The organism is Duganella sp. Root336D2 (genome assembly GCF_001425005.1).
Lineage (GTDB): Bacteria > Pseudomonadota > Gammaproteobacteria > Burkholderiales > Burkholderiaceae_D > Rugamonas.
Map to the genome: position 1 here is coordinate 334,223 of NZ_LMDB01000035.1, position 84,805 is coordinate 419,027.

67 protein-coding genes and 2 riboswitches (1 of these 69 only partly in view) are annotated in these 84,805 nt (G+C 63.8%); of the genes, 41 read left to right on the forward strand and 26 right to left on the reverse strand.

Features of this window, described 5'->3' with window-relative positions; genetic code table 11:
• The 4 genes from ASD07_RS22100 to ASD07_RS22115 form a co-directional block, all read left to right on the forward strand.
• Positions 1–1,128 carry the 3' end of a pectinesterase family protein gene (locus ASD07_RS22100; protein ID WP_055935242.1) on the forward strand. 2,409 nt of this gene lie to the left of the window's left edge, so 1,128 of the gene's 3,537 nt are visible here — the last part of the coding sequence; its start codon lies beyond the left edge, outside the window; the stop codon is at positions 1,126–1,128.
• Positions 1,129–1,281: 153 nt separating this feature from the next.
• Positions 1,282–2,046: a histidine phosphatase family protein gene (locus ASD07_RS22105; protein WP_055935244.1), complete on the forward strand. Its 765-nt coding sequence runs from the start codon at positions 1,282–1,284 to the stop codon at positions 2,044–2,046.
• Positions 2,043–2,966, forward strand: a complete 924-nt coding sequence (locus ASD07_RS22110) for an NAD(P)H-hydrate dehydratase (RefSeq protein WP_055935246.1) — start codon at positions 2,043–2,045, stop codon at positions 2,964–2,966. The genes ASD07_RS22105 and ASD07_RS22110 overlap by 4 nt, the downstream gene beginning before the upstream one ends.
• A gap of 13 nt (positions 2,967–2,979) precedes the next feature.
• The gene (locus ASD07_RS22115; RefSeq protein WP_055935248.1) at positions 2,980–3,345 is read left to right on the forward strand and encodes a hypothetical protein; all 366 of its coding nucleotides are present in this window, start codon (positions 2,980–2,982) and stop codon (positions 3,343–3,345) included.
• A gap of 172 nt (positions 3,346–3,517) precedes the next feature.
• On the opposite strand, the gene ASD07_RS22120 is transcribed toward ASD07_RS22115, so the two are convergent.
• Positions 3,518–5,818 (reverse strand): isoamylase, encoded by a 2,301-nt coding sequence (locus ASD07_RS22120; RefSeq protein ID WP_055935250.1) that lies wholly within the window; start codon positions 5,816–5,818, stop codon positions 3,518–3,520.
• A gap of 237 nt (positions 5,819–6,055) precedes the next feature.
• On the opposite strand from ASD07_RS22120, the gene ASD07_RS22125 reads away from it, so the two are divergent.
• Together ASD07_RS22125 and ASD07_RS22130 are read left to right on the forward strand one after the other, a co-directional pair.
• A complete protein-coding gene (locus tag ASD07_RS22125; RefSeq protein ID WP_055935252.1) occupies positions 6,056–6,724 on the forward strand; it encodes a GNAT family N-acetyltransferase in 669 nt (222 codons plus the stop codon).
• 147 nt (positions 6,725–6,871) lie between these two features.
• Positions 6,872–6,976, forward strand: a riboswitch (SAM-I-IV-variant riboswitch).
• Between the two features lie 41 nt (positions 6,977–7,017).
• Positions 7,018–7,368, forward strand: a complete 351-nt coding sequence (locus ASD07_RS22130; RefSeq protein ID WP_156398137.1) for a hypothetical protein — start codon at positions 7,018–7,020, stop codon at positions 7,366–7,368.
• 19 nt (positions 7,369–7,387) lie between these two features.
• Here the strand turns inward: ASD07_RS22130 and ASD07_RS22135 are convergent, their stop codons facing one another.
• The 6 genes from ASD07_RS22135 to ASD07_RS22160 all read right to left on the reverse strand — a co-directional run bounded on the left by ASD07_RS22135 (position 7,388) and on the right by ASD07_RS22160 (position 19,643).
• Positions 7,388–9,403 (reverse strand): beta-galactosidase, encoded by a 2,016-nt coding sequence (locus ASD07_RS22135; protein WP_229207253.1) that lies wholly within the window; start codon positions 9,401–9,403, stop codon positions 7,388–7,390.
• 272 nt (positions 9,404–9,675) lie between these two features.
• Positions 9,676–11,121: an OmpP1/FadL family transporter gene (locus ASD07_RS22140; RefSeq protein ID WP_156398138.1), complete on the reverse strand. Its 1,446-nt coding sequence runs from the start codon at positions 11,119–11,121 to the stop codon at positions 9,676–9,678.
• A gap of 165 nt (positions 11,122–11,286) precedes the next feature.
• Positions 11,287–14,490, reverse strand: a complete 3,204-nt coding sequence (locus ASD07_RS22145) for an efflux RND transporter permease subunit (RefSeq protein WP_055935260.1) — start codon at positions 14,488–14,490, stop codon at positions 11,287–11,289.
• A gap of 75 nt (positions 14,491–14,565) precedes the next feature.
• Entirely contained in the window at positions 14,566–17,781 is a 3,216-nt protein-coding gene (locus ASD07_RS22150; RefSeq protein ID WP_055935262.1) for an efflux RND transporter permease subunit, read from the reverse strand.
• 31 nt (positions 17,782–17,812) lie between these two features.
• Positions 17,813–18,997 (reverse strand): efflux RND transporter periplasmic adaptor subunit, encoded by a 1,185-nt coding sequence (locus ASD07_RS22155; RefSeq protein ID WP_055935263.1) that lies wholly within the window; start codon positions 18,995–18,997, stop codon positions 17,813–17,815.
• A gap of 226 nt (positions 18,998–19,223) precedes the next feature.
• Positions 19,224–19,643: a divergent PAP2 family protein gene (locus ASD07_RS22160; RefSeq protein WP_055935265.1), complete on the reverse strand. Its 420-nt coding sequence runs from the start codon at positions 19,641–19,643 to the stop codon at positions 19,224–19,226.
• Between the two features lie 67 nt (positions 19,644–19,710).
• Between ASD07_RS22160 and ASD07_RS22165 the strand changes: the two genes are divergently transcribed.
• Together ASD07_RS22165 and ASD07_RS22170 are read left to right on the forward strand one after the other, a co-directional pair.
• Positions 19,711–20,745, forward strand: coding sequence for a DUF475 domain-containing protein (locus tag ASD07_RS22165; protein ID WP_055935267.1), 1,035 nt, complete (start codon positions 19,711–19,713; stop codon positions 20,743–20,745).
• A complete protein-coding gene (locus tag ASD07_RS22170; RefSeq protein WP_055935269.1) occupies positions 20,742–21,104 on the forward strand; it encodes a hypothetical protein in 363 nt (120 codons plus the stop codon). The genes ASD07_RS22165 and ASD07_RS22170 overlap by 4 nt, the downstream gene beginning before the upstream one ends.
• Before the next feature lie 49 nt (positions 21,105–21,153).
• Here the strand turns inward: ASD07_RS22170 and ASD07_RS22175 are convergent, their stop codons facing one another.
• A complete protein-coding gene (locus tag ASD07_RS22175) occupies positions 21,154–23,442 on the reverse strand; it encodes a hypothetical protein (protein WP_055935271.1) in 2,289 nt (762 codons plus the stop codon).
• A 110-nt stretch (positions 23,443–23,552) separates the two neighbouring features.
• Positions 23,553–24,530: a serine/threonine protein kinase gene (locus tag ASD07_RS22180; protein WP_055935273.1), complete on the reverse strand. Its 978-nt coding sequence runs from the start codon at positions 24,528–24,530 to the stop codon at positions 23,553–23,555.
• 66 nt (positions 24,531–24,596) lie between these two features.
• On the opposite strand from ASD07_RS22180, the gene ASD07_RS22185 reads away from it, so the two are divergent.
• From ASD07_RS22185 to ASD07_RS22235, 11 genes are all read left to right on the forward strand, one after another.
• Positions 24,597–25,286: a UPF0149 family protein gene (locus ASD07_RS22185; RefSeq protein WP_055935275.1), complete on the forward strand. Its 690-nt coding sequence runs from the start codon at positions 24,597–24,599 to the stop codon at positions 25,284–25,286.
• A 218-nt stretch (positions 25,287–25,504) separates the two neighbouring features.
• Entirely contained in the window at positions 25,505–25,978 is a 474-nt protein-coding gene (locus ASD07_RS22190; RefSeq protein ID WP_162246596.1) for a chemotaxis protein CheW, read from the forward strand.
• Positions 25,975–27,447: a CheR family methyltransferase gene (locus ASD07_RS22195; RefSeq protein ID WP_055935279.1), complete on the forward strand. Its 1,473-nt coding sequence runs from the start codon at positions 25,975–25,977 to the stop codon at positions 27,445–27,447. Before ASD07_RS22190 ends, ASD07_RS22195 begins: the two co-directional genes overlap by 4 nt.
• Entirely contained in the window at positions 27,444–27,944 is a 501-nt protein-coding gene (locus ASD07_RS22200) for a chemotaxis protein CheW (RefSeq protein ID WP_055935281.1), read from the forward strand. The genes ASD07_RS22195 and ASD07_RS22200 overlap by 4 nt, the downstream gene beginning before the upstream one ends.
• Positions 27,941–29,416, forward strand: coding sequence for a methyl-accepting chemotaxis protein (locus tag ASD07_RS22205; RefSeq protein WP_055935283.1), 1,476 nt, complete (start codon positions 27,941–27,943; stop codon positions 29,414–29,416). The genes ASD07_RS22200 and ASD07_RS22205 overlap by 4 nt, the downstream gene beginning before the upstream one ends.
• Positions 29,417–29,429: 13 nt before the next feature.
• Positions 29,430–31,451, forward strand: a complete 2,022-nt coding sequence (locus ASD07_RS22210) for a hybrid sensor histidine kinase/response regulator (protein WP_055935285.1) — start codon at positions 29,430–29,432, stop codon at positions 31,449–31,451.
• Positions 31,448–32,503 (forward strand): chemotaxis-specific protein-glutamate methyltransferase CheB, encoded by a 1,056-nt coding sequence (gene cheB / locus ASD07_RS22215; RefSeq protein ID WP_055935287.1) that lies wholly within the window; start codon positions 31,448–31,450, stop codon positions 32,501–32,503. Before ASD07_RS22210 ends, cheB (ASD07_RS22215) begins: the two co-directional genes overlap by 4 nt.
• A complete protein-coding gene (locus ASD07_RS22220) occupies positions 32,500–35,358 on the forward strand; it encodes a response regulator (protein WP_055935288.1) in 2,859 nt (952 codons plus the stop codon). Before cheB (ASD07_RS22215) ends, ASD07_RS22220 begins: the two co-directional genes overlap by 4 nt.
• Positions 35,343–35,708 (forward strand): response regulator, encoded by a 366-nt coding sequence (locus ASD07_RS22225; RefSeq protein ID WP_055935291.1) that lies wholly within the window; start codon positions 35,343–35,345, stop codon positions 35,706–35,708. The genes ASD07_RS22220 and ASD07_RS22225 overlap by 16 nt, the downstream gene beginning before the upstream one ends.
• A gap of 67 nt (positions 35,709–35,775) precedes the next feature.
• The gene (locus ASD07_RS22230; protein ID WP_229207254.1) at positions 35,776–36,597 is read left to right on the forward strand and encodes a crotonase/enoyl-CoA hydratase family protein; all 822 of its coding nucleotides are present in this window, start codon (positions 35,776–35,778) and stop codon (positions 36,595–36,597) included.
• A 136-nt stretch (positions 36,598–36,733) separates the two neighbouring features.
• Entirely contained in the window at positions 36,734–37,570 is an 837-nt protein-coding gene (locus tag ASD07_RS22235; protein WP_055935293.1) for a DUF3526 domain-containing protein, read from the forward strand.
• 60 nt (positions 37,571–37,630) lie between these two features.
• On the opposite strand, the gene orn is transcribed toward ASD07_RS22235, so the two are convergent.
• A complete protein-coding gene (gene orn / locus ASD07_RS22240) occupies positions 37,631–38,218 on the reverse strand; it encodes an oligoribonuclease (protein ID WP_200953841.1) in 588 nt (195 codons plus the stop codon).
• Positions 38,219–38,276: 58 nt separating this feature from the next.
• Between orn and ASD07_RS22245 the strand changes: the two genes are divergently transcribed.
• The 13 genes from ASD07_RS22245 to ASD07_RS22305 all read left to right on the forward strand — a co-directional run bounded on the left by ASD07_RS22245 (position 38,277) and on the right by ASD07_RS22305 (position 54,502).
• The gene (locus ASD07_RS22245) at positions 38,277–39,548 is read left to right on the forward strand and encodes a M48 family metallopeptidase (RefSeq protein WP_055935297.1); all 1,272 of its coding nucleotides are present in this window, start codon (positions 38,277–38,279) and stop codon (positions 39,546–39,548) included.
• Positions 39,545–39,886 (forward strand): 4a-hydroxytetrahydrobiopterin dehydratase, encoded by a 342-nt coding sequence (locus ASD07_RS22250; protein ID WP_055935299.1) that lies wholly within the window; start codon positions 39,545–39,547, stop codon positions 39,884–39,886. Before ASD07_RS22245 ends, ASD07_RS22250 begins: the two co-directional genes overlap by 4 nt.
• On the forward strand, positions 39,883–40,782 hold the full coding sequence (gene rsgA, locus ASD07_RS22255; protein WP_055935301.1) for a ribosome small subunit-dependent GTPase A: 900 nt from the start codon (positions 39,883–39,885) through the stop codon (positions 40,780–40,782). The genes ASD07_RS22250 and rsgA overlap by 4 nt, the downstream gene beginning before the upstream one ends.
• A 10-nt stretch (positions 40,783–40,792) precedes the next feature.
• Positions 40,793–43,627, forward strand: a complete 2,835-nt coding sequence (locus tag ASD07_RS22260) for an ATP-binding protein (protein ID WP_055935303.1) — start codon at positions 40,793–40,795, stop codon at positions 43,625–43,627.
• Positions 43,628–43,672: 45 nt separating this feature from the next.
• Positions 43,673–44,614, forward strand: a complete 942-nt coding sequence (gene argF, locus ASD07_RS22265; protein ID WP_055935305.1) for an ornithine carbamoyltransferase — start codon at positions 43,673–43,675, stop codon at positions 44,612–44,614.
• A gap of 7 nt (positions 44,615–44,621) precedes the next feature.
• The gene (locus ASD07_RS22270) at positions 44,622–45,854 is read left to right on the forward strand and encodes an argininosuccinate synthase (protein ID WP_055935307.1); all 1,233 of its coding nucleotides are present in this window, start codon (positions 44,622–44,624) and stop codon (positions 45,852–45,854) included.
• Positions 45,855–45,952: 98 nt separating this feature from the next.
• Positions 45,953–47,764: a methyl-accepting chemotaxis protein gene (locus ASD07_RS22275; RefSeq protein ID WP_055935309.1), complete on the forward strand. Its 1,812-nt coding sequence runs from the start codon at positions 45,953–45,955 to the stop codon at positions 47,762–47,764.
• Positions 47,761–48,219, forward strand: coding sequence for a chemotaxis protein CheW (locus tag ASD07_RS22280; RefSeq protein ID WP_055935311.1), 459 nt, complete (start codon positions 47,761–47,763; stop codon positions 48,217–48,219). The genes ASD07_RS22275 and ASD07_RS22280 overlap by 4 nt, the downstream gene beginning before the upstream one ends.
• The gene (locus ASD07_RS22285; RefSeq protein WP_055935313.1) at positions 48,216–49,493 is read left to right on the forward strand and encodes a protein-glutamate O-methyltransferase CheR; all 1,278 of its coding nucleotides are present in this window, start codon (positions 48,216–48,218) and stop codon (positions 49,491–49,493) included. The genes ASD07_RS22280 and ASD07_RS22285 overlap by 4 nt, the downstream gene beginning before the upstream one ends.
• A 19-nt stretch (positions 49,494–49,512) precedes the next feature.
• Positions 49,513–50,184 (forward strand): chemotaxis protein CheW, encoded by a 672-nt coding sequence (locus tag ASD07_RS22290; RefSeq protein WP_055935315.1) that lies wholly within the window; start codon positions 49,513–49,515, stop codon positions 50,182–50,184.
• Complete coding sequence (locus ASD07_RS22295) at positions 50,181–52,451, forward strand: hybrid sensor histidine kinase/response regulator (RefSeq protein ID WP_055935317.1); 2,271 nt, start codon at positions 50,181–50,183, stop codon at positions 52,449–52,451. The genes ASD07_RS22290 and ASD07_RS22295 overlap by 4 nt, the downstream gene beginning before the upstream one ends.
• Entirely contained in the window at positions 52,448–53,476 is a 1,029-nt protein-coding gene (gene cheB / locus ASD07_RS22300) for a chemotaxis-specific protein-glutamate methyltransferase CheB (protein WP_055935319.1), read from the forward strand. Before ASD07_RS22295 ends, cheB (ASD07_RS22300) begins: the two co-directional genes overlap by 4 nt.
• A gap of 9 nt (positions 53,477–53,485) precedes the next feature.
• The gene (locus ASD07_RS22305) at positions 53,486–54,502 is read left to right on the forward strand and encodes a diguanylate cyclase (protein ID WP_055935321.1); all 1,017 of its coding nucleotides are present in this window, start codon (positions 53,486–53,488) and stop codon (positions 54,500–54,502) included.
• Positions 54,503–54,540: 38 nt separating this feature from the next.
• Here ASD07_RS22305 and murB read toward each other — a convergent pair whose 3' ends face one another.
• Positions 54,541–55,566: a UDP-N-acetylmuramate dehydrogenase gene (gene murB / locus ASD07_RS22310; RefSeq protein WP_055935323.1), complete on the reverse strand. Its 1,026-nt coding sequence runs from the start codon at positions 55,564–55,566 to the stop codon at positions 54,541–54,543.
• Positions 55,567–55,700: 134 nt separating this feature from the next.
• Here murB and ASD07_RS22315 point away from each other — a divergent pair, with 134 nt between their 5' ends.
• Positions 55,701–56,186, forward strand: a complete 486-nt coding sequence (locus ASD07_RS22315; RefSeq protein WP_055935325.1) for a YajQ family cyclic di-GMP-binding protein — start codon at positions 55,701–55,703, stop codon at positions 56,184–56,186.
• Between the two features lie 13 nt (positions 56,187–56,199).
• On the forward strand, positions 56,200–57,459 hold the full coding sequence (locus ASD07_RS22320; RefSeq protein WP_055935326.1) for a nitronate monooxygenase: 1,260 nt from the start codon (positions 56,200–56,202) through the stop codon (positions 57,457–57,459).
• Between the two features lie 64 nt (positions 57,460–57,523).
• On the opposite strand, the gene ASD07_RS22325 is transcribed toward ASD07_RS22320, so the two are convergent.
• Together ASD07_RS22325 and ASD07_RS22330 are read right to left on the reverse strand one after the other, a co-directional pair.
• Entirely contained in the window at positions 57,524–58,447 is a 924-nt protein-coding gene (locus tag ASD07_RS22325; RefSeq protein ID WP_055935328.1) for a hypothetical protein, read from the reverse strand.
• 51 nt (positions 58,448–58,498) lie between these two features.
• Entirely contained in the window at positions 58,499–59,422 is a 924-nt protein-coding gene (locus ASD07_RS22330; RefSeq protein ID WP_055935330.1) for a LysR family transcriptional regulator, read from the reverse strand.
• Between the two features lie 100 nt (positions 59,423–59,522).
• Between ASD07_RS22330 and ASD07_RS22335 the strand changes: the two genes are divergently transcribed.
• Positions 59,523–60,251, forward strand: a complete 729-nt coding sequence (locus tag ASD07_RS22335; protein ID WP_055935333.1) for an SDR family oxidoreductase — start codon at positions 59,523–59,525, stop codon at positions 60,249–60,251.
• On the opposite strand, the gene ASD07_RS22340 is transcribed toward ASD07_RS22335, so the two are convergent.
• From ASD07_RS22340 to ASD07_RS31085, 4 genes are read right to left on the reverse strand one after another with little or no spacing between them, the layout of a single operon-like run.
• Entirely contained in the window at positions 60,203–61,696 is a 1,494-nt protein-coding gene (locus ASD07_RS22340) for a DUF3482 domain-containing protein (protein ID WP_055935336.1), read from the reverse strand. The genes ASD07_RS22335 and ASD07_RS22340 overlap by 49 nt on opposite strands.
• Positions 61,693–63,099 (reverse strand): DUF2868 domain-containing protein, encoded by a 1,407-nt coding sequence (locus ASD07_RS22345; protein WP_055935338.1) that lies wholly within the window; start codon positions 63,097–63,099, stop codon positions 61,693–61,695. Before ASD07_RS22345 ends, ASD07_RS22340 begins: the two co-directional genes overlap by 4 nt.
• Positions 63,099–63,587: a hypothetical protein gene (locus ASD07_RS22350; protein WP_055935340.1), complete on the reverse strand. Its 489-nt coding sequence runs from the start codon at positions 63,585–63,587 to the stop codon at positions 63,099–63,101. The genes ASD07_RS22345 and ASD07_RS22350 overlap by 1 nt, the downstream gene beginning before the upstream one ends.
• A gap of 15 nt (positions 63,588–63,602) precedes the next feature.
• Positions 63,603–65,045: a family 16 glycosylhydrolase gene (locus ASD07_RS31085; protein WP_156398139.1), complete on the reverse strand. Its 1,443-nt coding sequence runs from the start codon at positions 65,043–65,045 to the stop codon at positions 63,603–63,605.
• A gap of 300 nt (positions 65,046–65,345) precedes the next feature.
• Between ASD07_RS31085 and ASD07_RS22360 the strand changes: the two genes are divergently transcribed.
• The 4 genes from ASD07_RS22360 to ASD07_RS22375 are packed head-to-tail and all read left to right on the forward strand — an operon-like array spanning position 65,346 to position 71,545.
• Positions 65,346–68,264, forward strand: coding sequence for a TonB-dependent receptor (locus ASD07_RS22360; protein ID WP_055935415.1), 2,919 nt, complete (start codon positions 65,346–65,348; stop codon positions 68,262–68,264).
• Between the two features lie 42 nt (positions 68,265–68,306).
• Complete coding sequence (locus tag ASD07_RS22365) at positions 68,307–69,011, forward strand: SapC family protein (RefSeq protein ID WP_055935342.1); 705 nt, start codon at positions 68,307–68,309, stop codon at positions 69,009–69,011.
• Positions 68,995–70,008, forward strand: coding sequence for a cupin-like domain-containing protein (locus tag ASD07_RS22370; RefSeq protein ID WP_055935344.1), 1,014 nt, complete (start codon positions 68,995–68,997; stop codon positions 70,006–70,008). Before ASD07_RS22365 ends, ASD07_RS22370 begins: the two co-directional genes overlap by 17 nt.
• 13 nt (positions 70,009–70,021) lie before the next feature.
• Positions 70,022–71,545, forward strand: a complete 1,524-nt coding sequence (locus ASD07_RS22375) for a tryptophan halogenase family protein (protein ID WP_255357027.1) — start codon at positions 70,022–70,024, stop codon at positions 71,543–71,545.
• Here ASD07_RS22375 and ASD07_RS22380 read toward each other — a convergent pair.
• The 8 genes from ASD07_RS22380 to ASD07_RS31095 form a co-directional block, all read right to left on the reverse strand.
• Positions 71,503–72,768, reverse strand: coding sequence for a sugar MFS transporter (locus ASD07_RS22380; protein ID WP_055935348.1), 1,266 nt, complete (start codon positions 72,766–72,768; stop codon positions 71,503–71,505). The genes ASD07_RS22375 and ASD07_RS22380 overlap by 43 nt on opposite strands.
• A complete protein-coding gene (locus tag ASD07_RS22385) occupies positions 72,769–75,249 on the reverse strand; it encodes a glycoside hydrolase family 3 protein (protein ID WP_055935349.1) in 2,481 nt (826 codons plus the stop codon).
• An 11-nt stretch (positions 75,250–75,260) separates the two neighbouring features.
• The gene (locus ASD07_RS22390; RefSeq protein ID WP_055935351.1) at positions 75,261–76,628 is read right to left on the reverse strand and encodes a GH1 family beta-glucosidase; all 1,368 of its coding nucleotides are present in this window, start codon (positions 76,626–76,628) and stop codon (positions 75,261–75,263) included.
• Between the two features lie 82 nt (positions 76,629–76,710).
• Positions 76,711–77,742 (reverse strand): LacI family DNA-binding transcriptional regulator, encoded by a 1,032-nt coding sequence (locus ASD07_RS22395; RefSeq protein ID WP_055935353.1) that lies wholly within the window; start codon positions 77,740–77,742, stop codon positions 76,711–76,713.
• A 16-nt stretch (positions 77,743–77,758) separates the two neighbouring features.
• Entirely contained in the window at positions 77,759–78,853 is a 1,095-nt protein-coding gene (locus tag ASD07_RS22400) for an ABC transporter ATP-binding protein (RefSeq protein WP_055935355.1), read from the reverse strand.
• A gap of 4 nt (positions 78,854–78,857) precedes the next feature.
• Positions 78,858–79,703 (reverse strand): carbohydrate ABC transporter permease, encoded by an 846-nt coding sequence (locus ASD07_RS22405; RefSeq protein ID WP_082507505.1) that lies wholly within the window; start codon positions 79,701–79,703, stop codon positions 78,858–78,860.
• Positions 79,700–80,527, reverse strand: coding sequence for a carbohydrate ABC transporter permease (locus ASD07_RS31090; protein ID WP_055935359.1), 828 nt, complete (start codon positions 80,525–80,527; stop codon positions 79,700–79,702). Before ASD07_RS31090 ends, ASD07_RS22405 begins: the two co-directional genes overlap by 4 nt.
• Positions 80,528–80,542: 15 nt before the next feature.
• Positions 80,543–81,766 carry an ABC transporter substrate-binding protein gene (locus ASD07_RS31095; protein ID WP_055935361.1) on the reverse strand — a complete coding sequence of 408 codons (1,224 nt, stop codon included), beginning with the start codon at positions 81,764–81,766 and terminating at the stop codon, positions 80,543–80,545.
• Between the two features lie 170 nt (positions 81,767–81,936).
• Positions 81,937–82,031, forward strand: a riboswitch (glycine riboswitch).
• Between the two features lie 153 nt (positions 82,032–82,184).
• Between ASD07_RS31095 and ASD07_RS22420 the strand changes: the two genes are divergently transcribed.
• Together ASD07_RS22420 and ASD07_RS22425 are read left to right on the forward strand one after the other, a co-directional pair.
• Complete coding sequence (locus ASD07_RS22420) at positions 82,185–82,829, forward strand: hypothetical protein (protein WP_229207255.1); 645 nt, start codon at positions 82,185–82,187, stop codon at positions 82,827–82,829.
• A gap of 13 nt (positions 82,830–82,842) precedes the next feature.
• Positions 82,843–83,424: a C39 family peptidase gene (locus ASD07_RS22425; RefSeq protein ID WP_055935363.1), complete on the forward strand. Its 582-nt coding sequence runs from the start codon at positions 82,843–82,845 to the stop codon at positions 83,422–83,424.
• A gap of 42 nt (positions 83,425–83,466) precedes the next feature.
• On the opposite strand, the gene ASD07_RS22430 is transcribed toward ASD07_RS22425, so the two are convergent.
• Entirely contained in the window at positions 83,467–84,549 is a 1,083-nt protein-coding gene (locus ASD07_RS22430) for an SEL1-like repeat protein (protein WP_055935365.1), read from the reverse strand.
• Between the last annotated feature and the right edge of the window lie 256 nt (positions 84,550–84,805).

Consider the following 84,805-nt stretch of genomic DNA (forward strand, 5'->3'; position numbering starts at 1 on the left):
GGGGTGTTCAATGGCACCACGCTGGGCGGCACGCCGTTCGTCGGCATCGGCAAGCTCGGCAACTGGTCCTTCACCACCAGGGCCACGGTACCGTCCGGGCCGGACCTGGCGGTGGGGGCAGATGCGGGCAGCGACTTCGCCACCGTGCAAGGTGCACTCAACTTCCTGATGCGGAATGTGGACAAGGCCTTGCCCGCCACGGTCACGATCCGCAACGGCAGCTACGACGAATTGCTCTTCCTGCGCGGAAAGGACAACGTAACCCTGCGCGGAGAAAGCCGGGACGGTACGGTAATCCAGTATGCCAACTACGACACCCTCAACCCCGGTACCGGCTCCAGCCAGGCGCCCGGCGCGAATGCCGCCGCTGGCGGACGCTCTGTCATGCTGGTGGAAACCTCCGACATGCTGGTGCTCGACACCCTCACCCTGCGCAACACTACCCTGCGTGCGGCCAACATCTCGGCGCAAGCGGAAACGCTCTACTTCAACAACGACAATGGCCGCCTGGTGGCACGCGACGCAGCCTTCTACAGCGAGCAGGACACGCTGAACCTGAAGGGTTGGTCCTGGTTCTACCGCACACTGGTGGCAGGCAATGTCGACTTCATTTGGGGAGGCAGTCGCGCCGCCCTGTTTGAAGAAAGTGAAATCCGCTCGGTTGGCGACACTGCCAGCGCCAGCAGCGGCGGCTACATCCTGCAGGCCCGCGTGCCGAATGCCGCCGACAAAGGCTACGTGTTCCTGAACAGCCGCCTGACGCACGGACCCGGCCCGGGCCCCGCGCATGGCGACGTGCCAAACGGCGCCACCTACCTGGCGCGCAGCTCCGGCAACGCAAGCGTGTGGGACAACGTCGCCTTCATCAACTGCCAGATGGATAGCCACATAGCCCCTGTCGGCTGGGCCGGCGCAGGCGTGAATGGCCAACCCGCAGCCAACCCGGCGGTTCCCAACGCCTCCAGCGGCTGGCGCGAATACGGCAGCACCGACCTGCTCGGCAATCCACTCAACCTCGCCCCGCGCGTCGGCGGCTACCAGCTCAGCGCCACCGACGTCGCCACCGGCTTCTCCACCCGCGCCCAGGTCTTCGCCGCCTACAACAACGGCGCCGGCTGGAACCCGTAGCAACTCGCACCAGCCGAGCCCGTGTCACACCTTGGGGTCACACCCCAAGGTGTGACACGGGCGCAGCCGTAAATCTTGCTGGCGGGGATTGTGTGCCGCCCTGCCTTCGCATCGCTTACCATAAGCTTTTGGCTATCGACCGAAAGGTATGCGATGGAGCAAAAATGGCCGCAACAGATCTGGCTCGTGCGGCATGGCCAGAGTGCCGGCAACGTGGCGCGCGACGCCGCCACGGCTGCCAATGAGTTCCTGATCGACATTGCCGAGCGCGATGTCGACGTTCCCCTCTCTGAGCTGGGCATGCGCCAGGCCGCCGCGCTGGCGCAATGGTTCGCGGCCCTGCCGCCTGCCCGGCAGCCCAATGTCGTGCTGTACTCCCCTTACCTGCGGGCCCACGCCACCGCGCAAGCCGTACTGCAATGCCTCGGCGCTGAAGATATGCTGGCCGTGGTCTCCGACGAGCGCCTGCGCGAGAAGGAATTCGGCATTACGGACCGGCTCACGCCACTGGGCATCGCGGATAAATACCCCGACCTGGCAGCGCAGCGCAAGCACGTCGGCAAGTTCTACTTCCGTCCACCCGGCGGGGAAAGCTGGTGCGACGTGATCCTGCGCCTGCGCAGCGTACTCGACACCATCACCCGCGAGTACCGACGCGAGCGCGTGCTGATCATCGGCCACCAGGTCATCGTAAACTGTTTCCGCTACCTGTTCGAACGGCTCGATGAAGAAGCCATCCTCGCCGTCGACCGCGCTGCCGACGTACCCAACTGCGGCGTCACCTCCTACCAGTTCGATCCGCAAGCGGGCAAGCGCGGCAAGCTGGTGCTGGAACTGGAAAACTTCGTCGCGCCGCTGAAAGAAAGCGGCACACCAGTCACCGACAAGCCGGACATCCCGGCCGCACCGAAACCATGAGCAACGTTCCGATCGAACTGAATCCTGCCCTGCTGCGCGGCTGGCCTTTGCCGCAGCCCGGCTTCGACGGCGACAAGGAAGCGCGCGGCCACGTGCTGGTGGTTGCCGGCTCGGCGGAAATGCCGGGCGCCGCCATCCTCGCCGGTGAAGCAGCCCTGCGCGCGGGCGCCGGCAAGCTGACCATCGCCACCGCTGCCAGCGTAGCACCGCAAGTGGGTGCAGCCATCCCCGAAGCGCGCGTGATCAGCCTTGGCGAAACGCCGGCACACGGCTTCCAGGCCGACAGTACGCGGCGCCTCGCAGAGCTGGCCGGCAAAGCCGACGCCTTGCTGGTCGGCCCCGGCATGCAAGACGAGGGAAGTTGCGTCGAACTGGTGCAGCACCTGCTGCAGCGCTTCAGCGCCATCCCCATCGTGCTCGACGCCGCCGCCATGTGCGCCGTTCATCCGCGCGGCGAACCGCACTTGCTGGACGAAGCAGTCGATTGGGAGCATTTCCGCTTTCCCACGCCAGTATTGCTGACACCCCACGCCGGCGAACTGGCACGCCTGACAGGCGGGGTGCGCGAAAATATCGAGCAGGAACCGCAAGGCGCAGCGCAAACCGCCGCCGATCGCTGGAATGCCGTCGTTGCGCTGAAAGGCGCCACCACGGTGCTGGCGACGCCGGACGGCAAGCTGTGGCAGCACCAGGGCGGCAACGCCGGCCTGGCCATCTCCGGATCGGGGGATACCCTGGCCGGCATCATCGCCGGGCTGCTGGCTCGCGGCGCTTCACTGGAACAGGCTGCGGCCTGGGGCGTGGTGCTGCATGCGGCAGCAGGCGAACAACTGGCGCTGCGTTGCGGCCCACTGGGCTACCTGGCGCGCGAACTTGCAGCCGAAATACCGGCATTGTTGCGGGTACTGGCTGCCCAATGAAAGGAACTCCAAAATGAACACCATGAGCAAAGCAGGCGCCCTGTTGCTGGGCGCAGCCCTGGCCACCGGCGTCGCCGGTTGCAAAAATCGCACGGAAGACACGTCACCGGCTCCCGTAACAGCAGCAGAAACCGTGCCCCCTGCAGCGTCACCGGCCACGCCGGCCCCGGCACCGGCACCGGTCACGCCAACAACGCCGCCTTCCGACACCACCACACCACCACCCGACACGACGGTGCCGCCAGCTACCGGCGCCACTCCGGGCACAAGCGGAACCAGCGGCACACAAGGCAACACCGGAGCCGGCCAGCCGCCTGCCTACGTGCCTGACAAGACCGACCAGAAGGACATGCAGCGCGACCGCCGTCCAACTTACTGATGCGGAGGCCGAGCCATGCCGACCTTCCGCCACGCTGGCGCCCCCAACTAGTGGGGCGGCGCCGGCAGACAGTCCAGCCGCAGTCCCCGGCACTTCCACGCCCCCCACCGGCCAGCAACCCGGCCGCTAGGAAAATGTCCACTTTGGGGTCAGGAACGAAAGTGGACATTTACTATTTCGCGATCAGGAGCAGCAGGCCGCGGCCGCACACGCCGTACACGTAGTTCTCGCCGCCGATGAGGTCCTCCGCGCCAGGCGTGCGTACCTGGCCGGCGCCTTCGGCCCAGGGGCAGCTATCGGTCACGCGATACCAGCTCTTGCCCGCGCCCGGCCACGGCAGCGTGAAGTTCACATTGCCGCTCCAGCCATTGTAGGCGACGTAGATGGCAGAAGCGCTGTCGGCAAACTCACTGCCGTCGATGCGCCAGGCGATAGCGTGGCTATTGCTGTCGTTGAAATAAGCCGCATCGGCCACCGCGCCATCGGGCTTGAACCAGCGCAGTTGTTCCATCACATTGCCGTTGCCGTCCGTCGATGCATAGAAATTCGCAGGACGCAGCGCTGGATGGGCTTTGCGGAAAGCGGCCAGGCCTTTGGTGAAGGCCTGGAAATTGGACTGGTCCGCGCTCCAGCTCCAGTTCTGCCACGTGGCCGCGGAATCGAGGTTGTAGGGATTGTTATTGCAGTTAATGCTGCGCAGTGACTCATCGCCGCCCACCATCATCGGCACCCCGCCCGACAACAGCATCAACGCCATGCCATTGCGCGCCGCCTTGCGCTGCTCGCTCGCCACGCCGCCCTGGTCCCAGCTATTGTTATTGTCTTCGCCGCCATCGCTTGGACCATACGGCCAGGCCTGGCTGTTGTTCTTCATATTGCAGCTGTACAGGTCCTTGAGCGTAAAGCCGTCATGCGCGGTGATGAAGTTCACCGAATGCCATGGCTTACGCCCATCGTCGCCGTACAAATCGCTGGAGCCGGTAAAGCGCGTGGCCAGCGTGCCCGGCGTGATCGCCACCTGCCCCATCTTGTTCTGGTCCTGGCGGATCACGTCGCGGTAGATACCGTTCCATTCCGCCCATCCTGCAGGGAATCCGCCGACCTGGTAGGAGTTGCCACCGATCGCCCACGGCTCGGCAATGTGGTCAACGCCGCTGCCGCCGCTCGCAGCACGCGCCGGCAATTCCGCCACAATGCGGTTCAGCGCATTGCCGCTATCGGCTTTGTCGAAGTTGTAGCAGCCGTGCTGGCAGGTGTTGCCCAGCACCGATGCAAGGTCGTAGCGGAAGCCATCGACGCCCAGCTTGTCGCGCCAGTAAGCCAGCGAATCGACGATCAGGTTTTGCGCCACCGTGTTGCGTGTGTTGTAGTTACCGCCTACGCCGGTGTTGTCCCAGGAATTCTGGAAGTCGCTGGTCAGCGAGTAGTAGGTCGGGTTATCCAGGCCGCGCATGCCGTAGATGTTGTAGGTGGTCTTGTCGCCGGCATTCCACTGGCCGCCCTCGCCCGTGTGGTTGTAGACCACGTCGATATAGACCTTGATGCCGTTGTCATGGAAGGCCTTCACCATTTCCTTGAACTCGCGGGTCGGGCCGCCAGCTGTCTTGTCGTAACTGTAGCGGCGATCCGGCGCGAAATAGTTCAGGGTCATGTAGCCCCAGTAGTTGTCGCCCGTATTGGAATTCGGGTCGGCATCATTGGTATCGTTTTGCGTTTCCTGCACCGGCAGGAATTCAACCGCGGTCACGCCAAGGCTTGCCAGGTATGGCGCCTTCATCCCCGCGCCTTTGTAGGTGCCGCGGTAAGCGGCCGTGATACCGCTGTCACTCTTCGTCAGCCCGCGCACATGGGCTTCATACACGATGTCGTCCTTGAAGGCGCGGGTTGGCTTGGTGCCGATCGATTGGCTGTCGCCCTGCAGTACGATGCCTTTCGGCGCGCTGCTGCCGCTGTCGACAGTGCGGTACAGGGCGCCGCTGGCGTAGATCGTGCCATTGCCCATGGTGGCGGTAGTCGGGTCGTGGCTGATCTCCAGCGCATAAGGGTCGGCCAGCAACTTGTTCGGGTTGAAGCGGTTGCCGTTGGCGTCAACGTCGGTGATGAAGCCTGCCGACGAACCCTTGGTCCAGGCCGCGTTATAGGGCCAGTTCGCGCCCCAGGCTCGGTAGCCGTAATACACCGTATCGGTGATGCCGTAGCTGGCCAATTGGCTGCTGGTGACGTTCACGCTCCAGATGCCGCCGCTGCCAAGGGTCATCGGCAGGCTGGCCTTTTCCTGCTGCCCGGTGGCGGCGCTGTACAAGTACAGGTCGATGCGGGCGGCACGGCTGGAATAAATCTTGAAGTTGATGCTGGATTTGGCGGCGTCGTAGGCGGCGCCAAGGCTGTTGGCATTGATGACGGCATGGATGACTGGACTCGCAAGCAAGGCGCAGCCCAGCATCGCCACCCGGAGGGCACGGCGAACTTTCATTAATGTCTCCCTATTCTTAGTTTATGTATTTTTGCTACTGGTAGCGAGCTGATTCTGCTCCGCCGCTGGCGTTTACTCAACTACATTGAGGCCGCAATGATGTAATTGCACTACAAAAGCAAAATCTCCATGCCCCTGTTACACTCGTGCGCCGAGTCCGCGCCATCATGTCCGTCGCCATGCTCACATTCGTCACCGGCACCATCGTCGACTGCGATGGCGGCTGGAAACTGGAAAATGAATGACAGAGAATTCGAATTGAACACTATAGATTTTGCACTGGTCGAACGCTGGCTCACCGGCTGGAGTTTGTCGCGCGGCGTGCCTTTACCACGCCCTTCGGATGGCGGACTTGTTGTTGAAGTCGGGAAGCCGGAACAGCTGCGGCGCCATGTATTTCTCGATGCAGGACAGGCACTGCAGGCTTGCGCCGACCGCATACGCGATCCGCACATCTTCCTCAAAGCGGCCGTCGAGCCTCACGTGCTGCGGCAGGCGTTGCCGGCGCGCTGGAACATCGAAGGCCCCGGCTACCTCATGATGGGGCCCGCGCTGGCACCGGATGCTGTGGCGATGCCCCTGGGGTATCAAGCCCGCTTCGAAGCCCAGCACGGCGCACAGGTGGTTCGAGTGATCCATGAAAGCCAGGAGCTGGCCGCATCGGGGCGCATTGTGCTGCACGGCCGAACCGCCATTTTCGACCAGATCGAAACAGCAGAATCCCATCGGCGCCGCGGCCTTGGCAGTGTCGTCATGCAGTCGCTTGATTCGCTCGCCGCTCAGGCTGGTGTCACCGAACGGCTGCTGGTGGCAACCGAGGATGGGCGTGCACTCTACACTCGTCTCGGCTGGACCGTTATTTCGCCGTGGTCCACGGCAGTGCTGCCAGCGGCTTTGTGCGGGTGAGCCCGCCCCTTCCCGGTGAGCAAATCGCAGGAAAATATTAGCTGTTTGCTCACCATCTGAACAATTTGTTGCTGCCTCAAAAAAATTCCGCTATATTGAACACATGTTCTGTATAACGAAATTCGTTCAACGAATTTGTTGGCAGCTATTCAGCATCAAGAGTCGGTTTATCCGACGCCAACCTGCCTTACCCGGGCAAGGTGGAAGCCATCACGGCGATGCGGCCTATTAACGGCAACGAAGCGGGCGCGACATGGTTTGCTCCGAATCGGGCCAAGCTCTCAGGAGAAACCATGACAACTCATACCTCCCCAGCCCCTTCCCTCGACCTTAGCGCATGGGGCAACCAGTTTCGCATGACCCATACGTTCCACCTTTCGCTGGGAACGAATGAACCCGTTGCAGGCCAGCTCGAATCGACATTGAAAAACTCGAACGCCCAAATCGAGAAGTGGGTGATCTCGCGTCGTGCAGGTTGTTACGATCACTGTATTACCGTCAATGGTATCGGCGACGAATCGGCGCGCGCGTTACGCACCGAACTCGCAAGCCTGAACGGCGAAATCAAGGTGCACGTCGAACACATGCTCCACTTCGATAGCGGCGCGGCGCAGGCATCCCTTAGCGCTGGCATCTCCAGCTGAATCGCCTGCGCTGGGTTCGCTACTTCTCGAGCAGGTCGACGCCCAAGGGCTCCAGGTGCAGCAGGCCCGACCAGCGCTTGCCAGTGAGTACGCCGTTCATCGCACCGTCGATTACCACGTCCTTCGCCTCACCAGTGGTGTTGACGTAGAGCGTCCTGCCATCGACGACACGCGCGTAGACGCCGTCGGGCGTCTTCGGCCCCTGCACAATGCCCAGGCTCTCGTAGAGCTGGCGGTACAACGGTCCCATGAGCTTCGGCTGCGCGGCCGTGGCGACGTAAATGGCACGCCCCTTGCCGAAGCGGTTGACCGTAATCGCCGGCACGTTGCCGTCCGTGTTCGAGAAGCGCGCCAGCACGTCGGCGCTGGACGGCTCCAGCACCTCGTAGGGGCCCAGCTCGGCCTTGACCTCTTCGCCGCCGATGGTCGTCTGCAGCGCGCCCGCATTGTAGAACGCGTTGGTGCGCAGGCCAAACACGTCCGTCAGGCCGCCTGGCAGCGGTGTGTCGAACCACTGGTTGTTGTCATCCACCTTGTCCGATTGCGCCGTCATGATGAGGGTGCCACCGTCGGCGACGAACTTGCGCAGGTTCGTCCTCGATGCGGCGTCCAGCAGATACATGCCCGGCACGATCACCAGCTTGTATCGGCTCAGGTCCTCGTGGCCGACGTGGATGACGGCCACATCGATGTTGTCCTTGAACAGCGGCTCATATGCGCCGTGCGCCTGCTTCATGTAGCCCGGGTTGACGTATGGCCGCACCGTGTTGTTCATGCCTTCCTTCGGCAGGTTGGTGGCGATGATGTTGTCGAACGCGTAGGCGATGGCAACCTTGGACTCCTGCATGCGCGGGAAGCCCAGCTTTTCCAGCTTGGCGAATTCCTTCGCGATGGTAGCGAATTCGTCGAGCTTCCAGGAAGGCCGGTCGTCGTGGTCGATCAGGCCGAACAGCGCCTGTTCCTCGCCGCCGTGGTGGCTGTGCCAGGTCCACGGCATCACTGCCTGCGCGCCCATCAGCAGACCGAAGTGCGCCCACATGCGCGAACGTCCCGGCGTGCCGTAGTAGCCGGGGCCACCCGCAGTAAATTCGTTGAACCAGATCGGCGCCTTCATGCCGGCCCGCATCATGGTCGATTCAAACCCTGCGCTCAGCGGATCGCCCGGGTAGAAGCCCATCGCGCCATAGCTCGCATACTTGCGGTAGTTGGCCAGCATGTCGAAACCCTTGCGCCAGGCGCTGTCCCACAGGTTGGAGATGGCGGGCTTGTCCGGCACGTTCTTCTTGCGCACCGCTTCAAGCAGCTCCAGTACTTCAACGGTCTGGTCCGACCAGAAGCGCCGCATATCAAGGTAGCGCTCATACGGACCAGGGCCTTCGATATACGGCAGGCGCACCTCATTCCAGGTGTTCAGGTGACGCGACCAGCGCTGCGTGGCCCACGCCTTGTTCAAGGCTGCGACGGTGCCGTATTTGCGCTTGAGCCAGACGATGAAGCGCTGGCGATCGGCCTCCGAGTACGACACCATGCCGTTGCCGATCTCGTTGTTGTAGCCGATGGCGAACAGCGCCGGATGCTTGGCGTAGCGTTTCGTCATGGTATCGGCCAGGCGCACCAGCAGCCGCCGGTAGCCCGGATCGCTGGTGTCGTCCATGTAGCGTTCGACGGGATCGAGTCGCGCGCCGCGCTGGTCGATGATGTCGACGCCCGGGTACTTGTTGTGCAGCCACACCGGCGCGGGCTGGCCCGGGATGTCCATGATGACTTTCAGGCCGGCAGCATGCATCCGGTCCATGACCCAGTCGAAGAACCGGAAGTCGAACTTCCCTTCGGCCGGCTCGAAAGCGTCCCACGCCAGGTCGCCCATGCGAACGACCTTGAAGCCTGCCCGCTTCATGCGCGCGATGTCGCGCTCGATCTGATCGCGGCCGCTGCGATCGAAGGGCTGGTAGTTGGTGCCGACGAAGAGCTGGCCGGCGCCGGGCCAGCCAGGATGGTTTTCGACACTCTGGGCCCGGCCCGGGGAGCCGAGCATCGCAAGCGCCAGCGAGCTGGCAAGAATCGTTGTTCCAAGGGCCGTTCGCAATATCATCGTGTTTGTTGGGTTCGTTGTTTGTCCGGTACTCCCGTGCCCTGTCCATTCTTGCCACGTCGGCACCGAGTTTCAGGCGACGTGGCTCAATTTACAAGGGGGACAAAGACGGAGCAATTGCGAAAATAGCCAACATGCAAAATGATTTTTGCCAATGGGCTCAAACATAAAAAAAGCCGGCGCAAGCGCCGGCTTTTCGGTCCATCCCGGAAGGATTAGAACTTGTAGTTGTACGCCACGCCAACCAGCGACATATGGGTCTTCCAGGTGCCGATGGTGGTTTCGCCGTTGCCGGTGCAGGTGCCAGGACCAGCCAGGGTGCTGCACTGGTTGGTGTAGTTGCTCGATGCGTCGTCGAACTTCAGGTAGCTGTAAGCCAGGTCGATCGACGAGTTGGCCGATACTTTCCAGTTGGCGCCGAAGGAGACCTGTTTGCGATCCGAATCAGGCAGTGCCGAGTGGCGCAGCGTTTGCGAGCGCACTGGGGACTCGTCGATCGCCACACCGGCGCGCAGCAGCCAGGCGTCGTTCAGCTTGTAGTTCATGCCCAGCGAGCCGCGTACGGTGTTTTTCCACTGCTGGCGAATCACTTCGTCGCCTTCGGTGGTGCCTACGAACTGGATGTGCAGGTCGTCCATGCGGGAGTGGCGCGACCAGGTCAGGTCAGCCATCAGGGCCAGCTTGTCGTCCACCTGGGTGAACACGTTGGCCGACAGGGTTTCCGGGGTCTTGATGTCGACCAGCGCTGGCGAGTTAGACTTGCGCGAGGAAGCTTGCAGCACGGCGTTCACCTTGGCATCGGTGGTCACGGTGGAGAAGTCCCATACCGCGTCACCCTTCAGCTTGTGGTGGATCGACGAACGGTAGGCCAGGCCGAAACGGGTGTCTTTGTTCAGGTTGAACATATAGCCCAGGTTGAAGCCTACGCCCCAATCCTTGCCGTCCATCGTGGCGTGACCGTCTTTGGCAGCTCCCAGGGCCGCCGGGTTGCCGCCGGCAGCGACGATCGCTTGCAGCAGTGCAGCGCGGCGCGCAGCAATCGCAGGGTTCGCAGCGTTAGCGCCCAGGAACATGATGGAACCAGGCACGTCAACGCCCTGGCCCAGCTCGGCTTTCATGAACTCGGCATCGATACCGAAACCGAAGGAGTGGGTCTCGTTCAGCTTGAAGGAAACGGATGGGTTCAGGGTAACCGACTTCAGGTCGATGTTGGTCAGCGCGTAACGGCCGGCCCAGTTGTTGTCATAGTCCAGCTTCGCGCCGTAAGGAACGAAGGTACCGAGGCCAACGGCCCACTGGTCGTTCAGCTTATGCGAGATGTACAGCGAAGGAGCTGCCACCGCGTTCGGGGCATAATCATCCTGGTGTGCCAGGCCGCCGGTGGAGCCGACGTTGCCGAAGCGCTTCGAACCTTTGTCGTCGTAGGTCGAGTGTGGTACGACGGCGGTGACGCCGCCGGAGAACTGGGTGCCCTCCAGACGGGACAGGCCGGCTGGATTGGCGAAAATGGTGGAAGCATCGGCGGCTTCAGCGGTGTTGGAGTCCGCGGTGCCTTGGCCGGACACGGACTGGGAACCGAAGCGGTAACCGGATGCGTTTGCGTTCATTGCGGCGGCCGACAGGGCTGCGGCAACCATCAGGGAGAGGTATTTTGGGTTCAAGGTAGGTCTCGGCTTGTTCGTTATTGATATAGATACAACCTTGCGCGATTATAAAATGCGAAAGGGCATCGAAGTCTACACCAAAACCGTACGACGGTGCTTTTTGATTGAAAATAGTTTAATAAAGTAGGGCCCGAAGGCCCTATTTCCAACGAAACGCCGGATTCAGGCAGTAAGCTGCTGTCGCTTTCCGGTTACAAGCCGGAACAGCTTCATTACCAGGCGGAAAGCCAGGCGCACGAACACCAGGGCCAGGATTGCCTCCATCAGCGTCATCAGGAAGGCCATTGCGGCGCCCCAACGCGCATCGCGGCGCTGGAATTTGGCCAGCATGCGGTCCTTGGCAATTTCGATACTGTCGTAGAAGGTCGGCACGACCAGCAGCGTCAGCAGCGTGGAGGTAATGGTGCCGCCGATGATGGCAATGGCCAGCGGGCGATAGAATTCGCCGCCGTCGCCCATGCCGATGGCCACCGGCAGCATGCCGGCGATCAGGGCGAAGGTAGTCATCAGGATCGGGCGCAGGCGCAGGCGGCCGGCCTGCATCAGTGCCTCTTCGCGCTGCATGCCCTCCGCTTCCAGCTTGCGCGCCGCGTCCAGCAGCAGGATGGCGTTCTTGGCAACCAGGCCCATCAGCATAATGATGCCGATAAAGCTCATCAGGTTAAGTGTGTCGTCGAACACCAGCAAACCCGCCACCACGCCGATCAGCGACAAGGGCAGCGACAGCATCACCGCACCGGGCGCCGTGAAGGAACCGAACTGCATCACCAGCACCAGGTACATCAGTCCGATGCCGGACACCAGCGCTATCGTCATGCTGGTGAACAGTTCGGCCTGGCGCTTGCCGGCGCCGCCTACAGCCTGGCCGAAACCGGGTGGGTAATCCATGCCAGCGGCCAGTTTGCGCGCGTCGGCAATCACGTCGCCCTGCGAGCGCCCTTCCACATTGGCCGACACCGACACCGTGCGCATGCCGTTCTTGTGCAGGATCGAGGCCGGCCCCTTGCCCATGGTGATGCGGGCGATCTGGTCCAGCGGGACCATCTGGCTGGTGCCCGATACCGTGATCGGCAGCCGTTCGATGTTGTGCAGGCTGACACGGTCGTCCGGGTGCAGGCGTACCGCCACGTCGCGCGCTTCGCCGGTCGGATCGATCCAGTCCCCCACTTCGATACCGGCAAAGGCGACGCGCAGGGCGCTGGCGGCATCGCCGGCCGAAATGCCCATGGAATTGGCCAGCCCGCGGTTCAGTTCAATTTGCAGCTCGTCTTTCGGATCCTGCTCGGACAGGCCGACGTCGACTGCGCCAGGCACCTGGCGCAGCTTGTCCATGAAGGCATTGGTAATTTCCATCAGCCTGCGCGAGTCCGGCCCAACGAAGTCGATCTGCACCGGCTTGGCGGCGTTGTTGGAGAAATCATCCAGTACCACGAATTCGCCGCCAACCATGCCGGCCAGCTTGCGGCGCAGTTCCGAGCCGATCTCGGTGGCATTGCGCTTGCGCTCGCTGCGTTTGCCGATGTCGACGAAGATGTTGCCGCTGGCCAGGTTGATATTGGTGCTGGTGGCCTTCACTTCCTTCAACGTATGGGCGACCTGGGCGGCGCGCTCGATCTTGCGGCGCGTGTAATCCAGGCTGGACGAGGATGGCGTGCGCACCTCGACCATGAGGAAGCCGTTGTCGGCTTTGGGCTGCATGCTGGTGCCGCCAAATGTCATTTGCAAGGCGATGGCGGAGGCAAAGCTGGCGAAGGCAATCACTGCCATCCAGCGCCGATGGTGCAGCGCCCATTCGATCACTTTGCCATAGCGGTCGGCCTGCTGGTCGAACCAGTGGTTGAAACGGTCCAGCGCCTTGCCGATGCCCCGCTTCGGCGCGCTGTGGTGGTCCGGCGGATCGCCCCAGAAAGCCGACAGCATCGGGTCCAGCGTGAACGAAATGAACAGCGACACGGCGACCGAGCAGGTGACGGTCAGGGCAAACGGACGGAACCATTCGCCCGGAATGCCAGGCATGAAGGCGACCGGGATGAACACCGCCATGATGGAAAAGGTGGTGGCGGCCACTGCCAGGCCGATTTCAGCCGTACCTTCCAGTGCGGCCGTGCGCCGGTCTTTGCCCAGCTGCATATGGCGCACGATATTTTCGCGCACCACGATGGCATCGTCGATCAGTACGCCGATCGCCAGCGACAGTCCAAGCAGGGTCATGAAATTCAAGGTGAAGCCGCACAGCCAGACTGCGATAAAGGCGGCGATCACCGACGTCGGCAACGACAATGCGGTGATCAGGGTCGAACGCCAGGAATTCAGGAAGGCGTACACCACGAAAATGGTCAGGCCGGCGCCCAGCACCAGGGCTTCGATGACATTGTTCAGCGAGTTTTGTGCAAATTCGCCGCCATCCTCGGTGATTTCCAGTTTGGTGCCGTCGCTGAACTCCTTGTTGACTTCGTCCACCAGCTGGCGCACCGCCTTGGCTACGCTTACAGTGGAGGCGTCGCGCGAACGCACGATATTCAGGCCCACGTCAGGCTTGCCGCTGCGCTGGCTCAGGTCATTACGCTCGGCAAAACCATCTTCGATCGTGGCCAATTGCCCCAGGCGGATCAACTCGTCGCCGCGGCGTTTGACCACCACATCCTTGAATTCTTCCGGACGTTCGATGCGTCCCACCAGGCGGATCGCCTTCTCGTCGAGCGTGCCGCGCACCTTGCCCACCGGCGCATTGGCATTCTGCATGCGCAGCGCCTGCGCCACCTCCACCACCGAGACGCTGTATTCGCGCAGCTTGTCCGCATGCAGCAGCACCGACAGTTCGCGCCGCATGGCGCCATTGACGCTGACCGCTGCTACGCCGTCGACGCCGCGGAAGCGGTCGGCCAGTTTATCTTCGGCCAGGCGCGAAATGGCGGCATGCGACAGCACGGGCGAGGACAGCGACAGGTAGACGATAGGCTGCGCCGCCATGTCGCGCTTGACGATTTGCGGTTCGCGCATTTCGGTCGGCAGCTTGTAGCGCACCGCCGCGATGGCATTGCGCACTTCGTCCGAGGCTTCGATCATGTTCTTGTCGAAGCTGAAAATCAGGCGGAAGCTGGCCACCCCTTCGCGCGCGGTGCTGTAGGTATCGGTGACGCCGGCAATCGACTGCAGCTGCTTTTCCAGGCGGTTGACGATTTCGCGCTCCACCGTTTCCGGCGACGCCCCCGGATAAGGGACGGTCACGTTCAGCACCGGCTCTTCGACATCGGGCCGCTCATTGACCTTCAGCTTGGACAGCGCCAGCAGTCCCATCGCCATCATCGAGATGATCAGCACGATCATCGCAACCGGGCGTTTGACACTAAAGTTGGATAAGAACATTGATTAACTTTTTGTTAATTTATGAAGTATTAAAAAAGGGCCCGAGGGCCCTTCTTTGTTCCTGCCAGGCAGGGATCAAGCCATGTTCGGCTCGCGGCCGCGGCCGGTAAACAGGCCGAACAGCTTCTTGAGCAAGCGGTACACCAGGCGCACGAAGACCAGCGCCAGGATCGCTTCCACGAAGGTCAGCAGGAAAGCCACTGCGGTATTCCAGCGTTCCTCGCGATACTTGAACTTGGCCACCATGCTGTCGCGGGTGATCTCGATGCTGTCGTAGAAGGTCGGCACGACCAGCAGGGTCAGCAGGGTCGACGTGATGGTGCCGCCGATAATCGCTACCGCCATCGGACGGTAGAACTCACCGCCCTCGCCCATGCCGATGGCCACCGGCATCATGCCCGCGATCAGTGCAAAGGTCGTCATCAGGATCGGACGCAGGCGCATGCGACCGGCATACATCAGCGCGTCTTCGCGGCCATAGCCTTCTTCTTCACGCTTGCGCGCCGCGTCGAGCAGCAGGATGGCGTTCTTGGCGACCAGGCCCATCAGCATGATGACGCCGATAAAGCTCATCAGGTTCAGTGTCCCGCCGGTCAGCAGCAGGCCCACCACCACACCAATCAGCGACAGCGGCAGGGACAGCATCACCGCGCCCGGTGCCGTGAAGGAGCCGAACTGCATCACCAGCACCAGGTACATCAGGCCGATGCCGGACACCAGGGCGATGCCCATTGCGCCGAACACTTCCGCCTGGTCCTTGCCGGAGCCGCCCACGTCCATGCCAAAGCCCGGCGGATAGTCCATTTGCGTTGCCAGCTTGCGCGCTTCCTCGATCACTTCACCGTTCGAGCGGCCTTCCACGTTGGCCGAGACCGACACCATGCGCTTGCCGTTCTTGTGGCGGATGGTGGCCGGGCCCTTGCCCATGGTGATCTTGGCGATCTGGTCCAGCGGGACCATCTGGTTGGTGCCGGAAACTGCAATCGGCAGGCGCTCGATATTGTCCGGGCTGACACGGTCGTCCGGATGCAGGCGCACGGCCACGTCGCGGGTTTCGCCGGTCGGATCGACCCAGTCGCCCACTTCGATACCGGCAAAGGCCACGCGCAGCGACTGTGCCGCATCGCCGGCGGAAATCCCCATCGAGTTGGCCAGGCCGCGGTTCAGTTCAATCTGCAGCTCGTCCTTCGGATCCTGCTCGGACAGGCCGACATCGACCGCACCTTTCACCTGGCGCAGCTTCTCCATGTACTGGTTGGTGATCTCCATCAGCTTGCGCGAATCCGGGCCGACAAAGTCGATCTGCACCGGCTTGCGGGCGCCGTTGTTGATGTCTTCCAGCACCACGAATTCGCCGCCCACCAGGCCGGCCAGCTTCTGGCGCAGCTCCATGCCGATTTCGGTTGCGTCGCGTTTGCGCTCGCCGCGCTTGCCGATGTCGACCCAGATGCGGCCGCCCGACAGGTTGACGTAGGTGCTGGTCGCCTTCACCTCTTTAATGGTGTGGGCGATCTGCGCGGCCTTGTCCATCTTGGTCTTGGTGTATTCCAGGCTGGACGAAGACGGGGTGCGGACGTCGATGGCAATGGTGCCGAAGTCCACTTTCGGCAGGAAGCTGGAGCCGCCCAGGGTGCCTTGCAAAGCCAGCGCGCCGATGAAGGTTGCCACGGCAATCACGGCCATCCAGCGGCGGTGGTGCAGCGCCCAGGCAATCACCTTGCCGTAACGGTCGGCCTGGTGGTCGAACCAGTGGTTGAACTTGTCCAGCACCTTGCCGATGCCCGTCTTCGGCGCGTTGTGGTGGTCCGCCGGGTCGCCCCAGTAGGCCGACAGCATCGGGTCCAGCGTGAAGGAGATGAACAGCGATACGGCCACCGAGCAGGTCACGGTCAGCGCGAAGGGACGGAACCATTCGCCCGGCATGCCGCCCATGAAGGCGACCGGGATGAACACGGCCATGATGGAGAAGGTGGTCGCGGCCACGGCCAGGCCGATTTCGGCCGTGCCTTCCAGCGCTGCCTTGCGGCGATCGGAGCCGTTCTGCATATGGCGCACGATGTTTTCACGCACCACGATCGCATCGTCGATCAGCACACCGATCGCCAGCGACAGGCCGAGCAGGGTCATGAAGTTCAGCGTGAAGCCGCACAGCCACACTGCAATGAAGGCCGCCACCACCGAGGTAGGCAGCGACAGCGCGGTAATCAGGGTCGAACGCCAGGAATTCAGGAAGGCGTACACCACGAAGATGGTCAGTACGGCGCCGAACACCAGCGCCTCGATCACGTTGTTGAGTGAATCCTGCGCGTCTTCGCCGCCGTCGCGCGTCACTTCCAGCGCAGTGCCCTGGCCTTCTTCCTTGAATTCCTTGTTGATGTCGTCGGTCAGCTTGCGCACGGCCTTGGCCACCGACACGGTTGACGCGTCGCGGGCGCGGATCACGGCCAGGCCGACGTTCGGCTTGCCCGAACGCAGGCTGACGTTATTGATTTCGGCAAAGCCGTCTTCGATGGTTGCCACCTGGCCCAGGCGGATCAGCTGGTCGCCGTTGCGCTTGACCACGATGTCCTTGAATTCTTCCGGACGCTCGATACGGCCCACCAGGCGGATCGCCTTCTCTTCCAGGTCGCCGCGCACCTTGCCCACCGGGGCATTGGTGTTCTGCATGCGCACCGCGTTGGCCACTTCGGCCACCGAGACGTTGAACTCGCGCAGCTTGTCGGCGCGCAGCAGCACCGACAATTCGCGCCGCAGCGAGCCGTTGACGTTGACCACCGCCACGCCATCCAGCGCGCGGTAGCGGTCAGCCAGCTTGTCCTCGGCAATGCGCGACAATACGGCGTGCGACTGGGTCTTGGAGGACAGCGACATCTGCATGATCGGGTCGGCCGAGGTGTCGATCCGCTGGATCATCGGCTCGCGCATCTCGGTCGGCAGCTTGTAGCGTACCGCAGCGATGGCATTGCGCACCTCGTCCGACGCTTCGATCAGGTTCTTCTGGAACGTGAAGCGCATTTCGATGGTGGCGCTGCCCTCGCGCGAGGTCGAGTACAGGTCGGTCACGCCGGCAATCGACTGCAGCGATTTTTCCAGGCGGTTGACCACCTCGCGTTCAACCGTTTCCGGCGAAGCGCCCGGATATGGAATGTTGACGATCAACAGCGGAATCTCGACGTCCGGATTCTGGTTGACGCGCAGCTTGGACAAGGCCAGCAGGCCCATGGCCATCATCGCCACGATCAGCACGATCATGGCGACGGGGCGCTTGATACTGAAATTAGAAAGGAACATGGTCTGGTTTCCCCGGTTGCCCTGGATTGCTTTAGTTACCCTTGACGGCATCGGCCGGCACCGAAGCGGAAGCTACCGCCTTGTTCATCTGCAGGTCGACTTTCTGGCCGTCGCGGAAGCCGGAAGCCGGCGTGCGCATCACGATATCGCCCTTGGACAGGCCGGTCTGCACCTGCCAGTTGCCGCTGCGCGCATCGCGGGCACCCATCTGGAGCGTGGCTTTGGCCAGGGCCTTGTCCTTGATCTTCCAGACGTAGGTGGTGTCGCCTTGCTTGACCAGGGCCGATTCCGGCACCATCAGGGCCGAAGTGGTTTCCGCTTCGATGCGGCCCTCGGCGAACAGGCCGGCAACGCGCGGCAGGTTCCTGTCGGCGAAATCGACCAGCACCTCGACCTGGCGGGTCACCGGGTTGGCCGCCGGGTCAACGCGCTTGACCTTGCCCAGGAAGTTCTGGCCGGGATAGCCGTTGATGGCGAACACCACGCCCTGCCCTGCCTTGACCACGCCTACCGAATCGGCGGAGACGCGGCCTTCGAAGCGCATCGACGCCGGGTCGACCACTTTCACCAGCTCCTTGCCGATCTGCGCGGTGTCGCCGGCCGAGACTTTACGCTCGGAGACGATGCCGTCGAACGGCGCGCGCACCAGGGTGCGGGTCAGCTGCTGGTTGGCGGCGACCAGGCGGGCCTTGGCGGCCGACAGGTCGGACTGCGCATTATTGCGGCGCACCTCGGCGTCTTCCAGCACCTGCGAGGACACCATGCCGGAGGCTTTCAGGGTCTTCTGGCGGGCCAGCACGCGCTCGGCCTGGTCCATCGACTGGGTCGAGGCGCGCACCGCTTCCTGGGCCGAGTTCAGCGCATCGCGCAGCGAGGTATCGTCCAGGCGCACCAGCAGGTCGCCTTTCTTGACCGCTTCGCCGTTCTCTTTCAGCACTTGCATGACGACGGCGCCGACTTCGGCGCGCAGGTCGGCCTTGCGTTCAGGCTGGATCGAGCCGGTGACCACCGGGCCGGACGACAGGGCATTGCTTTCCACCGTCACCAGATCTTCAGATGCAACCTGCAGCGTTGCCAGCTTCTTGTCATCGCCCTTGCCTTTCGCGTCGGCAGTCGCCGAAGCGCTGGCCTTGCCGGCTTCAGGCGCTTTGTCGGACTTGCCGCAAGCGACCAGCGCGGATGCAACGGCGAGAGCTAATAGGGTTTTACGCAACATGTGAATCTCCAGTTTGATGGACGGCTTATTTGAATATTGATTGCATACTTCTGCAGCGTGCAAAAGTATCCTTTTACCGAGGGAGAGTGTCAATTCACCAGGGGCCAGACTGCGGGTTTTTAGGGCTGGACTGCAGGATTCGCGGATGAACCGCAAATATGGTGACTGAACGGCAGAGCTGGATTGCTACATTAGTGTAGCAATCCCGGGGTATTTTGCGTATCGCTCAGCGCGGGAACAGGGCGAAAACGATATGGCCCATGGCAATGCCGGTGGCCAGGCCGCCCGTGATCTCGATCACGGTATGGCCCATCCGTTCGCGCAGCCATTGGTGGTGCGTGGCATCCTTGGCCAGGCGGTTGATCGCTGCTGCCTGGCGGCCGACGTGCTGGCGCAGGCTGTTGGCGTCGATGACCACGATAAAGCACAGGGCGACGGCGACGCCGAAGGCTGGGTGGCCGATGCCTTCGCGCAGCGCGATCAGGGTCGCCATGCTGGAAACCACGGCGCTGTGGTTGGATGGGAAACCGCCATTCCCGACCAGGTTGAAGGCCCATTTGCGGGCTTTGATACTGTTAATCAGGAATTTGATCGGACCGACAGTAATCCAGGTCAAAACAGGCGTCAGCAGGTAAGCGAGATCCATTTATAGCGTCCTAAGGTGCAATCCCCCATTATAATCGGCGCACTAACAATATTAATAGCAAGCGAAAATGAAGCATTTCAGGATTTCGATTATTGTCACCATCGTTTTGATGGGGCTGGCCGGCTGGTGGGGCTATAACCATGGCGGCATGTCCGCAGCGATTACGGCGCTGTGGATTACCGGGGTGCTGGGGGTGATGGAAGTCTCGCTCTCGTTTGACAATGCCGTGGTCAACGCCTCGGTGCTGAAAAACTGGAACCCGTTCTGGCAGAAACTGTTCCTGACGGTCGGTATCCTGGTGGCCGTGTTCGGCATGCGCCTGGTCTTCCCGCTGGCCATCGTGGCGGCAGCGACCGGACTCGACATGATTTCGGTCTGGGATATGGCGCTCAAGACGCCGGAAGTATACTCGCACCACCTGCTGGGCGTGCATGAGGAAGTGGCAGCCTTCGGCGGCGCCTTCCTGCTGCTGGTTTTCCTGAACTTCCTGTTCGATGAAGAAAAGGACGTGCATTGGATCCACTGGTTCGAGGAAAAAGTCGGCAAATACGGCACCGAAAGCCTGGCCGTGCTGCTGACCCTGGTGGCCGTGGTGCTGTGCGTGCAGATGGTGCCGGAAGCCAAGCGCTATACCGTGCTGTATTCGGGCGTGATCGGTACCGCGATCTACGTCGGCGTGGGCTGGATCAGCAGCTTGCTGGAGGAAGAAGGCCATGGCGAGGTCGGCAAGGCTGTGGCCGGCGGTTCGATCGGCGGCTTCCTCTACCTGGAGGTGCTGGACGCTTCGTTCTCCTTCGACGGTGTGATCGGCGCATTTGCCATCACCAGCGACGTGGTGATCATCATGCTGGGCCTGGCGATCGGCGCCATGTACGTGCGTTCGCTGACCGTCTACCTGGTGCACAAGGGCACGCTGGACGAGTTCATTTACCTCGAGCACGGCGCGCACTACGCAATCGGCATCCTGGCGCTGATCATGTTCGCCAGCGTGAAATATCACATTCCGGAGTGGTTCACCGGCCTGTCCGGGGTGGCGTTTATTGCTGTTTCGCTGTGGTCTTCCCTCAAATATAAGAAATTGAATCCCGTGGAGTCTGAATGAGCCGTGTGTTGGTGATTGTTGGCGGCCTGCTGGCCGCCGTGGCGCTGCTGTTTGCAGCGTATGTGTGGCTGGCGTTGAGCTATTCGTATTCGGAGGGTGAACGTGCCGGGTATTTGCAGAAGTTTTCCAAGCGCGGGTGGCTGTGCAAGACCTGGGAGGGGGAAATTCTGCTGACTTCGATGCCGGGCGCGATTCCGGAGAAATTCGAGTTTACCGTGCGCGATGATGCAATCGCGTCGCAGATCGCGGCGGCGGCCGGCAAGCGGGTGGTGCTGCATTATGCGCAGCATAAGGGGGTTCCGACTTCCTGCTTTGGCGATACCCAGTATTTTGTTGAGTCGGTCAACGTTCAGCCTTGAACCGGTAAACCCGTGTCGGACCCGCAGGGTCTGACACTCCCTGGCGGTTTTAGCGGCCGCGCCACACGGCGCCGGCAGTTTCCTTCAGGCGCCCGATCACATCGCGCGCCATCGTCTCGGAATGTTCGTCCGCCGGGTGCGTCGCCTTGTCTTCCATCGCGGTCAGCATATTCTGCGCCGCGTGCTGGCGGCGTGATTCCTGCTCCAGCAGCTTCTTCTTCGATTCCACCATCGCCGCAGTGGTCGCGGTCACGCGGCGCTGCAGCTCGGCATGGGCATGCACGGTATCGACCAGGGTCTTCTGCTCGGCCAGCTTGGCCCATTCCGCCTCGTTGGCAGCGACCTCCGCCGCCTCACGCTGGCGTGCCACTTCGAGCAACTGTTCCTCTGCATCCGCCCGCGCTTTGGCGGCAGCGGCAGCCTTCTTCTCCAGCTCCACGCGCACTTCGATCGCCTTTGCCGCACGCGCCTCGGCCGCATTGGCAGCACGCTGCTGCACCAGCTTCTGGTCGATCAGCGCCAGGGTGTCGCGCTCCTTGGCCACGAATTCCAGCTCGGATTTGAGCAGCGACTCCTCCGCCGCAACGCGCGCTTGCTCGGCCTTGGTACGCTCAACCTGGGCCCTTACCAGCTCGCCGGCCAGGCGCGCCTGGGCGGCGGCCGCTTCGGCAATGGCGGTTTTGTTGGCTGCATCGTGTTCCACCTGCTCGGCCATCGCACGCACAGCGGCAGCTTCCTGCTCGGCCGCCACCTGCAGGCGCGCATCGGCGGCAGCTTTGCGGCGCGCTTCGGCAGCGCCAGCGCGTTCGGCATCGACGCGCGCCTTGGCAGCAGCGGCAGCCACTTCTTCAGCAGCGATGCGTTCGTTCATGGCCGCCAGCGCAGCCTGTTCGGCTTCGGCGCGGCCACGCTGTGCTTCCGCCAGGCGGGCATTGACGGCATCCAGTGCCGCCTGCTCCGCTTCGGCGCGCGCGCGCTCGGCATCGGCCAGGCGCACGGCGGCGGCGGCTTTTTCCTGGGCCAGCGCATTGGCTTCTTCAGCGGCAGCCAGCTGGGCGGCCACGGCTTCCCGCTCGATCTTTTCGGCGGAAGCCTGCTCGGCGGCCACCATCACGGAGCGCGCTGACAGCTGCTGGCGCTCGGCCGCGAGGGCGGCGGCACGCTGGTGTTCCTCGGCTTCGATACGGGCCTGCTCGGCGGCGGCCTGCTCGGCCTGTTCGCGCAGCTTGGCCTGCTCCAACGTCAGGGCTTCCACTTCCAGGCGGGCGCGGGTTTCGAAATCGGCCTGCTGTTCCGCTTCCACGCGGGCCATGGCGATGGCGTGCAGCTGGCGGTCGGTTTCCACCCGGCGCTCGGTGGCGGCGATGATCTGCAGGTCGGCATCGCGGCGCGCCTGGGCAGCGTCGGCGGCCATGGCTTCAACGCGCTCACGGTGCAGGGCGGCGTCGCGGATTTCCTTTTCGGTCTGCAGGCGCAGGTGCAGCGACTGGGCTGCGCTGCGGTCGGATTCGGCCTTGGCCAGGGCGATCTGTTCGCGCTCCTGCTCCAGGTGGGCCAGGGCGCGGGCTTCTTCCAGGGCGCGCACTTCGGCGGCGGCGCGCTTGAAAGCAGCTTCCAGTGCGACCTGGTCGGCGCGCTCGCGCTGGCGGGTTGCTTCCAGCGCTTCGGCTTCGGTATTGGCCAATTGTTCGGCGGTCATGCGGGCCGCGTGGGCCTGGCGCCCATGCTCACGGGCGATGGCGGCCATGCGGGCGTCGGCGGAAGCCACGCCCACCACTTCGTCGTGGGCGGCCTGCACCGCGGCGGCGCGCTCGACAGCTTGCATGCGGGCTTGCTCAGCCTGCACGGCCAGTTCCTCCGCGGCCTTGCTGGCCAGTTCGGTCAGTTTCACCTCTTCCACGACCTGCTCGGCGGCGCGGCGGCGGCTTTCTTCTTCGGCCCTGGCGCGCTGCTCGGCGGCCAGGCGGACCTGGATGTCGGCATCGACGCGGGCACGCAGTTCGGCGGTTTCCTGCTTGACGGCTTCCAGGCGGGCCACGCTGGCGGAGGCGGCAGCACGCAGGGTTTCCAGGCGCTCCTTGTTGACTTTGATCGCTTCTTCGGCAGCTTCGGCATTCTGCACCGCCGCGGCGGCGGCAGCCGATTCCAGGGCGGCGCGGTCTTCCGCCAGGGCGCGGGCGCGGGCTTCAGCCACGGCGCGCGATTCGGCGGCACACTGGGCCTTCGCCTCGGCTTCGACGCGGGCGATCGCCTCGGTGATCGCCTTCATCTCGGCTTTCTCATGCTCAGCACGGTCGTTGACGACGGTGTTGGTAGTTGGCGGCAGTTGTGCTTGCATGAGGAATCTCGCTTGGCTTGGAGGGTGATGTTGCCATTATCGATGAGACCAGCAGGGGCGAAGCGCGCGAGGAAGGCGGGAAAAGCCCGCCAATTCTCGCGTTGTACTGGTTAAACCGGCCAGAGGGGAGGCTCGTCCATCAGCGCAATCTGCTCGCGCAATTCGAGGATACGATCTTGCCAGTATCGTTGTGTATTAAACCACGGAAAAGCCACCGGAAACGCAGGATCGTCCCAACGCCGCGCCAGCCAGGCCGAGTAGTGGATCAGGCGCAACGTGCGCAGCGCTTCCACCAGGTACAGCTGGCGCGGGTCGAATTCGCGCATATCCTCGTATCCGGCCAGGATATCGCCCATCTGGCGCACCATGTCGCTGCGTTCGCCGGACAGCATCATCCACAGGTCTTGCACTGCCGGGCCCATGCGCGCATCGTCGAAGTCGACGAAATGCGGGCCGGCGTCGGTCCACAAAACATTGCCACCATGGCAATCGCCGTGCAGGCGGATCAACTCCACCTGCCCTGCCCGCTGGTAGCAGCGCCGCACACCGTCCAGCGCCTGGTCGACCACCGAACGCCAGGGCGTGACCAGCTCCGGCGGCAGGAAGCCGCTGGCCAGCAGCCAGTCGCGCGGCTCTTCGCCGAAGGAAGCGAGGTCCAGCGTGGGTCGGGTAGCGAAGGGCCTTGCCGCACCGGCGGCGTGGATACGGCCGATAAAGCGGCCAGTCCATTCCAGTACCTTGGGGTCGTCCATTTCGGGCGCCCGTCCCCCGTGGCGCGGGAACACGGCAAAGCGGAAGCCCTCGAATTCATGCAAGGTACGGCCATCGCGCTCGAGCGCCGGCACGGCCGGTACCTCGCGCTCTTGCAACTCTTGCACAAAGGCATGCTCCTCCAGGATCTGCTGGCTGGTCCAGCGCCCGGGGCGATAAAACTTGGCCACCACCGGCGGCCCTTCCTCCATGCCCACCTGGTAGACACGGTTTTCATAGGAGTTCAGCGCCAGCAGGCGGCCATCGCCATACAGGCCGATGCTGGCCAGGGCGTCGAGTACCCGGTCCGGGCTCAAATCTAAGAATGGGTGCGTCATTCTCGCTATTGTAAGGGCCAGGGCGTATACTGTCGCCCTTCGACCCAATATATAAAGCGCCAAGCCATGCAACTCGACCAGCCATTGACCGACAAAGAATTCGACGAACTCGACAACTTCCTGCTGGGCGACCAGAGCCCGGAGGATTCCATGACGATGGACCACCTGCATGGCTTCCTGACCGCCATCGCCATCGGCCCGGAACCGATCACCCCGGCCGAATGGCTGCCAAGCATCTGGGGCGAAGACCGCAAGGATGGCCCGAAGTTCAAGAACCCGAAGCAGGAAGAGCGCATCTACAACCTGATCACCCGCTTCATGAACGAAGTGCTGGTCACCTTTGAAGTGGCGCCGAAGGAGTTCGAGCCGCTGTTCGTCGAGCACGAGCACGAAGGCAAGGTCCTGCTGAACGCAGAAGCCTGGTGCTGGGGCTTCTGGGAAGGCATGGAACTGCGCGAAGGCTCCTGGGACGAGATCTGGGATTCGGAAGCCGCGCCGCTGATGCGCGCCATCTACCTGTTGGGCGCCGACGAGATCAAGCCGGAAGAACTGGCGGAAGTGGAAGACCCGGTGAAAGCGCACCAACTGGCGCTGGACATCGAAGCCAACCTGCCGGCCATCCACAAATGGTGGGTGCCGCGCCGCAAGACCGGCGTCACCACCGTCAAGCACGAAGAGCCGAAAGTCGGCCGCAACGACGACTGCCCATGCGGCAGCGGCAAGAAGTACAAGAAGTGCCACGGCGCCGAGCAGTAAGCCGCAGCATCTCAAATGTCCCCCTTGGGGTCAGGAAGGAAAGTGGACATTCTCCTTGAAAATGTCCACATTCGTTCCTGACCCCAAGGGGGACATTCTGTTCTGCAGGTAGGGATTCTCTCCAACTTCCACTCTGGCGCACAGTGCAAGGTTTGCTCCTTGGCACGTGGTGCAGTACCGCGCTAGACTTGGCTGACCGTCCCGGAGCGATGCACTGCATGCAGATAGTCTCTTCCGCTTTGCCAGCCATACCTGTCCTGCTGTGCGGCAGTGGCGGTCGCTTATGCGCTGTGCCCCTGTCCCACGTCGGCGAAACGTTGCGCGCCCTGCCCGTTACGCCCGTTCCCGATATGCCGCCCTGCGTGCTGGGCGCCAGCATGTTGCGCGGTGCTGCGGTGCCGGTCATCTCCCTGTCGGCCTTGCTCGGCGCGCCGCCGGGCGAGCCGGCCCGCTTCGTCAGCCTGCGCCTTGGCGAGCGTTGCGCGGCGCTGGCGGTCGACGAAGTGATCGGCGTGCATGCGTTGCCGGCCGCCTTGCTGGACCAGACCCCCCCTTTGCTCAACGGCGGCGCTGAAGCCCAGGTTGCGGGCATCAGCGCGCGCGATGCGGAGTTGCTGGTGGTACTGCGCGCCGCACGCGCCGTGCCCGAGGACGTATGGCAGGCGCTGGCTGCACCAGCGGAATTGAAATGAACGCCCCGGCCGCGCCGCTGGAAGTGGCGCGCTTTCGTACCCTGCTGGCCGAGCGCCTGGGGCTGGACTTCGACGAACACAAGCTCACGACCCTGGCCAAGGTACTCGATAGCTGCAGCGGCGGCGATCGCCAGCGCATCCTGGCCGACCTGGCGGGCACGGCGCCGGCCGACAGCCTGCTGTCACGGCTGGCGACGGAACTGACTGTCACCGAGACCTACTTCTTCCGCAGCGGCGACCAGTTGCGCGCCTTCGGCGACCTGGCCTTGCCGGAACGCCAGCAGTTGCGCGGCCGGGCCGAAGTGCTCTCGGCCGGCTGCGCCTCCGGCGAAGAGCCGTTTTCACTGGCGATGATGGCGCGCTCCTGCGGGCGCGACAGCTGCCTGTCGCTGCATGCCTTCGATGCCAACCCTGCGATGCTGGCGCGCGCTGCGCGGGCGCGCTATTCGACCTGGTCGCTGCGCGAACTGCCGGACGACTGGCGGCCCTGGCTGCAGCCCGACGGCGAGCAATTCCAGCTGGCGCAGGAAATCCGGCGCGCAGTACGCTTCGAGCAGCGCAACCTGGCGCTGGACGACCCGGCCTTCTGGCAGCCGGGCCGCTTCGATATCGTATTTTGCCGCAACGTCCTGATGTACTTTACGCCGCAGCAGTCGCAGGCCGCCGTGGCGCGCATCGCGCGCGCGCTGGCGCCGGGCGGCTACCTGTTCCTGGGCCATGCCGAAACGCTGCGCGGCCTGTCCAACGATTTCCGCCTGTGCCACAGCCACGGCACCTTCTATTACCAGCGCAGCGCAGGCGGCGAGCAGGCGATGCCGGCGCTGCCGGCGGCCGCCCAGCCGATGCCGGTGTTGCGCCCGGCCACGCCGCCCGAACCGCTGTGGGCCGAGCAAATCGAACGCGCCAGCCGGCGCATCGACGCACTGGCCAGCAGCGCGCGCGCGGCGCCGCCCTGTACGCCGGCCACGCCCGACCTGCAAATGGCGATGGCCAGCCTGCACCAAGAGCGTTTCGGTCAAGTACTGGAACACATCGGCAAACTGCCGCCGCAACATGCCGCCGATCCGGACGTGCTATTGCTGAAAGCCGTGACACAGGCGCAATCGGGCACGGTAGCGCGGGCGCGCGAAACCTGCGCTGCCCTGCTCGGGCGCGATGCCCTGCATGCCGGCGCCCATTATGTGCTGGCGCTGTGCGAGGAAATGGACGGCGAACTGGCGGCAGCACTGGACCATTACCAGGGTGCTGCCTACCTGGCGCCTGGCTTCGCCATGGCGCGCCTGCAGGCTGGCCGCCTGCTGCGCCGCCTTGGCCAGCCGGAAGCTGCGCGGCGGGAACTGGCGCTGGCAGCGCAGATGCTGGAAGGAGAAGACGCCGCGCGCCTGCTGCTGTTCGGCGGCGGCTTCCCGCGCGCGGCCCTGCTCTCGCTATGCCTGGCCGAATTGGCGACAATGGGAGCGGCATCGTGACCGGGCAGAACGTACTGGCCGCCAGTGCGCGCGCCCTGAAGGAAGAATTCGACCGCACCTTTGCGCTGCCGCCCGCCGTCGCCTACGCCGGCGCCCAGCAAATACTGGCGATCCGCGCCGGTGGCCAGACGCTGGCGTTGCGCCTGTCGGACTTGCGCGGCCTGTACGTGGACCGGCGCCTGCAAGCGCTGCCTTCGCGCCTGCCGGAGCTGCTCGGTCTGACCGGCTTGCGGGGCCAGGCGGTGCCGGTGTTCGACCTGGCTGCCCTGCTCGGCCACCCGCCGCAGTGCGCGCCGCGCTGGCTGGCACTGGCCGCGGGCCGCCACAGCGCCGCCTTCGCTTTCGAGCAGTTCGAGGCGCACCACGCGGTGCGGCCTGACGATTTCCTGGACAACGCGGTACGCATGGATGGCGTGCCGCGCACCCTGGTCAGCCTGCCATCCTTGATCGACGCACTGGAACGGCGCTGCCAGCGCCTGGGGAGCACATCGCCATGAACGGAAATTGGACTTTCGGACGCAAGCTGGCCACTGGCTACGCTGTGATGGCCGCACTGGCCCTGCTGATCTGCATCGTGGCCGTGCTGGCGCTGCGTTCGGCGGTGGCAGGACAGGAACGGGTGATCAGCGTCAACGCCCAGATGATGCTGGAGGTAGAGCGCTGCAACGGCCAGGCCGAGCGCATGTCGGCCAATGTGCGCGGCTACCTGCTGTCGCCGGAGCGGCGCTTCCTCGACAACTTCAACGAGGCGCGTGCCGAATTCTTCAAGGTCACCGGCCGCATCCGCACCCTGGCGAGCAGCGACAGCGAGCGCAAGGGATTGACCGAGATCGAGCACAGCGCCAACAGCTACCGCGAGGCAGCCGAGCGCCTGCTGGCGCTGGCCGATACCCGGCCCGGTGTGGCCGAGCTGGTGCGCGCCTTCGACGAGCGCCTGCTGCCGACGCGCGAGGCACTGGGCAAGGCGCTCGAAATGCTGGATGCGCAGGAGGAGCAGCAGTTGGAGACGGCCAAGCGCGAGGCCGCCGAGCTCACTGCCAATGCCACCATGGGGGTGACCGTGCTGGCGGCCATCCTGCTGGCGCTGGCGGTGCTGCTGGCTGTGCTGTTGTCGCGCACCCTGGGGCGCCAGATCGGCGCCGCGGTCGGCCATGTGCAGAGTTCCTCGGCCGAACTGCAGGCGGCGGCCAGCCAGCAGGCTTCCGGCGCCAAGGAGCAGGCCGGCGCCATGACCGAGATCAGCACCACCATCAGCGAGCTGGTGGCCACCTCGCGCCAGATTGCCGAAAGCGCGCAGCGCGTGGCGCAGATCGCCGAGCAGACCGCGCAGGGCGCGAAAGCGGGTGACACTATCGTCGAACAGGGCCAGGAGGCGATCGGCGGCATCCGGCGCCAGATCGACACGGTGGTCAGCCACATGCTGGACCTGGGCCGCAAATCGCAGGAAATCGGCGCCGTGCTCGATATCGTCTCCGAGCTGGCCGAGCAGACCAATATCCTGGCCATCAACGCCACCATCGAAGCCAGCGGCGCCGGCGAATCGGGCAAGCGCTTTGCCGTGGTGGCGGAAGAGATCCGCAAGCTGGCCGACCGGGTAGCCGCTTCCACCAAGGGCATCCGCAGCCAGATCGAGGATGTGCGCGGCGCCGTCAACACCACGGTAATGGCAACCGAGAGCGGCGCCAAGGCGGTCGATGCCGGCGCCCGCCAGTTTGCCGAAGTGGCGGCGGCTTTCCGCCAGATTGCGGAGCTGGTGGTCACGACCACCGAGGCGGCGCGCGAGATCGAACTGTCCACCAAGCAGCAGGCCAGCGCGGCCGAACAGGTGCGCATCGCCGTCACCGACGTGGCGCAAGCCACGCAGGAAACCGAAGCCAGTTCGGCGCAAACGCTGCAAACCGCGTCGCAACTGGCCACCCTGTCGCTCGACTTGCGGCGCTTGGTGCAGCCGCAGGCCAGCGCTGCCTGATTCCCGTCCCGCCATGGCCGCCGATCCCTACCGCTACTTCCGCATCGAGGCACGCGAGCTGCTGGAGCAGCTCAACGCCGGCGTGCTGGCGTTGGAAGGCGCTGCCGGAACCAGCGAGGCCGTGGCGCGCCTGCTGCGCCTGGCCCATACCCTGAAAGGCGCGGCGCGCGTGGTGCGCCAGGCGGAGATCGCGGACCTGACGCACCGCGTCGAGGACTGGCTGGCGCCGCTGCGTCCGGGCGGCATGGCTCTGGCGCGCGAGCAGGCCGACCAGGTGCTGGCAGCACTGGACCGCATCGGCGCCTTGCTCGAACAGTTGCCGCGGCCCGATGCGCCCGCCCCGGCACCGGTGGTGCAGGCCGGCATTGCGGTGGCGCCCGCCGCTGCGCCCCAGGCGTCTGCTCTGCCGCCAGCCCCGCCGCGCCTGGCGCGCGCCGACCTGGTGGAAGTGGACAGCCTGCTGGAAGGGCTGGGCGAGATCGGCAGCGAGCTGGAAGGCCTGCGCCAACTGGCCTCCCAGCTGGAGGCGGCGGCGCGCGTGCCGCTGCTTGCGCCCGGCCTGGCGCGCCAGCGCCTGGCGCAGATGGAGCGCGGCCTGGCCGGCGGTATCGAGCGCATCGACCGCGAGCTGCGCCAGGCGCGCGATGCCGCCGAGCGTTTGCGCCTGGTGCCGGCCTCCAGCATGTTCGGCGTGCTGGAACGGGCGGTGCGCGATGCGGCGCAGGGCCAGGGCAAGCAGGTGGCGTTGGAAGCGGCGGCCAGCAGCTTGCGGCTGGAAGGGGAAGTGCTGGAACTGGTGCTGGGCAGCCTGGTGCAACTGGTGCGCAATGCGGTGGCGCACGGCATCGAAGCGGCGCCGGAGCGGCGCGCTGCAGGCAAGCCGGCGGGCGGGCGCATCACGCTGGCGGCCGGGCGGCGCGGCACGCGCGCCTGGTTCCGCTGCGGCGACGACGGGCGCGGGGTGGACCTGGCGGCGGTGCGCGCCGTGCTGGCGCAGCGCGGCGAAGCAGCCGCCGACCTGGCTGCACTGGGCCCCGGCCACCTGCTGGCGCGCCTGTTCGAGGGCGGTATTTCCACCCGCAGCACGGTGTCCGAACTGGCCGGGCGCGGCGTCGGTCTGGACGTGGTGCGCGACGCCATGGCGCGGCTGGGCGGCAGCGTGCAAGCGAGCAGCGGCCCGCATGGCACCGTGGTCGAGCTGTTGGTGCCGATGTCGCTGGCGGCGCTCGACGTGCTGATGGTGGAAGCGGAAGGCCGCCTGCTGGCATTGCCGCTCGATGCAGTAAGGGGCGCGGCGCGCGTGGCGCCAGGCCAGGTACTGGCCGGTGCCGAGGGCGACGCCATCGAGTTCGGCGGCCAGGTGCTGCCTTTCCGGCCGCTGGCGCTGGGCATGGGATCAAGGGCCGCCATGCAGCGTGCCGGGCATGCCTGCAGCGCCGTGGCGCTGGCGCCGGCGCAGGGTGCGGCCAGTGCGCTTGGCGTCACGCGGCTGGCCGGCATCGACAGCGTGGTGCTGCTGGCGCCGCCGCCGCTGGCGGCGGCCGAGGCCTGCGTGCTGGGCCTGTACCTGGACGATGCCGGCGATCCCGGCCTGGTGCTCGATCCCGACCATCTGGCAGCGGCGCTGGCGGCGCACGCGCGGCGCGACAGCGCGGCGCCCGGGCCCGACAAACCGATCCTGGTGGTGGACGATTCGCTCACCACCCGCATGCTCGAGCGCAGCATCCTGGAGGCGGCCGGCTACCGCGTCGAGCTGGCCGCCTGCGCCGAGGAAGGCCTGGCGCTGGCCGCGCAAAACGACTACGGCCTGGTACTGGTCGACGTGGAAATGCCGGGCATGGACGGCTTCACCTTCATCGAACAGGTGGGCGCCGACCCGCTGCTGCGCCACCTGCCCTGCATCCTGGTCACTTCGCGCGACAGCCCGGCCGACCGCGCGCGCGCGCAGCAGGCCGGGGCGCGCGGGCACATTATCAAAGGCGAGTTCGACCAGGCGCAATTCCTGCGCCAAGTCGGGGAACTGGTGCTGCCATGAAGCGCCTGCGCGTGCTGGTGGTGGAAGATTCGCTGACCATGCGCCGCTTCCTGTGCGAAGCGGTAGCCGCCGATCCCGGTTGCGAATTGGTGGGCGAGGCGGACAACGGCAAGCGCGCCATCGAGTTGTGCCAGGAATTGCGGCCGGATGTGATTTCGCTCGACATGATGCTGCCGGTGATGAGCGGCCTGGCCGCAACTGAATTCATCATGGCTTACGTGCCGACGCCGATCCTGGTGGTGTCGGCCTCAACCAACCGCGGAGAACTGTTCAAGACTTACGAGGCGCTGGCAGCCGGTGCCGTGGACGCGATAGAGAAGCCGCGCGCCGATGAAGACAGCGCAAGCTGGTGCGCCCACTATATCGCCCAATTGCGCCTGATCGCACGGGTACGCGTATTGACCCATGTACGCGGCCGCCTGCAAGCGGGCGACGTCGCGCCGCCGCGCGCCGCGCTGCCCGCGCCGGCATCGGCCACGCTGCCGCGGGTGGCCGCCATCGGCGCCTCCACCGGTGGACCGCGCGCCGTGGTGCAGGTGTTGCGCGGCATCCCGTCCGGCCTCGGCTTGCCGCTGCTGCTGGTGATCCATATCGGAGAGCCTTTCGGCAGCGCCTTTGCCGACTGGCTGGACGGCCAGACGCGGCATCGGGTGCGTCTGGCACGCGACGGCGAAGCGCTCGACCCGGGCGCCGTGTGCGTGGCGCCGCCGGGCCGCCACCTGCGCCTGCGCGGGCGGCGCCTGCAGCTTGAAGACGGGCCGGAACGCCATTCCTGCAAGCCTTCGGTGGATGAATTGTTCGAATCGCTGGCACGCGAATGCGGCGCCGCCTGCGCCGCCGCGCTGCTGACCGGCATGGGCAGCGATGGCGCCGTGGGCTTGGCCGCCATCCGTGCAGTTGGCGGCACCACCATCGCCCAGGATGAAGCGACCAGCGTGGTGTACGGCATGCCGCGCGAAGCGGCACGCCTGGACGCGGCACAGCGCATCCTGCCGCTGGGGGCCATCGGCCCGGCGCTGGCCGCTACCGTAACCACGGGAGTCATGGCATGAACCGGCAAGTGTTGATCGTCGACGACAGCCTGACTGTGCGGGCCGACCTGGAGGAAGCGTTTGCCGCCGCCGGCATCGGCACCGTGCCCAGCGCCAGCCTGGCCGAAGCGCGCGCGGCGCTGGTACGGCCCGACATCGGCCTGATGATCCTCGACGTACTGCTGCCCGACGGCGACGGCATCGACCTGCTGCGCGAGCTGCGCAGCGCCGGCGCCACCCTGCCGGTGCTGGTGCTGTCGACCGAGGCCCAGGTCGGCGACCGCCTGCGCGGGCTGGCGACCGGCTCCTCCGACTACGTCGGCAAGCCCTACGACCGCGATGCGGTGGTGGCGCGCGCCAGCGCCCTGCTGCGGCCGCGCGGCACGGAGCAGCAGGCCGGCGTGCTGCTGATCGACGACAGCCTGACCTTCCGCGAGCACCTGGCGGCGCTGCTGCGCGAGCACGGCTTCACGGTCGACGTGGCCGGCTCCGGCGAGGAAGGCTTGCGCAGCATCGCGCTGCGGCGCCCGGCCGCGGTAGTGGTGGACGGCATGCTGCCCGGCATGGACGGGGCCGAAGTGGTACGCACGCTGCGGCTGGACGCGGCGCTGCGCAGCCTGCCCTGCGTGCTGTTGACTGGCTCCAGCGATGCCCAGGCAGAGCTGCGCGCCCTCGATTCCGGCGCCGACGCCTTCGTGCGCAAGGACGAGGACATTGCCCTCATATTGGCGCGGGTGCGCGCCGTGCTGCGCAAGGCGGCCGACTCGGCGACCGGCGCGCAACACAGCCTGCTCGGTGCGCGGCGCATCCTGGCGGTGGACGATAGCCTGACCTTCCTCGACCAGCTGGCGCAGGCGCTGACGGCCGAAGGCTACGACGTAGTGCTGGCGCGCTCGGGCGAGGAAGCGCTGGAAATGCTGGCGGCGCAAGCCGTCGATTGCGTGCTGCTTGACCGCCTGATGCCCGGCCTGGGCGGCACCGAGACCTGCCGCCGCCTGAAGCAGGATCCGGCCACGCGTGACCTGCCGCTGATCATGCTGACGGCGCTGGAGGACAGCGCGGCCATGATCGAGGGCCTGGCCACCGGCGCCGACGATTACGTACTGAAGTCTGACACCTTCGATGTGCTGAAAGCACGCGTGCGGGCGCAATTGCGGCGCAAGCAGTTCGAGGATGAGAGCCGGAGCATGCGTGCCGAGCTGGCGCGCAAGGAACTGGCGGAAAGCCGCGCCGAGCTGATGACCGAGCTGGAACAGCGCAACCGCGAACTGGAAGGCATGGTGCTGGAACTGCGCGAGCACCAGCGCGAGATCGCCGCCAAGAATCGCCAGCTGGAACAGGCCGACCGCCTGAAATCGGAATTTCTGTCGAATATGTCGCACGAGCTGCGCACGCCGCTCAACGCCATCATCGGCTTTTCCGACCTGCTGGCCGGCGGCATCGTCGGCCCCCTGACGCCGACCCAGCAGAACTGCATCAACCACGTCTCCACCAGTGGCAAGCACCTGCTGTCGCTGATCAACGATATCCTCGACCTGTCCAAGGTGGAAGCCGGCAAGATGGAGCTGCACCTGGAAGCGGTGCCGGCCAGCGAAGTACTGGAAAGCGCGCTCGACATCGTGCGCGAAATGGCGGCCAAGCGCCAGATCGGCCTGGCGTTCACGGCGGCGCAAGGCATCGGGCAACAGTTCCTGGACCTGCGCAAATTCAAGCAGATGGTGTACAACCTGCTGTCGAACGCGGTGAAATTCTGCCGCAGCGGCGGCAGCGTACGGCTGGCTGCGCGCGTGGTCGAGCATGCCGCGCTGGCAGCAGGGCCGCGGCCCGAGTTGCCGACCCGCGTGCTGCCACCGCCACCCGGCCCTTTCCGTCAGTGGCTGGAAGTGCTTGTGAGCGACGACGGCGACGGCATTGCCGCGGACGACCTGGACGTGCTGTTCCAGGCCTTTCGCCAGGTCGATTCATCGATGTCGCGCAACCATGAGGGCACCGGCCTGGGCTTGTCGCTGGTGAGCCGCCTGGCAGCCTTGCACGGCGGCGCGGTGGGCGTTTCCAGCGCGCCCGGGCAAGGCGCCCATTTCGCGCTCTGGCTGCCGCTGCGCAGCAGCCCGCGGGATGCGCCGCCGGCCTGTGCGCCGGATGGCCGGCGCGCGCTAGTGGTGGAAGACGACCCGGCCGCCGCCGACTTGTTGCGGCTGCAACTGGAGGGCGCCGGCTTTACCGTCAGTTGCGCCGCCAGCGCTGCCAGCGCGCTGCAGCTGGCACGCGCGGCGCGGCCCGACCTGATTACGCTCGACCTGATCCTGCCCGACACCAGCGGCTGGTCGGTGCTGCAGCAACTGCGCGCCGAGCCGGGGCTGGGATCGGTGCCGGTGGTGGTAGTGTCGATCCAGGCCGAGGAGATGCACAGCTGCCTGTTGGGTGCCGCCCACTTCCTGCCCAAGCCGGTGCTGCAGGATGACTTGAACCGCGCCCTGTATGCGCTGGGGCTGGGCACCGACCGCCAGCGGGCACCGCATGTGATGATCATCGACGAAAGCGCCAACAGTATTGCGCTGCGCAGCGCGCTGGCGGGGCTGAACTACCAGGTCAGCTACTATGCCGACGGGCCGCAGGCAATGGCCGCCGCACAGTCCGATGCGGTGGACTTGCTGGTCCTGGGTCCGATGCGCGATGAAGCCAGCGGCATGGCCCTGCTCGACGTACTACGCTCGGATATGCACGTGCCGCCGCCGGTGCTGGTGCTGTCAGAGCGCCAGCCAGGCGCGCACGCCAAACCAGGTTTGCCGCAAGGTGGCCTGGACACCCACCAATTCCTGCATGAAGTGGGGCGCGCGCTACGCGCCCGGGAGGCAATGCCATGGCCCGAATCCTGATCATTGAAGATTCGCCGGCGAATATGGAGCTGGCCACGGTGCTGCTGTCGAGCGCCGGGCATGAGTTGTTCCATGCCGACCGCGCCCGGCCCGGCATCGAGATCGCCCGGCAACAGTCCCTGGACCTGATCCTGATGGATATCCAGATGCCCGAGATGGACGGCATCCAGGCCGCCGGGATCCTGCGCGCCGACCCGCGTACGCAAGCCATCCCGCTGGTGGCCCTGACGGCGCTGGCCATGAAGGGCGACCGCGAGCGCCTGATGCAAGCCGGCTTCGACGCCTATATCGAGAAGCCGATCGACTACCGCCAGTTCCTGGTGCAGGTAGCGCAACTGACCGTGCGTTAGCGTACTTACTCTAAAACAATCGCGGTACCGCTGACATAATCGGGCTCCAGACTATAAAGGAGACGTCATGAACATGCCAGCACTGGAAACAGTCGCCATCAGCGTAGAAGCCCACATCGCCACCGTGCGACTGAACCGGCCGGAGAAGTTGAACGCCATGAACCTGGCCATGTGGCACGATATCCGCAGCGCATTCCGCTATGTGGACGACACGCCCGGAATCCGCGTCGCCGTGCTGGAAGCTGAAGGCAAGGCCTTCACGGCGGGCATCGATCTGCAGATGATGATGGGCCTGGGCCAGCAGATCCAGGACGACTGCGATGGCCGCATGCGCGAATCGCTGCGCCGCATCATCCTTGATCTGCAGGACACCCTGACCAGCCTGGAACGCTGCCGCAAGCCGGTACTGGCGGCAGTGCATGGCGCCTGCGTGGGCGGCGGCATCGACCTGATCACCTGCGCCGACATGCGCTACTGCTCGGCGGACGCCTGGTTCTCGATCAAGGAAATCGATATCGGCATGACGGCCGACGTAGGCACCTTGCAGCGCTTACCGCGCCTGGTCGGCGAAGGCATGGCGCGCGAACTGGCCTACACCGCGCGTAAAGTGGATGCGGCGGAAGCGAAGGAAATCCGCCTGGTCAACCGCGTATTCGAATCGCCGCAAGCGCTGCGTGAAGGCGTGCGCGCGATTGCCGCCGGGATTGCCGCCAAGGCTCCGCTGGCCGTGCGCGGCGTGAAAGAGATGATCACTTACGCGCGCGACCATTCGATTGCCGACGGCCTCAATTACAACGCCACCTGGAATGCGGCCATGCTGATGTCGGCCGACCTGCAGGAAGCCATGATGTCCGGCATGGCCAAGCGCGCGCCGGCGTTCAAGGACTGACAGGCATCCCGTCAGCGGCCAGCCTTGCCGGCCTTTTGCCGCTCCTCCCACTTTGCATGTTCACTGTCGTAAGTGGAAAACTCTTCGCGCCGGGCGCCTGCGGCTGCTGTCCTCCTTGCCCGGCAAGCCCGGTGCAATGTGGCGACGCCGCGTGCTGCTGCGGCTGGCCCTGGTCGCCACGGCCCTGCTCTTGCCGCTGCTTGCCGGGGCGATACTGTCGCACGCTGCAGTGGGCGAAACAGCTTTCATGGCCGGCGCCGCGCTGCTTTACCTTGCCTTCTGGTGCGGCGTGGCAGCCTGGGGGGCGGCGCTGGCGCGCAGCGCGGCAGCAGGTGCCGCATTATTGCTGGCCGCCTTCGTACTGTTCGCGCTGGTGCTGCCGACTGGCGTCAACGCCATGCTGGAACGCGCAGTGCCGGTCGTCCAGGGCGCGGAATTGGCGCTGGCGCAGCGCCAGGCCGTCCATACGGCATGGGACAAGCCGCGGGAAGAGACGATGCAGCGCTTCTTCCGCACGCATCCGGAGTGGAAAGATGCGGCGCCACTGCCGGAAGGATTCCACTGGAAATGGTATTACGCGATGCACCAGGCCGGGGATGACATGGTGTCGGGCCAGGCAGCGCTATACCGCCAGGCGCTATGGTCGCGCGAAGTATGGACGCGCAATGCAGGCCTGGTGCTGGCGGGGGTAAACGTGCAGGTTCTGCTGCACCGGCTGGCCGGCACCGACATGGAAGCGCGGCAGGCTTACCTGGATCGCGTCGCGGCCTACCACGAGCGTGTGCGACGCCACTTCTATCCTTACGTCTTCAATGACAAGCCCTTCGGCCCCGCGGACTTCGCACGCCTGCCGGTCTACTCGCCTGCGAGCGGGAACGGCATCCCGCCCTGGCCGCTGGCCGCCGCACTGGCGGCGCTGGCCGCAGCAACCCTGCTACTGGGCCTGCGCCAAACCGCCCGCGTAGCCGGCTAAGCCGCAAATCAAAATGTCCACCTTGGGGTCAGGAACGAATGTGGACATTTCTTGCAGCAATTACAGCTTGATGAAGTTCTCGCGGTAGTACTTCAGTTCTTCGATCGACTCGATGATGTCGGCCAGCGCGGTGTGTTTTTGGGCTTTCTTGAAACCGGCCACCATTTCCGGCTTCCAGCGGCGGCCCAACTCCTTCAGGGTCGAGACGTCGATATTGCGATAGTGGAAGAAGGCCTCGAGCTTCGGCATGTACTTGACCATGAAGCGGCGGTCCTGGCCGATGGTGTTGCCGCACATTGGCGATTTGCCGTTCGGCACCCATTGGCGCATGAAGGCGATCAACTCGGCTTCGGCCTGCGCTTCGCTCACGGTCGACGCTTTCACGCGGTCGATCAGGCCGGAGCGGCCGTGGGTGCCCTTGTTCCAGGCGTCCATCTTGTCCAGCGTCTGGTCCGACTGGTGAATCGCCAGCACCGGGCCTTCGGCCAGCACGTTCAGGTGCATGTCGGTGACCACCATTGCCACTTCAATAATGCGGTCGGTCTCAGGTTCCAGGCCGGTCATTTCCATATCGACCCACACCAGGTTCATCTCATTCGGGCGCTGTGGGCTGGCCGGGGTTGCTGGGGTGTCGTTCGCTTGTGACATAATTCTCTCTAAGACAATATAAGGCAGGATTAATCCGCCATTTTCTCACAGGCACAGAATGTATTCACACGCGTTTTCGTTTTTGTTCGTTGCTTTTTTAACATTAACCCTGGTGGTGCGCTTCTGGCTCGCCTCGCGCCATATCCGCCATGTGCTGCAAAACCGCGCCGCCGTGCCTGCCGATTTCGCAGAAAGAATCCCGCTGGCCGCCCACCAGAAGGCTGCTGATTACACCATTGAGCGCACCAAACTCGGGCTGCTCAGCATGATGGTGTCCAGCATTGCGCTGATCGGCTTTACCCTGCTCGGTGGCCTGCAATGGCTGTCGGCTACCCTGTTCAACGCCACTGGCGGCGGCATGACTTACCAGCTTGGGCTGATCATCGCCTTCGGCCTGGTGTCGGGCCTGATTGACCTGCCGCTGGATTACTACCGCCAGTTCACGCTGGAAGAGCGCTTCGGCTTCAACAAGATGAGCAAGCGCCTGTTCTTCATTGACCTGCTCAAAGGAGTGGGCATCGCTGGCGTGATCGGCCTGCCGCTGGTGTGGGTCATCCTGGTACTGATGGAAAAATCGGGCAGCCTGTGGTGGCTGTATGCCTGGTTCGTGTGGTGCGGCTTCCAGCTGCTGGTGATGGCGCTCTACCCTAACCTGATTGCACCGCTGTTCAACAAATTCACGCCGCTGGCCGACGAATCGCTGAAACAGCGTATCGAGGGCTTGATGAAGCGCGTCGGTTTCGCATCCAAGGGCTTGTTCGTGATGGACGGTTCCAAACGCAGCGCGCATGGCAATGCCTACTTCTCAGGTTTCGGTGCGGCCAAGCGCATCGTGTTCTACGACACCCTGGTATCCAGCCTGTCGCCGCAGGAGGTTGAAGCGGTGCTGGCGCATGAACTGGGCCACTTCAAGCTGAAACACATCATCAAGCGCATCGTGGTCATGTTCGGCCTGTCGCTTGGCTTCCTTGCCTTGCTGGGCTACCTGAAAGGCCAGCTCTGGTTCTACACCGGCCTGGGCGTGAACCCGATCATCGTGCCCGGCCAGGCCAACGACGCACTGGCGCTGCTGCTGTTCATGCTGGTGCTGCCGGTATTCACCTTCCTGTTTGGCCCATTGACCTCGCTCAGCTCGCGCAAGCACGAATTCGAGGCCGATGCCTTCGCCGCCAAGCATACCGACGCGCGCGACCTGGTGTCGGCGCTGGTCAAGATGTACGAGGATAATGCCTCGACCCTGACCCCTGATCCGCTGCACTCGGCCTTCTACGATTCGCACCCGCCCGCCAGCGTGCGGATCCGTCAACTCAATCTGGCGGTATCCCAATGACAGCGAATATCCACACCGCGGCCGATTTGCGCGCCCTGCGCTGCAGCCACCAGACGCAGGCCCTGGATGCAGCCGAAGCGCTGCGCCTGTGCCAGCTGCTCGATGGCTGGAGCATGGCCAGCGGCAAGCTGGTGAACACCTTCGGCTTCAACAACTACTACGAGACCATGGCTTTTGTGAATGCGCTGGCCTACATCTCCCATCGCGAAGACCATCACCCTGAGCTGGTGGTGGGCTACAAGACCTGCCAGGTGCGCTATGACACGCACTCGGTGAACGGCTTGTCGATCAACGATTTCATCTGCGCCTCCAAGGCCGATGCACTGGGCCAGGCATGAGCAAGGGAACCAAACGAACCGGCACCATCATCGCAGCCCACGGTCGCCACTACCTGGCGGAAGCGGAGGGCCAGCGCCTGCAATGCGTCACGCGCGGCAAGAAGACCAATGTGGCAGTGGGCGATTTCGTCGACCTGACCCTGACTTCGCCCGACCAGGCGGTGATCGACAAGATCCAGGAGCGCAAGACGCTGCTGTACCGCTCCGACCAGTACAAGTCCAAGCTGCTGGCAGCCAATGTAGACCAACTGTTCATCGTGGTCGCGACGGAACCAAGTTTCTCGGACGACCTGGTGTCGCGCGCCCTGGTGGCGGCGGAGGCGGCCGGCATCCACGTGCGCCTGCTGCTGAACAAGGTCGACGTGACCGAAATGCTGGAACATGCGCGCAAGCGCCTGCAGGTGTATTCGGCCATGGGCTATGAGGTGATCGAAGTGTCGGCTACCGGCCAGCCGGAGCAGACCGGCGCCACCCTGGCGCCGCTGCTGCAGGGGCACTCCTCGATCCTGATCGGCCAGTCCGGCATGGGCAAATCGTCCCTGATCAACATCCTGGTGCCGGACGCCGATATCGCCACCCGCGAAATCAGCGAGGCGCTGGATACCGGCAAGCACACCACGACCTTCACCCGCCTGTACCACGTGGGCCCCGATTCAAGTGTGATCGATTCGCCGGGCTTCCAGGAATTCGGCCTGTACCACCTGAGCGAAGGCATGCTGGAACGGGCCTTCCGCGATTTCCAGCCCTATCTGGGCGCCTGCCGGTTCTACAACTGCCGGCACCTGAGCGAGCCGCAATGCGCGGTACTGGAGGCTGTCGGCGAAGGCAAGATCGCGAAAATGCGGCATACGCTGTACGGCCAGCTGTTGCACGAGTCCTCGCAAACGCTTTATTGACGGGACGCCGATGCAGCTTCTGTTTGCCGATGACGATGCGGTTGCGCAGTGGGAGCTTGAGCTCCTGCCCCTGCGTGGCGTTATGCGGCTTCCAGTGCTGCTGCCGCTGGCCTGGCATTTGCGGCAACGCGACGGCAAGCGCGCGCAGGAACTGGCGCGCGAAGCGGCTGCCCTGGCGTCCGCCGCCCAGTTGCCGGATATTGCGCGCGCCGGCCTGGAAGCGCGCCTGCTCTTGGTGGACGCTGAAATCCGCTGGCTGCTCGGCGAACTCGATGTCGCCTGGGCCCTGGCGGCCCGCGCCATGGAGGCATTCGAAACCCATAACGACTGCATCGGCCGCGCCGACACCCATTGGCTGAAAGCGTGGATCTCCGTCGACCGCGGCAACCACGGCCAGCGCGATGCGGAACTGGAGGCGTGTTCGCTCTGGGCCCATCAGGCCGGCGACCAGCAGCGCGCCACCATCGCCGATGCGGTCCAGGCGCGCTGGGCGGCCTTGCGCGACCTGCACGCCGCCACCGAGCGCTGGGGTTCGCGCTTCGACCTTGCCGAAGATGTGGCGCCCAGCGTCGATTGCTGGATCAACGATTTCTTCGCCATCGCCGCCAGCCAGGCCGGCGACATCGGCAATTCCGCCGGCTTTTACATCCGCAGCCATGAGGCGGCGCTGGAAACGGGCCAGGTCCGCGCCGCCGCCACCGCCGCCATCAATATCGCCGAGAAGTTTTCGCAATTGAACGACCACCACTCCGGCCTGGAGTGGATGCAGCGTGCCATGGAGCTGGCCAAGCCCACCGGCTGGCCGCGCAGCATCGGCTCCTGCCTGGTGCACACGGCCGATATCGTGCGCCGCCTGGGCCGCCTCGACGCGGCGGAAGACTTGCTGCGCGAAGCGCTGGTGATCCTGGCGCCGCAGGCGAACGGGCGCACCTACGCGATCGCCCTGCAGCACCTGGGCGAACTGTGCCTGGACAAGAAGGATTATGGCGAAGCGCTGGACGCCTTCCAGCGCCTGTCGGAGCGCGCCGAGGCCCTGCAGCAGGGCGACTTCAAGATCGTGGCCCTGCGCGGCCAGGCCCACGCCCTTTGCTACCTCAATCGTTCGCTGGAAGCGCTGGACATGGCGCAGCTGGCGGTGGAGCGCGCCGCGCGCCACCACAATGCCTTCCACCACGTGGCCGCGCTGCGCGTGCTGGCACTGATCCACGGCCAGCTCCAGCTGTCGGCGCCGCCCGGCATGGAGGCGCCGAACGCGCGCCTGCACTACCTGCACAAGGCGCTGGAAGCGGCGCAGACCATCAAGGGCTACACGGTGCCGGGCGACCTGTATGACGCACTGGGCGCCGAGTATGCGCGCCTGGGCGACTTTGCCCGCGCGTATGAAATGGCGACTGCCGCCAGCGCCGCGCGCGAAAAGACCCATACACTGGAAGCCACCAGCCGCGCCATCGCCATGCAGGTGCACCACCAGACCGAGCAGGCGCGCGCGGAAGGCCTGCACCACCGCGAGCTGGCCATGTCCGAGGCACGCCGCGCCGAAGTGCTGCAGCAGACCAGCAAATTGCTGGAACGCCTGTCCGCCATCGGCCAGGAAATCACGACCCACCTCGATGCGGGCGCCGTGTTCCAGGCACTGGACCGCCACACCCACGCCCTGCTGTCGGCCAATACTTTCGCGGTCTACCTGGTCGACCCGGCGGGCCGCCAACTGGAACGCGCTTTCGGCGTGGAAGCGGGCCAGGCCCTGCCCCGCAACGCGATTCCGCTGGTGCACCCCACTGCCTACACCGCGCAATGCCTGCGCGAGCGGCGCGAGGTGTACATCGACCAGATCCCGGCTGAGCGCGACAGCACGGTGACACCCGGCACGGCAGCCAGCCGCAGCGCGCTGTACGTGCCGTTGCTGGTGGGCGAACGGGCGCTGGGCGTGATGACGGTGCAAGCGATGCACGCCAACGCCTACGGTGAACGGGAGCGCCTGATTTTCCGCACGCTGTGCGCATATGGCGCCATCGCCCTGGATAACGCGCTCGCCTACCGGCAGCTGCAGGAGGCCCAGTCGCAACTGGTGTCGCAGCAAAAACTGGCGGCCCTGGGCGCGCTGATGGCCGGCGTGGCGCACGAATTGAATACGCCGATCGGCAACAGCCTGCTGATTGCCAGTACGCTGGAGCAGAAAACCACCGAACTGGAAGAGGTGGTCAACGGCCGCGGGCTGCGCAAGTCCGAACTGCTGGCCTTCATCGACGATGCGCGTACCGCTTCCACCCTGGTGATGCGCGGCCTGCACAGCGCCGCCGACCTGGTGTCGAGCTTCAAGCAGGTGGCGGTCGACCGCACCACCGAGCAGCGGCGCATCTTCAACCTGCACCAGGTGACGCATGAAGTGGTGGCCACGGTGATGAACCGCATCCGCAAGGACGGCCACCAGATCGAATTCGAGGTGCCGGAGCTGATCATGCTGGACAGCTACCCCGGCCCCTTCGGCCAGGTCATCACCAACCTGATCAACAACGCCCTGCTGCACGCCTTCGACAGGCGCGAAGGCGGCCAGCTGCACCTGGCGGCGGCGACGCCGCAGGAAGGGCGCGTGCTAATATCGTTCACTGACAACGGCGGCGGCATCGCGCCGGAGAACCTGACGCGCATATTCGACCCGTTTTTCACCACCAAACTGGGGCAAGGCGGCTCGGGGCTGGGGTTATCGATCAGTTACAACATCGTCACTTCCCTGCTGGGCGGCCAGATCGCCGTCGACAGCGGCGCCACAGGCACCACGTTCACGCTGGACCTGCCGTTATCGGCGCCGCGGCATGACCCCGAACGCCCGGCCACGATTTATTGAAATGCCCGTATAATCTTTAGTCCACCGCAGCAAAACTTTGCAAAGATGTCTATACCACCTAAAAGCATCAAGCACTATCTCCAGTTCAACGACCTGACCCTGGAGGAGTACGAATATGTGATCGCCCGCGCAGCGGAAATCAAGCGCAAGTTCAAGGCCTACGAGATTTACCACCCGCTGATCGACCGCACCCTGGTCATGGTGTTCGACAAGAACTCGACCCGTACCCGCCTGTCCTTCGAGGCCGGCATGCACCAGCTGGGCGGCGCTGCGATCTACCTGAATACCCGCGATTCCCAGCTGGGCCGCGGCGAGCCGGTGGAAGACGCGGGCCAGGTCATGTCCCGCATGTGCGACATCATCATGGTGCGCACCTTCGGCCAGGACATCATCGAGCGTTTCGCAGCCCATTCGCGCGTGCCGGTGATTAACGGCCTGACCAACGAACACCATCCATGCCAGGTCTTTGCCGACATCTTCACCTTTATCGAGCATCGCGGCTCGATCAAGGGCAAGGTCGTGGCCTGGGTGGGTGATGCCAACAATATGCTGTACTCCTGGCTGCAGGCGGCCGAAGTGTTCGGTTTCCACGTCAATGTCTCTACGCCCCACGGCTACGACATGGACATGTCGCTGGTATCGACCGACCGCTACACCTTCTTCGCCAACCCGTCCGATGCCTGCGAAGGCGCAGACCTGGTCAACACCGACGTCTGGACCTCGATGGGCTACGAAGAGGAAAACGCCGCCCGCCTGAAGGCCTTCGACGGCTGGATCGTCGATTCCGCCAAGATGTCCCGCGCCAAGCCGGAAGCCCTGTTCATGCACTGCCTGCCGGCCCACCGCGGCGAAGAAGTCGCGGCCGAAGTCATCGACGGCCCGCAATCCGTGGTCTGGGACGAAGCGGAAAACCGCCTGCACGTGCAGAAGGCCCTGATCGAATATCTCTTGCTCGGCAAGATCGCCTCCGAACACCCAACTGACTGAGAAAACCATGAGTGACGTTAAAAAAGTAGTCCTCGCCTACTCCGGCGGCCTGGACACCTCCGTGATCCTGAAATGGCTGCAGGACAACTACCACTGCGAGATCGTGACCTTCACCGCCGACCTGGGCCAGGGTGAAGAGCTGGAGCCGGCACGCGCCAAGGCGCTGAAGTTCGGCATCAAGCCTGAGAACATCTTCATCGACGACGTGCGCGAAGAGTTCGTGCGCGACTTCGTGTTCCCTATGTTCCGCGCCAACACCGTGTACGAAGGCGAATACCTGCTGGGCACCTCGATCGCGCGTCCGCTGATCGCCAAACGCCTGATCGAAATCGCCAACCAGACCGGCGCCGACGCCATCTCGCACGGCGCCACCGGCAAAGGCAACGACCAGGTCCGCTTCGAACTGGGCGCCTATGCGCTGAAGCCGGGCGTGCGCGTGATCGCTCCATGGCGCGAGTGGGACCTGCTGTCGCGCGAAAAGCTGCTGAAATACGCGGAAGACGCCGGCATCGCCGTCGACATGAAGCACAAGAACGGCGGCGCGCCATACTCGATGGATGCCAACCTGCTGCACATCTCCTTCGAAGGGCGCCACCTGGAAAACCCAAGCGCCGAAGCCGAAGAATCGATGTGGCGCTGGACCGTCAGCCCGGAAGCGGCGCCGGACCAGCCGGAGTACCTGGACATCGAATTCGAAAAGGGCGACATCGTGGCCCTGAACGGCAGCCGCATGTCGCCTGCCACCGTGCTGACTGAGCTGAACCGCCTGGGCGGCAAGCACGGCATCGGCCGCCTGGACCTGGTGGAAAACCGCTACGTCGGCATGAAGTCGCGCGGCTGCTACGAAACCCCTGGCGGCACCATCATGCTGAAGGCGCACCGCGCCATCGAGTCGATCACCCTGGACCGCGAAGTGGCCCACCTGAAGGACGACCTGATGCCGCGCTACGCTTCGCTGATTTACAACGGCTACTGGTGGGCGCCGGAGCGCGTTGCGCTGCAAACCCTGATCGACCACACCCAGGCAACCGTGAACGGCTGGGTACGCGTCAAGCTGTACAAGGGCAATGTGATCGTGGTGGCCCGCGATTCGAAGACCGATTCGCTGTTCGACCAGACCATCGCCACCTTCGACGAGGACGGCGGCGCCTACAACCAGGCCGACGCCGGCGGCTTCATCAAGCTCAACGCGCTGCGCATGCGCATCGCCGCCAACGCACGCAATAAGCGCGGCCAGTAAGCTGCTCCCCCGCTTCGCCAAGACGGGCCGCTTTGCGCGGCCCGTTTTTTTTGCTACATTGCCTTGGAAGAAAGCCCCTCGTCCCCGGAGACCAGCGCATGAATAATCTAAGTATTAAAAATAAACTGTACATCGGCTTCGGCAGCATAGTGGCAATCATCTTGCTACTGTTGGTCCTGGCCTATAACAATTTCGCCAGCCTGACCGATGCGAACAGGTGGGACAGGCACACGATGGAAGTGCTGATCGAGCTTGACCGGATCAACAGCGTATCGTTGCAGATCCAGGTCGATGCGCGCGGCTACATCCTCACCGGCAGCGAGTCCTTGATCGCCAGCGAGCGCGAAAACGGGGAACTGCTGAAGCAGCATGTCGTGAAAGCGGTCCAGCTTACCGCCGATAACCCGCAGCAGAACGAGCGTTTGAAGCGCGCGCAGGCTTTATTGGCCACCTGGGCCGACGTCAACATCCGGCGCCAGATCGACAAGCGGCGCGCGCTTGGCGAAACCAAGGGCGCGGCTGAAGTCCTGGGGCAGTCCTCGGAACTGAAGGAAGCCGGCGCGATTGTCAACAGCGCGCGCGAGCTGCTGGAGCAGGCTGCCGAGGAAGAGCGCCGCCTGTTGGCGGAACGCAGCACCAAGGCAGTCGACCTGCACACCAGCCAGAATAACCTGATCATTGGCGGCGGCGCCGCCGTGGTCGTGCTTTCGCTGCTGATCTCCTATACGCTCGGCCGCGCGATCCTGGGACCGTTGAGCAACCTGACCGCAGCGCTGGCCCGCCTGGGCAGCGGCGATCAGGCGGCACGCACGGAGGTGACCTCCGGCGATGAACTGGGCAAGGTCAGCGAGGATTTCAACAAGATGGCCCAGCAACTGCAGGATTCGAGCCAGCGCGAGGTGGAGCAGACCAACCAGTTGCGCGCAAAAGTCGACGCCCTGCTTGAATCCGTGTCGCGCGCGGCCGGCGGCGACATGACCGGCAAGATCACCGTCACCGGCGACGATGCGATCGGCCAGCTCGGCGAAGGCCTGCAGCGCATGTTCGACAACCTGCGCCAGTTGCTGAACAACGTGCAGAAAGCCGGCATCCAGGTCACCACCTCGGCTACCGAGATTGCTGCCTCGGCCAAGCAGCAGGAAGCAACCGGCGTCGAACAGGCGCAGACTTCGGTGGAAGTGCTGAGCACGACCAAGGAGATTTCTTCGAACACTGCGCAGCTCCTGAAAACCATGGAAGATGCGACTGCGGTAGCCGACTACACGACCAGCGCCACGTCCGAAGCGCAAGGCAACCTGCGCCGCATGGACCAGACCATGCAAAACATGGTCAACGCCACCGACTCGATCAATGCCAAGCTGGCGGCCTTGTCGGAAAAGGCTTCCAACATCAACTCCGTGCTGACCACCATTACCAAGGTGGCCGACCAGACCAATATCCTGTCGCTGAATGCCGCCATCGAGGCCGAGAAGGCCGGTGAAGCAGGACGCGGCTTCTCGGTGGTGGCAACTGAGATCCGGCGCCTGGCCGACCAGACCTCGGTGTCGACCTGGGATATCGAACAGATGCTGAAGGAAATGCAGTCGGCCGTCTCGGCCAGCGTGATGGGCATGGACAAGTTCTCGGAAGAGATCCGCCGCAGCGTGGGCGAAGTACGCCAGGTGACCGACCAGTTGTCGGGCGTGATGGACCAGGTGCAGAAGCTGGCGCCGCAATTCGACGCCGTGCTGCAAGGCATGCAGGCGCAGGCGGTCGGGGCGCAGCAGATCACCGAGACCATGATGCAGCTGAACGATGCCACGCAGCAGACCGTTGAGTCGCTGAAGGCTACCAGCGAAGCCGTGCACCAGCTGCAATATGCGGCCGGCGACCTGCAATCGAGCGTCTCCACTTTCGCCGTGAACGCATGAGAGTATTAGTCTTCCACATTGGCGCCGACCGCTACGGCCTTCCGTTGCGGCAGGTGCGGCGCGTGCTGCCCTTGCTGGAGCTGAAGGGTATTCCGCTGGCGCCGGACTGTGTGGCGGGCTTGCTCAACCTGCACGGCGACCCGATGCCGGTGATCGACCTGTCGCGCATCAGCGGCGGCGCGCCGGCGCGCCAGCATTTCGACACCCGCATCGTACTGGTCGATTACACGGCGCCCGGTGGCAAGGTGTACGCGCTGGGGCTGATGGCCGAGCGCGTACAGGGCGTGCAGGACGTTTCGACGCAGGACCTGGCGCCAAGCGGCGTGCAGGGCGCTCCTTTCCTGGGCCGCGTGGCTGGCGATGCGAAAGGCCTGGTGCAACTGGTCGAGGTGAACGACCTGCTGCCGGCCGAGTTGCGGGCGCGCCTGTTCCCGGCGCAGGCTGAAGCCATATGAATGTGCTTTCCACATTGCGCCGCCTGACCGGCATGAACCTGGCCCGCAGCACGGTCGAACAGGCGGTGAAGCGGCGCATGCAGGCCACTGGTGAAACGGTGCGCAAGGCTTATGCCGACCAGCTTGGCGAGGCGGAGCTGCGCGAGCTGGTGGAACTGGTGGTGGTGCCGGAGTCCTGGCTGTTCCGCGATCCGCAAGCGTTTGCAGCGGCGGCCGCGTTCGTGCGCCAGCGGCTGGCCGAAGGGGCCAAAGTCGTACGCATCCTGTCCGTGCCCTGTGCCGGCGGCGAGGAGCCTTATTCCATGGCGATGGCCTTGTGCGATGCTGGCGTAAAACCACAATCGTTCGTGATCGACGCCGTGGATATCAGCGCAGCCTGCATTGCGCGCGCCGAAGCGGGCATATTCGGGCGCAACGCTTTTCGCGGCCAGGATTTGTCGTTCCGCGAGCGCTATTTCACCTGCTCCGGCGACGATGAACTGTACCGCATCAACGATGCGCTGCGGGCGCGCATCCGCTTCGGCCGGGGCAGCATACTGGAAGGCGAGCTTGGCTCGGCGCGCCAGTACGACGTCATTTTCTGCCGCAACCTGCTGATCTATTTCGATGAGCAGACCACCGCCGCCGCCATCGAGCGCCTGTCGGAGCACCTGTCCAGTGACGGCATGATCCTGGCGGGGTACGCGGAGGTGCCGTCTTTCGTCCGCCACGGCTTTTCGCCCCTCCCGCACCGCCAGGCATTCGCCCTGCGCAAGGACATCAAGCGGCCTGGCGCCCCTGCCCGCGCCGCCCTGCCCGCCGGCGCCGATCGCACGCAACGCCCCGCGGGCCAAGCCGCCGTCCCGTCCGGCGCCCGGCAGCACCCGGCGGCCGCGCCTGGCGCTGCACGCCCCAGCGTCCGGCCCAGCGGCACCGCGCCGGCCGCGCCAGCCGCTACACCGCCGATGGCCGCCGCCGGCGACCAGTCCCTGCTCGCGCATGCGCGCAAGCTGGCCGACGCCGGAAAACCGCAGGAAGCCGCCGCCGCCTGCCGCGAATTCCTCGCCCGGCAGCCCGAATCGGCCGACGCTTATTTCATCCTCGGCGTGCTGGCAGAAACTGCCGGCAAACCAGGCGACGCCGAAACGCACCTGAAACGCTGCATCTACCTGCAGCCGGACCATTACGAAGCCCTGTGCCACCTGGCCCTGCTGCAAGAGCAAGGCGGCAACAGCAGCGCCGCCGCCACGCTGAAGGCACGTGCGGCGCGCGCCTTCCAGCGCCAGCAGCCATAGTGATAGCCGACGAGAACAAATGACTGACCAAATCCAAGACCTGGACGCCTGCTGGAACCGAATCGGCATCGCCGGCGACCATAGCTGCGAAGTCCTCGACAAGGCAGTCCACTGCCGCAATTGCGGGGTGTACGCCGATGCGGCGCTGCGCAACCTGCAGCGCCCGGTCAATCCCGGCTACCTGCGCGAATGGGCGGAACACTTCCGCGCCCCGCAGGACGCAGGCGCGCGCCACGACAGCTCCTGCGTCGCCTTCCGCATTGGCCGTGAATGGCTCGCCCTGCCGACCCATATGTTCCAGCAGATTGCGCCGAAAGCCATTCCGCACCGCCTGCCCCACCGCGACGCACGCGGCTTGCGCGGCGTGGTGAACGCAGGTGGCAAGCTGTATCCCTGCATCTCCCTTGCCGAATTGCTGGGAGTCGACGAATCCGGCGGCGAGGCGAGCGCCGGCCGCCATACCTTCGCCCGCATGCTGCTGGTGCAATGGGAAAGCCAGGTGTACGCCCTGCCAGTGGCCGAACTGCACGGCATCATCCGCTATTCCGCCGGCGACCTGAAAGCGCCGGCCGCCACCATCAACAAGGGCATTCAGCGTTACCTGGCCGGCGTACTGCCGCACCAGGACATGCAGGTCGGCTGCCTGGACGATAGCCTGCTCGGCTACCAACTCGCGAGGACCTTGCGATGAGCGACAAGAAGGACGACCTGAGCCAGTTCTCCATGCTCGACCTGTTCCGTATGGAGGCCGACAGCCAGACCCAGATCCTGACCGACGGCCTGCTTGCCTTCGAGCGCCAAAACGACCCGGCCGCCGTTGAATCCATGATGCGCGCCGCGCATTCGATCAAGGGCGCCGCGTCCATCGTCGGGCTGGAGATGATCGTGCAGCTTGCGCACGGCATGGAGGACGCGTTCCTCGCCGCCCAGGCGGGCAAACTCAAACTGGCGCCGAACCGGGTCGACGCCCTGCTGGCGGGGGTCGACCTGATCGTGCAGTGCTCGCGCGTCAACGGCGACCTCGATGCGTGGCTGGCAGCCAACAGCGCCCAGGTCAGCAAAACCATGAATGATGTGCAGGGCATTGCTTTCCTGCCGGAGCCGGTGCTGCTGCCGCCCATAGCCTTTGCACCGGCTGCGCCGGCGCCGGCCGAGGCGCCGGTTCTTGCGCTGGAAGCCGCGCCGGCCGACGCGGTTGCCGAACAGCCGGTCCCGGGCCGCAGCCTGCCGCCGATGAAAAACGCGCAAAATTTCGACCGCCTGCTCGCGCTGGCGAGCGAAGCGCGCATCAACGCCCACCAGCTGCATCCGCTGATCCAGGGCATGCAGCGTTATAAGCGCAACCAGGCCGCCCTGTTCGCGGTACTGGAAGAGGTGATGGAAGCGGCCTCCCACAGCAGCGACCCGACACTGAAGGAAAAGGCCCTGCTGGCGATCCAGAAAAGCCAGCCGCTCAAGCAGTTCATGCTGGAGCACATCACCGACATGGAAAGCTACGAACGCCGCCTGCTGACGGGTTCGGAAAACATGGTCGATGAAGTACTGTCGCTGCGCATGCGCCCCTTCCGCGACGGCATCCAGCACTTTCCGCGCATGGTGCGCGACCTGGCCCGCAACCTGGGCAAGGATGTGGTGCTGCAGGTGGAAGGCGAAGACACCCTGGTCGACCGCGACATCCTGCTGCGCATCGAGGGCCCGCTGAACCACATGCTGCGCAACGCCGTCGACCACGGCATGGAGACTGCGCAGGAACGGCTTGCAGCCGGCAAGCCGGCTACCGGCACCATCGTGCTGGAGGCGCGCCACCGTGCCGGCATGCTGAATATTGAACTCAGCGACGACGGCCGTGGAGTCGACCCGGAAAAAATCCGCCGCAGCATCATCGAGCGCAAGATGGCCACCGAACAGATGGTGGCCGTCATGTCGCATGCGGAGCTGATGGAATTCCTGTTCCTGCCCGCCTTCAGCCTGAAAGGCGGCATTACCGAGATTTCCGGCCGCGGCGTGGGCCTGGACATCGTGCACGACACCATCCGCCAGCAAAACGGCACGGTGCGCATCGAATCCGAAATGGGCAAGGGTTTCCGCACCTCGATCACGCTGCCGCTCACACAGTCGATCGTGCGCGCCCTGGTGGTGGACGTCAAAGGCGAAGCCTACGCCGTCCCCATCGTCAAGGTGGAACGCGTCCTGATGGTGCCGCAAGGCGCCGTGCACACCCTGGAAAACAAACAGTTCTTCGACCATGGCGGCGAGCACCTGGGCCTGGTGGCTGCCGCCCAGGTGCTGCAACTGGGCGACATGGCGCATGCCGAGGAAATGCCGGTGGTGGTGATCGGCGGCAGCGCGCGCCGCTATGCCCTGGTCGTGGACAAGATCCGCGGCGAAGAAAGCCTGGCAGTACAAGCCATTGACCCGATTTTCGGCAAGATGCGCGATATTTCCGCCGCCGCCTTGCTGGATGACGGCGAGCCGGTGCTGATCCTGGACGTACCCGACCTGTTGCTTTCGGTCGAAAAGCTGCTGGAAGAAGGCGGCCTGCATCAACTTGCGCGCGCAGACCACGCCGGACGGCGTAGAATGAAACGCATCCTTGTCGTGGACGATTCGCTTACAGTGCGCGAAATGGAGCGTAAACTGCTCGCCGGGCGCGGTTTTGAAGTGGACATCGCCATCGACGGCATCGATGGCTGGAACGTGGTGCGCAGCGGCGATTACGACCTGGTCATCACCGACGTCGACATGCCGCGCATGGATGGCATCGAACTGGTCACCCTGATCAAGAAAGACCTGCACTTGCATAAGCTGCCCGTCATGATCGTCTCCTACAAAGACCGGCCGGAAGACCGCGCACGCGGCCTGGCCGCGGGGGCGGACTATTACCTGACCAAGGGCAGCTTCCACGACGAGACGCTGCTTGACGCAGTGTCCGACCTGATAGGCGACGCGTACCGATGAGGATAGGGATTGCCAACGACGTGCCGATGGCGGCAGAGGCGCTGCGGCGCGTGGTCGCCAGCACGCAGGAACACCAGGTTGCATGGATCGCCCGCACCGGTCTCGAAGCGGTATATAAATGCGCCACCGACCGTCCGGACCTGGTCCTGATGGACCTCAATATGCCGGAACTGGACGGGGTCGAAGCGACGCGCCGCATCATGGAGGAATGCCCGTGCGCCATCCTGGTGGTAACCGGGCGCCCGCAGGACAATGTCAACCAGGTGTTCCGCGCCCTGGGCGCGGGGGCGCTCGACGTGACGGCCACCCCGGTGCTGCAGGGGAAACAAGGCGGCGACGCCGAACTGCTGCACAAGATCAAGACCATGGACAAGTTGATCCGCCACAGCGGCGGCAACCAGTCCATGCCGCCGCGCCGCAACGCGGCCTTGCCGGTTTCGCGCGAAGTATCCCTCGACACCATGGTGGCAATCGGCGCCTCGACCGGCGGTCCAATGGCCGTAGCGCGCATCCTTGCCGGCTGGACCCCGCCGCCCAATTGCGCCGTCGTCGTGGTACAACATATCGACGAGAATTTTGCCGACCATTTTGCCAAATGGCTGTCGGAACAGCTCGCGGTGCCGGTGCGCGCAATCGAAAACCGCACTGCCCTGCAGGGTGGTATCGTCATGGTCGCAAAAAGCAACGACCACCTGGTACTGGATGAAAAGTACCAACTGGGTTACGATGCCAACCCGAAGGATTACGCCTACCGGCCTTCGGTCGACGTGTTTTTCAACTGCGTGGCACAGCACTGGAAAGGCGACGCAGTCGGCGTGCTGCTGACCGGCATGGGGCGCGATGGCGCCGAAGGCATGCTGGCGCTGCGCCGCGCGGGCAAGAACACCATTGCCCAGGACCAGGCCAGCTGCGCGGTATATGGCATGCCGCGCGCCGCGATCGAACTGGATGCGGCGCAAACCATCCTGCCTCTTGATAAGATCGGCCCATTCCTGCGAAGCACGATCGGAGGCAAACTGATTTAAAGGAAAGCGATGCCCGACGTACTCACCTTGAACCTGGAAACCGAGCCAAGCCTGACCCACTTCAAGGTGCGCGTGCTGCTGGTTGACGACCAGTTGATCATTGCGGAAGCGGTGCGGCGCATGCTGGCCGACCAGGACGACATCGAATTCCATTTCACCACCGACGCGCGGGAAGCGATCGCCTGCGCCAACTCGCTGCAGCCGACCGTGATCCTGCAGGACCTGGTGATGCCGGAAGTGGACGGCTTTGAACTGATCCGCCGTTTCCGCGCCGAGGAGATGCTGGCGCATGTGCCGATCATCGTGTTGTCGGCCCGCGAAGACCCCAAGCTGAAAGCACACGGCTTTGCCGTCGGCGCCAACGACTACCTGGTCAAGCTGCCCGACAAGCTGGAATTACTGGCGCGCGTGCGCCATCACTCGAATGCCCACATCCACCGCCTGCAGCGCGACCAGGCATTCCGCTTCCTGCGCGAGAGCCAGCAAAAACTCGCAGCGGCCAATGTGGAACTGCAAAAGCTGGCAGCGCTCGACCCCCTGACAGGCATTTCCAACCGCCGCCGTTTCGATGAAACCCTGGTGCTGGAATGGCAGCGCGGCCAGCGCGACAAGACACCCTTGTCGCTGCTGATGGTGGACGTCGACTTCTTCAAGCAATACAACGACAGCTACGGCCACCCGGCCGGCGACCTGGCGCTGAAGAAAGTGGCCGCGGTGATGACCGAAAACCTGAAGCGCCCGGCCGACCTGGTCACGCGCTACGGCGGCGAGGAGTTCGCCATCATCCTGCCCGAGACCGACAACGCCGGCGCCATGAACGTCGCCAGCGCCTGCCTGCGCCAGTTGGAGAAGCTGGAGATCGAGAACGCCAACGCCCTGCCCTACGGCGTACTGACCATGTCAATCGGCGTGCGGACGGTCGTACCGAGCAAGCAATCAACGTGGAGCGAACTGGTAGCAGCCTCCGACCGCGCCCTCTACGCCGCCAAAGCCGGCGGCCGCAACCGCGTCGTCAACGCCGAGTGAAATGTCCACTTCCGTTCCTGACCCCAAAGTGGACATTTTTAAATGAAGACTGGCTCGGGTTCGAGCGCTACGCCGTAGCGCTGGGCCACGTCGGCCTGGATGGCGGCGGCCAGCGCCTGTACTTCGGCGCCGGTGGCGCCGCCGTTGTTCACCAGCACCAGGGCCTGTTTCGGATAAACGCCCGCCGCGCCCATCGACTTGCCTTTCCAGCCGCATTGGTCGATCAGCCAGCCCGCCGCGAGTTTTTCGCTGCCGTCCGGCTGCCTGTGGTGCACCAGGGTCGGGAATTTCTCCAGCAGTTGCGCGCATTGTTCGGCGCTGACCACGGGATTCTTGAAAAAACTGCCGGCATTGCCGATGTCCGCCGGGTCGGGCAGCTTGCGGCGGCGGATGGCGATCACGGTATCCGCCACCTGCTGCGCCGTCGGCGCGGCCAGGCCCTGCTGCGCCACGGCGTTGGCCAGCTCGGCGTAGCGCAGGTTCGCCTGCCAGGCGCGCGGCAGTGCAAAGCTCACCTCCAGGATGATCAGCCCGCGGCCTTCGTGTTTGAACACGCTGTCGCGGTAGGCGAAGCGGCAGTCGGCGCCGTCCATCACCCGGACTTCGCCGCTGGCCGGGTCGAATGCGGTCAGCGACAGGAAGAACTCCTTGGTTTCCGCCCCATATGCCCCAATGTTCTGGATCGGGGCTGCACCCACGGTGCCCGGGATCAGCGACAGGTTTTCCAGGCCGCCAACGCCTTGCGCCAGGGTCCATTGCACGAAGTTGTGCCAGGTTTCGCCGGCGGCAGCGCGCACGTGGTGGTGGCTCGGGGTACCGGACAGGATGTCGCGGCCTTCTAGCGCAATATGCAGTACCAGGCCTGGAAAATCGCGCGTCAGCAGCAGGTTGCTGCCGCCGCCCAGCACCAGGCGCGGCATGGCAGCCAGTTGCGGATCGGCCAGGGCGCTGCGCAACAGTTCCACCGATGTCACGCGCAGGTAATGTTTGGCGCGTACATCAATACTGAATGTATTTAAATGCTTCAGTGGGTAGTCGTGCTGGAGAAAATCGGGGAAAGGCATGGGCAGATCAAGTTTTTGCTCGGTTATAGTGCAATTATGACAAAAACGACCGAGCGTTCGCTTGTTTGTCCGTTAAAATATCGCTTCTTTTGAATCCGCCCCTTGGGCGGGTGCTTCATTGTAAAGGAAAGAATATGCCATCGTTTGACGTAGTATCCGAAGCGGACATGATCGAGGTGCGCAACGCCGTCGACCAGAGCAACAAGGAAATCTCCACCCGTTTCGACTTCAAAGGCAGCGATGCGCGCGTAGAACAAAAAGAAAACGACCTGACGGCATTCGCCGATTCGGAGTTCCAGCTTAGCCAGGTCCGCGACGTGCTGACCAACAAGCTGGCCAAACGCAAGGTCGACGTGCGCTTCCTCGACGAAGGCAAAGTAGAGAAGATTGGTGGGGACAAAGTCAAGCAGGTCATCAAGGTGAAGAACGGTCTCGATTCCGAGACCGCCAAGAAGATCACCAAGGTAATCAAGGAAAGCAAGATGAAGGTCCAGGCCAGCATCCAGGGCGAGTCCGTGCGCGTAACTGGCGCCAAACGCGACGACCTGCAGGCTGCAATGCAGCTGCTGCGCAAGGACGTGCCGGACACGCCACTGGAATTCAATAATTTCCGCGATTGATCGAAGGACTGTAATGAAACGTGTTGACGATTTCCGCCTCAAACTTGGCGACAAAGAGTATGTGCCAATCATGATCGGCGGGATGGGCGTGGATATTTCCACGACCGAACTGGCGCTGGAAGCAGCGCGCCTTGGCGGCATCGGCCATATTTCCGATGCGATGGTGGAGGATGTTTCGGACCGCAAGTTCGACACCACCTTCGTCAAGGACAAGACCCGCCTGTACAAGCACAACATCAATAATATGGACAAGTCCGAGGTGCAGTTCGACCTGGGACGCCTGGCCGAAGCCCAGCGCCGCCATATCGGCGACACCATGCAGCGCAAGGAAGGCCCCGGCCTGATCTTCGTGAACTGCATGGAAAAGCTGACCATGAACGGCCCGAAGGAAACCCTGCGCACGCGCCTGAACGCGGCGCTGGATGCGGGCATCGACGGTATCACCCTGTCGGCCGGCCTGCACTTCGGCTCCTTCGCCCTGATGGCCGACCACCCGCGCTTCCGTGAAGCGAAGCTGGGCATCATCGTGTCGTCCGTGCGTGCCCTGCAGATCTTCCTGCGCAAGAACCAGAAGCTGAACCGCCTGCCCGACTACGTGATCGTGGAAGGCCCGCTGGCCGGCGGCCACCTGGGTTTTGGCCTGGAAGACTGGAAGGACTTCGACCTGCACCAGATCGTGCAGGAGATCCTGGACTACATGAAGGGGGAAAACCTGGACGTGCCGGTGATTGCCGCAGGCGGCGTGTTCACCGGCAGCGATGCCGTGTCCTTCCTCGAGATGGGGGCGGCTGGCGTACAGGTGGCAACCCGCTTTACCGTGACCCGGGAATGCGGCCTGCCTGAAGACGTGAAGCAGGAATACTTCAAGGCCAGCGAAGAAGACATCATCGTCAACGGCGTGTCGCCGACCGGCTATCCGATGCGCATGCTGAAGAACACCCCTGCTATCGGCGCCGGCATCCGTCCCGGCTGCGAATCCTACGGCTACCTGCTCGATGCAAGCGGCAACTGCGCCTACATCAATTCGTACAACCGCGAAGTGGTGGCCAACGGCGGCAGCGACAAGGGCATCAAGGTGATGGACAAGACCTGCCTGTGCACCCATATGCGCAACTTCAACTGCTGGACGTGCGGCCACTACACCTACCGCCTGAAGGACACCTCTTTCAAGAAGCCGGATGGTTCCTACCAGGTCCTGACCGCGGAACACGTGTTCAAGGACTACCAGTTCTCGACCGATAATTCTATAGCTTTACCTGAAAAAGACTTCTAATTCGCTTGCGGGAAAATGTCCACTTTGGGGCGCTCCGGCGACCCAAAGTGGACATTTTCCCGAATTAGCCTTCTTTGTTGATGCGCACGATCAAGGCGCCCAGCACGTCCTCCGCCATTTCGTTTTCAACCTGGCAAGTCCCGGCATTCTCATGCCCGCCCCCGCCGTACTCCAGCATCAACGCGCCGATATTGGTTTTCGATGTCCGGTTGAGGATTGATTTTCCCGTGGCGAATACCGTATTCTGGTTCTTCAGCCCCCACAGTACGTGGATCGAGATATTCTGCTCAGGATACAGTGCATAAATGACGAAGCGGTTACCCGCGTAAATCGTCTCTTCATTGCGCAGGTCCAGCACCACCAGGTTCTTATGCACCGTAGCGCAGCGGCGGATCTGCTCCTTGCATTTTTCCGCGTGCTCGAAATACAGGTCGCTGCGCTCCTTCACATCCGGCAGCGCCATGATTTCGCTGATCGAATGCGAACGGCAGTAATCGATCAGGTCCATCATCAGGTTGTAGTTCGATATGCGGAAATCGCGGAAGCGGCCCAGTCCCGTGCGTGCATCCATCAGGAAATTCAACAGGTCCCAGCCCTGCGGGTTCAGCACCTCATCGCGGTTGAACTGGGCCGAATCCCCCTTGTCCACCGCAATCATCATGTCGTTCCAGGCAGAAGGGAATTTGTTGCCGCCGCCGTAGTAATCGTAGACCACGCGCGCGGCCGACGGTGCACTGGGATCGATGACGTGATTCTGCCGCTCGCCCGTATTGCGGATGGTCTCGGACAGGTGGTGGTCGAACGCCAGGTGGGCGCCCGAGACGTAAGGGAGGTTGGTGGTGATGTCGCGGCTGGTGATCGCGATCTTCCCATCCTGCATATCCTTGGGGTGCACGAACAGGATCTCGTCGATCAGGTCCAGGTGCTTCAGCAGCACCGCGCACACCAGGCCATCAAAATCACTGCGGGTAACAAGGCGGAACTTCATGGAAGGCACCCCTATCGCTGATGAATTGGAAACCAATATTACCGTGATCTTTCAAAGCCTGTCGAGCCGGCCCGCAAAGTCGTCTGCACGCATTTGACCAATCACATAGTCAACGAAGGCGCGCGTCTTGGCCGGCAACAGTTTTTTGCTGGAATAGTAGATCGAGAGCGCCCCCACTTCCGCATGCCAGTCGGGCAGCAGCCGCACCAGCTGGCCCGACTCCAGCAGTGGCGCCGCATGCGGGCCAGGCAACAAGGCCACACCCAGCCCCATGCAGGCCGCCTGCGCCATCGCTTCCGGATCGTCGAAGGTGGCAACCGCCCGGAATTCGGCCACGGCCTCCTCGCCGCCGGCATTGCGCAGCAGGTAGTCGCGCAGGCGCCCGGTTTCGGCGGAGCGGCGCGCAATGCCCTCCCAGCCCGCCAGCTCGGATGGATGGCTGGGCAGCTTGCGACCGGCTAGGCAGGAAGGGGCGGCCGTGACCAGGATGCGCGGCCGCCCCAATTCGCGCGCCACCACGCCCGGCGCCAACTCGATGCCGCCACCGATGGCGACGTCGTAGCCCTCGCCGATCAGGTCCACCGTGCGGTTGTCAAAGCGCCAGTCGTGCTGCACGCCGGGGTAGCGCTGCAGGAAGCCTTTCAGCAGCGGCAGGATGTACATGCGTCCCACCCCGTGCGCCACCGCCACTTTGAGGGTGCCTGCCGGTTCCCCCGCGTCCTGCGCCGCGCCGGCCATGGCGCCCTGCAGCTCCGCCAGCGGACCGCGCACCTGCTGCAGCAAGCGTTCGCCGGCCTCGGTCAACGCCAGCCGGCGGGTGCTGCGCTGGAACAGGCGCACGCCCAGCCGCGCTTCCAGCCGCGCCACGTTCTTGCTGACCGCTGCCGGGGTCAGTCCCAGGCGGCGCGCGGCCTCGGAAAAGCCCGCGCATTCGGCGCTCTGCAGGAAGGATTCGAGCAGGTTCAGTGGCTGCATTTGATATATTTGGTTGAAAGTGATACTCAATATTACCAGCTAGTCGAGATGCAATGCCGCGCCCATACTAGCTCCATCCCAACCAGATCAGGAGCAAATCATGAGCAAAATCGCTTTCGTCACCGGTGGTTCCCGCGGCATCGGCGCCGCCATCGTACGCCGCCTGGCCAAAGACGGTGCAACCGTCGCCTTCACCTATCAAAGCTCGGGCGCTGCGGCCGATGCGCTGGCCAGCGAAATCGGCGCTGCCGGCGGCAAGGCCATCGCGCTGAAAGTCGACGCCACGGACGCTGCCGCCACCCGCGCTGCCATCGACGATATCGCCAAGCGCTTCGGCCGCCTCGATATCCTCGTCAACAACGCCGGTGTGCTGCATTTGGGCGATGTGTCCGAGCTGACCATGGAAGATTTCGACCATACCATCGCCGTCAATGTGCGCGCCGTGTTCGCCGCCACGCAGGCAGCGGTGGCGCACATGAGGGAAGGCGGGCGCGTGATCAATATCGGCAGCACCAATGCCGAACGCATGCCCTTCCCCGGCGGTTCGATTTATGCGATGAGCAAATCGGCCCTGACCGGCCTGGTGCAAGGACTGGCGCGCGACCTCGGAGCGCGCGGCATCACCGTCAATAACGTGCAGCCAGGCCCGGTGGATACCGACATGAACCCGGCGCACAGCGACTTTGCCAAGGCGCTGCACGACCTGATGCCGATCAAGCGCCACGCGCGCGGCGAGGAGATTGCCGGCATGGTGGCTTACCTGGCCAGCGAAGATGCGGGCTACGTGACCGGCGCCGGCCTTAATATCGATGGCGGGTTCGCTGCCTGACCTTCCGGGTAAAGCCGTGCCAGCACGTGCGCCGTGATCGCGGTGAGCACCGCGCTGGCAGGCGCCAGGTCGCGCTCTTCCTGCTCGCGCAGGGTCTTCCACAGGGCGCTGACCTGCGCCTCATGCAGCGCCACGGCCTGCTCCACTTCCTCCTGCCAGAATGCAGGGGCTTCGCCCTCGACAAAATTACCGCGGCCGCGGCCGAAATGCGCGACGGCGAGATAACGCAGCACACCCGACACCAGCAGCGTACGCAGGAAATCGTCGGACAGCGACATGGTCGGCACCTCGCGCTCCATACCGACGTTGAAGCCCCAGGCTGCACCGGCGAAGGTCAGTGCGCCGATTACTCCGCCCAGCAATGCCCCGGTGCCCAGCGTCAGGCCGCCGGCAGCCAGGTCGGCCGAGAAACCGGTGGCGGCGCCGGAAACAATGGCGCCCAGCAGCGCGGCCTGCCCCTTGTCGACCGGCGCCAGCACCACGAAGTTGTTGCTGACCCGCGCATTGATCTTCGGCGCCTCGCTCGGGTCAAGCTTATGCAGCGCCAGCAGGTTGACGGTCGCCTGGCCGATGGCCAGGTTAAGCCGCGCCACCAGCGTGTTCATGGCGCGGTCCTGGCGCTTGCGGTCCTCGCCTTTGCCAATGCCGATGATCTTCAGCGCCGATGCGATGACGCCGCGCTCCACAGTTTCCACGATCTGCTTGTCGTGCGAGGCATCCGCCAGCTGGTGCGCGATGACCGCCATCGACTGCTTGAAGCGGCGCGCATTAGTGTCTTCCCACACGGAGAACAGGCGTTGGTAGCCTTGCTGTTTTTCCGGTCCGACCAGCGCGCCCAGCGCATCGTAAAACACGCGCTCATGCACCCAGCACCGGGCAAAAGCATCCAGCGGCAACACCTCGCGCACCTGGCCGAATTGCAGCATGAAGTCCTTCCAGCGCAGCAGCTCGGCCTGTTCTTCCGGCAACGGCCGTGGAGGCCCCATCTGGTTCAGCAGCACCAGCACCGGCTTGCCCAGCCAGTCAAGGATGCGCATTTCGGCCGGAATATAGCCGGCATCGCCCGGGTTTTCGGTCGAGTTGACGAGGTACAGCACGACGTCCGCCTCGTCGCGCGCGGTGCGCACGGCTTGCTGGCTAAGCCAGAATGGGCGGTCGCGGTAACGGTCCACCACTTCGCGCAGGAACCAGCCGATCGGGTTGCCGGTCAGCGCCAGGCGCTTCATCAGGCGCAAGGAGTCGCCAAACCCCGGCGTATCCCACAGCAGCAGGCGGTCGCCGCTTTGGCTGGTCATCAGTGCATGCGACTCCGCGAACGTCGTGACATGGGCCGCATCGCGCACTTGCCCAACATCGGTGCCCAGCAGCGTGCGCGCCAGCGTGGTCTTGCCGTTGTTGGTGTGGGAAACCAGCGCAAGCTGGATGGTGACGGGCGCGCCGCTCATGCCGCATTCCCGCTGGCGGCCGCCGGCGCCAGCAAATCGACCACCATCGGTTCGGCGCCGTGCAGGATGCAGAATTCACGCCAGAGTTCGATGCGCTCGCCCAGGCGGGTGGCGTCCATGCGCGCCGCCAGGGCGGACTGGTCAAGCAAGGCAATGAGCTTGCGCCCGTGCCCCACTGCCGCCAGGAAGACGCCGTGGTTTTCCTGCTCCGGCGTGGCAGCAATGCCGAACAAAACCGCATTGGTCACGCCGTTGCCGGCTTCCAGCGCCGGCGCTTCGCTGCCGTATGCTGCCGGCGGCAGCAGCCGCACGCGGGCCTGTTCGCCCAACAGCCCTTGCGCCACCGTGTCCAGGCCCCTGCTGCGCGCTTCGTCCACCGTCAGGCTGTACGGCAGCACGCGCAGCAGGCCCGGCTCGCCGCCGGCCGCCACCGATAGCTGGTGGTAGTAAGCCTGCTCCAGGTCGAGCGGGAAGTGCCGGCGCAGCCAGATGGCGCGCACTGCGGCAACGCTGCCCAGCACAAGGCGCGGCAGCACCACATACAACAACAGGCTCGCCGCGTACAGGTGCACCCAGCGCGCGCCGTTGCCAAGGCGCGATTCCCCCCAGTTCTGCAAGCCCATCACCTCGTCCAGGGTGAAGCCTTCCAGCCCGAAGATATACTCGACAGGAGCGAACAGCACGGACAACACGCGATACACAGGCCATGGGCTGAGGAATGTGCTTTCCCAGCCCGTGGCATAGCGCTCGACGATGCCGCGCGCATACAGCGACAGCACGGCACCAACGGCAAAGGCCGCAGCCGACCAGTGCAGGATGCGCGCAATGCGGGCCTGGTTCAGGCGGGCGCCCACGCGCGCCCAGTCCACCATGAATTGCAGTACGCCGCCCGCCAATGCGTGCGGCAGGCGGCGCGGGACATGGCCGCCGCCCAGCGCCATGCGGTTGGCCAGTCCGCGCCGCAAGCCGGCACGGCGCGCCGGCAGCAGCGCCCACACGATGAGCAGCAGGTAGGCCAGCATGTTCCAGGCGATAATGCCCAGCAGGGGCATCGACAGCAAATCGACGCGATGCGGATCGCCGAAACGTTCCGCCATGGCGCCAACCAGCAGCGCCGCAACAGGCAGCAGCCAGCTTGCGCCCCACATGCCGCTGTGGCCCTGCGTGACGGAAGCGAACATTTTGTGGCGCGCGGCCAGCCGCTTGAGCAATTGTTCGGCGCGGTGGAAAAGGAAGTCCGGCAGGGACGACGCCGAACGCTGTTCGGCCGCTTGCCAGTGCGCCAGCTCGCGCGCGGTGCGGCTGGCAAATTTGCGGTCATCGTCGGTCAGCACTTCCTTGTGCTGGTCGGCCTCTTCGATCGCCTTGACCAGCATGATGGCGCGGGCGGTCTTTTCGTTCATCAGCCCTCCAGGCAGGCGCCTGCCTTGCCGCCCTGTAGCGAAACTGGCTGTCCCGGCCGTTCGACCTGGTAGTACAGGCTGATGATGCGCCAGCCGTCGTCGGCACGGTACAGCTGAATACTGTTGACGCCTGTGAAATCCGCTTTCGGTGCGGCGCGCTCATGGCGCGATTCGACCACGCTGTAGACGGTTGTGAAGCGATCATACTGGCGCACTTCGCGCGCCACTTCGCACTCATGGAATCCTTTGTCGCCGGCACGCCCGATGCCTGCTGCAAAATCGGTGCCGCGCGCAACTGACAGCGCCGCAGCGCCATCGCGGTAACGGGCGCCGTACACCATGGCGTCCGGGTGGAGCATGGCACGCAGCGCAGCTTCATCGCCGGCCTGGCCGGCATCATGGCTAAGTGAGCGCCAAAGGGCGGCAACCGCCTGTTCCGGCGTGGCCGGCGCGCCCATTAAGGCCACAGCAATAATGATTGCATTCATGCACCGAGTGTACCATCACTCATCCCTGCGATATACACGAACGTAGTCAACTTGCATCAGTTGCGGGAAGGCACTACTTGCATCCGGGTAGCCTGGCCAATAGCCGCCCACGGCCAGGTTAAGCAGCACGAAGAAAGGATGCTCGAACACCCATTCGCCCTTCACCGATTGCGGCCGCGCAGTGTGGTAGTGCAGCCCATCGCGGTACCAGCGGATTTCGCCGGGTTCCCATTCCACCGCGAAGACGTGGAAGCTGTCGGCATAGCTCTGCCCCCCTGCCAGCGGCGCTGGCGCGCCAAAGCCCTTTTCACCAGAGTAGCCGGGGCCGTGCAGCGTGCCGTGGACGATGCCGGGCTCCTTGCCGATGTTTTCCATGATGTCGATCTCGCCGCTGCGCGGCCAGCCCGCCTTGCCGATATCCGCACCCAGCATCCAGAAAGCCGGCCAGATGCCCTGCCCGCGAGGCAACTGGATGCGCGCCTCGAAACGCCCGTATTGCCTTTCCATCAGTCCCGCCGTCTTCAGCCGCGCCGAGGTGTATTGCTTGCCCCGGTAAGCCTCCTTGCGCGCCTCGATGACCAGCTTGCCGTCTTCCACGCGCAGGTTCTGCCTGCGCGCGGTATAGAACTGCATCTCATTGTTGCCGTAGCCATGGCCGGCGACTTCCGCCACCCATTTGCGCGTATCGAGTGCGTCTCCTTCGAATTCATCGGCCCAGTCCAGGACCCAGCCCGGCTTGGCCGCGCGCTGATGGCGCACGATGTTCAGGTAGGTGTCAGTCCAGTACTGGTCGCGGTGCGCATCCAGGAACTGCAGCAGTTCTTCATGCGCTTCCTTGCTGGTGGCGAGATAGTCGCCGCCGACGCCATGGAACACCAGGTTCACCACGCCACCGTGCGCGCCCTGCTCTCTCACCAGCGCGATGAGCTGGGCGCCGCTCAAGCCCACCGGCGCCGCGCCCGCCGGGCGCAATGCCACGAACTCGTCGCGGATCGCCGGCCAGTAGGACTTTCCGGCCGCTTGCTGCTCAAAGCAAGGGGCATTGAAGGTGCGTTCGTGCCTGCCGTCGATCGCCTGCAGCATTGTGTTCGCTACCCGCACCTGGTCCAGCATGTGCGCGACGCTGGTGGTGTCAAGGTCACGGTGCGCCTCAATCCATTCGTGGCCCGGCGCGCTGCCGGAGCACTGATGGAACAAAGTGTGGTTGCCCAGCTCGTGCCCGCGTAGTGCCGCCCTGCGCCACCCGTCCATGCGCAGGCGTACCGGCGGATTGGCCAGTGCCAGGTAGAACGTGGCTTTCAGGCCATGGCGCTCCAGTGCCGGCAGCGCATGGTCGAGCTGCGAAGCGAGCGCGTCGTCGTACGCCAGGCTGACCGCCGCATGGGCTCCGTTCGGCCAGGTTTCCACTGCCTGTGCGCCCTGCAGGCCCAGCAATACGACAAGAATTGCCCTCAGCATTATTTATCCCCAGCAAGTGGAAACGTTCCCAATTTTGTTGCGAATATAGCAGGGTAAAGCTGTTGACTTCAAAATTTGAACGGTGCTATATTGCGCAGACCAGAATGGAAACGTTTCCAGTTTGATGACGGAAACCCCACACTTCCTGCCGATTCCCGGCGTATTTTATTGACAATCGTTTTTGCTGCCCCTAGTATTTTCAAGCGATACATGGAAACGTTTCCATGCTGGTTGGGGAGGCGGCCAGACTATAAGAACCAAGGAGACCAAATGCACTATCCAAAGGCGAAGCAGACATTGATGAGCCTTGCAGTTGCCACCGCCTGCGCGGCGCTCACCGCACCGGCGCAGGCGCAAGCGTCGGAGCAGGCAGGCGTTGCGCCCGCCCCGTCCAATACCGGCGACGTCGCGACCGTGGTTGTGACCGGCCTGCGTGCCAGCCTGGGTTCTTCGATGAACCTGAAACGCAATGCCGACGGTATCGTAGACGGCATCGTGGCAGCCGACATCGGCAAATTCCCCGACACCAACCTCGCCGAATCGCTACAGCGCATCAGCGGCGTGTCGATCGACCGCTCCATTGGCGAAGGCTCCAAGATCACGGTGCGCGGTGTCGGCCCCGACTTCAACCTGGTGCTGCTGAATGGCCGCCAGATGCCGGCCTCCAACCTGGGCGACCTGAATGGCCGCGCCTTCGACTTCGCCAACCTTGCTTCGGAAGCGATTTCGCAGATCCAGGTCTACAAGACCGGCCGCGCAGAAACCCCGACCGGCGGCATCGGCGCCACCGTCAACGTGCTGACCGCGCGGCCGCTGGACCGCCCCGGCATGGTGGCCAGCGTTGGCGCCAAGGCAGTGCATGACACATCCCACAACAACCTGCCCGGCGATGTGAAACGAGGCAGTGCCACCACGCCCGAAATTTCGGGCATCTACAGCAATACCTTCGACGACAACCGCTTTGGCGTGGCGTTGAGTGCCAGCTACCAGGAGCGCAACCTGGGCTTCAACCAGGCTTCCGTGGCAAATGGCTGGCGCGGCCCCTTCCTCGGCAATGCGGGCCCGCTGCCGCAAACCGGCGCCACCAACCGCCCGAAAGACGGCGATATCTACTCGCTGCCGCAAAACCTGAACTACAACATGAACGGCGTGCAGCGCCAGCGCACCAATGGCCAGTTGACCCTGCAATGGGCGCCGGTCAGGGAACTCATTACCACGCTGGATTACACCTACTCCGAAAACAAGATCCAGACACGACGCCAGGACCTGTCCGCCTGGTTCAATTTCGGCCCGTCCAGTTCGACCTGGAGCAACGGCCCGGTCGCCGCCCCGCTGGTCTACACCGAACTGCTGCCCGCGGCAAACAGCGATATCGCCATGGGCGGCGCCGACTTTGCCACCAAGACCCAAAACCAATCGCTCGGCTTCAATGGCGCCTGGAAGACCGACGGCCTGAAACTGGAACTGGACGTACATAAATCCAGCGCCGTATCCAAGGCGGACAGCCCGTTCGGCTCGAGCAACGTGATCGGCACCGCAAGTTTCAGCCGCGGCGACACCACGGTCGACTTCCGCAATGATTTCCCGGTATTGAGCATCCAGGGAGCGGATTTCACCAAGGCCCCGCAGCAGGTAACCGGTTCCGTATTCCAGAACGGCTATATGAAAGGCGAGATCGAACAGGCCCAGTTCAAGGGCAGCCTGAAGCTGCTGGAAGCATCGAACCTGAACTTCGGCGTGGGCGCGATCGAAGTGAAAAACCGCTCCGCCATGTCGACCCAGCAGCGCGATTCCTGGGGCGGCGCGTCAACCGCATCCGACTACCCGGCCAGCCTGTTCCACCAGGAGTCGCTGCGCCAGTACTACGACAAGATAAACGGCAGCGGCAACCCTGCCCTGTTCAACCAGTTCTACACCTTCAATTTCGCCGAACTGCGCGCCCTGACTGCCAAGGTTACCGGCCTGCCGGAAATGTACATGCCGAAGAGTACCTTCGATACCGACCAGCGCACCCAGGAAAAATCGAAGAGCGCGTACCTGCAGTTCGGCACCGACTGGGATACCGCAATCCCGATGCACACCAATATCGGCGTGCGCTATGAAAAGACCGACGTCATGTCGACCGCGCTGGTGCCCGCCGCGACGGGGATCAGCTGGGTATCGGCCAACGAATTTCCGCTCAGCTTCGGGGCGCCGACTTTCACCACGCTCAATGGCAAATACAATCACTGGCTGCCTAGCGTGGACTGGGATGCCGACATCCGCCCGGACATGAAGCTGCGTGCAAGCTATGGCGAAACCATCGGCCGCCCGCGCTACGACCAGATCCAGGGCGGCACCACATTGGACCGCCTGGCGCGCGATTTCGGCGGCACAGGCAGCCAGGGCAACCCGCAACTTAAACCGGTCAAGTCGAAGAACCTGGACCTGTCGTGGGAGTGGTATTACGGCCAGCAGAGCTTCGCCTCGATTGGCCTGTTCCACAAGGACTTGAGCAACTATGCCGGCCAATCCAAGATCACGGCGACCCCGTTCAACCTGCATACGCCGGTTGGCGGCGCGCTTTGGAATGAAGCTGTCCAGCAAGGCAGTTGCGGCAGCGACCGTGTCTGCATCCGCAACTACATCTTCCGCAACCACCCGACCGCTCCAGGCGTGACGCGCGGCCCGGACGACGCCAGCGGCAATGCGACCGGTACCATCGTCGGCCAACCGAACGATCCGGTCATGTCGTTCGAGATCAACTCCTTCGCCAACCAGAAGAATGAGAAGCTGAAGGGCGCCGAGATCAATGTGCAGCATATGTTCGGCAATTCGGGCTTCGGGCTTTCGGCCAACTACACCTGGGTGGACTCAGGGCTGAAGTACGACAACTTCAAGATCGGAGAGCAGTTTGCGCTGGTAGGCTTGAGCAACTCAGCCAACCTGGTGGGCATCTACGAAGACAAGAACTGGTCGATCCGTGCGGCCTACAACTGGCGCGACAAATTCCTGTCTTCGACCTTCGATGGTGCGGGACCCAACCCGAACTACACGGAAGCTTACGGCCAGCTCGACCTGAGCATCGGCTACGCTTTCAACGAGAAACTTAGCGTGCAGTTTGAAGCGATCAACGTGACCAACGAAATCCAGCGAGTGCACGGCCGCGCTGAATCGATGGCGCTCTTCGTGACGCAATCCGGGCCGCGCTACATGCTCGGGGCCCGCTACAAGTTCTGACGACAAGCCGCGCTTCGGTCTGCCCACCATATAAGGATCACCATGGCAAAACCTGTCCTGCTCAATAATGTCGACCACAAGGACTTGCACGTGCAGACCGGGCGCGGCGCCCATTTCGGGGACAACGTCATGTCCGCCCTCACCTTTCCGTCCGAATTCCGCGACGTGCAAGCCTGTTACCCGATCGTATTCCGCCAGGCGGGTGGCGGCTTTGAAGCACATGCGCTGTTCGGCTTCCAGGAAGGCGAAAACCTGTTCCTCGACTTGCACGGCTGGGAGGCGCCTTACGTGCCGTTGGCGATTGAGCGCCAGCCCTTCCTGATCGGAGTGAGCGGCGATGAGCTGACGGTGCATGTGGACCTGGAGAACCCGCGTATCAACAATGCCTGCGGCGAGCGCGTATTCCTGCCACACGGCGGAACTTCCGACTACCTGGAACGCGTCAATTCCACCCTGCTGGCCATCCACCAGGGACTGCAACAGGCGCGAGGCTTCCTGGCGGGGTTACTGGAACACCAGCTGCTGGAACCATTCGTATTTGACGTGGAACTCGATGACGGGTCGCAGAACCGCCTGGCAGGCTTCTACACCATCAACGAAGAACGCCTTGCCGCGCTGCCTGGCAGCGCGCTGGAACGGTTGAACCGTGCCGGCTACCTGCTTTCCGCCTACATGGTCATCGCCTCCATGTCCAATTTCCGCGCGCTGATCGACCGCAAGAACCGCCTCCATGCCGGCCAGTGCTAAGCCGATCAGGGAGCTGCGCGGCATCTCCCCATCCGACCTTGACGATGAGGTACTGGCTTCCACCGAACCGCTGGTGCTGCGCGGGCTGATGGCAGGCTGGCCGGCGGTGCAGGCAGGCCGCCACGGCGCTGCCAGCGCCGACGCATACCTGCGCCGTTTCTGCCGCGACGCCACCGTGACCGCCATGCTTGCCGCCCCGGACATCGGCGGGCGCATCTTCTACAACGAGGACCTGAGCGGCTTCAATTTCGCCTCGTTGCACACGCGCCTGGACCACGTCCTGATGCAACTGGCCGGCCAGCGCGACAATCCGCATCCTCCCACCATCTACGTCGGCTCCACGACTATAGAAACGGCCCTGCCGGGCTACCTTGAGGAAAATCCCCTTGGCCTGGACGCGCGCGACGCGCTCGCAAGCATCTGGATCGGCAACCGGACCCGCATCCCGGCCCACTACGACCTGCCCGACAACCTGGCCTGCGTGACTGCCGGCAGACGCAGGTTCACGCTGTTCCCGCCAGGCCAATTGGCGAACCTGTACGTCGGCCCACTGGACTTCACGCCGGCCGGCCAGCCAATCAGCCTGGTCGACTTGCACCAGCCGGACCTCGAACGCTTCCCCCGCTTCAGCGAAGCAATGCGCCATGCGCAATGCGCCGAACTGGAGCCAGGTGATGCCATCTTCATCCCCAGCATGTGGTGGCACCATGTCGAAGCGCTGGAGTGCTTCAATGTGCTGGTCAATTACTGGTGGCGCCAGTCGCCGCCTTACATGGACACGCCCGTCAATGCGCTCATGCTGTCGCTGCTCTCGATCCGCGACTTGCCGCCAGAACAGCGCAGCGCATGGCAGGAGATCTTCCGTCATTACGTATTCGAGGCCGATGAACGAACGGCAGCCCACGTTCCGGAGGGCGCCCGGCGTATGCTCGGCCCGATCGACGACAACGCAGCTCGCATGCTGCGCGCCCAGCTGCTCAAGAAAATCAACCGATAAGCGGAGACCCGAAGTGAGAGATGAACAATCCCGGCGCCGCCCAGTGCGGCGCGTTGTCATTGCAGGTGGCGGGACCGCCGGCTGGATGGTTGCCGCAGCGATTTCGCGCAGCCTTGGCAAAGTGCTGGACATCAAGCTGGTGGAGTCGGACGAAATCGGCACCGTTGGTGTCGGCGAGGCGACCATCCCGAGCCTGCTGAATTTCCACCGGCTGCTGGAGATCGATGAACAGGAATTCATGGCTGCCACCAAGGCCACCTTCAAGCTGGGCATCAGCTTCGAGAACTGGCGCAACGTCAACGAAGACTATATCCATTCCTTCGGCATGACGGGTACCGATCACTGGACCGCCGGATTCAATCATTTCTGGCGTAAGGGCCGCGAACGCAAGCTGGCCGGCGACTACGGCGACTACTGCCTGGAGCTGAAAGCCGCGCAAATGAACCGTTTTGGCCACCTGCCATGCGAAGGCATCAACTACGCCTATCATCTCGACGCCAGCGCTTATGCACGATACCTGCGCAGATATTCGGAAGGCTACGGCGCACGGCGCATCGAAGGCAGGATCGCCAAGGTCCACACCGATGCCGCCAGCGGCTGCATCACGGCCCTGCAGCTCGATTCAGGCGCCATGCTCGAGGGCGACCTGTTCATCGATTGCACCGGTTTCCGCGCCTTGCTGGCCGGCGAAACCCTGGGCGCTGAGTTTGAAGACTGGTCGCAGTGGCTGCACAACGACAGCGCGATCGCAGTCCAGACTTCCTCCAGCGGGCCAGCCGTGCCTTACACGCGGGCCATCGCCCACGAATGGGGCTGGCAGTGGCGCATCCCGCTGCAGCACCGCGTCGGCAATGGCATTGTTTTCTCCAGCAAGTTCGTCGACGACGAAACCGCACGCGCCAGGCTGATGTCGAATATCACCGGTGAGCAGCTGGTGCAGCCGCGCGTGATCCGCTTCAAGCCCGGACAGCGCCGCAAAGTCTGGAACAAGAACTGCATTGCGATCGGCCTGGCCAGCGGCTTCCTGGAACCGATTGAATCAACCAGCATCCACCTTATCCAGCGCGGCATCATCCGCCTGCTGCAGATGTTCCCTTCAAATGGCATCTTCCAGTCGGAGATCGACGAATACAACACGCAGGCATGGAGCGAGATCGAGCATATCCGCGATTTCATCATCCTGCACTACAAGGTCACGAACCGGCGCGACGCGGCGTTCTGGCGCCATTGCGCCGCCATGGAGGTGCCGGCGTCGCTGCGCCATCGCATCGACATGTTCCGCGAAACAGGCCGCGTGTTCCGCCTGTCAAATGAACTGTTTGCCGAAAACTCCTGGGTCCAGGTGATGCTGGGACAGGGCATCACGCCGATGCAGCACCACCCGTCCGCGGATTTGATGGGCGACGCTGAGCTGTCCTGCTTCCTCGACAGCATCCGCAGCAATGTGGCACGTACTGTGGCGCAGCTGCCGCCGCACCAGCAGTACTTGGAGAACTACTGCGCGGCGTACATGGAAGAGTACTTGGCGCCGAAGTAAAAAATGAAGGCATAGCAGGCGGCCGGCAGCATGAAGGACGCCTGCACACCGATCGAATCGGCCAGCGCGCCCTGCGCGAACGGCACCAGTGCGCCGCCGACAATGGCCATGCACAGGATGCCCGAGCCCTGCCCCGTGTACTTGCCCAGTCCATTCAGCGCCATACTGAAAATGGTCGGGAACATGATCGAATTGCACAGGCCAACTGCCAGGACCGCCCACATCGCAACGCTTCCCTTGCCGAATACGGCGCCCAGCACCAGCGCGATCGCCAGCAAGGAATTAAATGCCAGCGTCTTGCCAGGGCTGACAACGCGCATCACGACGAAGCCGATGAAACGTCCCACCATCGCACCGCCCCAATAGATGCTGACGTAATGCGCGGCGTCGGCGTGCGACAGGCCGGCAATATGCGGCTCGCCGAGGAAATTGATCAGGAAGCTGCCGATACTGACTTCCGCGCCCACATACAGGAAGATGCCGATTGCTCCCAGTACCAGGTGGCGATGCGCCCACGCGGAACCATGTCCTTCGCCCGGTAGCGACGCATCGCCGCTATCGGCAATCTGCGGCAGCCTGGCGGCGAGAAACAACACAGCCAGCAGCGCCAGCGCAGCGGCCAACCCCAGGTAAGGACCACGCACGGTCGCTGCATTCGCCGCGGCGCCAGCAGCCGCGCCAACCGCCGACAGGATCAGCAGGCCGCCGACGGAAGGACCAATGGTGGTGCCGAGCGAATTGAAGGCCTGGGTCAGCGTCAGGCGGCTCGATGCCGTACGCGCCGCGCCAAGCACGGTCACGTAGGGATTGGCGGCCACCTGCAGGATGGTGATGCCCGATGCCAGCACAAAGAAAGCAAACAGGAACAGGCCGTAGCCACCGAACGAGGCGGGATAGAACAGCGCGCAGCCGCCGGCGGCAATCAGCAAGCCGGTCACCGCGCCCTTCTGGTAGCCGATGCGGCGAATCAGCGCTCCCGCCGGCAGCGAAACGATGAAGTACGCGCCGAAGAAGCAGAACTGCACCAGCATTGCCTGCACATAGGTCAGCGTGTAGATCGCCTTCAAGTGCGGGATCAGGACATCGTTCAGGGACGTGATCAAGCCCCACATGAAGAACAGGATGGTAACGATCACCAGCGCGCTCGTGTTGGCGTTGTCCTGCGTGCCGCCAGCCGCATGCTGCTGCGCGACGTTAGATGAGTCAGGGGCAATGCTCGCCATTTAGTTCTCCTTGGTCAGTTCTTCGCAACGTACCGCATCGGCGGCGCCAGCTGCACCGCCGGCGATTTCGATGTTGGCGATGGCTACGGCAAACGGGGCGCCGGCGCTGATGGCAAACGGCTTGTCCAGGCGCTCCAGCTGCAAGCCGCGCGCAGTGAAGCAGGCCAGGGGAAGTTTGATGCTCCGCTTGCCCTTGCCTGCAATGCGGGCGAACAGCCTGGTCGCATCCAATGCGGTATCTTGCATTGTCAGCATGACTTTACCCTGCGGCGGGGCGGCCACGACAGCATCGAATTGCAAGACCCCGTCGCGTACGGCGGCAGGCGGCAGCACGATCGGTTTGGCGCCCTGCGCGACCAGCGCCGCTCCGGCCGGAGCTCCCGCCGACCATGTAACCTGCTTGGCGTCCTGCTGCGTGTTCACCTGCGCCGTCTGCACCGTGATGCCCGGCAGGCGGAAAGACGCATTCAAATCGGCGCCCAATGCCAGTTGCTGGCTGCCGCTGCGGATCGACAACGGGAAGCTGGCGCGGTCTGCCTGTCCGTGCACCGTCACGGTATTGCTCGAACCACAGCCGCCCGGAGCGTAGGAAGTATCAAGCGTTCCCAGCTTCGACCGCTGCCCTTTGCGCAAGCCATAGTTCAAGGCGAACAGCGGTGTATAGCCTGCGTCGCCAAAGTTCAAAGGCGTCTGGCAAGCCGATTGGGGCCAGGAGAAGGACAATTTGCCGCCGAAGTCGTAGCTGCGCGGGCCCGCAACCAGCAGGTCGGATACGCCCTTGCCTTCGGTGCCAGGCAGCCACGCCGCGATGAATGTGTCGGACAGGTTGAGCAAGTCGTTCACGAACAAGGGACGGCCCGCAACGAACACGGTGATTACCGGCTTGCCTTGGCCCGCCACTGCTTCCAGGACGGCAAGGTCTTCCGGATACCGGCTGCTGTGCCGCAGCGTGCCCGAGGGACCTATATCGCCGTCGCCTTCCGCATAGGGGCGCTCGCCAATGACCGCGATCACGGCATCGAAGCGCGACAGGTCAACGCCTTTCGCGTCAACGCTGAATTCCACATTGCCCTGTCCCGCAGCAGCGCGAATACCTGTGAGGATGCTGTCCGCATTCGGGAAGTCGGCATTGGTATTGTCAGTACCCTGCCAGGTCAGCGACCAGCCGCCGGTCTGGTTGGGGATGTCGTCTGCGCTCTTGCCCACCACCAGGATTTTCCTGCCGCGTGCCAGCGGCAGCGCCGGCCCTTCGTTTTTCAACAGCACCAGCGATTCACGCACGGCGCGGCGCGCCAGTTCGCGATCCTGCAAGGCAGCATCCTTGCCGGCATAAATGTTCTGCGAAGGTTTTTTGTCGAACAGTCCCGCGCGCAGCTTGACGCGCAGGATGCGGGTCACCGCATCGTCGATACGGGACATCGGGATCTCCCCCGCTTTCACCTGGGCGATGGTGTTGGCGATGAAAGCCTTCCAGTCATCCGGAACCATGATCATGTCGAGCCCCGCATTGATCGCCTGCGGGCAGCTATCGTTGCGGCATCCCGGCACTTCGGCAATGCCATTCCAGTCGCTGACCACGAAGCCGTCGAAGCCCATCTTGGTCTTCAGCACATCGGTCAGCAACTCGCGGCTGCCATGCACTTTTACGCCATTCCAGCTATTGAACGACGCCATGACCGTCTGTGCACCTTCCGCCAGCGCCGGCATATAGCCTGCGCCGTGGAGGTTGAGCAAGTCCGCCGGCGAGGACTTGTTGTTGCCGCGATCCTTGCCCTGGTCGGTGCCACCGTCGCCGACGAAATGCTTGGCGCTTGCCAGCACGTTGGCATCGGTCTTGAAGCGGCCTTGCAGGCCTTTCACGTATTCGCCCGCATACTGTGCCACCAGCTTGCCATCTTCGGAGAAGCTTTCGTAAGTACGTCCCCAGCGATCGTCTCGCACCACAGCGATAGTCGGACCAAAAACCCAGGCGATGCCAGTGGCCCGTACCGCCTTGCCGGTCGCAGCACCAATCTCATGGGCGAGCTTGGGGTTATGCGCCGCGCCGAGGCCGATATTGTGCGGGAACAGCGTGGCGCCAAAGACGTTGCTGTTGCCGTGAATGGCGTCGATGCCCCATACCACGGGCACCTTGACCGCCATATCGGTCGCCATCGACGCATCGTGGTATTTCTGCGCCAGTGCCAGCCACTCCGCCGCGTTGGCGCGCTTGTTCCCATTCGGCCAGCTGCCGCCGCCATTCAGCACCGAGCCAATGTAGTAGCGCCGAACGTCGTCGGGCGCGACGGTCTTGATCTCGGGCTGGGTCATTTGCCCGATTTTCTGTTCCAGCGTCATCTTGCCGACGATATCGGCAACGCGCTTCTCTAGCGCCGCGTCGGCCTTGATTGCGATGCTTACGTGCGGCCAGTCGGCCAGCGGTGCAGCGCCCGCCGCGAGCGCCATGGCCATCGCAGCGGCCAGCAGTGAAACCTGTTTCATCCTGTCTCCTTTTACGGCTGTTGCAGGAAGGCGCGATACCACTTGGCGCTGTCCTTCAGCCTTCGTTCTTGTGTTGTGTAATCGATGTGGACCAGACCAAAACGGCGCAGGTAGCCTTCCGCCCACTCAAAGTTGTCGACCAGGCTCCAGGCGAAATAGCCCTTTACCGGTACGCCGGCCGCAATCGCGTCCTTCATTGCGCCCAGGTGGCGCGCCAGGTAGCGTCGACGGCCAACGTCGGCCACGCTGCCATCGGCCAGCACTTCATCGTCGTAGCAGGAGCCGTTCTCGGTGATGTATAACTCCTTCGGCGCGTAATCGGCATGAATGCGGCCAAGCAGCTCGCTCATGCCTTCCGGCGCCACTTCCCAGCCCATGGCGGTGATCTGCGCGCCGGCTGGCGGCGGCAGCACGCGTGCATCCAGCGGCTCGTGGCCGGGCGCGTCTGCTACCGTCTCGGGGAAATAATAGTTCACGCCCATGAAATCGGTCGTCGCCGCGATCGTCTCCATGTCTCCCTCGTGCACCACCGGCGCCGCTGCGCCCACCTCTTGCAACGTCGCCGCTGGATAGCCGCGTCCGTGCAGCGGATCGAGGAACCAGCGGTAGCGCAGGCCGTCGTGGCGCTCGCAGGCCGCCCGATCGGCCTCTCCAGTGCTGGCTGCGCGTAGCGGATGCAGGCTGAGGGAAATGCCGACCCGCGCGCCTGGCACGTTCTCGCGGATCAGCGGAACTGCCTTGCCGTGCGAGAGCAGCACATGGTGGCAGACCTGCAGGGCGGTGCTGAAATCGGTCAGCCCCGGCGCATGCAGCCCTTCGAAATTACCCAGGATGGCGGTGCACCAAGGCTCGTTGTGCGTGATCCAATGCCGCACCCGGTCGCCCAGGCGGCGCGATACCGCGTCGACAAATTCGAGGTAGCGCTGCACCGTGTCGCGCTCGGCCCAGCCGCCGCGGTCCTGCAGGTACTGCGGCAAATCCCAGTGGTACAAGGTAGCCCAGGGCTGGATGCCGCGCTCCAGCATGCCGTCCACCAGGCGCGAATAGAAATCCAGGCCCTTCTGGTTGGGTGCCGCGCCGAATTCGGAGACGATGCGCGGCCATGCAATCGAAAAACGGTAGGCGTTCAGGCCCATGTCGCGCGCGATATCCATATCTTCCGGCCAGCGGTGGTAATGGTCGCAGGCCACCAGGCCGCTCGAACCGTCGCGCACCTTGCCGGGCGTGGCGGCAAAGCGGTCCCAGATCGATTCCGCCCGCCCATCTTCGCGTCCGGCCCCCTCGATCTGATAGGACGAGGTGGCGCAGCCCCACAGGAAGTCGCGCGCGAAGTCGCTGCGCGCCGGGGCGCCTGGTTCAATCTGGTCTGGAGTAGTCATATTCAGTAGTGTACAGGATTTGGAAAGGTTTCCACATTCACTCGAAAAAAAGGGCGCAAGCGCCCCCTTTTGCAGGTTCAGTTCATGCGACAGCCTTGCGCTTGACACTGGCCGCCTTGGCCAGGGAAGCGCGCAGCGTGACCGTCACAGGGAAGCTGCGCGTCACCGTGCGCCGCAAGTCGTAACAGCGGTTCAGCAAAGCGCTCAAGCCATTCATCGTCATTTCACGCCAAGGCATATGGACGGTGGTCAGGCGCGGCGCGGAAAACTCCGCACTCGGCGTATCGTCGTAAGCGATGACGGACAAGTCATTTGGCACGCGGATACCCGCCTCCTGGAAGTAGGACAGCGCGCCGACCGCCATTTCGTCGTTGGCGCAGAACAGGGCCGTGCAGCGATGCCCCGATTCCACCAGTTCCTTGGCCGCGGCCCAGCCACCGGCCGGCGAGAAGTCGCTCTCGGCAACCCACATGCGGCTGGTATCGATGCCGCCGTCCTGCAACTCCGCCATGAAGCCCTCGACGCGCGCCACGTTGTCGGCGAGGCGCGACGGGCCTGCCACCACGGCGATATCGCGATGCTTGTGGTCCAGTAATGCGCGCGCGGCCAGCCGGCCGCCAAGCTTATGGTCCAAAGTGAAGCACTGGTCCGGAATGCTGGCCAGGTTGTGGTTCAGCACCACGATCCTGCCCTGCTGCGCACCCATGGCCGCGACGTCTTCGTCCAGCAAAGCGCTGGTCATCACGATCAGGCCGTCGCAGCCGCGTTCCATCAGGAACTGTATGCCGTCCTTGGCCTGCTTGCGTTCATCGCCCAGGCCCACCCCAAAGGCCACCACCATATGCAGGCCGGCAGTGCGCAGCTCCGTGTCAATGATCTGCAGGATGGGCGTGTAGAAGGTGCCGCTCAGGACTGGAATATAAACACCGATCATCTGGCTGGTGCCGGTCAACAGCGTGCGCGCCGCATGCGACGGGCGAAATCCCAGTTCGTCGATTGCCTTCTTTACCTTTTCAAGCGTGGCTGGCGACACCGAGCCTTTGCCGCTGACGACACGGGAGGCGGTGCCCAAACCTACGCCCGCCAAGCGGGCTACGTCTTTGATAGTGGCCACTGGAATCCTTTTCTTCTTATAACGTCATCGCGAGCATACTTGAAGCGCCCGCCAAATCAAAGCGCTTGCCGCTGTCCGGATCGAACAGCGACGCGCGTTGTGCATCAATCTCGAATGCGACCGCATCATCCGGCGCAACTGCGCGGCCACCCTGCAGGATGCACGACAGCTGCTTGCCGCTGCAATCCAGCCACACCACGCGGTGGGCGCCCATCGGCTCCACCAGGGTCACCCTGCCTTGCAGCGAACCGCCCGGCGCCAGCGAAATGTGTTCCGGACGCACGCCCAAAACGGCCTTGCGCCCGGCCATCGCAGCAGCCATCCCGCCCAGCGCCAGCCGCAGGCCACCGCCAGAGAACATGCCGCCTGCGCCGACTTCGCCGTCAATGAAATTCATGGCCGGCGCACCAAGAAAACCGGCGACGAACAGGTTCGCGGGCCGTTCGTATACTTCGCCCGGCGTGCCGACCTGCTGGACCTGCCCCGCACGCATCACGACAATGCGGCTGGCGAGCGTCATCGCCTCCACCTGGTCGTGCGTCACATAAATCATGGTGGCGCCCAGTTGCTGGTGCAGCAGCTTGAGTTCGCGCCGCAAATCCGTGCGCAGCTTGGCGTCGAGGTTGGAAAGCGGTTCATCGAACAGGTAGACGCTGGCCTCGCGGACCAAGGCACGGCCAATCGCCACCCTTTGCCGCTGCCCGCCCGACAGGGCCGCCGGCTTGCGGCCAAGCAGTTCGCCCAAATGCAGCATCGCGGCCACGCGGTCCACGCGGCGTTTGATCTCCGCCTTCGCCACGCCCGCAATGCGCAGGCCAAACGACATATTCTTCTCGACCGTCATGGTGGGGTACAGGGCATATGACTGGAACACCATGCCGATCTCGCGCTCGCTCGGGTCCGTACGCGACATGTCCTTGCCGCCGATCTCGATCGTGCCGCCGCTGGTTTCCGTCAGCCCCGCGATACTATGCAACAGCGTCGACTTGCCGCAACCGGAAGGCCCCAGCAGGACCAGGAATTCGCCCTCCTCCACCTCCAGGTCGAGGTCCCGGATGATGGCGTTCCCGCCCAAGGTAATGTCCAGCTTTTTAAGACTTACGTTCGACATCCGTTCAACCTTTCACTGCGCCGGCAGCGATGCCGCGCACGAACCAGCGGCCCGACAAGAAATAGATCGTCAATGGCACCAGCGCCGTCAGGATCGTGGCGGCCATATTGACGTTGTAAAGACGGGTTCCCGTCGTCGTGTTGATCACATTGTTCAACTGCACCGTCATCGGCAGGTTGTCGCGGCCCGCAAACACCAGGCCGAGGATGTAATCGTTCCACACGCCTGTGAGCTGCATGATCGCCGCCACCACCAGCATCGGCGCCGACAGGGGCAGCATCACATGCCAGAAAATGCGCCAGAAGCCGCCGCCGTCGATGCGCGCGGCATGGAACAGCTCCTGCGGCAGCGCCGCATAGTAATTGCGGAAAAGCAGCGTCAATACCGGCATGCCGAACACCAGGTGCACGATTACGATTGCCGGCAGCGAACCAAACACGCCCAGGCCGGCCATCATGCGCACCAGCGGGTAGATCATCACCTGCACCGGCACAAAGGCACCCAGCAGCAAGATGCCGAACAGCAGGCTGGCGCCGCGCGGCCGCCAGAAAGACAAAGCGTAGCCATTCAGCGCACCGAGCGCGATCGGCACAACCGTGCTTGGCACAGCGATGCGTACCGAGTTCCAGAACCCGCCCTGCACGCCCTCGCAGGCAGCGCCGGTGCAGGCCTCGCTCCAGGCAGCACGCCAAGCATCCAGTGTAGGGGCCAACGGCAATGCAAAGATATTCCCCAGCCGGATTTCATCCATCGACTTCAATGAAGTAGCCAGCATCACGTATAGCGGCAGCAGGAAGAACAGCGCCGCACTGGCCAGGAAGGCATATAGCCCGATGCGCGCCGCCTTCATGCCGCGCCTTTCCGGCTGCGGGCATAGGCCCACGGCGCCAGCAAAGCGAGTACCGTCAGCAGCAACACCACGGCGCCGGCCGAGGCCAGGCCGATATTCGCGCGCAGGAACAGGTGGTCCATGATGAATTTCGCCGGCACTTCGCTGGCTGTGCCGGGCCCGCCCTGGGTCATTGACACGACGGCATCGTACAGCTTCACCACCATGGTCGCCAGCAGGATGAACACCGTCGCCAGTGTCGGCGCCAACATTGGCAGCACAATGGAAACGTAGACGCGCCAAACTGGTATGCCATCCAGCCGCGCCGCTTTCCAGATCTCAGGATCGACGCCGCGCAGGCCAGCCAGCATCAGCGCCATCACAAAGCCCGAGGCCTGCCACACTGATGCCAGCACGACCGTGTAGAGAACCATATCCTGGTCTACCAGCCAGTCGATCTCGACACCGGGAATACCTCCCGGCGTCAATATCCACTGCCATACAAGCCCGGTCGCGACAAACGACATCGCATACGGATACAGGAACACGGTACGCAATGCGCCCTCACCTGCCACCTGTCGGTCGATCGCGGCGGCCAGCAGGAAACCGATCACCATGCAGGCCAGCACGAACAGCAGTCCAAACAGCGCCAGGTTTTGCAGCGACAAGAGCCAGCGCTCGTTGTCGAACAAGCGCTCGTACTGCGCCATACCGACCAGCTTACTGGTCGCGATGCTGCGCGAACTGGTGAGCGATACATAGAACGTCCAGGCGAACGAGCCCAGATAGCCCACGCAAACCGTCAGCAACATCGGCAACATCGGCAACAGCGCCGCATAGGACATGGCTCGGCGCACTGCTTAGTTCCTCAATGCTGCGGCCAGCGCCTTCTGCGCTTTGTCCACCGGCATCGACGTGTTCCAGTAAGCGGTCAACGCATCCTGCACCGCACCGTTCTGGTCAGGCGTCAGATAAATTTCGGGCGCGCCGGCCTGGCGATTACGGTCGCGCATGATGGCGGCGCCAGCCCGCGCACAGACGTCGAGCTGGCTGGTATCGGCATCGGCGCGCGGCGGCACCGAGCCTTTCAGCTTGTTGAAGTTCACCTGGGTTGCGGGCGCCAGCAGCACTTTCGCCATCAGCTTTTGTGCCTGCTGTACCTCCGCGCTTTCCGAGCGCGGGAAGACAAACGCATCGCCCTGAATCAGGTAAGGCGAATTCACGCCGAGGCCAGGAATGCAGCCGTAATCGACGCCGGGTGCCATTTTCGCATTGCTGAATTCACCCTTGGCCCAATCGCCCATGATTTGCACGCCGGCTTTGCCGCTGACCAGCATCGCAGTCGCATCATTCCAGTTGCGGCCCGGCGAGGCTGGATCGACGTAGGACTGCAGCCGCTTGTAGGCCAGCAGCACCTTGCGTACCGCTTCCGAGTTGATCGCGCGCTGGTCGCGGTCGCGCATCACCTGCAGGTAGAGCTGGCGCCCGCCCATATTCGCCAGCAGCGACGCAAACAGGATGTGTTCCTGCCATGCCTGCCCGCCGTGCGCCAACGGCACCAGTCCGGCGGCCTTCAGCTTATCCAGTGCCGCATACAGTTCATCGACGGTTGCAGGTTCCTTTAGAATGCCAGCCTTCTTGAACGCGGCCTTGGAATACCAGATCCACGTCTGCATGTGGACGTTCATCGGCATCGCGTAATAATGGCCATCGATGCGGATGGTGTTCACGATCGGTTCCGGCAGCGTGGATTCCCAGTGCTCCTGGCGCGCCACGTCGTCCAGCTGCACCAGCATGTCCTGGTCCACGATATCGAGGAACTGTTTGGAGATATTGAACTGCGCGGCGGCCGGCGCCTTGCCGCCAACCATGCGGTTAAGCGTGACTGCACGGGCCTGTTCGCCGCCGGCAATCGCAGTATCGATCCAGGTGCCGCCGGCGGCACGGTAGGCGTTCGCGAGCTGCTTGACGGCAGCGGATTCGCCGCCTGACGTCCACCAGTGGATCACTTCCGCGCTCGGCCCGGCAGCCTGCGCGGATGCGGCGCCGAGCGCCATTGCACAAGCAAATAACTGCTTAAACATCCCGTCTCCTGTAGTGTGCTGCTTATTTTTGGAAACGTTACCAATTTCACGGGCGGGTGTCAACAGAATAACAGGAAAGGCCCTCATGGCGAAAACGCAACGTGTACCGGAAAACGATTGAAATCGTATAAATCCCTGGGCTATCCTGTTTTTGCTGCCGGCGCACGCCGGTCGCGCGATCGGGAGAGTTTGTCCCACCCATGGACAACGCCGAAGGAGCAAGCCGCCCCCGGAATCTCTCAGGCCCAAGGACCGGTCGCGTGTTTTCAAAACTCTGAAGAGCCGCCGGCAAAGCAGCGCTGGCGCACCGAAGGAGCAAGCAGGCCGCCAACGCCTGTGAAACTCTCAGGTCCAGCACAGAGGGGGCAGTCACCTCGCACCTCAAAGATATCTGACCAACCTTCAGAGGAGTAGTCACATGCATATGCATCGACTCTGGCTGCGCATTGCCTGCGCAGCGATGATAGCCGCCCCGTTCCTGGCAAAAGCAGACAACGGCGCGGCATTGCAGGCCGCCAAACGCGGACTCGCACAATTCGCCGAGCACCAGCAGGCGATCCGTCCCGGTAGTGCACCGGTCGATTTCCCGCTCGATATCACGGACGTGGGCGACTTGAAGCAAGCCACGGTCGGCCATGGCTTTGAGGTCTACACTGTGGATCCGAAAGAACTGCTGGCACGCGGCGACCTGGCCTCCCTGGCCAAACCGACAGGCGAATGGCGCTTCGTCATTTCCTTGCACGGAAAGCCGATCGGGCTGGCGACTGTGCAGCAAGTGAACGGCCGCTATGAAACCGTCGCATATGGCGCTTCAGTGCTGGCGAAAGACGTGGATGCCGCCATGGCCGTCCACGGCAACGGCGCGCGCTCCAACCTGCGCTTCATCCGCATCTACCAGGCACGTGCCGACCTGCTGGAAGTTGACCGCGCCAGGTTCGCCCCGCTGCATTCAGCCCGCGAATCGCTGCTGCTGCAGAAGAACGGCAGCCAGCTGGTCGAAGGCGCCGATTTGCTGGAGCCGTTGCGCGCCGCAGTCAAAGCCAACATCGAAGCATTCCGCTAAGGAGGAGCCGAACATGAAAATCGCAAAAATCGCGGCCGGCGCTGCGCTGGTGCTTGCCCTGCCCTCCGCCTTTGCTCAATGGCGCACGCTGAACGTTCCGTTGACCATCCAGGAGCACAGCCAGTGGTGCTGGTCAGCCTCCAGCAAAGCGGTGCTGAATTTTTACAACCGGACGCCGAGCCAATGCCAGATCGTGAACTGGGCCTACGGCATCAATTACGCCTGCGGCAACAGCACCTTCAACTGGAACAGCTACGCCAATCGCCCGAACAATATGTACGGCACTTCGGGCAGCGTGCAGAACATCCTGGGAAATTGGGGCGTTTCGAATACGGCGATCAACAACTACCTGTCGTGGAATTCGGTGGTGAATGAGATCAATGGCAACCGCCCCTTCGTGATCCGCTACGGCTGGAGCAGCGGCGGCGGCCATATCATGGTGGGACGCGGCTATGAAACTTACAACGGAACCAACTACATCTACATCATGAATCCGTGGCCAGGCGAGGGGCAGACTTACCGCACCTTTGCTTCTGCTGTCAGCGCATCCGACCATAATTGGACGCATACGCAGCGCATGAACGTCAGCCCTTGATTGAAAAAACCCGCCGGGACCGACCCGGCGGGCTTTTTCGCTTTAGTTGCTACCGCCCAGCTGCTCCAGCTTGGCCGCCCACTTTTTCGACTCGTCTACATTACGGGCCGTCCCCACGCCGTTTTCAAGCAGGTAGACCAACTTGCGGATGGCAGTGACTTCGCCCTGCTCCGCCGCCTGCCGATAGTAGACTGCGGCCTGGGTGTAATCCTTCTTCACGCCCTGGCCCATCCAGTACATGCCTGCCAGCCGTACCTGCGCCTGTGCGCTACCCAGCTTGGCTGCCTGCTGGTACACGATTGCAGCCTGCGGCATATCAACCGGGCCGCCCTTGCCCAAGTCGAGCATCACAGCGAGGTTGGTCGCGGCATCTTTGTTGTCCTGGGCCGCCGATTTTGTGAACCATGCGCGCGCCTGTGCCAGGTCCTGCGCTACGCCATCGCCGGTGGAGTACAGCAGGCCAGCGTAAAACTGCGCCATTGCGTGCCCTTGTTCAGCCGCTTTCAAGTACCACTCCAGCGCTTGCGCAGGATCTTTCGGCACCGTGTTGCCGGTATGGTAGGCCACAGCGAGGTCATACTGCGCGTTGGCGTCACCAGCGACCGCGCGCTTGCGGATCGGCGCGAGCGGGCCGGCAGCCTGGCGCTCCATGGCCGCAATCAGGGTCAGTGCTTCCTGCGCAGTCTTGCTGCCGGCTGCAGCAGCTTTCTGGTACCACTGCTTGGCCTGCGCCTGGTCGGCAGGAACGCCCCGGCCTTCGAAGTACATGCCCGCCACCTGCTCGATCGCTGCCACGTCGTTCTGCTCGATAGCCTTGCGCAGCAGGGCCAGGGCGCCGGCACCATCCTGCTTGATACCGCGGCCCGCGGCCATCAGGCCGGCAAGCTGGCGCATCGAGGGGACATTGCCCTGGTCGACAGCGCGCGAGTACCACTTCACGGCTTCAACGTCGTTCTGGTCTGTGCCTTGGCCGCGCTCATACATCATGCCCAGGTTGAACTGCACATTGGGGTCATTGCTGCGGGATGCCTGCTCAAAGAAACCACGGAAAGCGCGCGCGTAATTGCCTTTTGCGTACTCTTCGTTAGGGGTGCGGGAAAAAGCCTGTGCATGTGCGAATTGCACGGGGAGATGCAGGCAAGCCAGGAGTGCTACGTACCGAAACTTCGACGCCATATTAGTTACTTGCTAGGTGGAAAATATAAATTATATAAACTCTCCATTAAGCAACATAATATAAATGAAAACTTTGATGCTTTTTAACAACAAGCAACTGGCGCTGCAAAAGCAAAAAGCCCGCTGGCACATGCCTAGCGGGCTTTTCTAATAAGAGCCTGACGATAACCTACTTTCACACTGGTTGCAGCACTATCATCGGCGC

Bases quoted from the DNA above. Each gene is read 5' to 3' on its own strand.
- ASD07_RS22105 (WP_055935244.1), top strand. From the start codon at position 1,282: ATGGAGCAAAAATGGCCGCAACAGATCTGGCTCGTGCGGCATGGCCAG.
- ASD07_RS22110 (WP_055935246.1), top strand. From the start codon at position 2,043: ATGAGCAACGTTCCGATCGAACTGAATCCTGCCCTGCTGCGCGGCTGG.
- ASD07_RS22115 (WP_055935248.1), top strand. From the start codon at position 2,980: ATGAACACCATGAGCAAAGCAGGCGCCCTGTTGCTGGGCGCAGCCCTG.
- ASD07_RS22120 (WP_055935250.1), bottom strand. From the start codon at position 5,818: ATGAAAGTTCGCCGTGCCCTCCGGGTGGCGATGCTGGGCTGCGCCTTG.
- ASD07_RS22125 (WP_055935252.1), top strand. From the start codon at position 6,056: ATGAATGACAGAGAATTCGAATTGAACACTATAGATTTTGCACTGGTC.
- ASD07_RS22130 (WP_156398137.1), top strand. From the start codon at position 7,018: ATGACAACTCATACCTCCCCAGCCCCTTCCCTCGACCTTAGCGCATGG.
- ASD07_RS22135 (WP_229207253.1), bottom strand. From the start codon at position 9,403: ATGCTCGGCTCCCCGGGCCGGGCCCAGAGTGTCGAAAACCATCCTGGC.
- ASD07_RS22145 (WP_055935260.1), bottom strand. From the start codon at position 14,490: ATGTTCTTATCCAACTTTAGTGTCAAACGCCCGGTTGCGATGATCGTG.
- ASD07_RS22150 (WP_055935262.1), bottom strand. From the start codon at position 17,781: ATGTTCCTTTCTAATTTCAGTATCAAGCGCCCCGTCGCCATGATCGTG.
- ASD07_RS22155 (WP_055935263.1), bottom strand. From the start codon at position 18,997: ATGTTGCGTAAAACCCTATTAGCTCTCGCCGTTGCATCCGCGCTGGTC.
- ASD07_RS22160 (WP_055935265.1), bottom strand. From the start codon at position 19,643: ATGGATCTCGCTTACCTGCTGACGCCTGTTTTGACCTGGATTACTGTC.
- ASD07_RS22165 (WP_055935267.1), top strand. From the start codon at position 19,711: ATGAAGCATTTCAGGATTTCGATTATTGTCACCATCGTTTTGATGGGG.
- ASD07_RS22170 (WP_055935269.1), top strand. From the start codon at position 20,742: ATGAGCCGTGTGTTGGTGATTGTTGGCGGCCTGCTGGCCGCCGTGGCG.
- ASD07_RS22175 (WP_055935271.1), bottom strand. From the start codon at position 23,442: ATGCAAGCACAACTGCCGCCAACTACCAACACCGTCGTCAACGACCGT.
- ASD07_RS22180 (WP_055935273.1), bottom strand. From the start codon at position 24,530: ATGACGCACCCATTCTTAGATTTGAGCCCGGACCGGGTACTCGACGCC.
- ASD07_RS22185 (WP_055935275.1), top strand. From the start codon at position 24,597: ATGCAACTCGACCAGCCATTGACCGACAAAGAATTCGACGAACTCGAC.
- ASD07_RS22190 (WP_162246596.1), top strand. From the start codon at position 25,505: ATGCAGATAGTCTCTTCCGCTTTGCCAGCCATACCTGTCCTGCTGTGC.
- ASD07_RS22195 (WP_055935279.1), top strand. From the start codon at position 25,975: ATGAACGCCCCGGCCGCGCCGCTGGAAGTGGCGCGCTTTCGTACCCTG.
- ASD07_RS22205 (WP_055935283.1), top strand. From the start codon at position 27,941: ATGAACGGAAATTGGACTTTCGGACGCAAGCTGGCCACTGGCTACGCT.
- ASD07_RS22210 (WP_055935285.1), top strand. From the start codon at position 29,430: ATGGCCGCCGATCCCTACCGCTACTTCCGCATCGAGGCACGCGAGCTG.
- cheB (WP_055935287.1), top strand. From the start codon at position 31,448: ATGAAGCGCCTGCGCGTGCTGGTGGTGGAAGATTCGCTGACCATGCGC.
- ASD07_RS22220 (WP_055935288.1), top strand. From the start codon at position 32,500: ATGAACCGGCAAGTGTTGATCGTCGACGACAGCCTGACTGTGCGGGCC.
- ASD07_RS22225 (WP_055935291.1), top strand. From the start codon at position 35,343: ATGGCCCGAATCCTGATCATTGAAGATTCGCCGGCGAATATGGAGCTG.
- ASD07_RS22230 (WP_229207254.1), top strand. From the start codon at position 35,776: ATGAACATGCCAGCACTGGAAACAGTCGCCATCAGCGTAGAAGCCCAC.
- ASD07_RS22235 (WP_055935293.1), top strand. From the start codon at position 36,734: ATGTGGCGACGCCGCGTGCTGCTGCGGCTGGCCCTGGTCGCCACGGCC.
- orn (WP_200953841.1), bottom strand. From the start codon at position 38,218: ATGTCACAAGCGAACGACACCCCAGCAACCCCGGCCAGCCCACAGCGC.
- ASD07_RS22245 (WP_055935297.1), top strand. From the start codon at position 38,277: ATGTATTCACACGCGTTTTCGTTTTTGTTCGTTGCTTTTTTAACATTA.
- ASD07_RS22250 (WP_055935299.1), top strand. From the start codon at position 39,545: ATGACAGCGAATATCCACACCGCGGCCGATTTGCGCGCCCTGCGCTGC.
- rsgA (WP_055935301.1), top strand. From the start codon at position 39,883: ATGAGCAAGGGAACCAAACGAACCGGCACCATCATCGCAGCCCACGGT.
- ASD07_RS22260 (WP_055935303.1), top strand. From the start codon at position 40,793: ATGCAGCTTCTGTTTGCCGATGACGATGCGGTTGCGCAGTGGGAGCTT.
- argF (WP_055935305.1), top strand. From the start codon at position 43,673: ATGTCTATACCACCTAAAAGCATCAAGCACTATCTCCAGTTCAACGAC.
- ASD07_RS22270 (WP_055935307.1), top strand. From the start codon at position 44,622: ATGAGTGACGTTAAAAAAGTAGTCCTCGCCTACTCCGGCGGCCTGGAC.
- ASD07_RS22275 (WP_055935309.1), top strand. From the start codon at position 45,953: ATGAATAATCTAAGTATTAAAAATAAACTGTACATCGGCTTCGGCAGC.
- ASD07_RS22280 (WP_055935311.1), top strand. From the start codon at position 47,761: ATGAGAGTATTAGTCTTCCACATTGGCGCCGACCGCTACGGCCTTCCG.
- ASD07_RS22285 (WP_055935313.1), top strand. From the start codon at position 48,216: ATGAATGTGCTTTCCACATTGCGCCGCCTGACCGGCATGAACCTGGCC.
- ASD07_RS22290 (WP_055935315.1), top strand. From the start codon at position 49,513: ATGACTGACCAAATCCAAGACCTGGACGCCTGCTGGAACCGAATCGGC.
- ASD07_RS22295 (WP_055935317.1), top strand. From the start codon at position 50,181: ATGAGCGACAAGAAGGACGACCTGAGCCAGTTCTCCATGCTCGACCTG.
- cheB (WP_055935319.1), top strand. From the start codon at position 52,448: ATGAGGATAGGGATTGCCAACGACGTGCCGATGGCGGCAGAGGCGCTG.
- ASD07_RS22305 (WP_055935321.1), top strand. From the start codon at position 53,486: ATGCCCGACGTACTCACCTTGAACCTGGAAACCGAGCCAAGCCTGACC.
- murB (WP_055935323.1), bottom strand. From the start codon at position 55,566: ATGCCTTTCCCCGATTTTCTCCAGCACGACTACCCACTGAAGCATTTA.
- ASD07_RS22315 (WP_055935325.1), top strand. From the start codon at position 55,701: ATGCCATCGTTTGACGTAGTATCCGAAGCGGACATGATCGAGGTGCGC.
- ASD07_RS22320 (WP_055935326.1), top strand. From the start codon at position 56,200: ATGAAACGTGTTGACGATTTCCGCCTCAAACTTGGCGACAAAGAGTAT.
- ASD07_RS22325 (WP_055935328.1), bottom strand. From the start codon at position 58,447: ATGAAGTTCCGCCTTGTTACCCGCAGTGATTTTGATGGCCTGGTGTGC.
- ASD07_RS22330 (WP_055935330.1), bottom strand. From the start codon at position 59,422: ATGCAGCCACTGAACCTGCTCGAATCCTTCCTGCAGAGCGCCGAATGC.
- ASD07_RS22335 (WP_055935333.1), top strand. From the start codon at position 59,523: ATGAGCAAAATCGCTTTCGTCACCGGTGGTTCCCGCGGCATCGGCGCC.
- ASD07_RS22340 (WP_055935336.1), bottom strand. From the start codon at position 61,696: ATGAGCGGCGCGCCCGTCACCATCCAGCTTGCGCTGGTTTCCCACACC.
- ASD07_RS22345 (WP_055935338.1), bottom strand. From the start codon at position 63,099: ATGAACGAAAAGACCGCCCGCGCCATCATGCTGGTCAAGGCGATCGAA.
- ASD07_RS22350 (WP_055935340.1), bottom strand. From the start codon at position 63,587: ATGAATGCAATCATTATTGCTGTGGCCTTAATGGGCGCGCCGGCCACG.
- ASD07_RS31085 (WP_156398139.1), bottom strand. From the start codon at position 65,045: ATGCTGAGGGCAATTCTTGTCGTATTGCTGGGCCTGCAGGGCGCACAG.
- ASD07_RS22360 (WP_055935415.1), top strand. From the start codon at position 65,346: ATGAGCCTTGCAGTTGCCACCGCCTGCGCGGCGCTCACCGCACCGGCG.
- ASD07_RS22365 (WP_055935342.1), top strand. From the start codon at position 68,307: ATGGCAAAACCTGTCCTGCTCAATAATGTCGACCACAAGGACTTGCAC.
- ASD07_RS22370 (WP_055935344.1), top strand. From the start codon at position 68,995: ATGCCGGCCAGTGCTAAGCCGATCAGGGAGCTGCGCGGCATCTCCCCA.
- ASD07_RS22380 (WP_055935348.1), bottom strand. From the start codon at position 72,768: ATGGCGAGCATTGCCCCTGACTCATCTAACGTCGCGCAGCAGCATGCG.
- ASD07_RS22385 (WP_055935349.1), bottom strand. From the start codon at position 75,249: ATGAAACAGGTTTCACTGCTGGCCGCTGCGATGGCCATGGCGCTCGCG.
- ASD07_RS22390 (WP_055935351.1), bottom strand. From the start codon at position 76,628: ATGACTACTCCAGACCAGATTGAACCAGGCGCCCCGGCGCGCAGCGAC.
- ASD07_RS22400 (WP_055935355.1), bottom strand. From the start codon at position 78,853: ATGTCGAACGTAAGTCTTAAAAAGCTGGACATTACCTTGGGCGGGAAC.
- ASD07_RS22405 (WP_082507505.1), bottom strand. From the start codon at position 79,703: ATGAAGGCGGCGCGCATCGGGCTATATGCCTTCCTGGCCAGTGCGGCG.
- ASD07_RS31090 (WP_055935359.1), bottom strand. From the start codon at position 80,527: ATGTCCTATGCGGCGCTGTTGCCGATGTTGCCGATGTTGCTGACGGTT.
- ASD07_RS31095 (WP_055935361.1), bottom strand. From the start codon at position 81,766: ATGTTTAAGCAGTTATTTGCTTGTGCAATGGCGCTCGGCGCCGCATCC.
- ASD07_RS22420 (WP_229207255.1), top strand. From the start codon at position 82,185: ATGCATATGCATCGACTCTGGCTGCGCATTGCCTGCGCAGCGATGATA.
- ASD07_RS22425 (WP_055935363.1), top strand. From the start codon at position 82,843: ATGAAAATCGCAAAAATCGCGGCCGGCGCTGCGCTGGTGCTTGCCCTG.